85 protein-coding genes (1 of these 85 only partly in view) are annotated in these 95,787 nt (G+C 47.2%); 40 read left to right on the forward strand and 45 right to left on the reverse strand.

The features are described 5' to 3' along the window. The 4 genes from H8K55_RS08120 to H8K55_RS08135 form a co-directional block, all read left to right on the forward strand. Positions 1-200, forward strand: the end of a protein-coding gene (locus H8K55_RS08120; RefSeq protein WP_186941577.1) for a polyphosphate kinase 2 family protein. It extends 610 nt beyond the left edge of the window; only the last 200 of its 810 coding nucleotides appear in the window; its start codon lies off the left edge, out of view; the stop codon is at positions 198-200. 1,182 nt (positions 201-1,382) lie between these two features. After that, the gene (locus H8K55_RS08125) at positions 1,383-4,061 is read left to right on the forward strand and encodes a TonB-dependent receptor (protein WP_230408528.1); all 2,679 of its coding nucleotides are present in this window, start codon (positions 1,383-1,385) and stop codon (positions 4,059-4,061) included. A gap of 112 nt (positions 4,062-4,173) precedes the next feature. Next, positions 4,174-5,715: a tryptophan halogenase family protein gene (locus H8K55_RS08130; protein WP_186941579.1), complete on the forward strand. Its 1,542-nt coding sequence runs from the start codon at positions 4,174-4,176 to the stop codon at positions 5,713-5,715. A 230-nt stretch (positions 5,716-5,945) separates the two neighbouring features. Further along, positions 5,946-10,127, forward strand: coding sequence for a DUF3857 domain-containing protein (locus H8K55_RS08135; protein ID WP_186941580.1), 4,182 nt, complete (start codon positions 5,946-5,948; stop codon positions 10,125-10,127). A gap of 146 nt (positions 10,128-10,273) precedes the next feature. Here the strand turns inward: H8K55_RS08135 and H8K55_RS08140 are convergent, their stop codons facing one another. Beyond that, positions 10,274-11,311, reverse strand: coding sequence for an OmpA family protein (locus tag H8K55_RS08140; protein WP_186941581.1), 1,038 nt, complete (start codon positions 11,309-11,311; stop codon positions 10,274-10,276). Between the two features lie 354 nt (positions 11,312-11,665). Here H8K55_RS08140 and H8K55_RS08145 point away from each other — a divergent pair, with 354 nt between their 5' ends. Beyond that, on the forward strand, positions 11,666-12,187 hold the full coding sequence (locus H8K55_RS08145; RefSeq protein WP_186941582.1) for a hypothetical protein: 522 nt from the start codon (positions 11,666-11,668) through the stop codon (positions 12,185-12,187). Positions 12,188-12,400: 213 nt separating this feature from the next. Here the strand turns inward: H8K55_RS08145 and H8K55_RS08150 are convergent, their stop codons facing one another. The 4 genes from H8K55_RS08150 to H8K55_RS08165 all read right to left on the reverse strand — a co-directional run bounded on the left by H8K55_RS08150 (position 12,401) and on the right by H8K55_RS08165 (position 14,844). Beyond that, entirely contained in the window at positions 12,401-12,706 is a 306-nt protein-coding gene (locus H8K55_RS08150) for a type II toxin-antitoxin system RelE/ParE family toxin (RefSeq protein WP_186941583.1), read from the reverse strand. Positions 12,707-12,715: 9 nt separating this feature from the next. Continuing rightward, complete coding sequence (locus tag H8K55_RS08155) at positions 12,716-12,976, reverse strand: type II toxin-antitoxin system Phd/YefM family antitoxin (protein WP_186941584.1); 261 nt, start codon at positions 12,974-12,976, stop codon at positions 12,716-12,718. A 95-nt stretch (positions 12,977-13,071) separates the two neighbouring features. Continuing rightward, on the reverse strand, positions 13,072-13,830 hold the full coding sequence (locus H8K55_RS08160) for a DUF6445 family protein (protein ID WP_186941585.1): 759 nt from the start codon (positions 13,828-13,830) through the stop codon (positions 13,072-13,074). 42 nt (positions 13,831-13,872) lie between these two features. After that, on the reverse strand, positions 13,873-14,844 hold the full coding sequence (locus tag H8K55_RS08165) for a glycoside hydrolase family 16 protein (RefSeq protein ID WP_230408529.1): 972 nt from the start codon (positions 14,842-14,844) through the stop codon (positions 13,873-13,875). 674 nt (positions 14,845-15,518) lie between these two features. Here H8K55_RS08165 and H8K55_RS08170 point away from each other — a divergent pair. The 12 genes from H8K55_RS08170 to H8K55_RS08225 all read left to right on the forward strand — a co-directional run bounded on the left by H8K55_RS08170 (position 15,519) and on the right by H8K55_RS08225 (position 32,972). Further along, positions 15,519-16,763, forward strand: a complete 1,245-nt coding sequence (locus H8K55_RS08170; RefSeq protein WP_186941668.1) for an ABC transporter substrate-binding protein — start codon at positions 15,519-15,521, stop codon at positions 16,761-16,763. Between the two features lie 15 nt (positions 16,764-16,778). Next, positions 16,779-17,654 (forward strand): carbohydrate ABC transporter permease, encoded by an 876-nt coding sequence (locus H8K55_RS08175; protein ID WP_186941586.1) that lies wholly within the window; start codon positions 16,779-16,781, stop codon positions 17,652-17,654. Then, positions 17,654-18,583: a carbohydrate ABC transporter permease gene (locus tag H8K55_RS08180; protein ID WP_186941587.1), complete on the forward strand. Its 930-nt coding sequence runs from the start codon at positions 17,654-17,656 to the stop codon at positions 18,581-18,583. The genes H8K55_RS08175 and H8K55_RS08180 overlap by 1 nt, the downstream gene beginning before the upstream one ends. Before the next feature lie 80 nt (positions 18,584-18,663). Next, on the forward strand, positions 18,664-19,728 hold the full coding sequence (locus H8K55_RS08185; RefSeq protein WP_186941588.1) for an ABC transporter ATP-binding protein: 1,065 nt from the start codon (positions 18,664-18,666) through the stop codon (positions 19,726-19,728). A gap of 9 nt (positions 19,729-19,737) precedes the next feature. Beyond that, positions 19,738-21,303, forward strand: a complete 1,566-nt coding sequence (locus H8K55_RS08190) for a tryptophan halogenase family protein (protein ID WP_186941589.1) — start codon at positions 19,738-19,740, stop codon at positions 21,301-21,303. Between the two features lie 160 nt (positions 21,304-21,463). Then, positions 21,464-22,501, forward strand: a complete 1,038-nt coding sequence (locus tag H8K55_RS08195) for a LacI family DNA-binding transcriptional regulator (protein WP_186941590.1) — start codon at positions 21,464-21,466, stop codon at positions 22,499-22,501. A gap of 31 nt (positions 22,502-22,532) precedes the next feature. Then, positions 22,533-22,925 carry a hypothetical protein gene (locus tag H8K55_RS08200; RefSeq protein WP_186941591.1) on the forward strand — a complete coding sequence of 131 codons (393 nt, stop codon included), beginning with the start codon at positions 22,533-22,535 and terminating at the stop codon, positions 22,923-22,925. 287 nt (positions 22,926-23,212) lie between these two features. Continuing rightward, the gene (locus H8K55_RS08205) at positions 23,213-24,667 is read left to right on the forward strand and encodes a glycoside hydrolase family 5 protein (RefSeq protein ID WP_186941592.1); all 1,455 of its coding nucleotides are present in this window, start codon (positions 23,213-23,215) and stop codon (positions 24,665-24,667) included. Positions 24,668-24,694: 27 nt separating this feature from the next. Beyond that, the gene (locus tag H8K55_RS08210) at positions 24,695-26,110 is read left to right on the forward strand and encodes a GH1 family beta-glucosidase (RefSeq protein ID WP_230408531.1); all 1,416 of its coding nucleotides are present in this window, start codon (positions 24,695-24,697) and stop codon (positions 26,108-26,110) included. A 1,034-nt stretch (positions 26,111-27,144) separates the two neighbouring features. Further along, positions 27,145-29,676: a glycoside hydrolase family 3 protein gene (locus H8K55_RS08215; RefSeq protein WP_329605012.1), complete on the forward strand. Its 2,532-nt coding sequence runs from the start codon at positions 27,145-27,147 to the stop codon at positions 29,674-29,676. A gap of 232 nt (positions 29,677-29,908) precedes the next feature. Beyond that, positions 29,909-31,216 (forward strand): sugar MFS transporter, encoded by a 1,308-nt coding sequence (locus H8K55_RS08220; protein ID WP_222612411.1) that lies wholly within the window; start codon positions 29,909-29,911, stop codon positions 31,214-31,216. Between the two features lie 412 nt (positions 31,217-31,628). After that, the gene (locus H8K55_RS08225; protein WP_186941594.1) at positions 31,629-32,972 is read left to right on the forward strand and encodes a GH1 family beta-glucosidase; all 1,344 of its coding nucleotides are present in this window, start codon (positions 31,629-31,631) and stop codon (positions 32,970-32,972) included. 8 nt (positions 32,973-32,980) lie between these two features. Here H8K55_RS08225 and H8K55_RS08230 read toward each other — a convergent pair whose 3' ends face one another. The 9 genes from H8K55_RS08230 to H8K55_RS08270 all read right to left on the reverse strand — a co-directional run bounded on the left by H8K55_RS08230 (position 32,981) and on the right by H8K55_RS08270 (position 41,750). Then, positions 32,981-33,523 carry a demethoxyubiquinone hydroxylase family protein gene (locus H8K55_RS08230; RefSeq protein ID WP_186941595.1) on the reverse strand — a complete coding sequence of 181 codons (543 nt, stop codon included), beginning with the start codon at positions 33,521-33,523 and terminating at the stop codon, positions 32,981-32,983. Between the two features lie 141 nt (positions 33,524-33,664). Continuing rightward, positions 33,665-33,949 carry a helix-turn-helix domain-containing protein gene (locus H8K55_RS08235; protein ID WP_186941596.1) on the reverse strand — a complete coding sequence of 95 codons (285 nt, stop codon included), beginning with the start codon at positions 33,947-33,949 and terminating at the stop codon, positions 33,665-33,667. 176 nt (positions 33,950-34,125) lie between these two features. Further along, positions 34,126-35,256 carry a restriction endonuclease gene (locus tag H8K55_RS08240; protein WP_186941597.1) on the reverse strand — a complete coding sequence of 377 codons (1,131 nt, stop codon included), beginning with the start codon at positions 35,254-35,256 and terminating at the stop codon, positions 34,126-34,128. 93 nt (positions 35,257-35,349) lie between these two features. Next, positions 35,350-36,057, reverse strand: coding sequence for a hypothetical protein (locus H8K55_RS08245; RefSeq protein ID WP_186941598.1), 708 nt, complete (start codon positions 36,055-36,057; stop codon positions 35,350-35,352). Between the two features lie 56 nt (positions 36,058-36,113). Next, positions 36,114-36,605 carry a VOC family protein gene (locus H8K55_RS08250; RefSeq protein ID WP_186941599.1) on the reverse strand — a complete coding sequence of 164 codons (492 nt, stop codon included), beginning with the start codon at positions 36,603-36,605 and terminating at the stop codon, positions 36,114-36,116. Positions 36,606-36,945: 340 nt separating this feature from the next. Then, complete coding sequence (locus H8K55_RS08255) at positions 36,946-38,502, reverse strand: hypothetical protein (RefSeq protein ID WP_186941600.1); 1,557 nt, start codon at positions 38,500-38,502, stop codon at positions 36,946-36,948. A 135-nt stretch (positions 38,503-38,637) separates the two neighbouring features. Next, positions 38,638-39,072, reverse strand: a complete 435-nt coding sequence (locus H8K55_RS08260) for a DUF1801 domain-containing protein (protein WP_186941601.1) — start codon at positions 39,070-39,072, stop codon at positions 38,638-38,640. A gap of 21 nt (positions 39,073-39,093) precedes the next feature. After that, positions 39,094-41,292, reverse strand: coding sequence for a xanthine dehydrogenase family protein molybdopterin-binding subunit (locus H8K55_RS08265; protein WP_186941602.1), 2,199 nt, complete (start codon positions 41,290-41,292; stop codon positions 39,094-39,096). Continuing rightward, positions 41,289-41,750, reverse strand: a complete 462-nt coding sequence (locus H8K55_RS08270; protein WP_408057958.1) for a (2Fe-2S)-binding protein — start codon at positions 41,748-41,750, stop codon at positions 41,289-41,291. The genes H8K55_RS08265 and H8K55_RS08270 overlap by 4 nt, the downstream gene beginning before the upstream one ends. A 378-nt stretch (positions 41,751-42,128) precedes the next feature. On the opposite strand from H8K55_RS08270, the gene H8K55_RS08275 reads away from it, so the two are divergent. After that, the gene (locus H8K55_RS08275; protein WP_186941604.1) at positions 42,129-42,887 is read left to right on the forward strand and encodes a substrate-binding periplasmic protein; all 759 of its coding nucleotides are present in this window, start codon (positions 42,129-42,131) and stop codon (positions 42,885-42,887) included. An 82-nt stretch (positions 42,888-42,969) separates the two neighbouring features. Here the strand turns inward: H8K55_RS08275 and H8K55_RS08280 are convergent, their stop codons facing one another. The 10 genes from H8K55_RS08280 to H8K55_RS08325 all read right to left on the reverse strand — a co-directional run bounded on the left by H8K55_RS08280 (position 42,970) and on the right by H8K55_RS08325 (position 48,847). Further along, on the reverse strand, positions 42,970-43,590 hold the full coding sequence (locus tag H8K55_RS08280; RefSeq protein ID WP_186941605.1) for an HD domain-containing protein: 621 nt from the start codon (positions 43,588-43,590) through the stop codon (positions 42,970-42,972). Positions 43,591-43,687: 97 nt separating this feature from the next. Further along, positions 43,688-44,050 (reverse strand): MAPEG family protein, encoded by a 363-nt coding sequence (locus tag H8K55_RS08285; protein ID WP_222612402.1) that lies wholly within the window; start codon positions 44,048-44,050, stop codon positions 43,688-43,690. Positions 44,051-44,318: 268 nt separating this feature from the next. Next, the gene (locus H8K55_RS08290) at positions 44,319-44,519 is read right to left on the reverse strand and encodes a hypothetical protein (protein ID WP_186941607.1); all 201 of its coding nucleotides are present in this window, start codon (positions 44,517-44,519) and stop codon (positions 44,319-44,321) included. Positions 44,520-44,985: 466 nt separating this feature from the next. Continuing rightward, a complete protein-coding gene (locus H8K55_RS08295) occupies positions 44,986-45,441 on the reverse strand; it encodes a hypothetical protein (RefSeq protein WP_186941608.1) in 456 nt (151 codons plus the stop codon). Between the two features lie 600 nt (positions 45,442-46,041). Then, a complete protein-coding gene (locus H8K55_RS08300; RefSeq protein ID WP_186941609.1) occupies positions 46,042-46,431 on the reverse strand; it encodes a hypothetical protein in 390 nt (129 codons plus the stop codon). Beyond that, a complete protein-coding gene (locus H8K55_RS08305) occupies positions 46,428-46,859 on the reverse strand; it encodes a DUF4265 domain-containing protein (RefSeq protein WP_186941610.1) in 432 nt (143 codons plus the stop codon). The genes H8K55_RS08300 and H8K55_RS08305 overlap by 4 nt, the downstream gene beginning before the upstream one ends. 92 nt (positions 46,860-46,951) lie before the next feature. Continuing rightward, positions 46,952-47,323: a hypothetical protein gene (locus tag H8K55_RS08310; protein ID WP_186941611.1), complete on the reverse strand. Its 372-nt coding sequence runs from the start codon at positions 47,321-47,323 to the stop codon at positions 46,952-46,954. 97 nt (positions 47,324-47,420) lie between these two features. Continuing rightward, positions 47,421-47,579: a hypothetical protein gene (locus H8K55_RS08315; RefSeq protein ID WP_186941612.1), complete on the reverse strand. Its 159-nt coding sequence runs from the start codon at positions 47,577-47,579 to the stop codon at positions 47,421-47,423. A 345-nt stretch (positions 47,580-47,924) separates the two neighbouring features. Beyond that, the gene (locus tag H8K55_RS08320; RefSeq protein WP_186941613.1) at positions 47,925-48,269 is read right to left on the reverse strand and encodes a hypothetical protein; all 345 of its coding nucleotides are present in this window, start codon (positions 48,267-48,269) and stop codon (positions 47,925-47,927) included. A gap of 140 nt (positions 48,270-48,409) precedes the next feature. Continuing rightward, positions 48,410-48,847 (reverse strand): hypothetical protein, encoded by a 438-nt coding sequence (locus tag H8K55_RS08325; protein ID WP_186941614.1) that lies wholly within the window; start codon positions 48,845-48,847, stop codon positions 48,410-48,412. 502 nt (positions 48,848-49,349) lie between these two features. On the opposite strand from H8K55_RS08325, the gene H8K55_RS08330 reads away from it, so the two are divergent. Continuing rightward, positions 49,350-50,039 (forward strand): Bax inhibitor-1/YccA family protein, encoded by a 690-nt coding sequence (locus tag H8K55_RS08330; RefSeq protein ID WP_186941615.1) that lies wholly within the window; start codon positions 49,350-49,352, stop codon positions 50,037-50,039. A gap of 78 nt (positions 50,040-50,117) precedes the next feature. Here H8K55_RS08330 and H8K55_RS08335 read toward each other — a convergent pair whose 3' ends face one another. The 11 genes from H8K55_RS08335 to H8K55_RS08385 form a co-directional block, all read right to left on the reverse strand. Beyond that, positions 50,118-50,783, reverse strand: a complete 666-nt coding sequence (locus H8K55_RS08335; protein ID WP_186941616.1) for an ankyrin repeat domain-containing protein — start codon at positions 50,781-50,783, stop codon at positions 50,118-50,120. A 269-nt stretch (positions 50,784-51,052) separates the two neighbouring features. Then, positions 51,053-51,415 (reverse strand): hypothetical protein, encoded by a 363-nt coding sequence (locus tag H8K55_RS08340; protein WP_186941617.1) that lies wholly within the window; start codon positions 51,413-51,415, stop codon positions 51,053-51,055. 79 nt (positions 51,416-51,494) lie between these two features. Further along, entirely contained in the window at positions 51,495-51,908 is a 414-nt protein-coding gene (locus H8K55_RS08345) for a hypothetical protein (protein ID WP_186941618.1), read from the reverse strand. 101 nt (positions 51,909-52,009) lie between these two features. Then, positions 52,010-52,393: a hypothetical protein gene (locus H8K55_RS08350; RefSeq protein WP_186941619.1), complete on the reverse strand. Its 384-nt coding sequence runs from the start codon at positions 52,391-52,393 to the stop codon at positions 52,010-52,012. 117 nt (positions 52,394-52,510) lie between these two features. Further along, positions 52,511-53,041, reverse strand: coding sequence for a hypothetical protein (locus tag H8K55_RS08355; protein WP_186941620.1), 531 nt, complete (start codon positions 53,039-53,041; stop codon positions 52,511-52,513). Positions 53,042-53,089: 48 nt separating this feature from the next. Continuing rightward, positions 53,090-53,572, reverse strand: coding sequence for a YegJ family protein (locus H8K55_RS08360; RefSeq protein WP_186941621.1), 483 nt, complete (start codon positions 53,570-53,572; stop codon positions 53,090-53,092). Between the two features lie 111 nt (positions 53,573-53,683). Continuing rightward, positions 53,684-53,947, reverse strand: a complete 264-nt coding sequence (locus tag H8K55_RS08365; protein ID WP_186941622.1) for a hypothetical protein — start codon at positions 53,945-53,947, stop codon at positions 53,684-53,686. A gap of 119 nt (positions 53,948-54,066) precedes the next feature. Further along, a complete protein-coding gene (locus H8K55_RS08370; RefSeq protein WP_186941623.1) occupies positions 54,067-54,369 on the reverse strand; it encodes an antibiotic biosynthesis monooxygenase in 303 nt (100 codons plus the stop codon). A 254-nt stretch (positions 54,370-54,623) separates the two neighbouring features. After that, positions 54,624-54,929, reverse strand: a complete 306-nt coding sequence (locus H8K55_RS08375; protein WP_186941624.1) for an energy transducer TonB — start codon at positions 54,927-54,929, stop codon at positions 54,624-54,626. A 636-nt stretch (positions 54,930-55,565) separates the two neighbouring features. Continuing rightward, positions 55,566-55,991 carry a GNAT family N-acetyltransferase gene (locus tag H8K55_RS08380; protein ID WP_222612403.1) on the reverse strand — a complete coding sequence of 142 codons (426 nt, stop codon included), beginning with the start codon at positions 55,989-55,991 and terminating at the stop codon, positions 55,566-55,568. A gap of 965 nt (positions 55,992-56,956) precedes the next feature. Then, positions 56,957-57,367 (reverse strand): hypothetical protein, encoded by a 411-nt coding sequence (locus H8K55_RS08385; RefSeq protein WP_186941626.1) that lies wholly within the window; start codon positions 57,365-57,367, stop codon positions 56,957-56,959. Between the two features lie 351 nt (positions 57,368-57,718). Here H8K55_RS08385 and hemE point away from each other — a divergent pair, with 351 nt between their 5' ends. The 8 genes from hemE (at position 57,719) to H8K55_RS22285 (ending at position 64,884) form a co-directional block, all read left to right on the forward strand. Beyond that, positions 57,719-58,804: a uroporphyrinogen decarboxylase gene (gene hemE, locus H8K55_RS08390; protein ID WP_186941627.1), complete on the forward strand. Its 1,086-nt coding sequence runs from the start codon at positions 57,719-57,721 to the stop codon at positions 58,802-58,804. A gap of 699 nt (positions 58,805-59,503) precedes the next feature. Further along, a complete protein-coding gene (locus H8K55_RS08395) occupies positions 59,504-61,528 on the forward strand; it encodes a primosomal protein N' (RefSeq protein WP_186941628.1) in 2,025 nt (674 codons plus the stop codon). A 243-nt stretch (positions 61,529-61,771) separates the two neighbouring features. Further along, on the forward strand, positions 61,772-62,230 hold the full coding sequence (locus H8K55_RS08400; RefSeq protein ID WP_186941629.1) for an SRPBCC family protein: 459 nt from the start codon (positions 61,772-61,774) through the stop codon (positions 62,228-62,230). 120 nt (positions 62,231-62,350) lie between these two features. Continuing rightward, positions 62,351-62,737, forward strand: a complete 387-nt coding sequence (locus H8K55_RS08405; RefSeq protein ID WP_186941630.1) for a VOC family protein — start codon at positions 62,351-62,353, stop codon at positions 62,735-62,737. Positions 62,738-62,755: 18 nt separating this feature from the next. Then, entirely contained in the window at positions 62,756-63,253 is a 498-nt protein-coding gene (locus tag H8K55_RS08410; RefSeq protein WP_186941631.1) for a GNAT family N-acetyltransferase, read from the forward strand. A 116-nt stretch (positions 63,254-63,369) separates the two neighbouring features. Beyond that, the gene (locus H8K55_RS08415) at positions 63,370-63,810 is read left to right on the forward strand and encodes a GNAT family N-acetyltransferase (protein ID WP_186941632.1); all 441 of its coding nucleotides are present in this window, start codon (positions 63,370-63,372) and stop codon (positions 63,808-63,810) included. A 49-nt stretch (positions 63,811-63,859) separates the two neighbouring features. Then, positions 63,860-64,600 (forward strand): DNA alkylation repair protein, encoded by a 741-nt coding sequence (locus H8K55_RS08420; RefSeq protein WP_186941633.1) that lies wholly within the window; start codon positions 63,860-63,862, stop codon positions 64,598-64,600. A gap of 161 nt (positions 64,601-64,761) precedes the next feature. Continuing rightward, on the forward strand, positions 64,762-64,884 hold the full coding sequence (locus H8K55_RS22285) for a glycine zipper domain-containing protein (RefSeq protein WP_408057959.1): 123 nt from the start codon (positions 64,762-64,764) through the stop codon (positions 64,882-64,884). 14 nt (positions 64,885-64,898) lie between these two features. Here H8K55_RS22285 and H8K55_RS08430 read toward each other — a convergent pair whose 3' ends face one another. After that, positions 64,899-66,086 (reverse strand): glycosyltransferase family 4 protein, encoded by a 1,188-nt coding sequence (locus H8K55_RS08430; protein ID WP_186941634.1) that lies wholly within the window; start codon positions 66,084-66,086, stop codon positions 64,899-64,901. A gap of 296 nt (positions 66,087-66,382) precedes the next feature. On the opposite strand from H8K55_RS08430, the gene H8K55_RS08435 reads away from it, so the two are divergent. After that, positions 66,383-66,814, forward strand: a complete 432-nt coding sequence (locus tag H8K55_RS08435; RefSeq protein WP_186941635.1) for a BlaI/MecI/CopY family transcriptional regulator — start codon at positions 66,383-66,385, stop codon at positions 66,812-66,814. After that, positions 66,811-68,766, forward strand: coding sequence for a M56 family metallopeptidase (locus H8K55_RS08440; protein ID WP_186941636.1), 1,956 nt, complete (start codon positions 66,811-66,813; stop codon positions 68,764-68,766). The genes H8K55_RS08435 and H8K55_RS08440 overlap by 4 nt, the downstream gene beginning before the upstream one ends. A gap of 245 nt (positions 68,767-69,011) precedes the next feature. Here the strand turns inward: H8K55_RS08440 and H8K55_RS08445 are convergent, their stop codons facing one another. Both H8K55_RS08445 and creD read right to left on the reverse strand, forming a co-directional pair. After that, on the reverse strand, positions 69,012-72,884 hold the full coding sequence (locus H8K55_RS08445) for a sensor histidine kinase (RefSeq protein ID WP_186941637.1): 3,873 nt from the start codon (positions 72,882-72,884) through the stop codon (positions 69,012-69,014). A gap of 452 nt (positions 72,885-73,336) precedes the next feature. Then, complete coding sequence (gene creD / locus H8K55_RS08450) at positions 73,337-74,770, reverse strand: cell envelope integrity protein CreD (RefSeq protein ID WP_186941638.1); 1,434 nt, start codon at positions 74,768-74,770, stop codon at positions 73,337-73,339. A gap of 240 nt (positions 74,771-75,010) precedes the next feature. Between creD and H8K55_RS08455 the strand changes: the two genes are divergently transcribed. The 4 genes from H8K55_RS08455 (at position 75,011) to H8K55_RS08470 (ending at position 76,538) form a co-directional block, all read left to right on the forward strand. After that, positions 75,011-75,292, forward strand: a complete 282-nt coding sequence (locus H8K55_RS08455; RefSeq protein WP_186941639.1) for a hypothetical protein — start codon at positions 75,011-75,013, stop codon at positions 75,290-75,292. 183 nt (positions 75,293-75,475) lie between these two features. Then, positions 75,476-75,865, forward strand: coding sequence for an MAPEG family protein (locus H8K55_RS08460; protein WP_186941640.1), 390 nt, complete (start codon positions 75,476-75,478; stop codon positions 75,863-75,865). A gap of 29 nt (positions 75,866-75,894) precedes the next feature. Next, on the forward strand, positions 75,895-76,119 hold the full coding sequence (locus tag H8K55_RS08465) for a DUF2798 domain-containing protein (RefSeq protein WP_230408533.1): 225 nt from the start codon (positions 75,895-75,897) through the stop codon (positions 76,117-76,119). 164 nt (positions 76,120-76,283) lie between these two features. Beyond that, a complete protein-coding gene (locus tag H8K55_RS08470) occupies positions 76,284-76,538 on the forward strand; it encodes a hypothetical protein (protein ID WP_222612404.1) in 255 nt (84 codons plus the stop codon). On the opposite strand, the gene H8K55_RS08475 is transcribed toward H8K55_RS08470, so the two are convergent. After that, positions 76,535-78,049: a tetratricopeptide repeat protein gene (locus tag H8K55_RS08475; RefSeq protein ID WP_186941641.1), complete on the reverse strand. Its 1,515-nt coding sequence runs from the start codon at positions 78,047-78,049 to the stop codon at positions 76,535-76,537. The two genes, H8K55_RS08470 and H8K55_RS08475, sit on opposite strands and share 4 nt — an antisense overlap. Positions 78,050-78,156: 107 nt before the next feature. On the opposite strand from H8K55_RS08475, the gene H8K55_RS08480 reads away from it, so the two are divergent. Next, positions 78,157-78,636 (forward strand): low molecular weight protein-tyrosine-phosphatase, encoded by a 480-nt coding sequence (locus H8K55_RS08480; RefSeq protein WP_186941642.1) that lies wholly within the window; start codon positions 78,157-78,159, stop codon positions 78,634-78,636. Between the two features lie 270 nt (positions 78,637-78,906). Here H8K55_RS08480 and H8K55_RS08485 read toward each other — a convergent pair whose 3' ends face one another. From H8K55_RS08485 to H8K55_RS08505, 5 genes are all read right to left on the reverse strand, one after another. Next, the gene (locus H8K55_RS08485) at positions 78,907-79,149 is read right to left on the reverse strand and encodes a DUF4287 domain-containing protein (RefSeq protein ID WP_186941643.1); all 243 of its coding nucleotides are present in this window, start codon (positions 79,147-79,149) and stop codon (positions 78,907-78,909) included. Positions 79,150-79,262: 113 nt separating this feature from the next. After that, positions 79,263-79,658 (reverse strand): hypothetical protein, encoded by a 396-nt coding sequence (locus H8K55_RS08490; RefSeq protein WP_186941644.1) that lies wholly within the window; start codon positions 79,656-79,658, stop codon positions 79,263-79,265. Between the two features lie 324 nt (positions 79,659-79,982). Beyond that, complete coding sequence (locus tag H8K55_RS08495; protein WP_186941645.1) at positions 79,983-80,306, reverse strand: hypothetical protein; 324 nt, start codon at positions 80,304-80,306, stop codon at positions 79,983-79,985. 76 nt (positions 80,307-80,382) lie between these two features. Beyond that, the gene (locus tag H8K55_RS08500; protein WP_186941646.1) at positions 80,383-80,832 is read right to left on the reverse strand and encodes a hypothetical protein; all 450 of its coding nucleotides are present in this window, start codon (positions 80,830-80,832) and stop codon (positions 80,383-80,385) included. 125 nt (positions 80,833-80,957) lie between these two features. Then, complete coding sequence (locus H8K55_RS08505) at positions 80,958-81,527, reverse strand: hypothetical protein (RefSeq protein ID WP_186941647.1); 570 nt, start codon at positions 81,525-81,527, stop codon at positions 80,958-80,960. A gap of 363 nt (positions 81,528-81,890) precedes the next feature. Between H8K55_RS08505 and H8K55_RS08510 the strand changes: the two genes are divergently transcribed. The 5 genes from H8K55_RS08510 to H8K55_RS08530 all read left to right on the forward strand — a co-directional run bounded on the left by H8K55_RS08510 (position 81,891) and on the right by H8K55_RS08530 (position 89,042). Further along, on the forward strand, positions 81,891-83,093 hold the full coding sequence (locus tag H8K55_RS08510; RefSeq protein ID WP_186941648.1) for a sensor histidine kinase: 1,203 nt from the start codon (positions 81,891-81,893) through the stop codon (positions 83,091-83,093). Then, entirely contained in the window at positions 83,086-84,240 is a 1,155-nt protein-coding gene (locus H8K55_RS08515) for a sensor histidine kinase (protein WP_186941649.1), read from the forward strand. The genes H8K55_RS08510 and H8K55_RS08515 overlap by 8 nt, the downstream gene beginning before the upstream one ends. Before the next feature lie 58 nt (positions 84,241-84,298). Next, the gene (locus H8K55_RS08520) at positions 84,299-85,087 is read left to right on the forward strand and encodes a LytR/AlgR family response regulator transcription factor (RefSeq protein WP_186941650.1); all 789 of its coding nucleotides are present in this window, start codon (positions 84,299-84,301) and stop codon (positions 85,085-85,087) included. 581 nt (positions 85,088-85,668) lie between these two features. Continuing rightward, a complete protein-coding gene (locus tag H8K55_RS08525) occupies positions 85,669-85,854 on the forward strand; it encodes a hypothetical protein (RefSeq protein ID WP_186941651.1) in 186 nt (61 codons plus the stop codon). A gap of 59 nt (positions 85,855-85,913) precedes the next feature. Further along, positions 85,914-89,042, forward strand: a complete 3,129-nt coding sequence (locus tag H8K55_RS08530; protein ID WP_186941652.1) for a TonB-dependent receptor — start codon at positions 85,914-85,916, stop codon at positions 89,040-89,042. Positions 89,043-89,343: 301 nt separating this feature from the next. Here H8K55_RS08530 and H8K55_RS08535 read toward each other — a convergent pair whose 3' ends face one another. After that, entirely contained in the window at positions 89,344-90,237 is an 894-nt protein-coding gene (locus H8K55_RS08535) for an N-acetylmuramoyl-L-alanine amidase (protein ID WP_186941653.1), read from the reverse strand. A 605-nt stretch (positions 90,238-90,842) separates the two neighbouring features. Here H8K55_RS08535 and H8K55_RS08540 point away from each other — a divergent pair. Next, positions 90,843-95,603 (forward strand): NAD-glutamate dehydrogenase, encoded by a 4,761-nt coding sequence (locus H8K55_RS08540; RefSeq protein WP_186941654.1) that lies wholly within the window; start codon positions 90,843-90,845, stop codon positions 95,601-95,603. Positions 95,604-95,787: the final 184 nt, after the last annotated feature.

A 95,787-nucleotide genomic window follows, 5' to 3' on the forward strand; every position in this document is an offset into this window, starting at 1 on the left:
CTTGGAAAGACTATCAGGATGCCTATCAAGCGGCGATCAGTGCCACGCATACCGAACAAGCACCTTGGCACATTATTCCCGCCAATTCCAAAACTCAACGTAATCTCATCATCGCCAGCATCGTTGCCGAGACACTCGCGAGCTTGAATCTCAGCTACCCAGATCCACATCCGGAATACTTTAAAATCAAAGTTGAATAGCTTAAAAAAGCAGCAATAATTTGTTTGAAAAATATCTTTATCCACAAAATAATAAAAGAAATTTATCCCAAGAAATTATTTTGTAAAAAATCAACATGAATTAAATTGTTTATTTTCAATGAGTTACGAATGCAATTTAATTCAAACTCTGTCGTCATGCCGTAGCGCACCAAATTATTCATTAATTACCCACAAAGTTATCCACAGATTTTTCGCTGCAGTCTGAGTGTTAATTAGTTGGATATGCGTTTGACTATTTCCTCGTCCATCAACGCCCATTGGAAGCTAAAGAGGTGATGCTTTTTCGTCTTAAGTCGAGGACGTGACTCCATTTCCTGTGCACGGCAAAGTAATGCGATTCTGCTTCATCTATGAGCTTAACTATCGCCTGAACAGGAGTCCGCTTCGTTGTGCTCGAAAGCCTTGCCAACGCACGCTTGAAGCTGTCCACAAAAATTCGTAGCGGAAACTGAAAAGCAAAACCAATGATTTCAGAAGCACCTAAATCATGAGCATGATTGAGATGATGGAATAGCTGAGTCAGTTTAGATACGCAAAATTGCTTACCAAAATGTCGCAAAAAAACACAAATTGGGAACGTTTCCAAAAAAATCTTGACACTAATTTTTAATGAGTGCTATATTCCAAATCACAAATGGAAACGATTCCACTTAAAGCGCCAAATTCGAACAATTGATCTTATTTTTCGAAGCTGCCGATCAGCAAATGAGTCAGACGCTCACATTGAGGACGCAAAGAAGCGCTTAGCTTAGCCGTAAGGAATAGAAGACTGTGTAGAAAACTAGCGAGCATTTGAAAAGTATAGCGATCGCTTAAATACTGCATGGAGATTGCATAGAGATCGAACCGAGCGAAAAGCAGTGAAAATGAGATCGACCATGAAGTACGCATTGCAAACACAAGCTTGAATAGAAATAGCAAAGAGTAGAAGCAAAACGGCCGCAGTGAAATAGGCAAGGAATCGCAAGCAAGGAATTACACAAGGCCAGTAGAGAAGTTGAATCAATTAGAAACAAGCTCAAAAATGCCGACTATGTAGCAAACATTCGGCAAACAATTGGCGAACATATCGCCTGATAATAGCGAATAAAAGCGGGTAGTGCGAAAAGCCTATCTCAACAAGGAGACAAAATGTTTCATCTGAAAACGAAAAGAACCCTCATGAGCGTGGCAGTTGCAGGCGCATGTGGATTGATGACCGCACATGCACATGCACAAGCGCAACAAGTAAGCGAGCAGAGCAAAACTAACGAGCCAGTTAGTGGTAAGAAAGCAGAAAGCAAAGAAACCGATAAGATCCAAGAAGTCAACGTAACCGCGACCCGCTATTCAACCTCACTGTTACGCACACCGTTGGCAGTCACCGCCTTCAATCAAGAAAGCCTGGCGCGCATGGGCGTCACTAGTGCCAAAGATTTGGCGAACGAAATTCCTAACGTCACCATCGTGCAATCGAATGACTCCGCGATTCAGGTCACTATCCGCGGTATCACTTCCAGCAACACGACCGAGATTGGCGATCCAGCGGTTGGTTTCCACGTCGACGGTATGTATTCCCCACGTCCACAAGGCGCACAAGCTTTGATGTTTGACGTTGCGCAGGTTGAAGTCCTGCGCGGCCCACAAGGTACTTTGTTCGGTCGTAATTCTACTGGCGGTACGATCAATGTGATTTCCGCTAAGCCTGATTTCAGTGGCAACTACGGTAGCGCAGAAGTTGAACTCGGCAACTATAACAAGCGTCAGGTTCACGCGATACAAAACATTAAAGTCAACAACGAGTTGGCTTTGCGCGCAGCGATCATGAAAGTGACGCGTGATGGCTATGCAAATCAAATGCAAGATTTCAGCGAAGCGAATTTGCCATCTAAAGGCTGGATACCTGACGGCATACCAGACAATATCCAACGCTGGAATCGCAAAGTAGATCCTAGCGACTACTACACAAATCAAAATGAATGGGCTGCGCGTTTATCCGCTTTGTACAAAGTGAATAAAGATTGGAAATTGCACGCGACCTATGAAGAGTTTCAAGATTCCAGCGCGGGAGGTACTGCGTTTAAAGACTGCGAATCGACTAAAGGTACACGCTATGCTTGCCCAGCGGGTTGGGGACGTTTTGATCTGAAAATTAACGTGCCGGGTATGACCGACATGAAGATACGCACTTTGCGTGCCGGTTCAAATTGGAATATCAGCAATGACGCTAGCTTGGACTATAACTTCGCTTTAGCAGATCAACGCCGTAGTCAGTTATATGACAATGATAAAGGTAATCAAACTGCATTGCCGTTCCAGATCACGCAAGATCATCCACGCATTGCGGGTGGTAATAACTGGGGTACTTGGCCTCTAGCAGACCAATATCAACAAACGGTCGATTCTAAATATGTGTCCACGGTGCACGAGCTACAGTTGAAGCAACGCTTAGGCGATCTGCAATATGTGGCTGGTTTGTTCTGGATGCACGAGAAGAATCAAATTAACTATGAAGTGGTTGATTTGTATCGCGCACCAGTGGGTCTCGCATCTGGCGCATTCTATGCGCAACCGGATCGCCAAGTTGACGCCAAAGCGGTGTTTGCCCAAGCCGATTGGAAGTTTGCACCAACTTGGACTGCGACTGCAGGTCTGCGTTACAGCGTGGACAAAAAGACCGATAAAGACGGTTTAAACCTCGGCGGCTGGTGGGGGCAAAAAGAGTTCTACAACGGCGGCTTTGATCCGGGAACACCGGGCACGCCTGGCTACCACCTGCCACAAGGTAATGACTTGAATTACGGTCCGGGTGGTAGCGCAGCAGCTTATGCAGGCTATGGCACACCAAGCAAAAATGATCATACCGATTCATGGCGAAAAATGACTTGGCGTTTAGGTTTGCAAACGCAAATCAATGAAAATCAAATGGCGTATGCAGCACTGGCGACAGGCTACAAAGCTGGTGGTTTCGGCGATCGCACTTTGGCCTGCGGTGGTTCAGCATCCGGCCCAGACGCACGCAAATGTGCGGATGGTAAACCGAATGTTGAGACTTTCTTGCCTTACAAACCAGAGTTGGTCACCAACTTTGAATTGGGCTATAAAGGCAAATTCTTAGACAATACTTTGAGTTTGTCCGCGGTCGCTTTTGCGATGAATTATAAGGATCAACAATTAACCAATACCTATTTCGTCGCAAAATACATTACGCCTGTACCTTGTACGTCCGATCAACCAAAATGCGACGTGTACGAAACCTGGCGCACGATTAATGTCGGTAATACCAAGATTCGCGGCTTAGAAGTTGAATGGGATTACAAACCATGGCCGGGTGCAAAAATTGGTGGCGCTTTCACTTTGCTCGATACCAAGATTCATGACTACGGTTCTTACAGTGATGATTACAACTGTGATGCGCGGGTAGAGTTTGGCGACACACCATGCCCTGCACCTTACGCTGGTTTAGGTCCTGATAATGGAAAACGTCTGTATGACGTTACCAATAACAGTTTGCCAAATGCGCCGAAACGCACCTTCATGCTGCATTTCTCACAGAAATTTGATTTGCCTAGCGGTTATAGCATTACGCCGTACATCAAAACGAATTGGCGCGATAAGGCCTATTTTGACGTGCGTAATGATGAGTTCAAACATATAGGACGCTATCAAAAAGCCTATGCACTGGTCGATGCTTCGGTACGCTTAGATGCGCCAGAAGATAAATGGCACGCCGAACTGTTTGTACGCAATGCGGCAGACAGCAAGGCCGTGTACTGGCGCGGCTCAGGTGTTGGCGCGCAGATGAATTCGGCACCAGTCGAACCGCGTATGTTTGGTATCCGTTTCGGTTTTAACTATTAATATTCCTGGGGCGTTTCTCTCTATGTCGTGTAATCTTGATGATTGCACGACATAGATTTTTTTCACCCGAATTAGAATATAGAATCAAACCAAAACACCGCATGGAACACAAATGACAGAACGCCGAATACAAGATATCGTGATCGTTGGTGGTGGCACTGCCGGTTGGATGAGTGCCGCAGCTCTCGCACAATTGCTGCCGAATCATTATCGTTATCGTTTGGTTGAATCAGATCAAATTTCTACCATTGGTGTCGGTGAGGCAACCATCCCCAGCATACGCAATTTCAATATGCATCTGGGTATAGATGAAAACGATTTCATCCGCCACACGCAAGGCACGTTCAAGCTAGGCATAGAATTTGTTAATTGGGGCATCAATAACAGTACCTATTTTCATGGCTTTGGTTCGGTCGGGCGCGATCAACCGACCGCTAATTTTTACCATTATTGGCTCAAGCTCAATCAGATGGGCATGGCAGGTGGATTGGAACCTTATTCCATTAATACGGTTGCCAGCATGCTAGGGAAATTCAGTGTAGGACGTCCTGATTTGCCTAATTCGCCTTTATCCGATTTATCGTATGCCTATCATTTTGATGCTGGTCTCTACGCAAAATATTTGCGCGCCTATGCCGAGCAACGCGGTGTAAAACGCACCGAAGGCCGCATTGTGCAAACTTTGCTGCGTGAGAGCGATGGCTATATCGATGCGCTGGTCATGGAAAATGGTGAAAAAATTCATGGCGACTTCTTTATTGATTGCTCTGGCATGGTCGGTCTGTTGATCGAGAAAGCATTACAGACCGGTTATGAAGATTGGCGTCATTGGCTCCCATGCGATACTGCGATCGCTGTGCCGTGTAGCTTGGCTGGTTCAGCGCAAGCACATACCCGCTCAACCGCACACAGTGCAGGTTGGCAATGGCGAATTCCCTTGCAACATCGTATTGGCAACGGACATGTGTTTTCCAGCAATTTTATGGATGTGGCGCAAGCACAAGACATCTTAATGAATAATCTGGACGGCAAAGCATTGGCAGAACCACGTCAGATCAAGTTCATTACTGGCAAACGCAAAAAGGCCTGGAACAAAAATTGTATCGCCATCGGTTTGTCTGGCGGATTTATGGAGCCACTAGAATCGACCAGTATTCACATGGTCAAAACGGGCTTAATGCGCCTGATTACTTTCTTTCCCGATAAAGATTTTGATCAGGTCGATATCGATAATTACAATCGACTCACCGACAAAGAGTACGCACAGATTCGCGATTTTCTGATTTTGCATTACAAAGTTAATCAACGCGATGACTCTGAATTCTGGCGCTATTGTCGTGAGATGGACGTCCCCGAGAGTTTGCAAATCAAGCTCGATTTATTCGCCAGTCACGGACGAATTTTGCGCGAAAACGAAGAGCTATTTCCTGAGGACAGCTGGCTACAAGTGATGCACGGACAAGGACTGCGACCACGTCGTTATAGTCCCGTAGTCGATCAACGCAGTCCAGAAGAAATCGCCGGTTTCCTGCACAACACGCAGGCAGTGATATGTAAATGCGTGGATGCGATGCCATCTCATCTTGACTATATACGTGCCAATTGTATGGCCAAGCCTATGGCTGATTCCAGCCCACTACTTCGTACTGGCTAGGCAGGGAAGTTCAGGCTCACCATAACCCATCCTTTCCGCTGAGGAAATCCAAAAGCTCGCCACCGTTAGGGGCGGGCTTTTTCTATGGATTTCTTGTTTTCGTCCTTGTTTTTGAGTTTGTGCAAAGAAGAACGGCTATATAATATTTGTTGAAGTTTCTATTTGAAGCGAATCTTGTCACGGACACCAATGTAGACATCGCTATCTTTCACATCTTATCCCATTCACTTATGCGTCTATTTTCCATCCTGCTGGCAATTTTTTTGACCGGCAGCACTGTTGCACAAGCTCAAGTCACCAAATCTTCATCACCGACTTCCAAAAAAGAAAGCGCTAGCTTTAGCCGAAAAACGGCTCTACCACAGTGGACCCAGGGTTTAGCCGACATTCCAGCAACGCTAAGCAAAGAACCTGTCGTCGTTCGATTAAATGAAACGCAGGCCTGGGCTGGACCTTCACCTTCGGTCTTGATTAATCGTGCAATTCAGGTCAATGATCAAAATGCCCTTGGTTCTATTGGACAATTTGGCATCAATTATTTCCCTAAGTATCAACAATTAAATTTGCACAAAGTGGCAATCTTGCGCGGTGCTCAGATTATCGATAGAACCGCGACTGTGAATACACGCCTGTTGCAACGCGAAACCTCCATCGAAATTGGCATGATGGGTGGCGCCACTACGGTGCAGTTGCTGCTTGATGATGTGCGAGTCGGTGACACCTTATGGATTATCTACAGCGTTGATGGAGAAAACCCTGTCTTTGGGAAACGCTGGACCAGTGATTTCTACTGGGACGGAGGTTCATTAACTGAACTCCGCCGCGTTACCGTCCTGCATCCGCGCAATCGCCCGTTAATTTGGCGTCAGCTCGGAGATTACATCAAAGACGAGCTTAAACCGCAAATTGATGTGATTGGCGATATTGAGCGAATTCGCTTCGAAGGTAAGGCCATAGAAGCTCTCGACAATGAACCGTCGATCCCTAAGAGTTACATGCCTATTCGGATTTTGCAATTTTCTGAATACAATAATTGGCAAGAAGTCGGTGCATGGGCTGATAGTTTGTTTCCGAAAGTGACTAAGAGTGCGGAGCTGAAGAAGCTGGCACAAAGTTTTGCCGGCAAGACCGATCCTATGGCACAAGCCAGTGCAGCCTTACAATGGGTGCAAAATGAAGTGCGCTATTTTAGTGTGTCGATAGGAGAAAATTCGCACCGCCCGCAAACACCAGAGACCGTCTTAAAGCGACGTTATGGCGATTGCAAAGACAAAAGTTATCTGCTCGTGAGTCTGTTAGCGGAATTAGGTATAGAAGCACATCCCGTTTTGCTCTCAGCACAGGCACCAAAAAGCCCGGCAAAAATGCAAGCCTCTCCCGCTGTATTTGATCACGTCATCGTCCAGCTAAAAATAGCGGATAAGACCTATTACGTTGACCCAACCCGCACCAACCAGACTGCGATGATTGATAAGTTGACGCCAGCGTTTCCAGAAGCTGCAGGTTTGGTCGTGGATGCAGCGACCAAAGATTTATTGATGCTGCCTGCACGCAATGAAACCACGGTGCACTATGAACATCGTGAAGATATGAAGATCTTGAATTTGGATGGTGAGGCGATTTTAGAGACACGTGAAGTTTACCGTGGCAATTATGCCGAATGGGCGCGCCAGAAATTCCAAAGCTATACAAAGTCCGAATTCAAAAAAGCGATGCTGGGCATTTATGAAAAGTTGTATATGGAGATTTCCTTAGACAAAGATCCCAGCTTTCAAGACTATCCTGAAGACAATCGCTTTGAAATCAAGGCGCGCTATAAATTGCTTAACGTATTGACGCATAAAGATGGCAAATACAGCGTCGAATATGATACGCAAATTATTTATGACACTTTAGGCATACCAGAAAAAATCATTCGTAATTATCCGTTTGAATTGCCTGTAAATCGGTTTCATGGGCGTCATTATTTCAATCTAACTTGGCCAGAGACGGTGCGCGAGTTTGAATTACCAAGTGCGAAGAAACTCGATAATCCTTACTTTAAGTTGCATGAAGAAATGTCTGCTATGGGCAACTCTTTCAATTTCATCTCTGACTATCAAGTGAAAGCGAAGGAAGTAAGTGCTAAAGAAATGTCGGCATTTCAAAAACAGGCGAAAGAGTTAAGCAAGTTCACCAAGGGAAGTTTTCAGGTGTTTGAACGGCGCTTGATTAAGCCAGGCCTGAATGCTTTGACGATGAGAGAGCTAGAGGCGGTTAGAACGATAGGTGAAATCGAAGTCGCTGCCGAAAAATTACGTAAAACTAAACAAGAAGATGCCAATGTGTCAGAGCTTTGTGACATGTTGTTGTCCGCCATTCCGGTTGCCGAAATGGGCAGTAAATCAATCCAAGGTGCGAAGGCTGAAGTGGAAGCTATGTTACTGACAGATGAAAAAGTAGCAGGCTTGAAGCTCTGTCAGGCGAGGTTCTATTTCGCCGCAGGCAAGTACGATAAGAGTATGAAATTGTTTGAAGCCGAAGCGGCCTTGGGTGAAACTAGTACCTCTTTGAGGGACTTTGCGTGGGCCAATTTTTATGAATCAAAAACAGATACCGCAATCAGTTTAATCAATAAGTATTTCCACGGAAAAGCTAAGAGTGAAGATCAGTCAATTTCTGCACTGGATCTCGCTTATGTGGTGGCCCTGTATCAACGTGCGGGAAAAGCACTACCCGCCGAGATCCTCGCTGCCGCGACGGATATGCAAGATGGACCTTGGCCTCGACCTTTGCTGGCATTTCAATTGGGTAAAACTACTGAAGAAAACTTAGCCTCTTACCTCAAACGGTTTTCTGAGGATACGCAACAGCTGTATGCCAACGATATGTGGTTTTTTATCGGACAAAAACATCTTGCAGAAGGGCGACAAGATGAGGCAAAGGCGGCCTTTTCGTGGATAAAGAATAATGGCACGCGTAATCAATCCACTTATATGCAAGCACTTGCCGAATTGAGTCGTTTGCAAGCCAATGAAAAATTTTACGTGGAGGGTATCGATGCGCTATATCGTGGAGATTTCAAAGTCGCCTATGAAAATTTTAGCCGCAGTGCGCAACTAGGTTTTGCTAAAGCCAATACCGAATTGGGTGTAGCTTACTATCGTGGATATCGCGATGTTGTTCGGAAAGACAATAAGCGTGCATTGGAATTTTTTACTCTTGCCGCGAATGCTGGCGACGCCGAAGCGATCAATTTCGTCGGTAGTATGTACCTCGACGCAGCAGGCGTCGCGAAGGATGAAAAGATTGCGTTTGATTGGTTCTTAAAAGCTGCCGCCAAAGGTGATAAACATGCTTACTACAATCTTGCAAAGAACTACCTGAATGGCAATCTGGTGAGCAAAGATGTGGCACAGGCTGTGAATTACTACAAACTATCTGCGCTACAAGACTACGATGAGGCACAACTAGCCTTGTCTAGACTCTATTTTGGGGGCACAAATGTAGAGCGAGATTATGCACAAGCTTTCCGTTGGGCTTTACTCGCTACCTTCCATGGAAATACCGATGCAATGGTCATTCTCGGTCGTCTATTTTTGCGCGGCAACGGCGTTGCTCGCGACGGTAAGTCGGCATTGACTTGGTTAGAACAAGCAGCGAATCAGAAAAATTTAGATGCCGCCTTTTTTATAGGTCAAATCTACGGGGAAGGTATTGATGTTCCTGTCGATCAAAAATTGGCCGCAGAATGGATGAAGAAAGCTGCAGACTATGGGAATCAAGATGCAATCGCCGCCTTAGGTTGGATGTATCGAGAAGGGAAAGGAGTAACAGTTGATGTGTCCAAGGGCCGGGAAATGCTGGAACGCGCTGCGAGCTTAGGATCGGAAGTTGGTCAGGTTCAGATGGGGTATATGTATCAACAAGGTGTGGGTGTGACGAAGAATGATACCAAAGCAGTTGAGTACTTCCGTTTAGCCGCACTGCAAGATAATGTTCATGCGCAAAGTCAATTGGCACTGCATTTGCACTTTGGCTATGGAGTACAGAAAAATCTGGACGAAGCGGCAATTTGGTATGAAAAAGCCGCAGCAAGTGGCGACGCATTTTCACAAAATAATCTAGGCGATCTCTATGAAAATGGTACAGGGGTTAAGCAAGACATCGCGAAAGCCATCAGCTTGTACGAGCAAGCTGCAAATACGTCTTACTTTATGGGTTTTGTTAGTATAGGAAGTTTGTATGCGAAAGGAATTGGGATGAATAAAGACGCCTATTTCGCCTACTTGTACTACAAAATTGGAGAGAAGCTTGGGAAGCTCGACAGTACGCGTAGTACGGCAATTGCCATGAACCTGAGCCCAGCGGAAATTGAAAAGGCTGATCGCATCGTGAGTGAATGGAAAAAAGACATGCCTTTGCCGAAATAATTACTTCATGGCAGAGCTTCAGTTAACTTAAGCAAGATTTGCCGGGACTGAGAAAGCACGATAAACCAGTATTACGCCTTCTCAGTTCCAGTTTTAGTTCTTAGGCAGTAATTCTTAAGTTCGCACTTCTGACACATCCTCTTATCCTACTGCACCACCATCTCCACCCTTCGATTCCGTGCGCGGCCTGCTTCATCGTTATTGCTTGCAACTGGCGCCAGATTGGCGTTGCCTTTTGCAGTCATTCGACTCGCATCAATCTTATACGGAGCAGCGCTTAAGGCGGCTACCACGGCCAATGCACGTTGTAGTGACAGCGTGAGATTGCTATCAAAGTTGCCGACATTGTCGGTGTGTCCGACGATGAAATATTTTTGTTGGGTTTGCGCTTGCATCAGCTTTGCCATCTCATCTAATTGCGCCTTTGAATCGGCTTTGATTAAAGCTTTTCCCGTATCAAAAAATAATCCGTACAAGGCGATTTCCCCCTCGGTTTGCAAAGCCGCTTTGATTGCATTCGCATCCACACTAACCTGTCCGGTCTGCATCGCTTTTGGTTCTATGATCTGCAGAAATGTCGCCGTCAAACCAGTGACGTTGTAAGCCGCCACTGAGGTGTACAGCAAGACGTGCACTTCTTGCCCGGCATTCTTGAGCGTGCCATACAGCATTAAACCCTTATCTTCGCTTAAGGCCGAATAATGACTATAGCGACTGCCATCCGGCGTATAGATACTGCCATTTGCCCACTGCAATCCGTCGGTCGGTTTGCTTAATTTGCTCCAGGCTGAATACAAACTTGAACATTGATTCTCACAACTAAAGCCCGTTTTCAAGCCCGCCGATTTCAAGGCCTGTTCATAGTTACGATAGACTTCCAGCGGCACTTTGCCGCGTGGTGCCAGATAAATCAGGCGCGTTATTTTTCCTTCCAGCGTAAGGCTGTCTTTGATTTTCCTATCCTTATCTAATTGCGCACTGACAGGGATTGTCGCCGCATTCCATTCGTCTGACAGATAACCCGTTAACCATGAACCCGTGAAGCGCTTGATCAAAGGATGATCTTGCCCCTTGGCGACATCTTTACCCCATTCTTTTGCTTCATCGGCGTGACCCATGTTGGCGTGGCTACTGAGTAGAAGAAACAATGTGCTGCTGAGTAGTGTAATGAAAGTTTTTTTCAACATGATTTCCTTGTTGCGGAGCTTGGCGAGTTGCTTGAGGCGGATAGGTCAACAGAACCTAATACATGCCCGATTGAAAATTGACAGCGAGTCAGTGAATCAGCGAATTCGCTGCGCTGACAAAAAATAAAGAATTGTGAGTATTCCTGAATACCTGCTCGAATGCAAACGGAGCTGAAGTTATCTTGATTGCCGCTTCGATGCATACGGCATACGTTGCCTTCCTTCTTCGCTGTTTTGCGCACGTACTATCTATGACAAATGTTATGAATACTTTTAGATAAAATTAAAATTAATCTGATCTCACAGATCTTAACTTGATAAAATAAATGATACAAAACAAGGAGTGCCACCATGATGTTTCGAAACGCGATTGCTGCTGTGAGCCTGATGCTTCTGAGCCTTGCCTTATCGGCGCAAAGTCAGGCGCAACAAGTCATCATCCAATGTGATTCCAAAGCCGGAGAAATGAATATCCGCTATCGCGCTTCGGTAGAGCCAGAATCGCCGGGCGTTTCAGACCCATCACCTGGTACGCAACGCATAGATTTTAGTTCCTTGGTTCGCCCTACAGTTTGCCCAGAGTCTGGAGTGTGCATGATCACCGAGCTTAAAGAAGCTAAGCTCACTTGCCAGTTACCGGGAGCGATTTACGGCCTGACTTTCAAGCCCGTTCCCGGGAATTCAAACCGTCAGGGCATGTGCGGTGGAGTCATTTCTGGCACAGTAGAAATTAAGAAAAATGCTCAGCCTTTCATGCCCAAAACATCATTTGATACAGCCATGTGTAGCGACAAAGAGGACGCCGTCTTGGAATTCATTCACATCGCTGTGAATAAGAAAAGTCCTGAATTGCGTTGGCGGAAACTGCCTTGACTAAAATAAAGGTCAACAGACCCTAGGCCTGCATTTTTTGCTTTTCTTGCGGCGTAGAGTCACTCAATACCGATTGAACACTATGCAGCGGTAATCAAGCCTTACGGAAAAACCATTTTCAAGTCTATTTGTTTGTTCAAGTCGCATTCAAGGAAGTCCTAAGCTTTACTTTCGCTACAGAATTCACTGTGAGACAAGCAGATCAGTATGTACTTAATCTTTGGCGGTGAGATGACGAGTTGGCACCATAGTCTGATGTAAGATCGCCAAAACGATTAAATCGGTTTGAACTAGTTGGTAGTAAATCATATGACTTCCTTGAGGAAAGCTATATATTTTTGTACCCAGCTCTTCACTACGATCGATGCCGAGTAATGGATGTTTGAGTAGATGACGTAGTGCGGTGCGCAGTTCAACGATATAAGTTTGCGCTTGTACGCGGCCCCAATTCTTGAGCGTATATTGACGAATCCCAAGCAAGTCTTGTTTGGCTTGCTCGGTAAATATTAGACGTAGCATTTGAAAAAATTAAGTATTGTTGTCATCGAGTAGCGATTGCAACAATGCTTCACCATCATGTATTTTTCCGTCGTTAATATCATTCAAAGCGTGCTGGATTTTGTCTTGCAGTTGCTGTAATTTGAGAGTCTCCAATGCGGCGTAATCTTCGATCGATAGCATAACCGCCACCGCCTTACCATTGCGACTGATTTCAACAGGAGCTCGTTGCACCTTCAATAATAAATCGCCGAATTGCGTTTTCGCTTGATTAGAGGTCAGAGTTTCCATAATGCATATTCCTGATGATTAATTCGTTCGAATCGAGCGAATTATCTGATTATATGCCTAATTTGTGGGCGCGTTAACTGTCTGAATTTGTGAGATTAGGCGCATTTCTTAAATTTCAAAAAACCATTCAAAGCAAGACGCGCAGTACTTGGATCATCGTTTAGCAGTGTTGGCTGCGCGATTTGCGCGGCGTGAAAGATCGTTCCTTCGTAGAACAGTGCGCGATTCGATTTGGCTTCGACTGTGTGCATCAGTTCAAAATACGCATTGCTAGCGTGTAGATAGCTGGCTGGTGCTTGTAGCTTCTCATCGCAGACCTGCGTGGATGCGTGCTGTAGATCAGTGAGTAATTGACGTGTGTCGTCGATGCCTAGCTTGGGTCGATAAAAACTGGTGCCGCCTAACTCGGGGCGGTCGAACAGATAGACCACTGCGGCGGCGATGCCCATGCCGGGTGGAGAGCTTTCTGCATCCCGATGGCAGAGCCTTTGTAAGGGGTGTAACTGTGGTGGCTGTAAAGTCGTCATGGACATGCGACATGCAACACCGAGCTGGCGTCGAGCTTGGAAATACGGTCGTAATTGCAGCATGAAAAATTGTTCTAGGGCGAGCGCAAACTGGCGTCCCATATTGATTTCCACGCCAGGAAAATAGTTATCGTTGTCGTAGCGAAATGCATAGCGCTGCTCTTGCGCAAAGTCGACGAGTGCTCGCGGTTCGCGCAAGAAATCATCGATCACCAGACAATCGTGTCCATCAAATAAGGGCAGTCTTTGTATCGTTGCTTGTGGGTTAAACAGGCTTGATGGATTGCTGACGACGTAGCCTGTCGGATTATTCAGGGATAGGTTCATGCGGGTTATCGATTATGCTTGACTATGGCTAATTATGGTTGATTACGGTTGATATACCCGCACATAATCGATTTCAAATTTGCTGGGAAAAATGCTGTCATCGACAGTTCCACCGAGATCGCCACCGATGGCTAAATTCAGAATCAGATATTGCGGCTGATCGAATGGCCATTTTTTGTAATCGCCATTTTTGGGATTGATGAATTGGAAGTAATACTTGTTGTCGACGCCGATGGCGACTTGTTCTTGATTCCAAAACAGTTGATAAATATGGAAAGCATCGCAGGCATCATTGACCACCGTCTCTTTGGTGTTGCCGGTGCCGCTAGGCCAGTTGTAGAACGCAGAATACGCGCTACCCAAGATTTTTCCCTTGTTCTTGCCTACGTGTTCCATGATATCGATTTCACCGTCATCAGGCCATACGCCTTTGCTGCCCAAAGTCCAGATGGCTGGCCAAGTGCCTAGCCCGCATGGGAGTTTCGCACGAATTTCAAAATAACCATAAGTCCAGCTGGCTTTGCCGCGCGTTAGCAGGCGGGCTGAGGTGTAAGCTTGGCCACCAAAATCTGGTGCTGCGCTAAGCTGTTCTTTGCGTGCGGTAATCGTCAGCAAGCCGTTTTCTACCATGCTATTTTCTAGCCGATCTTTTGCGTAGTATTGCGCTTCATTGTTATACCACCCAGCCTTGTTGCGCTCGGTGTCAAACATCCATTTCGATGCATCGGGTAAGCCGCTACGATCAAATTCATCGGCCCACACCAGTTTCCAATTCGTCGGTACGCCAGCGCCCGGCAAGGCAGGGGCACTGACCACAGGTGTGGAATTGCCGTTGCTAACAGGTGTGCTTGTAGATGTCGCCGAACTGGCCGTACTGGCTGAACTTCCACCGCAGGCGCTGACGATACTGCACATCCCGATCACCGCAAATGCGCGCCCCAATTGCCACCATTGATGTACGAGAGTAGGGGGATTAGTGCTTGATGAGCAGGGGTGGTCGTCGAGAAATTGCATGCACATGTCTCCGGTGTCGTCTAGTTTTTAGGGCTTTTGTTGCATTCCAGTGGAAAAATATGGAATCGTTTCCAATTTGTTGAGAAGTATGGCATTATTCATTTTTAGGTGTCAACAGAAAAAAACGATACAGGCGCATCAAAACACACAGACTTAGCGGTATTGAAAACGACGTATTATCTAAGTGAGCAAGGGTGCTCTCTAGGTGTCGAATTGTTTGACAGTAAAAAATGAAGGGTGCTATAGTTCAACGCCAATGGGAACGTTTCCAATTGGTTGAAGTGATAGAGATTTAGACCACGACTATTTTGGGCAATTGCCTTGGATGAATAAGCTAATCGCTGGCTTAGGTAATAGGTGAGGTACAGTCGGGTACTAACTAAGGTGTTAAGCGATGCGTTTTGTAGGGCGGGTGCAACCCGCGCCGCCCGTCCATCGAGCACCTGAGCTGCGAGGGCCGCACCCGTCATACAATTTTCATTGAACACTCATGGCACCAGAGCTTTGCTTTCATGAGCGACTCAAAAAACACAAGGCCGGCGATATGTGAAGATACATTTGCAATCGTCGGTTGAATTATGAGTATGTATAGTGCAGACAAAGTATCTGCATTGATAGGAGACAAGATGTTGTTATTATCGAGCACAAGACTCGCGCTGGGCTTAGCGATAAGCATGGCAACGTGGACGGCAAGCGCTTTAGGCCTTGCGGCAGAATCAGGAAAAGTGGCACCGCAAGCAGCCAAACCACTACCCGCAGAAAAGGCTGAAATCATTCATTGGTGGACATCTAATAGCGAATCCGCAGCGGTAAAGTTGATCGCCGAAAATTATCGTAAAGCTGGCGGGATTTGGGTCGATACCGCCATCGCGGGTGCCGATCAGGCGCGTGCTGTGGCGATCAATCGCATCGTTGGTAGTAATCCTCCTACAGCGGCACAATTTAACACCACCAAGCAATTCCTCGATCTGGTCGAACAAGACATGTTGAACAATGTCGATGACGTCGCGAAGAGTGAAGGCTGGGAAAAAATTCTGCCAGAACCTATGCTCAACGTGATTCGTATCAAAGGGCACTACTACGCGGTTCCGGTGAATATTCATATGCAAACTTGGTTCTGGTATTCCAAAGCCGCCTTCAAAAAAGCTGGCATTGCCAAAGAACCTGCCAGCATGGATGAGATGTTTGCTGCTATGGATAAACTTAAAGCGGCAGGAATTATCCCGCTCGCCCATGGTGGTCAAGCCTGGCAAGAAACCATCGTATTTCAAGCGATGTTGACGAATGTTGGTGGTAAGGACTTGTACTTGAGCGTGATCCGCGACCGTGATCAAAAAGCGATCAACTCAGAAGCCTTCAAAAAAGTCCTGATCGCCTTTAAGCGCATGCAAAGCTATATCGATCCGGGCTCACCGGGACGTAATTGGAACGATGCCACGGCACTTTTGATCAGCGGCAAAGCTGGCGTGCAAATCATGGGCGACTGGGTGAAAGGTGAATTCGCTGCAGCCAAACAAGTGGCGGGTAAAGATTTTGGCTGTATCGCAGGCTTAACGCCTAACACACCGTATCTGATTCAAGGCGATGCTTTTGTATTTCCGCGCACGAATAATCCTGGCACTGTGCAAGCGCAAAAGTTACTCGCCAAAGTTCTGTTGACACCAAACACGCAGTTGGAATTTAACAAGCTGAAGGGTTCTATTCCTATCCGCAGTGACGTAGACACTTCTAGTATGGATATTTGTGCCCAAGCTGGCGTGGCGATTATGAAAGATAAATCACGTCAAGTCGGCATCAGTGAAATCTTCCTCACGCCGGATCAAAACGGCGCGCTGCAAGATATTTTGACGGCATTTTGGAATACACGTATGCCGGTAGAAAAAGCGCAAAAGAGTATCGCCAGCGCACTGAAGGACTAACAGGATTTCGCCGGAATGAAACTCAAACGACTGACACGCCGCCTCTCACCCATCGTTGCCATAGTGCCGATGGCGTTGGTGACTTTGGTCGCCTATTTGGGAGCGACTTTGTGGTCGATTAAAGTGTCATTCTCAAACTCACGCACCATGCCCACCGACACCTTTGTCGGTTTTGCACAATATGTGAAATTGTTTGAGAATGACCGCTGGATGCTGTCGATAGAAAACATTGCGATTTACACCGTGCTCTTTATTCTGATCAGTATGCTGCTGGGATTTTTGTTAGCCGTGTTTATCGATCAGAAAGTCATGGCCGAAGGCGTACTGCGCACCGTGTTTCTGTATCCGTATGCGATGTCGTTTGTGGCGACTGGTTTGATCTGGCAATGGATGCTCACGCCCGGCATAGGCATAGAATACGCCGTACGACAAATGGGATTTCCCGACTTCACGTTTGATTGGATTATCGATCAGGATAAAGTGATTTACACCGTCGTCATCGCGACTGTCTGGCAAACCGCGGGTCTGGTGATGGCACTTTTACTCGCTGCGCTACGTGGTATCGACGAAGAGATCTGGAAAGCCGCACGCCTGGATGGTATTCCTGTCTGGCGCGTCTATGTGTCGATTGTGATTCCTATGTTAGCCCCAGCTATTGCGACGGTCTTTCTGCTGCTGTCGACGGCCGCTATTAAACTTTTCGATTCGGTCGTGGCGATGACGCAAGGCGGTCCTGGTACTGCTAGTGAAGTCCCAGCCAAATTTATTATGGATCACTTATTCGGGCGTGCGAATATCGCTTTAGCTTCCGCTGGAGCAGTGATGCTGCTGGTTCCCGTGATCGTTATCTTGGCACCCTATGTGTACGCCCGCAGCCGGAGGAAGCATTGATGTCGACTCCGATCAGCCAAGGCGTATCACCAAAGCGAGTTGCATCATCGCCGCGTCACAAAAAGTCTATCAGCAAGAAATTCACAACACCTGCCCGGCTCGGTATCTATGCCTTCTTGCTCAGTGCTGCGATTTTCTTTTTGCTGCCGCTCTACATCATGTTGGTCACTTCGGTGAAAAGTATGGATGAAATCCGTCTTGGAAACATCTTTGCCTTACCTATGCAATTTACGCTAGAACCGTGGATGACAGCATGGAGCAGCGCCTGCACCGGTATCGCGTGTGAAGGCATACGCGGCGGCTTTATGAATTCAGTCGCGATCGCCGTGCCGAGCACCATTATTCCCATCTTGCTTGGCGCCTTGAATGGATATGCTTTGTCGTTTTGGCGACCACGTGGTGCGAATATTTTATTCGGAATTTTGATGGTCGGCGCTTTTATCCCTGTGCAGGTGATGATTTTTCCCCTAGTGCGGATACTGGCTAGTGTAGATTTGTATAGCTCGCTCCCAGGAATTGTGCTGGTGCATACGGTGTTTAGTATGCCGGTGATGACCCTCTTATTTCGCAATTATTACAGCACCATACCGCATGAATTGTTTCAGGCGGCGCGCATCGATGGTGGCGGTTTTGTCCGCATCTTTGTGCAACTGGTTTTGCCGATGTCAACGCCGATGATCGTTGTCGCTGCGATCATGCAATTGACTGGCGTATGGAACGATTACATCCTCGGCCTAGTGTTCGCTGGACGTGAGCATTTGCCAATGACAGTGCAACTCAACAACGTGATTAATACGACCACCGGCACTCGTTTGTATAACGTGAATATGGCAGCGACGATCTTGACATCGCTGGTGCCGCTGACCTTGTACTTCGTCTCAGGACGCTGGTTTGTACGAGGCATTGCAGCAGGCGCAGTGAAGGGATGAAGGATGAGGCAGGATTGCCTGATCTAACAGTTTAAGTTGTAGCAAGAATTTAGAAAAGTAGAGAAAACAAAGGAAACATAGTGGCGAATGTCAGTTTGCAAAACTTGGGCATCAATCTGGGTGGAAATCAGATCATTTCCGAACTCAATCTCGCGGTCGAAGCGGGTGAGTTCCTGGTCTTGCTTGGCCCTTCCGGTTGTGGCAAGTCGACCTTATTGCATGCGATTGCAGGCTTAATTGATGTCAGCGCAGGTACGGTGGAAATCGCTGGGCAAGATATGACTTGGGCCGACCCTAGCGAGCGTCAAATTGGCATGGTGTTCCAATCTTATGCGCTGTATCCCACGATGACGGTGGAGAAAAATATGTCCTTTGGTTTGCGTATCAACGGCACTCCGAAAGATGAAATTGCCCGCCGTATTCATAAGGTGGCCGAGATGTTGCACTTGACTCCTTTGCTCAAACGCAAACCAGCTGCACTCTCCGGTGGGCAACGTCAACGTGTGGCGATAGGGCGCGCTTTAGTGCGCGAGGCGGAAGTATTTTTGTTCGACGAACCGCTGTCGAATCTGGATGCCAAACTCCGTACCAATTTGCGGCGTGAGCTTAAGCTTTTGCATCAACAATTGCAGTCCACCATGATTTATGTGACGCATGATCAAGTTGAAGCGATGACCCTGGCAACCCGCATCGTCGTCATGCAAGGGGGGGAAATTCAACAAATCGGTACGCCGGAATGTGTGTATGAACGACCAGTCAATTTGTTTGTCGCTGGATTTTTGGGTGCTCCCGCGATGAATTTCATCAGTGGTCAACTTGATGCGCAGAAACGCTTTATGTCGAATTCTCTGAATATGGATTTATCTGCGTACTCCTTTACGCAGCCGTGGCTCAGTACCGCAGAGGTAATTTTAGGCGTACGCCCAGAGCAGATACAAATTCGCGAAGATGGTCAATTTGTCGGCTCGGTGGCCTTGGTTGAACCTATGGGGAATCATCAAGTCGTGTGGCTACAAGCTGGTGCACAGACGATTTCTTGTATCGTGAATGAGCAGCGCCCGTTTGCGATTGGCCAGACCGTGTTGTACAGCATCGACACCCGTAAGATTTCCTTGTTTGATCCACAAACCGAACAACGACTATAAGCAAAGCCTATGAATATCGCTTCTGAAACAGATAAAGCAATACGAGAAATCGTCATCGTTGGTGGCGGCACTGCGGGCTGGATGACGGCGGCGGCACTGTCGCGCATGCTGCCTCAGGGCAAACGTTTGCGCTTGGTCGAATCAGATCAAATCTCAACCATTGGTGTCGGTGAGGCGACCATTCCCAGTATTCGCGCCTTCAATCAATTATTGAATTTGGACGAAGATGAATTCATCCGCGAAACCCAAGCGACATTTAAACTGGGCATAGAGTTTGTGAATTGGGGAAATCAGGGCGATTCTTATATCCATGGTTTTGGTCAGATTGGTCGCGATCAGGTGGTCGCTAAATTTTATCAATACTGGCTGAAGATGTATCAGGCCGGGAAAGCGCCAGATCTCGAAGCTTTCTCTATCAACACCGTGGCACCGCGTCATGCCAAGTTTATGCGCCCGCCGAAAGACATGCCAAACTCGCCGCTGTCAGATATTTCGTATGCGTTTCATTTTGATGCTGGTTTGTATGCTCGCTATCTGCGTGGTATCGCTGAGCGTCAGGGTGTGCTCCGTACCGAGGGGCGTATCGTTGAAGTGGGCACCCATCCAGAGAATGGGCACATCGCCAGCCTGCGGATGGAAAACGGCGAACAAATCGAGGGCGATTTGTTTATCGATTGTTCCGGTTTGTCGGCACTATTGATAGAAAAGACGCTGCATACTGGCTTTGAAGATTGGAGTCATTGGCTGCCTGCGGATAGCGCAATTGCGGTGCCCTGTGTGCCAGCCGGAGCCCTGCTCCCCTATACCCGTTCCAGCGCCCATCAGGCTGGCTGGCAGTGGCGGATTCCGCTGCAACACCGAACCGGCAACGGTCATGTGTTTTGTAGTAAGTTTATGAGTGCAGATGAGGCGCAAGCGATATTGCTGAATAATTTGGATGGCGAAGCACTGGCAGAACCGCGCTTGATCCGTTTCACCACCGGAAAGCGCAAGCGTGCATGGAATAAAAACTGTGTGGCGATAGGGCTTGCTGGGGGATTTATGGAGCCTTTAGAATCGACCAGCATACACATGATACAAACGGCGATTATGCGCTTGTTGAGTTTGTTCCCAGATCGCGCATTTAGCCAGGTCGATATCGATACCTATAACGCCCAAAACGATGAAGAATATCAGCGCATCCGCGATTTTCTGATCATGCATTACAAATTAAACCAACATCAAGATGCCGATTTCTGGCGCTATTGCCGTGAGATGGAAGTGCCAGCAGAAGTCCAGCATCGCATTGATTTGTATCGTAGTCATGGGCGAATTTTCCGTTTGGGTGAAGAATTATTTGCCGATGCCAGTTGGCTGCAAGTCATGCATGGTCAGGGTTTGCGGGCGCAGAGTTATCATCCGCTGGTCGATCAACGCAGTGAGGAAGATATCGATTATTTCCTAACTCAAGTACAAAAAACGATACAAAAGTGTGTGGACGTCATGCCCACACATGCGGAATTTATTGCGGCAACTTGTGCTGCGGAAAAAGTACAGCTTGAAAGAACAATGAATAAACCGCGCTACGGCACTTGAGCTTGGAGCTTACGTGGTGCTTAGGTGTCGTAGTGGTAAAGCTGTAGCACCTGCGTAGTGGAATGAACGGAAGGGCGGAAGAGCGCGTTACAATAGCTCTTTCTGAGCATATTTTTCAGCGCACATTCTTCACATGAGGAAAGCGAGAGAATAAGAGATTATGGCAACCATTAAAGATGTAGCCCGCCTGGCGGGAGTGGGACTAGGAACGGCCTCACGTGTCGTGAGCGGCAAGGGCTCGGTATCGCCCGCTACTTTAGAGAAAGTCAAAAAAGCGATAGAGGAATTAGATTTCCGACCATCCCACGCGGCGCGCTCTTTGCTGTCTGGCTCTACCCGTATGATAGGCGTATATATCCCGCTGTTGAAGGGCACGTTTTACATGCCGATTTTACAGTCGATTGATAATGAACTACGCGCCGAGGGTTTGCACATGGTGGTCGCGTTCGGTGTTGGCGCTGGCGATTTGCGCGAACAGGCGATCGATGGGATCAATTTTTTGATCGAGCGCGGTTGCGATGGTTTGATCGTGATGAGTAATGCACTGCAAGATGCCGATCTCGAAATCTTAGGCGCGAAGAAAAATAAATTGGCGGTCTTAAATCATCGCTACGATTGCATCGCAGATCAATGCTTTACCGCTGATCATAATCTCGGCGGTCGGATGGCGGCACAAGCTCTACTTAAGAATAAGCATAAAAAAATCGCCGTGATCGCTGGTCCTGCCAGCGCACCAGATAACGTGGATCGTATCGGTGGCTTCATGCACGAGTTGGAACAGAATGGGATTGATACTAGCAAAATGTGGGTAGCCGAAAGTAACTTCGCCCCCGATGGCGGCTGGGCATCGGCACAAGAATTAGTCGAATCGGGCTATGAATTTACTGCTGTGTTCTGTGCGAATGATGAAATGGCGATTGGTGCTTTATCGTATTTCCAACATGCAGGAATTAACGTGCCGGGAGACGTCTCGGTGGTGGGTTACGATGATACCGAAACCGCGGCATTCTCCGCACCACGTCTATCTTCCGTGCACATCGCGTGGCGTGAAATGACGATGAATGGATTGAGTTTCTTGCTGAATCGCTGCTACGATTTAGAACGTCCGGTGGAACGCAAATTCCCAGTCAGTATGACTTGGCGCAGCTCGGTAGAGAAGGCACCGCGTAGCTCTTTCCGTAAGCGTTTGGCGGAATAGATATAGTAAATAATGGTTTGGTGAAGAACGTATGAAGAAATTGATGTTCGCATTCGTGCTGTGTTTGAGTAGCAACGCAGATGCTTGTTTTGGCAGACTGATACCGAATCAAGATTTAGCGAAGTATTCGCAAATATTTATCGGACAAATTTCCAGTAGTCATTTTCTTAAAGTGGCGCTAGGACCAGCTTCTGCAGATACGCAATCACAAAATCTGACTGTGGTCGTGACCAAGGTTTTTGTGGGAAATCCGAAGGCGTCGCTGAAAGTGCGACCAGGTGATTGCCTTGTCGACCAGCCAAAACCGATGACGTCCGGGATTTTTTTCGTCAATAAAGAAGATGGTCAAATCATTTCGATTTTTGAGAGTGAAGGCGAACGTTACCAAGAGTGGGTAGCGAAGGCTAGCAAGCTAGCTAAATAGGCTAGAGCGATAGGTTAATGCGGTAGGTTAATGCGGTAGGTCAATGCAATAAGCAATTATTAGGTTTATGCAAGACCAGAAAATTTTGAGCAATTTTAAAAAAGAAAAACATGCGATTGAGCGTGTTTTTTTTGAATGTTAAATGGAAACGATTCCATTTGTGAGAGTGAAAAAGCAAAATCGTAGGGCGCGTACAACTGCCCTACAAAGTGGCAAAGAAATGCAGGATCACCAAGAGCTAAGCGGCGACAAAAAATGCAGTTGATAGAGCGGATAGAGAGGACAAGATGATCAAGATAAAGAATGCAATACGCTTAACTCGCGCAGCATTACTTTGGCCTGTTCGCGTGCTGTTAGCGAATACCTTTAGTGTCTGTATCTCCGTCTGCATCTGCATTTTCATCAGCGCCTGTGGCGGCAGCAGTGCCAGCAGCACAGCCAATACCAGCACCACGAATTCAGTGGCGAACCCCGTCAGCACCGTCATCGTCCCTATCCCACAAGCTATAGCGCGCGAAAAGCCTGTGATGCTGCATACCGAGGGTAGCCGCTGGGTACGTACCGATGGTAGTCAAAAAATTCTCAAAGGCGTGAATCTTGGAAATTGGCTGATACAAGAATTTTGGATGATGGGGCAGGGTTCGAATGGCATCGATGATCAATGCAAGCTCGAAGCCGTGTTGGACCAACGTTTCGGTTATGTTGAAAGAGAGCGCCTATATCGTCTATTTCGACAAAATTGGATGCGTAGTCGTGATTGGGATTTGATAGAAAAATTTGGACTCAATCTGGTGCGCCTACCGTTCATTTGGAGCGTGGTTGAAGATGAAAAACATCCCGGGCAATTGCGTACCGATGCTTGGGAGTATCTGGATGATGCGATCAATCAGGCCGAGCAGCGCGGCATGCACGTGATCCTTGATTTACATGGTGCAGTTGGTAGTCAGGGGTGGGAACACCATTCCGGCTGTGCCGGTAAAAATCTGTACTGGAGCACACCAGAGTTTCAACAACGCACGATCTGGCTGTGGCAGCAAGTCGCAACGCGCTACAAAGACAGGGCTGCGGTGGCGGGCTATAGCCTGCTGAATGAACCTTGGGGGGCTAGTCCCGATGTGATGGCGAAAGAAGTAGCACGACTGTATCAGGCGGTTCGCGCTGTTGATCCGAATCACGTGATCATCTTACCTGGGCATTCCAGTGGGATCGATGCTTATGGCAAGCCAGCTGATCAGGGTATGCAAAATGTCGCGTTTGAAATTCACCCCTATCCCGGCTTTTTCGGATGGGGCGAACCGAATCTGCAAGTGCATAGAGACTGGTTGCGCTGTGGCGGTTTGGGAAGCACGGGCAACACCGGTGTGTGCGAATGGAATACCCGTTTAAGTAAACTCAGTAGCGCTTTGTTTATCGGCGAATTTCAGCCTTGGGCTGGCTTGGGCGCTGAGCTAGGCGGACAAATCACCCGCGTCACTTATGACACCTACGCCAGCTATGGCTGGGCTGCAACCAGTTGGTCGCACAAGCTCCTGTCAAATAATGGTGGACAGGGCAACGGTACTTGGGGCTTGGTGACTAATCAGAGCGGGCAAAAAATTCCCGCACTTAATTTTCAGACGGCCAGTTTGGCCGAGATCGAAGCCTTGTTCAACAGCTTCGGCAGTATTCCCTACGACCCGCAACAAGCCGTGATGGCGTGGATGACAAGTTCTGTCGCACCCGATCCGTTTGCGCGCCCCTAATCATTATTCTCTCTCGATTATTTTCTTATGTCAGATACGTCAGATATGTCAGATAAGCCCGTGAATGCACAAGACACTTTAGCCTTAGTAGCACGCACCGATTTCCCAGCAGATTTTGTGTGGGGATGTTCAACTTCGTCGTTTCAGATCGAAGGTGCGGCAGCTATCGATGGACGCACACCATCGATTTGGGATCAATTTTGCCAGCAACCGGGCAAGATCCGTGACAGCAGTGATGCCACAGTCGCTTGCGATCATTACCATCGCTGGCCCGAAGATTTAGATCTGGCCAGTCAGTTTGGGATGAATGCCTACCGTTTTTCCATTGCTTGGCCACGCATCTTTCCCGATGCGAGCGGCGTGCCAAATCGACTGGGCTTAGATTTCTACTCACGCTTGGTTGACGGCATGTTAGAGCGTGGTTTGACGCCTTGGGCCACGCTGTATCACTGGGATTTGCCGCAGTATTTGCAAGACGCTGGCGGTTGGGAAAATCGCGCGACCGTCGATGCCTACCTTCATTATGTCGACGTGGTGACACGCCATTTGGGCGACCGCATCAAGCATTGGATTACGCACAATGAACCTTGGTGTACCGCCATGCATGGCAATTGGGATGGCATGCACGCACCGGGCAAGCAAGACTTCAAAGCCGCTCTGCAAGTCAGTCATCACGTAATGCTGTCGCATGGTTTGGCGGTGCCGGTGATACGCGCGAATGTGCCCGCGGCCAAGGTCGGGATCGCGCTGAGCCTGCATCCCTTGCGCGCCGCCAGTGACAGCGCAGCCGACCTGCTTGCCATGCAAAGACACGATGGTTTGCGCAATCGCTGGTTTCTTGATCCGCTTTTCGGGCGCGGCTATCCAGCGGATGTGTTGGCGCATTGCGCAGATTACCTGCCACAGATCACTGCAAGCGAAGTGGATTTGATCGCAACGCCTTTAGATTTCTTGGGGGTGAACTACTATTTCCCTGAAACGATCGCCGCCGCGCCAGATAATCCGCCTTTACACACCAGCTTGAAAGAAGTCGCCGGTCGCGAACGTACAGGATTTGGCTGGGAAGTCGCGCCCGATGGCATGCGCGAACTCTTACAAAGAATCGCGCAAGACTATCCTGCAATTCCTATCTATTTGACCGAGAATGGCTCCAGCTATGAAGATCAGGTTGAGGCCGATGGAAGCGTACAAGATACCGCCCGCCGTGATTACTTCATCCGGCATCTGCATGCGCTACAGCAGGCGCGGCAACAAGGAGTCGATGTACGCGGCTATTTTGCTTGGAGTCTGATGGATAATTTTGAATGGGCAGAAGGTTACTTGCGACGCTTTGGCATGGTCTACATCGATTTTGCTACCCAGCAAAGAACGGTGAAGCAAAGCGGCCATTGGTTCCGAAACTTTTTACATCAAAATGTAGTCTCACCACTTGATATGACATAGTCGCAATTTGCGGCTACCCGTTTTGTGCACTACTTGTCCCGGGGGGGAGAAGTAAGCAAGAGTGGAGGCGGATGGTCGTCAGCGCCAGCTGATGTACTGTTCGCCTCGCATTCTGAATGCTGTGCATCGCTTTTCTACTAGGGTCTGTTGACATATATTTTAGTCAAGCGTTTCACTCAAAACGCAGGATGGCAAGGCGCATCTCGCCGCTGCGGCTGGCCGCCCCAGCAAGAGATGCAACGCTGTCCATCGTGCGTTTTGATTGAAACCCTCCGGGAATGGCTCAAATGGGCACATGGCGTTGTTGCAATCTGCTTATAGTGCCTGCACTACCGCGCAGCTTGCGCCTAGCCCTGTGCCCGTTTGCGCGCATTCGCTTGCCTAAAATATATGTCAACAGACCCTACTTTTCTCCATCTTTTCGCCTCGAAGTTGTTTCCATTTCACATCAATACGCACGCACAAAAACATTTTTTAAAAATAATTGGTAACGTTTCCAAAATTCATTTAGAATAAAACGGAAAGCTTACCAATTAGCGCAAAAGCAGTTCAAAAGACAGCTCAAATCGCTAAGCTCACTATTGTCAAATTAAAGTCAAATTAAAAATTGTAGGACGGGTGCAACCCGCGCCGCCGGAAGCTAGTGCAGGGGAGGTCGACCTATGAACTGTGTGGATTGCATCTACCCTAAGAGATCGCCGTAAAAATTGTAAAAGCTAACACCCCTCAACGCCGAGACGCAGAGGCACAGAGGAGCGCAGAGAAAAACTTAGATACATCTTCGCTTCTTCTCTTTTCGCTTTTTTCAGCGTCTCAGCGCCTCGGCGTTGAGGGGTTTTAAAGTCGAATAACGGCTGTAAGTGCTTAATGGAAAACTAGTACAAATTGCAGGACGGGTGAAACCCGCGCCGCCAGAACGTAGTGCAGGGGCGGCCGACTTATGAACCGCGCGGATTGCACCCGCCACGAAATTGCCATAAAGAATCGAGCCTTAAAACTAAGGCCTTAGAAAAATCATCAGAGAGACAAAAAAAGTGAAACTTACGATAAAGAAAACGACCAGCTTACAGCTCGCTTTAGCCGTACTGTGTAGCGCAGGATTAGCTAGTGCAGCAAGCGCTGTCAGAACAGACGCCAACATCAAAGACTGGCCACACATCAAAAGCGCGATCGCCAAAGATCCTGCGATGGAAGCGAAGATTGCCAAGATGGTCGGCAATATGACACTGGCTCAAAAAATCGGGCAAATGACGCAGCCAGAAATCAAATTCATTACACCCGATGATGTACGTAAATATTATTTGGGCTCAGTGCTCAACGGTGGCGGTAGCTGGCCAAAAATGAACAAGTACGCGACCGCAGCCGACTGGGTTAGTCTGGCAGATCAATACTATGCAGCATCCATGAGCACCGACATGGCAGACAAAGTGCCGGTGATCTGGGGTATCGATGCGATCCATGGCAATAGCAATGTGGTGGGTGCCACTCTGTTCCCACATAACATCGGTCTTGGTGCAGCGCGTAATCCTAAACTAGTCGGGAAAATGGCGGAGCAAGTCGGTAAAGCCGTGCGTGCGACCGGCATCGCTTGGGTTTTTGCACCGACGCTCGCGGTCGGACGCGATGCTCGTTGGGGACGTTCTTATGAGAGTTTTTCTGAAGATGGTCGTCTGGTGAAAGAGTATGGCGCGGTCTACGTGAAAGCCTTACAAGGCAAATTTAAGGACGATAAGAATGTGGTCGCCACCGCCAAACATTTCATCGGCGATGGTGGCACTTATCATGGCGTTGATCGCGGTGTGAATCAATCTAGCCTGAGTGAAATGATTAACAATCACGCGCAGGGATACTACGGTGCGTTTGCCGCCGGTGCACAGACCGTCATGGCTTCATACAATAGCTGGAATGATGTCGGTGCCAAACTTAATTACGGCAAAATGCACGGCAGCAAAGCACTATTGACGGACGCCTTAAAAGACAAATTGGGCTTCGATGGCTTCGTGGTATCAGATTGGGATGGCATCGCCGAAGTCCCGGGTTGCAGCAACGATAGTTGTCCGCAAGCGATCAATGCCGGTATCGACATGGTGATGGTGCCAGATAACTGGAAATCCTTTATCGCCAATACCATCGCGCAAGTCGAACGTGGCGAAATTCCTATGGCACGTATCGACGATGCGGTAAGTCGCATTTTGCGTGTCAAATTACGTGCTGGTTTGTTCGGTAAAAAACCATCTGACAATCAATACGCAGGCAAACAAGAAGCGCTGCAAGCACGCGACATCGCCCGTCAGGCAGTACGCGAATCCTTGGTGCTGTTAAAGAACAATGACAGCGTATTGCCACTGACACGCGGCAAGAAGATACTGGTCGTCGGCAAAAGCGCCGATAGCTTGATCAATCAATCCGGCGGCTGGTCTATCACTTGGCAAGGTACTGAAAATAAAGAGGGCGATTACATGCCGGGCGATACGCTATTAACTGGCATCAAAGAAGCCGCTGGCGCGGTCAACGTGCTCTACAGCGCTAACGGTGATGACGTCGATGTTGCACAATTCGATGTCGTCCTCGCGATACTGGGCGAAACACCGTATGCCGAAGGTTTTGGCGACGTGGCAGCTAGTCGTCCGCTCGCACATAGTCAGTTATTTCCAGATGATCTCGCTGTGCTGAAAAAAGTGGCAGGCAAAGGCAAGCCCGTTGTGACGGTATTGGTCAGTGGTCGCGCCGTATATGCCAATGATTTGCTGAACTTGTCAGACAGTTTTGTCGCCGCCTGGTTACCGGGAACAGAAGGCAAAGGTGTCGCCGATGTCTTGTTCAAAAATGCCCAAGGCAAAATCGCACATTCTATCAAAGGACGCTTGTCATTCTCTTGGCCAGCGAAAGCATGTCTGTCACATGTAGTAGCAACAGGTGGTAGTGAGACTTTGTTCAAGTACGGTTACGGTTTGCACTACGGTAAAACCTCACGCATGGCGACTTTACCAGAAGACACCAGCACCGCTTGCGATCTGGCATCCAGCCTCATCATCTCGAATCCGCAAGACCTGACCAGCTATCCGCTCTCAGTGATCACGGGCAAACGTAAAGTCACGTTAGGGTCGGATTTGGCTTTAAGCAAACCTGACGACACCGTTGCAGCCAAAACAGTCCAAGTCGGCGCGGTCAGCGGTAAACAAATCAGCTGGAGTGGCAAAGGACGTTTTGAAGCGGCCGCCGCATTTGCCACGCCTATCCCTGCCAATTTGGTACCCGAAGGCGCACTGCAATTCCTAGCCCAAGTACAAACCGCCCCGGCAGGCAGAGTCGGCATGACCATGGAATGTGGTGATACCTGTACCGCGAGTCTTGATCTTAGTTCTACTTTCAAAAACATAGCTGGTGCCAAGACGGTGAAGATTCCTTTAACCTGCTTCAGCGCCTTAGGCGTCGACATGCGCAAAGTCAAAACACCATTTAACGTCAGCACGGATGCGAGTTTTGTGGCAGCTTTCGCCGATATCAAAATCGTCGCAGGTGCCGCGAAAGATGCAGATGCTTTGTCGTGTGAAAGTTTGAAGTAAGTGATGTTTTTACCCTCTCCCGCAAGCGGGAGAGGGCAAGGGTGAGGGTGGTTCAGTAACCGCATAAGAGTGACTTAGGTAGGGCGGGTGCAACCCGCGCCGCCAGAACGTGGTGTACGCGAGGTCCGCCTATGAACCGCGCGGGTTGCACCCGCCCTACATTTGGCACGGAAATATTTTCAGCAAACCAAACAACAAAATAAAAATAAGGAGACACAACATGGCAAGTCAAATGGGCAGCAATACCATCCCCAATCACATCAATAGCGAAGTGAGTAGCTCAGTCAAGAACAATAATTCCGCCTTGGTAATCGTCACCTTATTGTTCTTCATGTGGGGTTTGCTGACATCGCTGAACGATGTCCTCATCCCACATTTGAAATCCATCTACACCCTGACCTACGTACAAGCAATGTTGGTGCAGTTTTGCTTCTTCGGTGCCTATTTCATTGTGTCTTGGCCAGCAGGGATTTTGATTAAGCGAATAGGCTATCAAAGTGGCGCGGTAGCGGGTTTGGTGATTGCCGCGATCGGTTGCGCTTTGTTTTATCCTGCCGCCACACGCGGCTATGGTCTGTTTCTGTTGGCATTTTTTGTTCTGGCTTCGGGCATCACGATTTTGCAAGTCGCAGCGAATCCTTATGTCACGGTATTAGGCGATGCAAAAACCGCGTCAAGTCGTTTGACTTTAACGCAAGCATTTAATTCTCTAGGCACGACGATAGCACCGGCTTTAGGTGGATTCTTAATTCTTTCCGGTGTCGTGCTGACGGCCGCGCAGTTTGATGCCTTGCCTGCCGCCGAACAATTAGCACACAGAGCAAAAGAAGCTGCCGCAGTACAAGGACCTTATCTCGCTTTGGCAGCCGCGCTATTAGTTCTGGCGATTCTGTTTGCATTGGCACGCCTACCTAAAATTTCCCATGAAGAAGAGTTGGTCATCAGCACATCTGCACCAAGTCAGCATGTCTCAGTTTTCTCGCATAAGCATCTGGTCTTAGGCGCGATTGGTATCTTTCTCTATGTCGGCGGCGAAGTCAGTATTGGCAGTTTCTTGATTAACTTCCTTGGCGAAAGTCAGGTCGCTAACTTGAGCGCCGCCGATGCCGCGCATTATGTCAGTTACTACTGGGGTGGTGCGATGGTCGGGCGTTTTCTGGGGTTTGTGGTGATGCGTAAAGTCAGTCCGGGTAAAGCGTTGGCGTTCAATGCCGCGTGTTCGATAGCTTTGATTTTGGCAGCCATTTTCGCCAGCGGCAGCATAGCGATGTGGGCAATTATCGCAGTAGGTTTATGCAACTCCATCATGTTCCCAACCATTTTCAGCATGGCGTTAAAAGACTTAGGCAAGTTCACAGGACAAGGCTCCGGTGTTTTGTGTATGGCGATAGTCGGCGGCGCGATTGTGCCTTTCATCCAAGGATTTTTGGCAGATCACGTCGGTTTGCAATGGTCGTTCTTCGTTCCAGCCGCTTGCTATGTATTCATCTGCTATTTCGGCGTGAAATATGCGGGCATGTACGACAAGCCTGTGTTCTGAAGATAGATATCGCTAACGGTTGTCACGATGCGATCAAGTTGATTGGCCGTGATACTGGTTTTGAACTGACATTTGTGTGGAATGATTTTCTTGACTGTTTAAGTTGGAAACTAAGTTGGAAACTCCCTTCTCCCGCAAGCGGGAGAAGGGGCGGGGATGAGGGGCTTTCAGATTTGAACATGGCTATTCGAAGCAGAAATTTTCTGATTACCTTGCTGTTTTGTGTCCGATGACGATTTTAGTAGGTGCTGAGCCACCCTCACCCTAGCCCTCTCCCGCTCGCGGGAGAGGGGAATTTAGATGCGCGGTTTACTGAGCATTTTCAGGATGAATGGGGCACCGCACGAAACAAAGCACGCGATGTTTGCGTCACCATTACGATAAAGAGCCTTAATAAACAAAGGACAGAAGCATGCCGGAACAAACAAGCTTAGCTCAACAATTCCCAGCCGGATTTGTGTGGGGTGTTGCCACCAGTGCTTACCAGATTGAAGGTGCGGCCAACGAAGGTGGTCGAGCACCCTCGATCTGGGACACCTTTAGCCATACACCAGGCAAGATACTCGATCACAGCAATGGCGATGTCGCTTGCGATCATTATCATCGTTACGCCGAAGATGTAGAACACATCGCTAATCTCGGCCTCGATGCGTATCGCTTTTCGGTCTCATGGTCACGCGTGCAACCTGATGGCAACGGTGCCTGGAATGAAGAAGGCATGGCTTTCTATGCGCGTCTGATCAGTGCATTAGCGCAAAAAAACATCAGCGCCCACATGACCTTGTATCACTGGGATTTGCCGCAAGCCTTGCAAGAGCAGGGCGGTTGGCTTAATCGCGACACCGCCGTCCATTTCGCCCGCTACGCACAAGAAATGGCAGCACGTTTTGGTGACCAACTAGCCAGTATCGCCACGCATAATGAGCCTTGGTGTACCGCCAATCTTGGTTATGGTAATGGCCAATTCGCTCCCGGCATTAAAGATGAAGTTGCCGCTTTACAGGTCTCGCACCACCTCTTGCTATCGCATGGTCTGGCGATACAAGCGATGCGCACCCAAAACAAAAGCGCCAAGTTAGGTATTGTTCTCAATCAATGGACCGCCGACTCCGCTACCGAAAGCGAAGCCGATCGCGCAGCCGCAGCATGGGAATATGCGCGCTCAGTACAATGGTTTATGGACCCGATTTTTCGTGGACATTATCCGGAACTCGCACTCGCCAAAATCGATCAATCGCGCTTTGTCGTCGAACCCGGCGATCTGCAAGCGATACATCAACCTTTAGACTTTTTAGGCATCAATTACTATTTCCGTGCCTATGTCAGCACAGAAACCCCTCCACGCCTGCCAGAAGCAAAACTAGGCTTAACCGACATGGGCTGGGAGATTTATCCAGAAGGCCTAAGCCGCCTCTTGATTGGCATACACCAAGAATACAAAGACCTAGGATTACCACCCATCTACATCACAGAAAACGGCATCGCCGTCGCCGATCAGCTAGAAGGCGAACAAATCCACGACTCAGCACGCATCGACTACATGCAGCGCCACTTTCAAGAAGTCGCCAAAGCCATAGCAGCAGGCGTGAATATTAAGGGATTCTTCTACTGGAGCCTGCTCGATAATTTCGAATGGAATTCAGGCTACCTACGCCGCTTTGGTTTGATTTATGTCGACTATGTGAGTCAGCGTAGGATTTGGAAGGATAGTGCGATTTGGTTTAAGGAGTTTGTGCGGAAGTTTCGGGGTGGCTGAGTTGGGGCTCACGCCCGCATACCTATCCATATCACCGCCTCGGTAGAAGCTTCAACCACTGGCGAGAGTAGTCGTGACCAAAATTCGCCATCATGCAAATGCGATGCCGAATGATCGTGATGCCGACGCTCGTCTTCGATGATAGACGAGATAGCCAGCACCGCAGCATCGTCTTTGTCTCGCAGTTGCGCTAATTGATGCTCAAGGTGGCGCAGCACGACGCGCTCAACGGCAACGGTAGTCGCAGCAATTGCCTTACGCCCGAATAGCCCAGTCCCCAGACCAAGCACAAATCCACCTAGCGCACATAGCCAATAGCTGTGACAACGTCGTTGTCCACGGCGCTGTAACTCAGCCCAAAAAATGGCGCGGTGTTTTTCTTCGTGTGATTTGAATTCGCTAAGCTCGGCTATCATGTCGCGCGCAGTGAGTCGGGCGACAAGAATTTGCCCGGTGTAGATACAAATAGCACCATGTTCGCCGGCATGGTTGACTTTGAGGATGCGTGATCCTAGAGGGAAATCTTTATGCAAAGCCGGGCGATTTATCATGCGTGTGATGTTGAATCGATAGTTGGGAGGAGTCTGGGTTTAGTTTAAACCGGGCGGAAATTCTGCCGCAGTTTCCGATAATCTCGGTAAGAAATTGTGCATGAGTTTCGGCGGTGCGGCTTGGGGTGAGTGTACGAATGCTCAAGCCAATGCTCTGAGAACCGCTTGCGGCTCTTTTGATACAACATGTAGTAAAGCTAAAGCTGGGCCATGTGGAGAGCGATCGCCGCGCTCCCAATGACGTAATGTACCGACACTAATACAAAATTTGGCAGCAAATTCCACCTGCGTTAAACCCAGGCTGTGGCGTAACTGCGCCACATCAATTGCTTCTGGGCGATGAGTGCGTGCGGCGACAGCCTTGCCTTGGCTGTGCGCAATTGCTTCCTGCAATCCTTGCTTAATACCTTCAAATGCTTTTGTCATGATAGATTTTCTGTTGAACGATTAACTATGCGATCCCACCGTCGCCTTAAGAAATGACCAACAGTATAACCAACACAACAATATAAATTCATGATGCTTGATGCTTGACGCTTGAATTGATGGATGGCAATGCGTAGCATTGATTTCATTGTTGAATGACCTGTGACGTAGCATTCTTAGCGAATAATCCCAGTGCCCGGACTTCGGAGGGCAGTAAGCCACTTTTCTACTCCATCGCGCTCAACTGCTTGAATTGAGTAGCCTCTTGCATGGATAGTATTCTTTGCGGCGGGACTAAGTTCTGACGTCGTTACGATGACACCGTACTCTGCGCCCTCGTGCAGGACGTCTGAATGCAGACCTTTGATAATGACTCGGTCTACTTTTTTCTTTTGTCGCTTGCATTGAGCGATTAACAAAGGCTGATCGTTTGTTGATGAGTCGGGATTCCAAGCCCGCACATCAACGCCATCATCATTCGATCCAGGGCCAATTTCAACTTTGTAGCCCTCTCTGTGGAAAAATTCGGCAGTCAGTTCTTCGAACTTTCGCCAATGTATTTCTGGAAGACGGTTAGTGTTGGCTGATAAATAATCGAGGAAGCGTTGATCAATGAATTTTCCGACCTCGGGGCTATCGCTGCAGCCCGAGAATAGTTTTTGAAGTTCAATCGGATTTTGCCACTCAGTCGCTCGACAGACAGAGTGTGGGTCTAAAGTACTCGCTCTATGAATTATCTCAATTCGCGTCATGGCGATTTCAAGTCCAACGGATCCGAACTGTTTTCGGCATTCAAATATGATTTCGGATGGATCAATTGATTTAGATTGTTGCCTCGATGTTTCTTGTGTACATTTCATCCACAGCTGGTTGAATAGTTTAGATGCTTCTTCAAACTCACTGAGCTTTCCGATTTTTCTGTATTTGTGGAAAAGTTTGGCTGACTCGTAGATCATCCCGTGATACTCCTCCTTCAAGTAGCCAATGCGGTGTAGCAGCTTGTAAAAGAGCTCTTCGTAGTCTTCAGATCGAAGTCGGGTGCCATGTATTTCAGAATCAATAATTATGTCGGGGTACTCTGTTCCTGACAGATGGTCGCAAAGTTCGTCGATAGATAGGGCAAGACCTGCCTTATAGCCAGCAATCTCAGAAAGTCCATCCGCGAGGGCCTGAGGCCCAAAGTTCATTCCTCCCATATCTCCCCCATGGATATTCACCTTCAACAATACGATGGCAACTTCTACACTACTAAAAATTCCCCGAAAAACATAATGAATCAAGCGGCTGATTCTATCAAGCTTCAACAACGAGGTAAGAAAATAATCTTTGTCTAATTTCAGACAGTAGCGATATCCGCAATTCTGATAAATTCGCTTTCACATTTTCCTCTCCAAAAAAACTCAACACCCCTGCCGAGACAACTTAGCCACTTCATTCACATGCTTCCCAGATTTCGCTGCGGACGACAACAGCAACACCGTATCCGAATTGTTGTATCGCGATTTTTCGATGATGAGGTCGATTTTGCCGTCGCGGTCGATGTCGCCAGCCCACGAGACACTGATCGTCTCGGCGAAATCGCTCTCGTTACTTTCCATAGTATCGCCTAACCATTGCTTAATGCTCTTCCCGTCACTATTACCAACGAGATAGACTTTGCATTGCTCAAATTCCTCACTCCTAGCTTTTTTCTTACATTGATGCTCGACCGTGTATACCGTTTTATCGAATGTGATGGTTTGACCTTTGTCGCTGGAAGTAATGCTGGCTTGTTTGACGATACCGGTCTTCAGACCCTCTCTTCTGATGAGCATGAAGGGGTCCGGCCCTTTCATCTCGACTTGCTTGCCCGAGTACGAAGCTTTGTCTTTTTCATCGTCCATGATGCCGTCAAATACTGTTTTGATTTTGGGCGCGGCGGTCTTCAGTTCTGCATGTTCGCCATCGACCATTAAGGCAAACCAATTTCTACCCGCGACATTGGGTACCTCGCCACTATGAAAAGTACCGACTTGCATGATCTCGGTAGGAATGGTGTCTACTGCTGAGGCCATGGGGATTACCAAGCCGAGAAGTAAAGATGTTAAAACGCGATTTGCTAAATGCATGAAGTCTCCAACAAGTTTTTTGCCGCTATTGAAAAATTTAAGCCTGCCAATAGAACTTAATTTCCTGTACCAAAACGTGCAGCCTCAATCGCTGCAATATTGATTTTCGTCATCTCCATCATCGCCTCAAAAGCGCGTTTAGCAGCGGCATGATCGGGATCAGTAATCGCTTCCGACAAGGCGACTGGCGTGATCTGCCATGACAAGCCCCATTTATCTTTGCACCAACCGCAGGCACTTTCGCTGCCGCCATTGTTGATGATGGCATTCCAGTAGCGATCGGTTTCTTCTTGATCGTAGGTCGCCACCTGAAACGAGAATGCCTCGTTATGCTTAAATGCCGGGCCACCGTTCAGTCCTAGGCAAGGAATGCCCAAGACTGTGAAAGTGACAGTCAAAACATCGCCTTGTTTACCGGACGGATAATCTCCCGGCGCGCGATACACGGTCTCGACCGAAGAATCAGGAAAGGTTCGCGCATAAAAATTCGCCGCTTCTTCCGCGTCGCCGTTATACCAAAGACATATAGTGTTTTTTGCGTGTTTCATGTTTAGGTTTCTCCGCGTTGAAGATGATTGAACGAAGTGGGTGATACGGATAGATTGGGGAATTGTTACGCGCTAAGTGAATCATTCTATCAAGCTTAGTCACCGCGTCAAGACAACAATTTTGAATGAGATTGAGGGAGCTGGAGCAAGGTAAGCTTGTAAAGTCGGCGGGGAAGAATGTGGCGTCGTTGAATGTAATTATCGGGATTTCCTAGTTGAACTAGACGAGTCTAAAAATTGATGAGGCACTTCCAATGAAGCAAAGAAGTCAAAAATGGCATGCGTTTGATTGTGCATTTCATGGAAAACCCTTGGGACAAAACATGAGGAAATGCGCTCACTAAGCAGATTTGACGTTTGAAGGCTCGTAATACCAACGCTCGGAGCGACCATCGTAGTTTTTATGCCCATCTATATATGCTCGATTGGCTAAATCTGGCGCGATTGAATGCAGTACTGGGAAGATAGTATCTAGCATCTTCCCTATTTGTATTTTTATTCCTGTGAAGGCAGAATGTCGGATCATATAGGTGATCAGCGATGCTGCTTTCTCACCGTTCAGCTCGCAAAGTTCTCGAAATGCATTTGTGAGGAGCTGTTGGGCTTGGTTACCTATTTCCTCTGTGAGCTTGACTGTGAAGGTATCCCTTTCTGCCGCTGTTTCCAATGCATAGCAATGCAGTTCGATGTCCGCAGCATTCAAATACGCAATCATTTCTCTATAAGCGATGACGGTTTCTTCAATTAGTTGTCTATTCATTGGTTCTGAGCGCGAACAATTGCGCGTAATTGGAAACTCCACGTTGAGTGCAAAATCAATCAATTCCAACATCGATTTGGTATGGTCAACCACACTATTGATGCTTAACCAAGATTTAGTTTTGTAAATGTTTAGCCATTGTTGATAAGATGCTTGAACCTCAGAGAGAAATGAAAATTCCTTCCGCGTATTAATCGATACGATCATATGATTCCTGATCGACCAAAAATCTTGTTCAGATTTATTTCTTTCTATGTTCCACAAGCGTTCGTGTAGTTGAGGGTACCAAGCAAAATCAGGACGTGCACGGAGAATCAATCGTCGTAAGATTTCTTCAAGGAGCTCTGTCGATATATCCACATTTTTTTGAGATATTTCATATAGTTCGTTACAAGCGTTTTTGCGCTTGTCGATACTAATTGGGTAATCGAATTTTTTCCCATTTCTTACATCTATTAAATTTATCAAGGCATGTACCAAGATTGGCGGCCGCAGATGGCAAACGTTTCTAGCGAAAAGTAAGATGTCTTCCGGATCTTCATGGAATTCATTGAAGATACCCTTACCTGCCCAGTTTCGTTCAGGGATACTGTCGTAGATACTTAAAATGAATTCTGGATTAGTGCGAGACTCTTCTATGAGTAGCTGTGATAGCGGTTTGATGAGTTCATTTTTCGAATAGTTCGCAAGCAGGTTTGGCCAATTTTTCCAGCAAAACATACCCCACTCAATTCTCATTTGCCTTGGTAATGCATCGGATAAGAGCCAAGTTTTTAATGTGGGATAAATAGTTTCGCCAAAATTATCTGTATAAAGTGTGTGCCCAAAATCACAGGCGAGTAAGGTCATGATTTTCAATCCCAGGATCGGATTTCGGCGGTTGATGGAATGGATTTTGTTTAATAGTTTCCTAGCTTGAGGACTTAAATCCTCCATTTTTTGATCATATCCTCGTCTTTCTGGTAGCGCGGAAAGTTCTACAGCTAAGGCAGAGAAGTCATAGTCTGGTGTGGATTCTTGTATAACAACGATGAAATTTTCTTTTTCGATGTTAGATGGAATGTTAAACGCGCCAGTCGGTGGCCGACTATTTTGTGTTCGATTGACATATCCAGTAAGAATTTTCCAAATTTTCATGCAGCCTTGCTTTCAAAGTGTTGCGCTTAGTATCGAGCATAGTAACGCCCTAGGCTTTTCTTGCAACCATGGATCGCAGATGACTAATTAATTTCAACGGTAAATGATTTTGATTTTAAGTCCACGTCAAGCGAATCAGCAAGCACCGCCACTTCGCGCAATCCCATACTGCACGGCGAGCTTCAGTACATCCACATTGATATCTTTCAGCGCCTTGAACTTGATGCAATAGCCAGTAACACTTGCCTTACCTAGATCTTTTCCAAATTTTTGCGCCAGGTCGTTTTTATCCTCTATCCCAAGAATATAGACGGATATTCCCACTGTATTGGCGCTGACACCGATTTGATAAAATTCCCGGCTCTTTCCATTGGCATAGTTGATCGTCTGAAATCCATAACCTATGTTCGGATTAGAAACCACTTTACCATGCTCATCTTTACCATCCAGAAACCACAATCGACATTGCGGCATCAGCGCTAACATGAGCTCATGCAAGGTCTGCAGATCGCTGCGTTTTTGATCCGCATGAGTAGCGATGTATTCCTGGATTTGATTTTGGGTGTTCATGTCAAATTTTTCATCTACTGCCTAGACTAGGCGGCTTGGTAACAAATCATAGCCTAATTTATTCAACGGTAAAGAGCAAATATTGTCTGAGTTTGCTGCCATGATGGCGTTGACTACCGCGGGTGCTAGTGGTCCCACGGCTTCTTCGCCGACGCCGCCAGGTTGTTCACTATTTTCTAGGATGATGACTTTGATCGCAGGCGTTTCAGCCAGCGTCAATAAGCGGTAATCGTGGAAATTTGATTGTTGAACCGCACCGTCTTGCAGTGATATTTCGCCATAGAAGCAGGCGGAGAGCGCGAAGACGATGCCGCCTTCCACTTGCGCTGCGACGCTGTTGGGATTGACCGCAATACCGCAATCGATGACGCAGGTAATTTGGTGCAGACGTATTTGCTTCTTCTCGTTGAGGCTGAGTTCAACTACGTGCGCGATCACGCTGCCATTAGCAACGGACATGGCAATACCACGATGTTGTCCTGAGGTTACGGGGCGATGCCAGTCGGTCGCTGTAGCGATGGCTTCTAACACTTTTTTCTCGCGACTATTTTCTTTGACTAAGCGCAAGCGATATTGCAAGCCATCTAGCTGCGTTTGACGCGCGAGTGAGTCGATAAAGCGTTCATAGGCGAAAACGTTTTGCGACGCCGAGACCGAGCGCCAAAACCCGACAGGTACGCCAATATCCACCGTGCTGACATGGGTAGTGATAGAGTCGATTTGATAGTAATCCGGTTGACGACCGATAGCGGTGGTGTCGATTGGAATCGCTTCTTGTTTGTATAGCCCCATGCGCGAGTAGGTCAACAAAGACTCGCAGGCGATATGGGTCTGCAGTGACAGCGGCATGCCATGTTGATTCAGTGCGGCACGGATTTTGATGGCAGACGCTGGTCGGTAATAGTCGTGTTGTATATCTTCTTCACGACTCCAGATGAGTTTTACCGGCTTGCCACTGATGCGGGATAAGGTCGCAGCCTGTAGGGCAAAATCAAACTCCTCGCGTCGGCCAAACCCGCCGCCCGCGAAAGTCGTATGAATGGTGATTTGCTCGATAGCTAAACCGAGTGCATTTGCCAGATAATCGCGGGTTGCCGATTGCGTTTGCGTCGGTAACCAAAGCTCGGCATGTGTCTCTGTAACATGCGCTGTGGCGGTCATAGGCTCCATGGTGGCATGCGCCAAAAAGGGGAAATGATAGACGGCATCGACGAACTTGGATGCGCCTGTTTGAACCCGCGCGCGGTGCGTTTCCACTTCTTGTTGTGTTTTCCCTTTCGCTACAAATAAGGGGCCAGCTTGGGTCAAGGTTTTTTGCAATAAGGCGCGGTAGCTTGCCGAAGAATGCTTGCTCGCAGCTTTATCATTCCAAACCGGCTGTAAACTATCAACGCCACGTTTCGCGCTCCAATAGCTATCGGCGAGTACTGCGACCGCGTTCGCTAATTCGATCACTTGCTTAACGCCGTCGATTTTGAGCGCTGGTTTCGTATCAACTTTGCGCAGGTTGGCGCCGAACTTCGGGCTGTGGCGTAGCGTTGCGACTAGCATGTCAGGCACTTGTACATCAATTCCATAGATGGCAGTACCATTGACCTTGGCTGGCAGGTCTAACCTGGGCATGGGTTTGCCTATACAACGCCAATCGCTTTTGGATTTTTGCGGTACGGGCTCGCTTACTGCTATGGTGGAGGCGGCTAATGCGAGCTCGCCATAGCTAAGTGTTGCGCCAGTTTGCAGATGGATGACCGTACCATTCTTTGTTGTGCAATGTGAGATGGGCGTTGACCAAACTGTACTCGCGACGGCCAATAGTTTTGCACGCGCGAGGGCACCTGCTTGGCGTAGCGCGATAAATTGCTTGGCGACGCCACTACTGCCATAGGTCCCATATTCTTCGAGCTTGGCATTAAAAAAACGCATCTCTAGCGGTGCCATCTGCAGTTGCACGTTTCGCCAATCGAGATCCAATTCATCGGCAAGTATTTGCGCCAGCGAGGTTCCTGTGCCTTGACCTATTTCACTGGTATTTGAAAATATCGTGACCGAATTGTCGGTAGCAATACGAACCCAACCTAAAGTCGCATCGCCTGTTTGAGTATCCGCCGTGAGCTTTGCTATAGGCTTAAGAGTGGCGGCAGCGGACTTGGTATGCGCAAACGGAATAGCGATCAATAATCCGGTGTTGCCAAGATGGCGCAAGAAGTCGCGGCGCTTCATTGTGCACCTCCGCTGAGCGTCGCGCTCACGGTTTTGATGGCGCGTCGGATACGCACATAAGTGCCGCAGCGACAGAGATTAGTCATTGCTTGATCGATCTCGCTATCGTTCGGTGTGGGATTTTTGGCGAGTAGGGCACTAGCTGCCATCAACATCCCCGATTGGCAATATCCACATTGCGGTACTTGCTCAGCGATCCATGCCTGCTGTAGCTGACGGAGTAGATCTGAGGCGGGGTTTTCTATCGTGTGGATGTGTGCAGCGCCGACCGAAGCCGCGGGCAAAACGCAACTGCGTACAGCGAGGCCATCAACATGCACAGTGCAGGCACCGCACATTCCTATCCCACATCCAAATTTCGTCCCAGTCAAACCAAGGTTTTCACGCAGCACCCATAACAAGGGCTTGCTGTTGTTGACTTCGATATTCTTGGTTTCATCATTCACCAACAAGCGGATGCGCATATAGTCTCCCGTTCTTTTGTCTGAGCCAAATTGTATGAGGCGTACCTGAGTACTGACAAATGAGACTTTTTGTAGTTCAAATTAGTTTTGCTTATCTGAATATTTTTTGTTGAATGTTTGTGTGGTTATGACTATGACTATGACTATCACCGGCAGTGCTGAGTGCTGAATGGTGAAGTCATCGATCAAAAGTGTTCATATTGCCGAGTATGGATTGCAATACATTGAGAAACTCTGTATCTAAACTTAAAATATCTTGCCACTGAGCAGCGGAGAGATTTACTTGACTATACAATGTACTATTACAACTTGTTCTTTCAAAAAGTGCGGTTTCTCTCCGCATAAACAGATTTAATCAATTCTGGAGTCCAATTGTTAAAACAGGTTTTGTTCGCATGCTTTTCTTTACTGCTGATGTCTATGCAGTATGGTTTTGCTGCGTCGGAACCAGTCTTAAAAGTGGTAACAGGTGACATTAATTTTCCCTATAATTTTGTCAAAGACCAGCGCGTGCAAGGCTTGAGCGTTGATGTGGCAGAAGAGCTTGCGGCACGTCTAGGTATGCAATTAGAGATTGAAGTGTTGCCGTGGACACGTGCTTTGCACAGTGCGCAGACCCAAGCATCGGTGATGATCTTTACCGTGGCCAAGACACCCGCGCGTGAGAAAAATTACTACTGGATAGGCCCCATCACACATAGTGAAGAATGGCTGTACAAGTTGAAACGACGCACCGATATTAAAGTGCGCAGCTTGGAAGATGTGCGTCAGTATCTGGTCGGCGATGAAGCTAACAATGCCAGTATTCCCGTATTTGCGCGACTGGGTATCAAAGTCGATACGGCACCATCTATGCAATCCAATTGCCGGAAATTTAAAATGGGGCGGGTCGATCTCATTCCGTTTGATCCTGATGGTGTGGAAAATTTTGCCAATGGCTGCGAGCTCAGCATGGCAGAGATTGAAAAAACCGTTCAAGTCCCGCGCGATACGGCGCTTTATTTTGCGTTCGGTAAAAGTACACCGCCGGATTTTATTCGCCGCGTTGAAGCTGCTTTTGCCAGTATGGTCAAAGACAAGTCATTGCACAGAATTAGTAAGACCTGGAAGGCCGATGCGGATAAGAAGTAGCGACGCTGACGTGTTAGGTCGTGAGTTAGCCTTCGCCAAATAGGCCTCTAGCTAGTTTCGATAAGCTTAGCTATGACTATGTTTATGTGCAGGTCGCGAGATTAATTCGCGCCTGATTTTCGAGTCGCTGATGAAAATGCGCCGTGCTGTAAATCTGCTCTCTATCCACAAAACCGCGCAACACCGCCTTGCGCTTCATGCGATAAATAAGCCCCGGAACCCAGCTATATTCTGCACCTACTTGCCTATCATATTCAGCAAAGCGTGCTGGACTTGCGCCCAATATCGCTAAATCAATGTCCACCAACAGCTGTTGATCTGCGTCTATCGGCACCGCATTATGGCAAGTCGCCATGATCAATTCTTTGACGCGTTGCTGCTGCGCTAAAGTCGCACCAGCTTGCTGCAATACGTCCTGCGCCCAAGCAGCACTGCGACTCTCGTTATCATGTGCCTTCAACGCATACACCGCATCATGAAACCACAAGGCAAGCTCGACTTCGCCGGGGTGTGCGGCAAGATGCACAACCTCAGAAAAATGCATCAAACATTCATGCAAATGCTGCGCCGTATGATAGTGCCGATGTGCTTCATCATAGGCCGCGACAAGCTGTGCAAAAACAGCATCGGGCGCGGATAAACGAAGATGTGTCCAGGCGCGTTGCCAGGATAGTGTAAAGAGATCTGTGCGGTCGTGAGGCATGAGCAGATGATTCCTTTGGTGTGGCTTTTACTGTAGTTATTTTTCATCGCGTGCCCTTGCTGATACTGCGTAGTCTAAGGTTCACAGCCTGATAGCCTCAAAGCATCATAGCCCAAAGTGCTATCACAGCCAGAAAATTGATGGTGAACACCAGCCCGCGCACACGGACGTTGTTGCTGAGGATCTGCACCAGACTATGCACTACGCGTCCGAGAATAAACACCCACGATAGGGTGACTACTTTGGGATCGCCAGACCCGCTTACGATGAACAACAAACAAGCAATATGAAAGAACAGCGGCCATTCAAACTGATTCGACAAATTCGCACTGATGCGCGGCTCAAACGCCGCCCACGGATTAGAACCATCCGCGCGCTTTCCTATCCCCCAAATCTTAGGCGCCCGCGCGACGGTCAGCAATACGTAGAGGAATGCTGAGAGTAGGACGTGGGTTGCCATTGGTAAGATAAGTGGATGGTGCATGGTTTTTTTGATTGGGGTGAAGGGTAATTATGATTTAGTTTTGTCGTACAGCCTAGTCTACGTGGGCAGCGATTAGTCAATTTCCACTGCACCATATTCCCGAAGAATATCTGCAATCACAAATAACTCAAAATCATTTTCTGCATGCCAAAGCGGTGTTGTTGATGGATCATCTTGTTGTGCAAGATTTGGGTAAACTGTGTCAGCTTGAAAAGCCCGACCGACGTGCAAAGGACAGCGCCGATCACATCTCTGATGACCGCGAACGTGCCCAAGCAAGTGCCACGATGGCGCCGCCAAGACACATGCCTGTGCCGATCAGATGGATGAAATCCACCACTCGAATGGTGGCGAGGGTCGGGCGGGTGAGCATGCTGCAAAGGCCTAGCAGACCAAAGGTGGCTAGGACAAAGACAACTCGAAGAGATTCGCGGCGTGAACTCATGGATTATCACCTGTTAAGCATTGTGGTTGAGGAGTGGGCTTTACGTAGCATCGACCCTGAATTGAAATGCGCGCGCCATTTTCAAATAAGCTGTCATGCATTACTTTTGCGATGCCTTGTTCTTTAATTTCATATCAAAACCTAATAATGCAGCTGTAAAAAAAATTATCGGAAAACAAACTGCGATAATGATATATGGACCAAACCAATAGGACATTATTTGATGTAGAACACCATCAGGATTCATAGTTCCGATAGTGAAAAGAGTAATGCACAATAAGCACGCCAATAGACTAACTATCACTAAGCTAGTAGTTATTGATTTTGATGTATTTTGAGTTTTCTCTTGAATGTCCAATTTGGAACTCTGTTCGATGTGAACTTGATGTTATTGATGCGTAACGCTGAAATGAAAGGCGCAAATTTACGTCCTTGTCGATTGTTGAGTTAATCATTTCGTTTCTTGCTACTCCGTTAATACATGAATATAGAGGTGACAAGGATCGACCGAGCTTACAACTACATAAATGTTATCGATTGTCGGTTGTTTCGTCACAAAGTGCGAACCGCGATTCGTAATCAAATATACAGATCGATCGTGATTTTGCGCGATATGTGTAACCACACCACGAAGAATTAATTTTTTCGCCTCTTCCCAAGTTACCTCATACGGTTTTTTGTTTAAAGGGACAGGCCAATCATTCGCTTTTAGTTCCTTTTGCCGCTCTTGCCAGAGAAATTCATCGACAAATAAGTTTGGCGAACGCTTTAAATTGCCTCGCTTTGCTTTCTGCTCTGCGTTTGTTGGCTGAGTCAAATTCAATCTATCACTTTGGCATTCAAGATACTCGAGCTTTGATTGTGCAAATACATCTGCTGAATATAGCAGCGCCATACCGACTAAGAAAACTGTAATTTTCATGATGATTAACGCAACGGTGAGCGGCACGCGCTTGCGCGTCCGGTGGAACGAAGTGGAGCGAACTCGAATGTCATGTTAGGTAATTGCATAATCATTAGGAACGTGACGCATAACGCTTTTCATACAATTCCCTTCAAGCCCCCATGAATACTAGCGCTTCGTTAATCCCTGTAATTTTCGGCGGCAATAAAATAACTATGAAAAGCGTCGCCAATAAAGATAGCCATTCTATCAAGCGCGATCATTGAGTCAAGAAAACAATATTGACGGTCATGCTATGTCACATCAGAGAAGGTTTGTTGCGTTGGAGGAGGAAGGTAAATTAGAGTTTTTTAGGCCGAACTTGCCAGCGACTAGTCACTGAATCATAGGAAAATCTTCCACTTCGCCGCAGTGCTTGATTACGCACAGCAGCGACTTCCCTGATTTCCTCCAACCTTGACGGGCGTTTGGCGAGGGCGTCAATAATTGAAGAGCCTAGGGAGGAAGAATTGGTTTTCATAGAGAGATGTCCGCTATCACTCGTGGCAAAATGCAATGCGTCGAGCTGATCGAATCACGGCCATAAAAAATATCTAGACGGAAAACCTCAATCACCATTTATTTTTTCGGCCAAAACACTTCATTTCCAACCGTGCCATGAACTTGTGATTCAGACTGCGCTACAGCCAGCGGATCCGCGGCGACCCCTGATACTCTTCCCTCTGGCGTTAGGGGAAAGGTGAGCCACCTTGTATGAAGCGCGCCTTCCTTTTCAAATGCCATTTCATCAGGGAAGAGTCGCTTCAGTAGTGTCAGCGCTTCTTCTTTTGTCTTGCCTCTAATTGCGTCAGATGCGATTACAGTAGCGGCAACCTGACGGTTCGCGCTTTCGTAACCTTGCTGACTCTGAAAAGCATCAGTGGCATGATCGTTGAACTGGCGATACAACCAAAATGTGTTCGTTGCCACTAGTAGAACCACAAGAATTGCAATGATGATTTTCGTCATTCCTCTATTCTCCAAGTTGGGTAAGCGAAATGTAGTCCCTGTGCTTCCCAATGACTGATGATCATATCAAACGCTTCCAAATTAATTGTTGGAGGAACATCGATGGAATAATGTGAAAAATTTGGTAGTCCTTCAATTCTGCAATTGAGAGATTCAATTTCTTCACTGAATTTGGTGATATCCAAACGATCATTGTTCAGCATCCAGACTACAGAATGTCCTGATTCTTCGATTACATCAAATTCGAAAATCTGGCCATTAACAACATCCGGTACAGCAGAAAATATATCGCCGAAAGCAAGTCCCTCAATAAAAAAAGGAGTATTTTCCAGTCGATAGTTTCCATCTAGGCGTTCACACCAAACGCCCTCCGTTTCTACCGGTGGCCAATCGTTCTCGATATCAAGACCAAATAGTATTTTTTCCATGTCGCGATTTATTGAAATTTAATGCTGAATTGGCAGGCGCGTAGCATCCGGGTCGCTTACAAAGTTAAGGAGTTAGTTCATATCGGTCTGTATTAGTCCCATATTTTCCACCAAGGCTTCTTCTTCCATTTAGCCCGTTCTCTCGCATTGGGAATTGGTGGAGAACCAAAAAGCAATTGGATCGAGTCTTTTGTTGAAAGTTGCGACAGCTTCTCAGGCACTGCCTGGTCGAACCTAGCTACCTCTTCACCATTCACGATAAGCTTTAACGTACTTCCAGCCCAACCATATACGGCAGTGCGCTCAGACGTTTCGTCAATTTCAAGCCTGCCTTCAATTTCCGATTGTGCGTGCAATTCAATCGTCATACCAGCAGGAAAAGCTAATCCCTCTGCCCAAGGCTCGAACCACAAGTAAAGTGGCGCGTCTTTGGGCGAGGCTAGTCGGTCAATAGTTTGATACATGGATTGTACTAGGATCTAAGATTAGAGGAGGTACCACACTTGCCGGGTGATATTCTCTCGATGGAATGGTGGGATGTCATGGTTTTGTTTCCGCAGCTTACTCGTCGTCGAACAGCCACGGGAACTGGTGTGCATTCGCCCGTGATCGCCATATTTTCAGATGAATCTCTGTTTGCCAGTCTTCGTAGCCAAGGAGACTGCCTTGCAGACGTTCGAGTTTGAGATTCCAACCCGCTTGAGCCAGTCGCAGTTGCATATCGATGTAGGTGTCAATACGCCATGTTTCTGAAGGCAGTGCATAAAGGACGTTCCTAATACCTTTGACATGCTCGTAGCCCGCATGCGGTGGCTTAGTCAGCAACTGCACATACTCTAGTTTTTCAATGACTCCACTAGTAACGAACGGTGCGAACGCTTGCTCAAGAATGATCTCTTCACACGGTTCAGCAGGATATTCATCGTAAGTGACGTGGTTCCACGCAGCATCAGTTCCAGCTCGCGACCTGTGTGGAGTTCATAGGGAAGTTCTGCAGCGTTAGTCATAGGATGAAATTTCTAACGTTAAAAGTGCTCGGTGCGAAATGTCGGAGTCGATGTCGCGCTAAATGGAATGGTTAGCATTCGGCATACAACTCTCAAAAGCATTCAAACAAACATCTTGAAGCTCTTTGGATTTTCCTTCTGCACTAAGCCAAGATGCTAACGCCTCAGGCGGAAAAGATTGTTCACTGCCCAATGTGAGGCTCCTGATCTGAGAATATATACGATGGTGAATTTCGTTTAAATCTCGAAGCAAACGCGGATTCGTGACACCAGAGCCTTGAAACTCATACGCCTCTCTCGCGACAACGGTCAGAAAATGTCCCAGCTGAGCAAGAAAAACCGACTGCTCTGATGCAGGCATGTTCGCAAGCATCTTTTCGCAATCTTTTTTAGTCAGTGCCATAGATATTTAACGCCGAATTGACTGGCGCAAAGCGTCGGTGTCGAATGTCAACTTAAACGCCATACTCAAGATGACTTTCGAAATACAATTTCGCTGTAAAAACCGAATTAAGCTTCGCTTTGTTGCAAATACCTGAACAATCATATCGATTTCACTTCTTTTCTCTTTATAACAAATATCAAGACTCCGCACGAAATTAAGAACGCGATAAATGGAAATGTAATTTCGGACGAATATCCTTCGAATTGCTCTGTGTTGTAATCATTTGGAATATACAAAACGAATACTTGTTCACCATTTCTAAATTTATTCAGAACATCGCCTGTTATTTCTCTTTTAAACGTAACTTTTTTGATGCCGTCATTGTAAGTCATAGTAGCCCATTGACTTTTTGAAACGATTTTAGAAAAAAATTTAGTCGAAGTTCTTGTTTCTTCAACGAAATCTTTAATTGGATCAACAGCAGCTCTTTTCCCAAATTTTTTAAGGTCGTTCTCGCTGATATATACAACTAAAGTAATTGCGAAGAATGTCACTGTAAAAAGAGTGAGGCATAGGATCTTTAACCATTTGGACATAAGTTACCCATATTGTTTGAAGTGAAAGGTTTAAGGTTTTAGTCGTGCGACACAATGTCGCCTAATAATTCAACGTGACGCATAACATCTTTCATCTGTTTCCCTTCAAGCCCATAAATACTAGCGCTTCGTTAATCCCTGTAATTTTCCGCAGGAATAAAATAACTATGAAAAGCGTCGCCAATAAAGATAGCCATTCTATCAAGCGAGATCATTGAGTCAAGAAAACAATATTGACTGACCTGCCAGCCTTGTCAGTTCTCCCGCAATCTGAAAATTTGTTTTTTTGACCCAAGAAGCCACATTTCACACGCTTTTGTTGATCAAATAATAAACAGCGTTTAGTATGACTCGCGGTATTTAATTTGAAATCATTTTTGTTTTAAATATGGTTGTAATAGCGTTTGAATGTGTCGTCGACTAATTTCGCTTGTTCGATGAAGTACACAACACCCGTCAGCGTTTGCATCAATATTTTTTCAGACTTTCATAAAGGAAAAGCATGGAACTCGAAGCACAAGTCAATGGCCCGAATACGTATGGCCCTTCTCGCGAAAAATTTATCGCTAAAACTTTTAATCATCTAGGCGGCTCTATCGTCGCTTTCACCGCGATTGAAATGCTGTTTTTTTCCACAGGTTTTTCGGAAAAAATTGCACGCGCTATCTTCCAATTACCTTGGCTCGCCATCTTGGGCGCGTTTATGTTGATTAGCTGGTTAGCTTCACGCGCTGCCCACACGGTGGAAAGTAAGGCTATGCAATATGCAGCCTTGGGCGCTTTTATCTTGGCGGAAGCTATTATCTTCGTGCCACTGCTGTATATCGCTGACAATTATGCACCGGGTGTGATCACCAACGCAGCAGTGATCACCTTGATCGCTACGGTTGCTCTGATTGCGATTGCTTACACATCGCGCAAGGACTTTAGTTTTCTGGGAACTGTCTTGAAATGGGGCGGTTTATTGGCTCTGGTGCTCGTTGTTTCCAGTGTGTTATTTGGATTTCAACTAGGCATGTTTTTTAGCTTCGTCATGGTCGCGTTTGCCGGTGGCGCGATTTTGTATGATGCGTCTAACATCATTCATCACTACGATGAAGAACGTTATGTGGGTGCAGCCTTGGAATTGTTCGCGTCGGTCGCTTTGATGTTCTGGTATGTATTGCGCTTACTGACTTCTTGGCGTGATTAATATTTGGATCGCAGCATAAAAGACGGCGGGCTTGCTCGCCGTTTTTTTATGCGTTGAAATCGCTGAATTTCTATTACGCTATCGCGTCAAAATTTCCCGCACCCATTCACTTTGCGCACATTCCAAAACGGTCTGGCATTTGCCATCGCGCAATTCGATACTGACGCCATGTTGAAGAAAGGCTTCGATAATGTGTTGTTGTGCTTCTTTTGCTTCTGGCTTCCCCGATCCACCACGTCCCGTGGTTTGAACGGCCAGATGAAAGGCACTAGACCCAGAGGTGTTGCGCAGATAGGGATCCGCTCCTGCGGATAATAAAAATTTGACGGCATCCGCACAGCGGGTTCTGCTTGCCCGGTGCAGGGCGCTCGCGCCATTTTTATCTTGAGCATTGATGTGCGCACCTGCGTCGAGGAGTAATTTGAGTGTAATAACTTGTTGCTGCGCATCGTAATCGGGCCCACTGATAAAGCCATCGCATGCATAGTGCAAAGCTGTACCGCCGCGGCGATTACTAGCGTTGGGATCTGCTCCTGCACGTAAAAGCGCCTGAATCAAATGCACACGGTAACCGGCCGCCGCTAGATGCAAAGGCGTATCACCGATATAAATCCAATGGAAGATTTTTTCATTAAAAAGCTGATCGCTATTAAAGCGTTGACTTGCTAAGCTAGGGTCATCCCGGAGCAACTGGCTTAAGCGAGCTGCATCGTCATCGATAATCGTATCGCTTATATTTTGCACGTCTTATCTCCTATCGGCAATTTGTACCTTGTTTGATCGTGAATAAAACCGTAGTGCTTGATTTTGATTATTGATACTCGCGTATTAATGTAGCGAAATTCTATGACGCTATCGTTGGAAAACAAATGACGTAGGCAACAAATTTCTCTTTACGAATTTGCTCCCGCTTTACATAACTAGTTTCAGTTGACTGGTAATTCTTTGAAGCCGAATGCTGAACGAAACGTGTTTGGCTAAGACCGTTCTTTGCTTTTCGCGTCATACTCGAGTTAGTGGCCATGAGCTAGTCGAAGTCGCCATTCTTTAAGTGTCATGGCTTCAAGCTTGCCGATGTCCACGAACAAGATATTGTTGGTTGAGATGTTCACGGCAAACACATAAGACAAATGTAGATCTTTCGATTCCATGATTGAGTAGACATAGATGGCTTCGTAGCACTTCCCATTGATGCGCGTGCGCTTGCCAGTATCAAAGACAGATTTGTCTTTTGTCCATGTGGCAAGTTCAGGCAATCGTTGAACCATTTTTGTGGCAGTACGCAAGTCGTTCTTGGTGCTCTCAGATGGTTGGCATGCGAAATCGACCTGACTGACGCTGGCCGATGTGAGAAGGAGTGCTGCAATTTGTAACATAAGTGTCGAGTCCTAATGTTTAGATCAAAGGGCGTGGGAATGTAGCGTATTCTGTTCTACCCCGAAGCTAGACAGCCGTCTATGTATGCGTTGGTGGTGCATAGGCGGCCAGCGTGCTAGTGCCACACGACGAACAAGATGTATCGGAATTGATTGCTTCACTATTTGGGAATGCTTGCCGACATATGACGCACAAGAATTCATTGACTGGCGACCTATCTCTAGCCGGAACATAACGGATACCAAGCTCGTCAAATTCAATGATCCACCACTTGCGGTCTGGATCATATTGAGCAGTTCCATGAGCTTCGAGATCTTCAAGCTCGTCAGACTCATCGACCGCGATAAGGGGTAAGCCTTCGCTCAGAACTAGACCTGCATTTGATAGATCACGAAGTGAGCCGAATGTGTCGAGAACGACCGCATCGCGATCTGGGTTCTTGATCCCTGAAACGATGCCATTGAAATCTGCATAGATGCGGGTGACTGACATAGTTTGCTCTGGATGTTTAGGGTTGAGCTGAACGAAGAGTTGCTGATTGCTGAAAATAGCGTGACGTCATCGTTGGCGGTTCAGATGGTGCCATTTAGGCATTAACTCAGGCGGCGATTAAGTTCACATCGACAACTCGTCGCATTATTGAGAAAAAAATCTAAGCGGCTAGCTGGTCCGATAACTACCATGATGTACGCAATTATTTGAAAAAATGAAAGCACAAAATAAGTGGCGTGAATTTTTTGAAATGGCCGCAAACGAAACCAAATGTAAAAAATGCGGCCTAAGGTAAGTAGGGCAAAAAAGCCAGCGATAAACAGCCATGCAAGAATCCCATCTACCACAAATAAATTGACGGTGCCTGTTAGCGCAGTATGAATCTCGGTAGTAGGAATGATTACAAGAACAGGAAATGCACAAATGAGACACCCAATAAATGCCACAGGGAGAAATAGTGTCTTATCAACGAGAGTGAGATTCATGTCTTGACCGCAACCGTAAAATTGAAAGGCGTGCTGACCAATCAGTAAATTGAAGAAACTAAGTATATGCGATTAGAAATGTTTTACTGCGAATTATTCCGGCATACATGCGTGGTTCTAGCTTCTTTCGAGCGCATCTGACCTTCGTCGAAACCAAGCATGTGCGGCAAAGTAAGTGCCAATAAGGGCGAACATAAATGCAAGCCATGGCCTTAACGAATGGTCTGATTTCCATTCATCCGCGGCTTCGGCCCACGACCGGATTAGCTTGTCTCCCACCTTGATTTCCCAAGCATCAAATACCTCGCCATCACCAAGCAAGGATCGGTGAGCTTGGGGATTGAATCGAACCGTGACTGATTGCTTGGAGGCACCAGAAAGGGCGGTCAACACCATTCCACTTTTGCCAGCTTTCGACGGATAGTCGAAAGTGCGAGGATCTTCTGAAAATTTGAATTTCACACCATACTTGTGGTTCCCTATCCAAGTGACTTGACCGGTAGCAAAAGCTAGATTGGATGGATCCTGAATTCCTGCATCCGTTCCCAACCATGGCGCAGTTAAACACGCAAAAAATGCAGAAAACACCGCGTAGATCCAGAGCCTCATTTGACTATAACCCGGTGGGAACGCAAAGAAATTTCTCATGATGCCGAAACTCGAAATCGAGCCACGGACATCGGCTGGAGCGACTGGTCAGTTTTCACAGACGAAGCCATGGTCTTTCTTGTAGCGTGCGACTTCTGCTTTCGGCATTGTTTTGAACAGCGCGCAGACGGTAAAGCTGCCGATCTGTTTTCCGTTTAGTTCGTAACCCCAGTCGGTAATTTGCTCGCGCTTAAAAGCGTAAGTCTTGCCCGCAACCACTGATCCAACCACTTGCGGATCATTTGCGAGAACGCCGGCAAAGCCATCTTTGATTTCTTTGAACGGAATAAACCACAAGTGTTCAACGCCACCGTCATCCGACAGCATTACTTTCAATTTGAAGTTGGAAGCACCGTCGGGCGGCTTCTTCGATAGCGCCAAGAAGTCGTCAAGGGTTCTTTTAGCTTCGGCGATAGCAAGGTTCATATTTTTGTCTTGTTCACTGACCTTCACGGTTCGGTCGTTAATCTTGTCTGCCGCCGCACAAGGATAAGAGGCTAGCAAAATTGCTGCGAAAATAATTCTTTTCATTGAAATCTAGAGCTTAAGTTGAGGGATACGATGTAACTACAAGCCGCATTGTACTAAATGGACAGATCGCGGCACGACCTTTTGTGAACTAGCATTAGTCCGAGCCAGGGACTAAGCTCCATCTTGCTTATCATTGGTATGAAGTATGTCATCTCGCATCGAATATGGTTGTATATCTATTTCTGGGAAATCAGTTTTGTATATACCCCAGTCCATGTATTCATCGTACTTGGTCATCGCTTCAAAGTGGCTGCCGGCATCGACAGTCCAAACGCAACGGGCACCCGGCTCAAGAAGCGCGCGGGCAGCAGCACCGTTTAGACCAGCGAGACAAAATGTTTGCCCAGACGATTCGACCCAAAGTTCGTGCAGCATGTTTGCAGTTTTCTATCCTTGAGCTGATCTGGACTGCACACAATGCGCTGAAACTGAAAAGCAGGTGATTGAAAAAAATCGAATTTTGAAAGTGTGGCTGGCAAAGAAGTGATTGCAGATCAGGGTCCAATTAACTCAACAACCGCGTTACCTGAAACAGGATCGGTGACACCAAGCCCATTACCCAAATCTTCCAACATCCCGCGCAATCGATCCAACTGTGCAATCATTCCCGGGCGGGCGCCAATGAGGCTTTCCATATCATCCCATTCGCCAATGACGCAATACGCCTGATCGCCGGTTTTTATAAGAGTGAATTTGCGCATGCCTGAGAATTCGGCTTTCATCTTCCGGTGCTCCTCAATGAAAGCATCGTCAAATCCTGGTTTAACTTTGAATCGAACAACGTTATATGCACTCATATTGCCTCCTGATTTGGTACGATCCATCATGCTAAGCATTCTATAACGTGATTTGGATGCGTCAAGGAAGTTCAGTGGGGTACCGTAAGTGGGGCGAAATAGCCATAGGTGTATGCACCGTCCGATGAGCGTTCGGTTATCGGTAAAGTAATTGATTTGTTGGTTAAATGAAGTAAAGAAAACAATGGTTCGCTATAATCAAACTTCATACGGCGCAATCTATTTGTGGTTATTGCCCTACGAAGTGATTGTGCTTACGACCTTAAATAGTCAAATAACAGGCGACACACCACAGGAACAGGTGTTCCATTGCGCTCGGCAGGACTAGCCTTCCAATCGCGCATTGCGATGATGGCATGATCTGCAAACCACTTGTTCTCCGCCTCAGCACCGATAGGTTTGACTACGCCTTCCGTCGAGACTTCGAAACGAAGTATTGCACTGCCAGTGCGCCCCACCAAGTTCTCGCCGACTGGGTATAGCGGGCGTGTTCCAAATAGCAAACGCGGAGACTTGTTAATGGGTTTGGGCGAGCAGCCCTTCAGTTCAAGCTCTTGCATCATGTTCTCTGAGCTGTAAGGTCGGCTGTAAGGGTCTAGTGTTGATTTTGTCGCTGTGCAGCCAAATAAGTTTGCCACAAGTAAGAGTGTTATGCCGGGAAGAATTCTGGTGAGATGCATGAAGTTGCGCTTAAATTTGATTTAATTTTACAAAATAGAAAGATACCCGAACGTCAAACAAAAAACAATTCTATTTGCTCTCTCGGATTGTATGGATGCTGGCTATATTTCAATTCATCGAAACGACTTGTTCAGATGCGTAGTCATTTTTTATAAGCTTCACTGAATCGTTAAGGCAAATAGTCCGACAGGCGTTCGGTTAACGGCAAACCATTTGATTTGTCGATTAAACTTCATGCGATGTAATACACCTGTGACTATTGACGCCTTGCCTTACGAAGGGATTGCAACTTACGACTTTAAATCAAAACCTAATCCGATTCTCATTCGAGCGGAACATCATCGATAAAGAACATTGGGTGTTGGGATATTGCATATTTAGACTTATGCATTCCTGCAGATATTTGATTTATGTGGCAATTCAATTTGGGGCCTAACGCCGAGTTCAACTGCGGTCTTAAAGTTGTAGTGGCGCGCAGCGGAATGATGCTGCTACGACTTGTTAAACAAAAATGTTTAGAACTCTAAAGCCATATGATGGCAATTAAGCTGAAAGCCTTTTGCTAAATATACGCGATGCGCCGCGTGACGGGCATATCCTGTATCTAAATGAACGGCATTACAACTAGAAGATTTGGCGTATTCGATTAACCAATTTAACAAAGAATCTGCAAATCCATTACCTCTAGCATTTGGTAGCGTCGTAAGATCGTCGATATAAAGAATTTTCCCCCACGCTAAAAACTCACAAAACCTAAAGCCCGCGGCACTTTTAACAATGCCATTTTCACGGAGCGCAAGTATTTTGTATGATTGACTCTCTTGCCTTCTAATTTGAGCAAGAAACTCTTCAAAATTTAGCTTTGGCCTTAACTCTTTAAATGCAGGAAAACATAGATTAATGTCTTCATCAGAGTTTGCAATAAAGATTTCATGTTCCAATTTAGCTGTCCTTTTTTGCTTAACGTTGAGCTGACCGTAAATGCGCATGTTGCACAAGAACCGAAGAGCAATTAATTGAAAAAATGCTGGCCGTCGAAATGCTAAATTGTGCAGCTTCTGCGTCGAGCGTTATGTTAAGCATGTCTTTCATAGGCGCTGGCTCGTAGTTCTGCTTCACCTGTTACCCCAAACCACATTGCAAAGCGAGGGAGTGTCAACTCTGAAAATGATATACCCAACATGTTGTAGTTGACTCCGCTTTACACATGTTAGCTCAACCCGATGAGAGGAAAACCAGTTACTAGACGCACCAGCTGTGCCAACCGCTAGCATGAACTTGCCCCAGCGATCTTCTGTAAGATGGGGATGAAACTCAACGGTGAAGGAAGACGATTTCATAAGATGCTTAACGCTGATTTGAAAGGCGCGTGCGCAGATCAATAAACTTAAGGGAAACGCCAATTCGCGGGTCATTTTCGAATGTTATGTTATAGATCATCACTTTTTTCCTCTACTCCGAAAAAAATATTTTAACCTCGAAATAAAAGTGGCATTGTCGCAAAGGTTGGGGTTTAAGCGCGCTAAGATTTTGGGATCTCTCCCACCATATCTTAACGCATCAACACAACACACCTCTAGTGCGTTACAAGCCGACTCAATCTCTGCTTCCGTTTCTGGCTGTCGAATAAAATAAGTCTCGGTACATTCATTGGTCCATTGAGCTAGGAGGGTCGGTGCCTGATCTTCAGGAGCGCCGCATGCTAGGCATTCACCCCACCATGTTCCGTCTTTGCTTTTACACCCAAGAGTATAAAACGCGCCTTCAACATTTTTGGGCAATCGACTTGGATGTATGTAGTAGTCACGGTGCATGGCTATGATCTATAACGTTGAATTGAAATGCGCGAACGCAATTAGTAAAAATTAAATTTGCGTAAATTGCCGCGTCATTTTCGAATGCCATGTTAGCCATCGGTGGCACCTGACTTCGGGAGTTTCTCGCAAGATTTGTTGTCACGATCTTTAGACCATTTTATCAAGATATAGTCAGCACCAAACAACTTCCGTTGTTCTGCATCTTCAATACGGTTAACCGTAAAAAGTCTGAAACTCGCTTGGGCTTCGGGCTTATACTGAACACTTTGGAACGCTGCAGCAAAAATTCGATCCGGCACCTGATCTCCATCTAGAAGCCGATCAATCTGTAGTTCCCAACGTGACCAACCTCCAAAGCAGACTGAATTTTTGGGGCAAGACACATGAATGTTTTCTAAGTTCTTTTGCTCCAGCGAACGCCCACAAAACAAGGATTCGGAAGCTTCAGCGCTTCCGAATATGCCAGAAGCTACCAACAGCATGAGCAACTTTGTTTTCATGATGGCAAACTAGATTTAGGCGACACTATGCCGCCTAATAATTTAACGTAACGCACAACACTTCTCATGTAATCCCCTTCAAACCCGCGTGAATGCGTACTTTTATTAAATTCGTTTCAATTTCAGCTATATTAAAAGATCTATGAAAAGCGTCACTGATAAAGATGGTCATTCTATCAAGCTGTTTGGTCGAGTCAAGCAAACGATTTTGCGGTGCGCTTAGTGTGGTCGCTCTGTCTTCTCGTAGTCTTCAGCCCACCACCAGCACGTCCTTTGACATTTTACGTAGGCGCTTTGCGCTGAGATCGGGGATAATAGCGGATTCCCTATTTCGCACTACGAAAGCACGCTATGTCTAATCAATTTGCTCCGCTGAAAAACGATACTTTTTTACGCGCTTTGTTGCGTCAAGAAACTGATTACACGCCACTGTGGTTGATGCGTCAGGCGGGGCGTTATTTGCCGGAATATCGTGCCACGCGTAAAGGCGCAGGCTCGTTTATGAGCTTAGCCAAGAATCCTGACTTTGCGACTGAGGTGACGATACAGCCTTTGGATCGCTTTAAGCTCGATGCGGCGATTTTGTTTTCGGATATTTTGACTGTGCCGGATGCGATGGGCTTGGGTTTGTATTTTGAAGAGGGTGAAGGCCCTAAGTTTGAACGTCCTTTGAAGGATGAGAAATCCATCATGGATTTGAAAGTGCCGGAAGAAGGCAGCTTGCAATATGTGTTTGACGCGGTGACACAGATTCGCCGTACGCTGGATGGTCGTGTGCCTTTGATTGGTTTCTCCGGTAGCCCGTGGACTTTGGCTTGTTATATGGTCGAAGGTCAGGGCTCGCGTGAGTTCCATGGCATCAAGACTTTGATGTACAAACGTCCCGATTTGATGGATAGAATTTTGCGCTTGAATGCCGAAGCGGTGGCGACGTATTTGAATGCGCAGATCGATGCTGGTGCACAGGCAGTCATGATTTTTGATAGTTGGGGTGGGGCGCTGGCGGATGGTGCGTATCAGCGATTCTCATTGAAGTATATGCAAGACGTGGTTAGCAAATTGCAAAAAGAAAAAGACGGCAAGCGTATTCCTTGCATCGTATTCACCAAAGGCGGCGGCTTGTGGTTAGAGCAAATCGCGGATATCGGTGCCGATGCCTTGGGTCTGGATTGGACTGTGAATCTCGGTCAGGCACGCGCCCGGGTTGGTGATAAAGTCGCCTTACAAGGAAACCTTGATCCGGCAGTCTTGTTTGCCGAACCAGATCAAATCCGCAAAGAAGTGACGGCGGCTTTGCATGCTTACGGCAAACCGGGTGCGGGTCATGGCCACGTGTTTAATCTGGGACATGGCATTTCACAATTTACCTCGCCTGATGCGGTGACGGTATTGGTCGAAACTGTGCATGAAGTTAGTCGCCAGCAACGTCAGGCTTAAACTTAAACCTGATTATTTAGTAATCTACTTAGCAATCTCAGAGTGGCTTTTTCTGTCGTTCCCGCGTAGGCGGGAACCTAGTGTCGTAATGGTGCTCAAGGGTGAAGTTTCTAGATTCCCGTTTACGCGGGAATGACAAACTTAGGGAATTTAGTCCTTTCTGAGTTTTGTAACTAATCAGGAACTCAAATAATGTAGTGTGCTGGGAATACGGTTGTCATACAAATTAGGCTGGCTGACCTGCAAGTGACTGGCTCGTTTCCCGTCAAAAATTGCCGTGAAGACTAGTCATAAATACCCAGACCATTAGTTCTGCATTGCTGATTCGTCATGTTGCCATGCAAAACATAAGAGGGCTGCGGCTTAGCGGTCAAAAGCGGGGATAAAGCCATAAGGGTAGCGGTGGACAACTCTGGATTTGTACTAGATTTTTTAGTAGTTATTCACAAAAAAAGTCACCCAAAAAAATAATATGCAAATTTGTTTTTTGCCTCAAATGGTTTTTTGTAAGTCTTTGTTTTAAAACGAGTTTTTTTGTGCATCGCAAATGGGCATTCTGTTGAAACCCGCATAGAATCTAGGCTGTAGGCTTGTCAAGATGTGTTTGTCCACAAAGTTATCCACAGTTATTGTGGATAGAGTAAAAAGAGCTTATGAAACCGATAGTTAGCGCATTACCTCAAGCCTTACATTAAGTTCGTGGAACCTATTTACCTCACTATTGCTTTAGATACCCCCCTTGACAGACTCTTCGATTACCGTTGGGAGCCAGTCGCGGACGTAGCCTTGCCGCAAGTCGGGCAAATCGCCTTGGTGCCTTTTGGCAGGCAAGAGATCGCGGGTCTCATCGTCGCTATCGCGCATCAAACCGAAGTTCCTGCCGATAAAATTAAATCGGTGATCTCGGTGCGTTATCAGTGCCCAGCTTTGTTGCCAGACTGGATTAATTTATGTCGTTTTGCTGCTGATTATTATCAGCGCCCTTTGGGTGAGGTGGCGATTCCTGCCTTGCCCAAAAATCTGCGCGTGCCGAAAACCACGTCTTTAGAACGTAATTTGAAGAAGCTCGCCAAATTGCCCACAGCGCAAGATGCGAGTGCTAGCCAAGAGCCGCTTCTCAACACTGAGCAACAACATGCGGTCGATACTATATCGGCAACTAGCGGCTTTGCTGCCTATTTATTGCACGGTGTTACTGGCAGCGGCAAAACCGAAGTTTATTTGCAAACTGCTGCCCGCGTATTGGCACAAAGTGAACAGACGCAGGTTTTGATTTTGGTGCCAGAAATTAATCTGACACCGCAATTGGAAGGCAATATTCGCGGTCGTTTTCCGGGTTTGCAAATCGCTACTTTGCATAGCGGCATGGCTGAAGGTGAGCGCCTGCTTCACTGGTTAGCAGCACACACAGGGCAGGCCAGAATTATCCTAGGTACACGCCTGGCAATTTTGTCATCTCTGCCGCATTTGAAAATGATCGTCATTGATGAAGAGCATGATCCGTCTTATAAGCAGCAAGAAGGCTTGCGCTATTCGGCACGCGATCTGGCGGTGTGGCGTGCACATCAACTGGCGATCCCCGTGGTGTTGGGTTCGGCAACGCCGTCCTTAGAAACCTGGCAACACGCGAAAGCCGGGCGCTATCAGAAGTTGACGCTACAAGAACGCGCCGTCAAAGCGGCAGTTTTGCCCATCGTCAAGATCATTAATACCGAACGCGAAAAGCCATCTGAAGGCCTAACCCAAAGACTAATCTCCGCAGTACGCCTGCGTTTGGAGAAGGGCGAGCAATCACTACTGTTCTTAAATCGACGTGGTTATGCGCCAGTGATCCATTGCGATGCTTGCGGTTGGATCAGTAATTGCACAAGATGTACGGCACATTTGGTCATGCACAAGTTGGACAAGAAACTGCGTTGCCATCACTGCGGTTTAGAACAACGCATCCCGCGTGCTTGCCCCACGTGCGGCAATATTGATCTGCAACCTTTGGGGCGCGGTACGCAAAGATTGGAAGAAGGTTTAAAGACGATCTTTCCAGAAGCCAGAATTTTTCGCATTGATGCTGATTCGACAAGGCTCAAAGGTAGTGCTGAAGCCGCTTTCGATACCGTGCATCGCGGCGAAGTGGATATTCTGATCGGCACGCAAATGGTCGCCAAAGGGCACGATTTTAAGAATCTGACCTTGGTCGCGGCTTTGAATCCTGACAGTGCTTTGTTCTCACAAGACTTTCGCGCTAGTGAACGCCTGTTCGCCCAATTGATGCAAGTGGCGGGGCGCGCCGGTCGTGCGGCACAAGCCGAAGGCGGCAATGCCAGCGAAGTCTTGATCCAAACCCGTTATCCCGATCATCCGCTTTACCACGCCTTGATGGCGCACAATTATCAGGGCTTTGCCGATGATTTATTAGAAGAGCGCCAGCAAGCCGCGATGCCGCCTTTTATTTACCAAGCATTACTGCGCGCCGAAGCCAAAAAGTTGGAAACCGCGATTCTGTTTCTAAAAGAAGCCGCCACTTGCACCGCGCAGCAAGGCATCACCATCAACGATCCCATCCCCATGACTATGACGCGGGTTCATAATGTCGACCGGGCTCAGCTATTAGTCGAATCTACTTCACGCCCGGCACTGCAAGCCTTCTTGAAAGAATGGATCGCCACTCTGCGCAGCATGAAAAGCCGGGTGAAGTGGGGAGTGGAGATTGATCCTGTGGATATTTAGTAATTTTCTAGTTTTGTATTGCGTCTGTTAAAAATAGCTGAGCGATTGAAGTATGAAAGACATCGCAATCAGGAAGAGTGGTTTTTCCAACGCAGCTTGAGCGTGAGACCTTAAACAAATTGTTCTTTCAGGTGCAATCGGTTATCTTTTATTCCCATTGTTCGAGTATTCTTTCGCACCGACCTTATTCGGATATAGCCTTGTTTGTGCTCGACTGTATCACCCTAATTTTTAGGAGTAACCATGAACGTCGAAGTAGAAGTCAGCATCAAAGCATCTAAACCGGCGATCTGGGCGGCGATTTCTGATATTGAACACGCGACAAAAATTATTCGCGGTATCGAAAAAATTGAAATCGTCAATAAACCCGCTAACGGTTTGATCGGTCTCAGGTGGCGTGAGACGCGTATTTTATTTGGTAAGCCTGCAACCGCAGAAAAATGGATTACCGATGCCGTGGAGAATGAGTATTATCAAACTCGCGCGGAAAGTGATGGTTTCATATTCTTATCCACCACCCGTATTGAAGAACAAGAAGGACAGCAAGGTGCTATGCGCTTAATCAGCGTACATGATTCTCAGCCACAGACCTGGATGACTAAATTGATGGTGATTCCCATGCGCTTATTTTTCAAAGGCGTGGCGAAAAAGGCGTTGATGCAAGATTTGATCGATATTAAAACCGCTGTTGAGCGCGCATGATTTAGTTCTCGATAGTAGGCCTAGGTTCTGGCAAGATAGAGCACATATAGCCCAGGCGTAGTAACAATCCCGTAAGCTGCAAATTAGCATTCACAATGTGAAGTACATCAGGAGACAAAAATGAAAAGAGTTACAGGCATAGGTGGGATTTTTTTTAGTGCTAATGATCCAGTCGCGATGCGCGCTTGGTATAAACGCCACTTGGGTATTGATGTACAGAATTGGGGCGGTACTGCGTTTAGTTGGGCTGATGCCGAAGGTAAGCCCACTGCGGGAACGACGGTATGGTCGATAGGCGCCGCCGATGGTAAGCACTTTGCGCCTAGCACGGCGAGTTTTATGATTAATTATCGGGTCGACGATTTAGCCGCTCTATTACAAGCGCTGCGCGACGAAGGTTGTCAGGTAATGGACAAGGTCGATGATTCTGAATACGGAAAATTCGGTTGGGTGATTGATCCTGAAGGCAATAAGATCGAATTATGGCAGCCGCCTGCGGGGCAGTGAGTCTAAGGTTTTTTGTCTATGAAAAAAATCATACTGCGCGACGCAACACCCGAAGACTTTGAACACATCCTCGCACTCAATGATGCAGAAGTGCAGCAAACCAGTGCGATGGATTTTCAAAAGCTAAGGTTATTGGCATCGCTATCGGCTTATCATAAGGTCGCGTTGGTTGACGACAAAATCGCCGCATTTTTATTGGCGATGCGAGAGAATACCACGTACGAGAGCGAAAATTATCGCTGGTTCGCGGCGCGCTTCCCGCACTTTATTTACGTCGATCGCATCGTTGTCAGCGCTGAATTTGCCGGGCTTAAAATTGGTAGTTTGTTGTATAGCGATTTGTTTGATTTCGCGCGTGCGCATCAGGTCGCTATGGTCACTTGTGAATACAATATTCAACCACCGAATCCAGCGTCTAAGAGCTTTCACGACAAATTTGGGTTTAAAGAAATCGATACGCAATGGGTGGCGAACGGAAGTAAGCAAGTGTCTCTGCAAGTCGCCGAAGTCAATTGACTAAGTGGTCAAATGCGTAGCCGCGATTAGCATAATCGCACAAATTGAAAGTAACACGTCAGACTTACATGGCCGCTACCAAAGCCTAAAACTTCTATCCAAATTCCGACCACATCATGCCACCTCACACTATTCGCCCTGCCATAAGTGAAGACAGTGCGGCACTATCCCGCCTCTTGACTGAACTGGGTCATCCAACTAGCGATGCCGACTTACGTCAACGTTGGCCAGCATGGGTGGAGCAAGGTAATCATGCTTTGGTGGCGGTGCAATCGGATGGCGGCTTGCATGGCTTGATTACTTTGCATAGCATGATTGTGTTGCACCGACCTCGGCCAGTTGGGCGAGTGACTTCTTTGGTGGTGGATAGCACTGTGCGTGGGCAGGGCATAGGGTGTGCTTTGATGGCCGCGGCAGAATCTTACTTCTTGCAGGCGGGATGTGGTTTGGTTGAGATCACTAGCCACCAATGCCTAGTCGATGCGCATGCTTTTTATCAGCAGCTGGGGTACGCTCGTACCGGCATACGTTTGGCTAAAGAATTGCCAGCGACGTAAATATGCAAATACGTAAATTTAAGTACGGTATTTATTCAGGGAGTTCAGTATGAGCACAACATCCGCATCTCGGTCAGTCGCGCAGTCAGTTGCAATCGTCGTTGGACAATTGCAGGCTTTGGGTCTTGAAACTTACCGCAATACCATTCGCAAACATGGTGCGCAAGAGCCCGTGTTTGGCGTCAAGATCGAAGAGATGAAGAAATTGATGAAGCCGTATAAGAATGATGTGGCCTTCGCTTGCACATTGTTCGATACCGGGATTTATGACGCGCAGTACATGGCGGGCTTGTTGGCGAACGGACACCAGATGAGTGCCGCACAACTGCAACACTGGGTGACAACGGCGAATTCACATGGCATACGTGAATATAGCGTGGCATGGGTCGCGGCGGAAAGCCCGCATGCAGTTGCATTAGCCTTGGATTGGATTGCCTCTGGCGATGAAGCGATTGCCGCAACTGGTTGGTGTACCTTGAGCAGTTATGTAGCGATTACTGACGATGCACAGCTCGACCTGGGATTACTCAAGAAATTGTTGAAGAAAGTACAGGCCGAAATTCATCAGGCACCGAATCGGGTTTGCTATTGCATGAATGCCTATGTGATTGCGCTGGGTTCGTATGTGACAGAACTGAGTGCTGCGGCGCTGCAGGCTGCACAGAAGATAGGTGAAGTAACCGTCGATGTGGGCGATACGGCATGCAAAGTGCCATTTGCACCGGATTACATCACCAAAGTCGCGCAGCGTGGAAGCTTGGGTAAAAAGCGTAAGACCGCTAAATGTTGAAGTAGTGTTAGTTTGATTGGTGGATTCCACTGCAATTATTCCACGGTGAATCTAGGCGCTCGTCTTATTCGTTCCATTAAGTGGCTTAATTAGCGCTTAATTTTAGTTCAACAATCGGCTCAACAATCGGCTCAACAATCGGCTCAACAATCGGCTCAACAATCGGCTCAACAATCGGCTCAATAATCGGCTCAATAATCGGCTCAATAATCGGCTCAATAATCGGCTCAATAATCGGCTCAATAATCGGCTCAATAATCGGCTCAACAATCGCGCAACATTAGCGCAAACTAAGTGCTCAAAGCGCGCGTATGCCTTCCACTAATTGTTGCGTGACTTTTTGCCAGGTGTAGCTTTGCCTGACATAAGCTGGACCTGCTTGCTTCGCCTGACTTCTGAAATGGGTATCGTGCAATACTTTGTGCATGAGTTCTACATAGGCGGGAAATACGGGTTGCAGTGAGTTGCCTTGCCATATTTCGCTCGTAATTTCTTTCGTGACGCTCGGAATCCGCCAAGCAAAATCTCTATGGGTGGTTTCATCGGTTGGCCCGCCTTCGGTACACAGAATTGCTAAACCGCAAGCAGCAGCCTCTAACACCGGCAAATTAAATCCTTCGGCTCGATAGGGAGAAATCAACACATCGGCAGCCTGATAAAACTGCGCGATTTGATGCATGCTCGTTGTCGCACCTATGTAGCGAATTTGATGGCGTATGCGCTCCCATTCCGCCGGAGTCAGGCAAGCAATTGCTTTCTGTAAGGATTGCTGGGAACTGTAAATGCTTTCATTTCCTTTGAATACCAATAGCGCATGCGGATTGTCGGTGGCGATTTGGGCAAACGCCTTGAGACTTAGATCTATACCCTTGTGCCTATACATAGAACTGACTGACAGGTAGACAAAATGATCGTCCCATCTGAGCTTTTGTCGTAAAGCAGTTCGCTCTTCATCATTTAATGGAAAAAACAAATCAGGATCAAAACCCAAAGGCACGGTGAGTATTTGTTCTGCTGCGGCACCACTATTGATCAAAGCTCGTCGTGAAAATGCAGAAGGCGTGAAGAGTTTAATACGATGATCGTGGGCAATTTCCGCTAGTTTGGTCGCACCTAAATAAACTTCTGGTAAGCGGTCTATTTCAGAGATAGCGAAAACTAAAGTCTTGCCATGTGTTGCAGCTTGGAGTTCAAAGGGTGCGCCTATGCGTAGCGTGTAGTCTGGTTTAGCATGCGGATCGGCGCACGTAGGAATGCTGCGGATTGCCTGATCTTTTGCGCTGCCCAAAATATGTTCAGCGGTCTCCCAAGCCGAAGTGCGATTGAATAATTTCTTAAAGGGCGGTTGCGGCAATTCTTGATGAAACACGCTGAACTCGGGATACGCTAATAATTCAAATGCATAATTTTGAAATAGTAATGATAGTGATTGCGTGTATTGGCGCCAGCCTTGCATGTGCAAGATGCTTGAAGATGGACTCTGCATAAAATTTTTAGTGTTAGCCTTATTGTCAGCTTTAGTGTCAGTCTTAGGAGCAGCCTTAGAGTCGGCCATATTGTTAGCATCAATGTCAGTGCAATGAGATCGCTTGCTAGTGAGCAGGTATTGTCAGATATTTTTGATGACGGCGGGTCACATTTCATGTGATGTGTTTGATTTTGTTGGTATTAATTTTATTGTTGCGCAGCATTACGTGAAAATAAATTTCTCAAACTAGAAAAATAATTCTAGAAAAAATCTTCTAGATGGTCTATGCTATCCGTATTGAATAAGGAAATAGCATGCGTACCATCAAAAATTCCGCTACCGAGCTCGCCACATCCCATGCCCGACCTGTTCAGGCCAGCCGGAAACCAACCGCTGCCGAACTTGCCCTGCTGCGTGTCTTGTGGCGTGATGGTCCTGCAACCGCGAAGCAAGTGTTTGAGCGGGTACAGGCTGACCGTCCTGAAATTAATCAAGCCACCGTGTTGCGCCAATTGCAGATTATGCACACTGATGGTTTGCTCAGTCGCGATGAAAGTGCGCGTTCACATGTCTATGCAGCCGCGCAGCCGCAAGAAAAATTGCAAACCAATTTGCTGAAAGATTTTATCCAGCGTGCATTTTCTGGTTCGGGTAAAGAATTGATTATGGCAGCGTTGAAAGAGCATGTCAGCGAAGAAGACCGCGCCGAAATTCAAGCGTTTTTGCATGAGGATAAACCATCATGAGTCATCTACAAGAATGGATCGCCGTATTGGCGATGGCTTTGCTGCATTTTGTCTGGCAAGGATGCGTGATCGTCGCGGTGAGCGCCGTCGTATTGCGTCTCTTGCGTCGCCACACAGCGCAAACGCGTTATGCCTTTGCCAGTTTCGCTCTCTTACTGTGTTTGTTGTTGCCGTTGCTGTATTTGTTGCAGCATGCACCTACGACGCTTGATACGGGCAATCCGTCTATCGACCAGGTTGTCAACACTAGTGATGGGTCCGTTCAGTCTGCGCAGGGCTTTAGTGCAGAATCTGTGGAGGGATCTGCCAAAGCGTCTGTCGATTCCTTATGGAATTTTGTGCTGCGGTTTGGCTTGCCTGGCTATCTTCCCTATCTCGTCATATTTTGGCTGTGTGGTGTTTTGATTTTACTGGTGCGTATGTTGGCTGGTGTGCGCTGGGTTACGCAGCAAGTACGGCAGGCGGCTCAACAGCCGGATCCAGTCTGGCAAGCAAAATTACAGCGCATGGCAGCAGCGATGGGCATGACGAAGACTTTGCGTTTTGGCTTGTCGGATAGTCTGGAATTTCCTGTAACGGCAGGCTGGTGGTGTCCGATAGTGATTTTACCGAGTGCATTGTTGAGCGGTATGCCGGTCGAACTGATAGAAGCTTTACTAGCGCATGAAGTGGCACACATTAAGCGCTTTGATTACCTGGTGAATTTGTTGCAAAGCTTGATAGAGATTGTCCTGTTCTACCATCCAGCAGTATGGTGGTTGTCCCGTCAAATCCGACAAGAACGCGAACAAATTGCTGATGATTTAGCCGCAAGTTTGTTAGGCGAACCGCGGCGCCTGGCACTTGCATTATCCGAGCTGGAGCGATACCAGTTCACCCACCCTCAACTCGCCCAAGTGGCACATGGAGGAAATCTTATGTTACGTATCAAACGTCTGGTTCAACCCGATTCAACAGTCAATACCGCGGCTTGGAAAATTGTCTTTCCGGGCTTAGCGCTAGGCGCAACTTGTCTCGCCTTGTTCGCGCAAGCGCACACTGTGAACACCAATTTAAGTACGCCGCTGAATGCTAACCCAACTGCAGTTGTGAGCCCGAATGTGCACGCTGTTTCAGGGACAGTATTAAGTACAATTCCCGCTAGCGCCGATCTGAATAAATCCGCTGCCATCACACCAAAATCTGTCAAAGCCTCCGATAAAGACACCAATTTTGCACTCGTGAAGCCGCGTGGTGAGCACAATACTTTTGTTCACACTAGTCGAAGCGGTATGGCAGAAATTGAAAAGCTCAAGCGCCAACATGCTGAAGAATTCTTATGGTTTTCTGAAAAAGGGCAATCTTATTGGATTAAAGATCCAGAGATATTAAGCCAAGCCGAAGCTGCCTATAAGCCCGTCGAAGAGTTGGGTACACAAATGGAGCAGCATGGCAAAAAGATGGAGCAGTATGGCACCGTGATGGAAAAGCTGGGCGCCGAAATGGCAGCCTTGTCGGTGAACGAACGTGAGATTGATAGAGCAGTGGAAGCGAGTATGCATGGCTTTGAAAAGAAACTAGCCGCTTACGAAAAGAAACTCGAAGCGGCAGCTGCCAAAGTAGAGCAAGCCACGACGCCACAAGCCCGTCAGCACGCTTTAGAAAATTTGTCACAGCAACAGGCAAAATTCCAGGCGGTGGCAGCAGAATTGCAAAAGAAAGATCAGGCGATGCAACAGCAGCAAGCGCAAATTCAGCAGCAATTGGAGCAGTCACTGCGACCTGTGCAAGACCTGAGTAAGAAGATGGAAGAAGCCGCTAAGCCCATGGATGAATTGGGTAAGCAAATGGATCAATTGGGCAAAAAAATGGACGCACTTTCGCAACAGGCAGAGAAACAAATTTTGGAGTTAATCCAAACTGCCAAACAGAAGAAACTAGTCTTGCCAGTTACACCAGCCAGTGGTGCCTGAGATTGTCTACTTTAACTAAGTTGATTCATTGAGCTAAGTAAATTAGCTCAGCAAATTAGCTCATTGAATTAGCTCATTGAATTAGCTCAGTAAATCAACGCAGTGAATCAGTTCACTAATCAAGATCGTCAACAAGTTTGTTAGATTTCACCACGGCTACAAAGAATCTCGTAGTCGTGGCGCAAATCATTTCAACCTAGTTCAACCTAGTCTCCCAGTTCGGCGAGTTTTAAATGTGCTTGAGTTTATGCATTTTCCTCCAGCACATTCAGCGGTAATTCCATCGTGAAAACGGTGCCGACACCCATTTCACTATCCACTCGTATATGCCCGCCAAGTAGCGAAGTGACGATATTGTAAGTGACATTCAATCCCAGCCCTGAACCGCCATGGCCTAATTTCGTCGTAAAAAATGGTTCAAAAATGCGATGCAGATTAGCCGTCTTAATGCCGACACCATTGTCTTCAAATTTGATTTGAACACGGTCATTGGTGATCAACTGCGCACTGATTGTCATCTTGCCTTGCTTGCGGCTTTCAAAGCCGTGCAAAATGGCGTTTTGTAAGAGATTGATCAGCACTTGCCCATAGGGGCCCGGATAGCTGTGCATTTCTATATTCTCGAGTATATCGATGTCGAGCTGATGTTCCGCGAGTCGAACCTGGTTCATCATGGTGGCGACAATTTCTGTCGTGGTTTTTTTCAAGTTAAAACTGCGTGCTTGAGCACTGGCTTGATCAACCGCAACTTGTTTAAAACTGCTGACCAGATTGGCACTGGTGTGTAAGCTGCGCATCAAGAGGGTGCAGGCTTCCAGGCAACGCTCGGCAAAATTCTTAAAGTCTGAACGTTTGACCGGACCAGCATCAATTTTCTCGGTAATCTGATGCACATTGTCTTCAATCGCGCTGGCGATTAATAGACTGTTTCCTAGCGGCGTATTGAGTTCATGGGCGACACCAGCTACCAGAGAGCCAAGTGCAGCTAATTTTTCACGTTCCACCAATTGTGCCTGGGTTTCTTGTAACTGCTGATAGGCATGGGCATTGTCGAGCGCAATGCCAACGTAAGACGCCAGCGTTCTGAGGATATCGAGGTCAGTGGCTTCGTACGCGTGTTCACGATAACTTTGCACATTGATGATGCCGCGAATTGCACCTTGTACGAAGAAGGGAACATACAAAGAAGACAGGGGCACATGATCACTGGCACCGTCTTCACGGATGGCACCCCATTTTTCCGGGTTTTCGGTCAGCGCGAGGTTATCGATATAATCCTTATATTCCTTGTAGAGATTATTGATAAAAACTTCTTTTTGATGCTCGATACACCATACCGCAAGTTGGTTTTTGTCGGAAAAATTGCGGGTATAAGGGGCATAGCGCTTGCCTTCTTCAATCACAAACGGAAAGCGTATCAAGTCCGCTTCACTATCATAAAAACCAATACCGAAGATGGTGGCATCCATTAATTCATTTACTTTTTGGTAGAGCAAATTAATGATGGATTCGATGTCGAGACTGGCGGTGATTTCTTTACCGATTTCACTCAATAAAGAGATATTGCGGTGCGCATGTTCTAGGGTTTCCTTTTGTTTTTCTACCGCCAGATTTTGATCTTGCAGCTCTTGTGTTCTGTGCGCGACTTGCTCTTCCAAGATCATTTTTTGTTGCACCAACTGGCGCACGCGGAACAAGAAAAAACCATACACAAGGCTGATCAATAGCATGACTAAGAGCAGTCTGAACCACCAAGTTTTCCAAAATGGTGGCGCAATATTAATCACCAGTGAAATACCTTCGTCATTCCATATTTCATTTTTGTTGCTAGCTTTGACGCGAAATACATAGCGACCCGGATCGAGATTGGTGTAGGTCGCGTAACGCTTTTTGGCATCGGTTTCTACCCAATTGGGATCGAAACCGACCAATTGATAGGCATAGTGATTTTCTGAGGGATCTGCAAAATGCATGGCGGCAAACTCGATAGAAAAAATCGAATCAAGATAATTCAAATTGATTTCTTTTGCCTCATGGATCGAACCCTGTAAACGTGGTACGCCGTCGCGTGTCAATAGCGCGATGGAATGGTTAGACAATAAAAAATCAGTAATGACGACTTTCGGCGGTATCGCATTGTCAGAAATATTTTCGGGCTTAAAGCGGGTAATGCCATTCCAGCCACCGAAATTCATCGTGCCATCGTCTGATAAATGAACGGCACCAATTAAGAATGAGCCTTGTATCATGCCGTCTTTGTCGGTGTAGTTCTTGAACTTACCAGTGTCGACTTCGAGACGTGAGATACCCGCTGTACTGCTGATCCAGATATTGCCAAACTTGTCTTCTAATATGCCACCTACCGACTCGGCGGAACCATCTGCTTTGGTAGGATAAAAATGAAAGCGAAATGTTCCATCAGCTTGCGGTTCTAAGCGGTTTAAGCCGCCAGAAGTGCCTACCCATAATCGTTTTTTGCTATCTTCAAATAAGGCATGAATGCGATTATGGCTGAGACTATTTTTCTTCTTGTCGTCGTGGCGTAAATGAATAAATTTTTCGTTTTCACGATCAAAGTAATCGAGGCCATTCATACTGCCAACCCACACTGTGCCACTTGAATCTTCAAACACGGCCAAGGCCCAATTATTCACCACGCTATCGGGGTCATTTGCATCATGCCGGAATGTTGTGAAGTGTTTATGCCCGACTAGTCTGCGATGTAAGCCGCCGCGACTGCTAACCCATAGTGTGCCGGTGTGATCAAGGATCATCCGCTCTATGTAATTATCATTGGTGTCGTCACTAATATAGACTGGCGTGAAACTGTTTTTTGCGGGATCGAACAAGGTCAAACCCGAGCGCGTTCCGACCAGAATACGGCCTTCTTTTTCTGCTAAGAAGCTGGCGATTTGATTGTCTGGTAAGCCCCACTTCTTACTCGAATCTTTACGCCACACATCGACTTGCCGATTCAGCAAATTCATCTTCAATAAGCCACCTGCATAGGTACCTAACCACAATTGATTCTTACCTGCTGAAGCAATGGCGCGTATCCGGTTATCACTGGTGCCGGTAGCATCATCTTGAAGTTGGACAAAGCGATCAAAACCGCCGCTGGCGAGATCTACCCGACTTAGACCAGAAGAGCGCGCACCTACCCACAATACGCCCGTTTGATCTTGAAAAATTTTACTAACGTGATTATGTAAAAGGCTATTCGGATCTAAGGGGCGATGTCGGAATAGTTCGAATTTTTCGCTTTGTTTGAGATAGCGCATCAAGCCTTGATTGACGGTGCCTATCCACAGCGTGTCGTTTTGATCGTGATACAAAGTCTGTATGTGCGAAAGATCAAAGCCTTCCTGTTCACCGACTGCGATTATTTCTCTTTTACTGTCATTCGTGTCTAGCCGTGCTAAGCCAGCATCGCTGCCTATCCATAGGTGTTGATTTCTGTCGATGGAGAGCGAAATAATATTATTTTGTCGCAGCGTAGAGCGATTATTCAGGCGGGTGTTGATGTGCTCAAATTTTTTGCTGCGTGGATCAAATTTGTCTAAGCCAACCGGTGTGCCTATCCACAAATGATTGTTTGCATCGCGCGCCAAATCGGTGAGCAAGTCATCCCGCAGGCTATTTTCATTGTCTTTATCATGTCGATAATCTGTAAAGCTTTGCTGGCGTATATTGAAATGCATGAGACCATAATCGGTCGCTAGCCACAGACCATCGCCGCCGTCATTGACGATGGCATAAATTTTGTAATTACCGGTCAGTGCAGCGTTCTTGCCGCGTCGTAGAAAATTGGTAAAGCGATTGTGCTGGGGATCGTACAGGCTTAAGCCCGATTGTGTTCCTATCCATAGACTACCGTCATGATGTACATACAAGGCGGATATAAAGTTATCACTAATCGATTTGGGGTCTAGCGGATCGTTGCGAAACACCGCTGTGCGGTAGCCATCAAATTTGATCAAACCTGCCTGAGTGCCGACCCAGATAAAGCCTAATTGATCTTGCGTGATGGCAGAAATGGATTGATGAGGAAATCCTTGTTCTGGGCCTATATGTTCAAAGCGTAAAGAACCTAAGGAGGCGGCGAAACTGAGTTGCACTGGGCATTGCAAAGCACACGCACACACGAGCAAAGTTAACAGGCGGCGCCACTGAGGTAGTAACTGCGTTAGTAACTGAGGCAGCAATCGAAACAGTTTGACACTTATCTTCATGAAAAGTTGTACAACGTGAATGTGGATTGAGCTAGGTAGCGCCAGGTAGCTTCAGGACAAGGTATTGCAGGAAAAAGTTGTCTATGAGTATCTTAGACCACAATTGCGGGTGATGCATCTGCATTTGTTGAATCGTGGCTTTTTCGAGGAAAAGTGCGGTGTGCCGCCGCTGCCAGATGTTGAAAAATAATGGCAATTTGAAATGCTTTGATTGTTCAATTTCTGTTGGCGAGGGGTGAGGTAAGGGTGAGGGTAAAGATCAAGGAGAGAAGGGGGACAGCATGAGGAAGATCTCCCTCTCCTGTGCTGTGGTGCAGTGCAGGAGGGGGAAATTTAACTTAAGAAGTAGATCCGCCACTTGATGAGATCGCAGCAGGCATCGTTTTTCCTACCTGATACCAATCGACTTTGCGCGTTACCAACATGATGGCGGCTAAGACACAGAACAATAAAATACTACCCAAGATCAAGGCATTATTTTCTGATTGTAATAAGCCAAACAGTGCTGCATATAACAAAGTTAAGGCTGACCCAAAACCAATCCCACGTTGCCAACTGCGGAGCGCATAGCATAGATAAAAACTAATCAGGCTTAAGCAAGCGATACTGGCGATCAGGTAGGCCCACACAAATTGCATATGCTCGGATAGACTGACTAACAATAAGAAGAACATCACGAGTGCCAAACCGACCAAAGCATATTGCACAGGATGGATAGGAAGTTGCTTCAAAATTTCAAATAAGAAGAAGGCAGAAAAACTCAGGGCAACAAATAACAAGCCATACTTAATCGCGCGGTTTGATTGGCTATAAATATTCACGGGTTCTATGAACGCGACGCCAAAGCTATCGATTTGACCTACGCTTTGTGCCGGTGCAACGATGCCATCTACATTGGTTGGCGCTGGTTTTTCGGCTGCTTGGCAGCATTGTGTGTTTAAGAATTGTTGTTGTGCATCGCTGGATAGAGACGAGATATTCCAAGTCGCATTAAATCCATTCGCATCGATTTTACGTTCTTTCGGTGACGGTAAAAAACGACCAAAAAATTGCGGATGCTGCCACTTGGAGCGCAAGGTGATCTGATTATTTTTGGCGATAGGAATTAGGGCAAATTGCTCTATGCCATCGATGCTAAGATTAAATTCAAAATCGATGTTCTTGCTGATACTGAGATCAAGTTTTTCCAAGGGTGCATGTAAGCCCTGCTTAAAATATTGCAACTGGCTATTTTGTTGAAATTCATAGTTGTGCCCATCCCAGCTAATCGTTGGGACATTTTTTAAACCACGGGTATCGCTTAAACCCAAGCTCACAAATGGTGTATCAATTTGCAAGCGTGATGCAGGTTTTTCGCGTACAAATGCGGACTGGTCGGGTAAATGAAAACTGCCATTGAGTGTGTGCAGGCTGTTATACACCAGCACTTTATGGATGCCCCGATAGCGTTGATCTGTATCGACATTTGACAGCATTTTTAAGGTATTCGGAAACACGAACAGGCGCTTGTTCAATACGCGTTGTCGTATCACACTGCGCTTGCTGGGGGCGTCGATCACTTCTTCTTCCTCATAGTGCTCACTGTATGGAATCACTAAAATCGGTCCTAATAGACTTTGTTGACCGACCGAATCTGCGGCAATACTGCGTACCGCCTCGTTCCGAAAACGCAAGCGTGCATCTATGGTGTTTTCTATCATCATTAAAGGAATACCGATAATCAACATCAGCAAACCAACCGTCAGGGATTTCATGAATAGCGTTTTTTGCATCTTAAGCTCCAGGTTGAAGAAGAGCTTCTAGTGTAAAAAATGTCTGTGCGCTAAGAATGAAGAGATGCGCCTTGATTGTGTGCTGAATGTGAAAACTTAAGCAATTCAGCGGGTTAGCATTGTTAAATATGTTCAAGTTCGCTCTTTCAGCTTGATGTGCAACTTGGCGATCGTGTTCAGAAAGCGTTATGATGGAATTATTGAATGTTGTAATTGATAACGATAGTTTCTAGCCCTGATATGCATAGTGCAAACGCCAAATCTGATTCTGAACTTCAAACTCCGTCGGCCGCACGTCGTGTGCTTTGTGCGCTCGCCTATTCCTGCGGCGTGTTTGCCGGGATTTCATTACTAGGTGCTTTGCTAGTCAGCGTTGATTGTCAGTTGGATGTAAAATGCAGCGTGCGCGACAGAATGATTGATACCACTCTGAGTGGAGTCTGGATCTTCGCCACTATCGTGCTGGCCTATAAGGCTTGGCGTGCAGAATTGCCGGGCTGCCGTAAGCAGGCTAGTAAGTAAGCTAGTAAGTAAGCTAGTAAGTAAGCTAGTAAGTAAGTTCGGAAAGTGCGTTGACGGCACTCAGCTTCTCCATCGCTATCCACCGAATTAGAAGCCATGCTCGAATTGACGATGTCAAATTCCATTAAGATAGGCGCGCCTGGTGTGACAAACCGGGCTAAATCGATAAGAGGAGACTATCAAATGAGTATCGCAAATTGGAGTGTGTTGGCCGCGTGTTTGTTACCAGTTGTGACTGTCGCACTGGCAAAATCCAGTGGTCGCAAACTCTCACGCCGCAATGGTGGCTACGACAATGCCCAGCCGCGTGAATGGGAATCTAAGCTGACCGGTTGGCAACAACGTGCGATTGCTGCACAAAATAATGGATTTGAAGCCTTGCCTCTGTTTATCGCTGGTGTTTTGCTGGCACAACAAGCACATGCAAATCAAACTAGTGTCGACGGTCTGGCAATTGCCTTCGTGATGCTACGTTGTCTGTACGTGGCGGCATATTTGAGTAATCGCGCTACTATACGATCATTGATCTGGTTTGGTGGTCTTGGTGTAAGCATCGCTTTATTTTTTCAATAATTGAAACCTAGACAGAAGAGATCGACTGCATGATGAGCAAAGAAAAGAAACAACAACTGAGCTTTGCGCTCATCATGTCTATGTTGATGGCATTTTGTATGTCAGGCATTTTGACAGCTCTTAACACGGGGTTTGAGGGAGGCTTCATATTGCGCTGGATGCGCGCCTTTTTGGTGGCTTGGGCTTGCGCTTTCCCGCTAGTCCTTTTGTTTGCACCGTTTACGCGCAAATTGGTTGCGCGCTTGCTGCCTTAGTGGTTTGCTGCTATGTATCGTTTTGATTTGTTCGTTTTTGTTCTTGGTTTCTCTGCAGTTTTCCTCCGTTGTTACCTCTGTAGTTTCCCATAAGTGACAAGTCTGGTTTAGTATCATAGTGGGCGTTTCTTTTTGTGAACCCCAATTCTCCAAGGACGCCCTCTATGATGAATGAAGAAGCACTACTAGCCGAGCTGATCGGCATGCTACCTAGCCCCACCTATATCGTTATATCGATCATCTTTGGCGTGATCGGGCTTTACTGTTTTCAGTATGGTCGTAAAAAACCTCATCCACATTTGAAATGGGGCGGGCTGGCGCTGATGTTCTACCCCTATCTGATCGGTAACGACACACGCCTGTTAGTGATCGTTGGCCTTGCATTGTGCGCGCTGTTGTTCTATTGGCGGGAACGCTAATTTTTTTGTAAGACGACGATCAAACTTTGCACCTCATGTTGCGCTTCGCGCCGTCCGCTGTGATGACTAAAGTGGCGCAGCCGTAAGCCGTAAGTTCTTGCTAGTTGGCGGATATAGCTTGCGGAGTGCGCATAGCGTTGCGAAGTTTGCAGCTTAGATTCATCAGTCGCCGATTCTTCAACTGAAAATGCAAAATGTGCGCCGGAAGTGAGTTTGTTTTTGATCAGTCCGAATAAGTCATCCAATCGCCCAAAATACACCAACACATCAGCCGCCACGATCAAATCGTAGCTTGGTGTGGCCTGCGCAAGATAGTGCAAGATATCGTCGCAGATTAATTCTTGGTAGACGTTGCGTCGCCGCGCTTGAGCCAGCATATTTTCTGATAAATCAACACCCGTCAAATGCTGCGCAACCGTAGTCAAATAATCGCCACATAAACCCGTACCGCAACCCAGATCAAGTGCCCGTTCGATTTGGGTGAGACCACAAGATTGAAGAGCATCTTGTAATAGGCGCGGCACCTGATACGACAATGTTTGCAGATGCGCATCAAAGTGCGCGGCATATTGATCGAATAATTCTTTCACATACGTCGCGGGTGCCGCATGTGGCGTTGGTGCCGCACCCAAGCTGGCCAGGTAATATTCTATTTGCGCTTGTTGCGCCTTATCCTGTGCCAGTGCTAAAGCTGTTTGATAGGCGAGTATCGCTGCTTCATGTTCTTGCAAGCTGCGATAAACATGCCCGGTCTGTAGATAAGCATTAGCAAAATCTGGACGCAATGCCTGAGCCTGTTGCAGATCCACCAGTGCTTCTGCATAGCGCTGCAATTTTGCCAACACCATGCCACGATTGCAGTGTAGCGCCGCTAAATTGGCTACAGATGGCGTAGTCTGTAGGGCTAATGTGTAAGCATCCAGGGCCTCCCCATAAAGCCCCAATTGTTGCAAACTAAAGCCACGCGCAAATTGGGCTGCGGGATACGTCGCACGCAATTTGATGGCGTCCTCAAAATCCGCCAGCGCTTGTGCGTGTTCGCCAAGTTCTTGTAAACAGATGCCGCGGTTTAAGAATGCTTCGGGATAATTGAATTGAATTTCCATCGCACGGGTAAAACTATCCAAGGCCTCTTGATAGCGTTTCAATTCGCGCAAAGCATTGCCGCGATTATTCCAGGCCAGCGCATAATCGCTCTGCAAACTCAAGGCTAAATCATAGCAAGCGAGTGCCTGCGCGGATTCACCGATTTCCTGAAAAGTGGCACCCAGATTGCAATGGACTTTAGCTTGTTTCGCATCGACAGCGATGGCTTTTGCAAAAAAATTCAGCGCGCTTTGCGTGTCGCCACGCTGCTTGGCAATCACGCCGATCAAATGCAAGGCATCAAATTGACGTGGATCGATTTGTAAGACTTGCACGTAGTAATCTTCAGCCTGTTGCAAGCGCCCTTGTTGATGGTGGCTGATGGCTTGTTGTAGCAAGCTGTGTAGGTGAGGAGACATGCGCATAATGAGAATGATGAAGCCAATATTAGATCACAGAGCGAGGACTGTTTTACTAATTCGCGTTAAATGACGCTAGAATAATTGATCATCCTACTCACCGTGATCTCATCATGAACCAACCTAAAACTACCGCGATTCTATTCGTCTGCATGGGCAACATCTGTCGCTCGCCTACCGCCGAAGGTGTTTTTCGTGGCAAGGTCGTGGCAGCGGGTTTGCATGATCAGGTGCAAATCGATTCGGCTGGCACGCATGCCTATCACGTCGGCGAAGCACCTGATTTGCGCTCGCAGGAATATGCTTTAAAACGTGGTTATGATTTATCAAAACAACGTGCACGCCAGGTGGCGATGAGTGATTTTGAACAATTTGATCTCGTCATTGCGATGGACAAAGATAATTTACACAATCTGCAAAAGCTATGTCCAGCGCGGCATCAGCATAAATTGAAATTGATGATGTCGTACGCCAGCCATAGCCCATCCGACGTGGTGCCCGATCCTTACTACGGTGGGGGACGGGGATTTGATACGGTGTTAGATTATTTGGAAGATGCGGCTGAGGGTTTGATGCGCGTGCTTGATAACTGAATAAGATCGCCCAAGGCAAGTAGGTGATGCCAGCAGCAATCAGGATCGCACCTAATAAGAGCAGAAATTTGTGTAATATCGTTGGCATGCACAAGGTTCACAAAGATGCGTGGAAAATCTAGTCGCACAAGATTTCTATTTGTTGCGAAACACATTTAATCAAACTTCTCTCAAGTCATGAAGGGCGAATGCGATTCGCGCCGTGGTTGACGCTAAACGATACCTCTTGGACACGGTGTGCTAAGGTGACGTCAACTTTTTGGGGAATTCTCAAGCGACTGTCGTCGCGCGTTGCACCTGCCCTACATGGCTAGCGAGAACGTAGGCAACGATGGCGTTTGCATGACCGTGCCCTAGTCCGTGTTCAGACTTGAGCCATGCAACCATTTCCATGTGTTTCATATCTTGAAGTTTTTCGACGAGTGCCAACCAATGATCGATGGGCTGTCCGTATTTCTTTTCGATCGATGGAAAGTATGACGCTGGGCCTTTCACTTTTTGTTCAGTTGGCATGATTTTCTCCATTGAGTTAAGGTTTATGTTGGTGGCAGACATAACAACTAGATTCACTGGCGCCACAGATGTTGGTATGTAACGACGAGTTCACCAGCGTGCTTAATGCGGCATCATTTTCGCTCTTTCATTTCAGCTAGCTCCACAAGTTCGGCATCGCTTGGGATGGTGCTTCCGGCCCAAAATAAACATTCAGGCGACTTCCTGCATCTAGCCACTCTGGGGACCTTGAGCTGCGCATGTCGTAATAGTTTATTTTCTCCATCCACCAAACGACCTGCGCGTAAGTCCTCGATTGCAAAACGCATTACATACAAATCGAAAGCGTCTTCAGAACCAGCAGAGATTTCCATCACTTTCGCAGTGCGTGCATTTGCTTCGCGCTGTTCGCACCACTGACCAAAGTAAAATCCGCTGACACCTGTTAACAGGGACGTTAGCACAGCCATTAAGAAGCCGCGGCGAACACCACGATGGAGTGCGGAATTAATCGAATTTTTGATGCTCATTTGAGAAACCTAATTAGTTATGTAAGGCGGGTGCAACCCACTTGGTGGTTGACGCTAAACAAAACCTCTGGGATACGGCGTACCAAAGTGACGTCAATTTTCTTATTCTCAAGCGATTATCGGCGCGGCTTGCACCCGCCCTTGGTTGATTAAAAAAGCTACCAGCGCCAAGGGGGACATCGGATGTTTTCAGTCAATAAATTGGAATGAAATCTCATGCAGCGAATGTGTAAAACGATCGCCAAAACAACAAGTGACTGGCTTCATATTAATTCATAGTCATTTGAAGATAGAACGGCGCTACTGGCGGCTTTGGAAATTTTATTAATAGGATTTCACAAAACAATTTGTTTTTTTATCGTCGCTTTTTGTGATGATATTTTCAATCACCCCGTCACCATTTTGAATCAGAATAAATTTCACAGGTTCTTTGCCATATTTATAGCACCCGTCTTTCGTATCTATTTTGTTTTCATTGTTGTATTTGTTCCAAATACTAAAGTGTTCCTTATATAGCGGGTTTCCTCGATTCTCTGTCGATTGTTGTTTGGCAAGAGCTAGAGCTTTATCGTAGGCCATTTGATCTGAATTGTTGTTTGTGGCGCATGCCGATAGAAGTACCGAAATTAAAATAGCTACTTTTTTCATATTGTTTTCCATTATTCACAACGTTGCTGTTCAGCGGCAGCCGAAGACTGTCCGCTGGAGAAAATTGTTAGTGGCTTTAGCATTCGAGCTTCAGTTTTTGATTCTTGATGCATAAATACCCCTGAACTTGTTTGTTAATCTTAATGCTCCAATCCGAATCATCACCATTGTCAGAAATTGTGCGCAAAACGACACCGGTCGACAGGCTAATTTCGAGCTCGGCACTCGTCGCAATAAGTTCAATATTCCGAATGACAGCTCCTTGGAGTTTTGACACCAGCGACTCCCACTCGATCTCATTAGAATGAAAATCTATACGGGACCTTTGAAGTCCGCCAGATTCAGCATTCCAGTCGTATCCGAGGAATATCGTGATCTCGCCAGACGGGCTTCCAATCCGACCATTCGGAAGTTTTAGACCTGATCCAAGCGTGCCCAATTCGAGATAGCAAATCGAATAGTCCGAGAACCAAACAAGGGAAACAACTTCCGCAACCAAAGATTGAACCAAGGGCAAGTGTTTCAATGATTCGACCTAACGCCAAGTTAACCGGCAGAACGGAGCCGGCTTGCCGGCGGAGTGGTTTGCAGTGGGGCGTAAAATTTGCGAAGCAAATGCCCCGCTGCAAACTGTCCGCGTTGAACGCCTGGTTAGGCATATGGATCGTAGATCGTAGCATCGTATTTAACAGCCAATTTTCTAAACTTATCTCTTTGCTCTGTGCTTTTCTCAAGCCCTAGCTCGCCATCGCTATGTAACCTCGCAATTGTCATACAGGCGTTAGCAGCGCCAGCATCAGCAGCGCTTATTAGTAATTTCAAACCCGATTCCGTAGATTTCGGAAATGGTCCACTACCCCAAATCAATTCACAGGCATGAATCCACATGCATTGGGGGAAACCCAGATCAGCCAACTCTTTAAAGATGTAGGATGCTCGGATTTTATCTTGTGGAATATCGTACTCACCCAAATCGTAAAAGATACCTACTTGGTATTTGGCTTTCAAATCACCCAATTCCGCTGCTCTGAACATACCCTCAACATAGATACGATCACACTCTTCATCAGATGTTCCGGCTGCGAAGAAGCTTGAGCTTATACGAATTGCAGCTGCGTTATTCTGCTCTATTAGAGGAGGAAGAATCTTCCTTAAGAGTTCAAGATCCCTCTCCTCGAATGCTCTTTCGGCTCTTTCGATTTCGACTTGATGTTCGTTCATTGAATTTGCCTAACTAGATATAGGCGACACAATGTCGCATAACAATTTAACGCGACGCATAACACTTTCCCTTAAATTTTTCGAAACACGCATGAATACTCACTCTTAGAAAAATACGACGGAATTCAAGGTACTAAAAATTTTTACAAAAGCGACGCTCAATAAAAGTAGTCATTCTATCAAGCCATCTCATCGCGTCAAGCAAACAATATGAAGTTCTCCACCGCGATGTAAGCGATTAAGCACATCGACAATCGTACGTCGTGTTTTGTGTCGCAGAAGAAACTAGGTCCGCATCAAATCAAATAACTCGCCTTGCAGCACTAATACGTCCCCAATTTTTCCTACTTGATCCCAACCCAGATGCATTTATCCCTAAGTCGTGGCAAGCTGTGGCTTTCATTCATCGCTTATTCCCCTACGCCCATGCAGGCTAGCTTCGACCAATCTCAATTGACAATCGCGCGCGATACCGACTGCTCTAAAAAGGGTTTGTTGCGGTCGATTGTGATTGTCTGGTTGTTGTGGACGGTTTTACTTTTTCTGGCGACGTTTGCGAATCTGTATGATTTGCGTAATGTGGGTGTGTCGGTCAATATTCAACGCCAGTTGTTCAAATTTTTTGTGATCTTAGTGCCTTGGCCTTTGTTGAGTACGGGTTTGATGCTGTATTTTTCCACGTTGCGATCTGGTATCCGGTGGCAGCTGGCGCTGAAGATTTTTACTGTGCTGATGCTGGTATTTTTACCAGTGCATATCATCTATGAACACGCATTCTTAGCGTTTCGTATCAATAAACGCGAACCCAGTTGGGATGATATTGTGCAAATCCTTTCGCCCATGCAAATTTGGGTGGACGTGATGGTTCTCTTGTTTACTTTGTCCGCGCATTTGGCTTTCAGTTATTGGCAACGTAGTCGTCAGCAATTGATGATCGCCAGCCAATCACGGCAAGACGTACTCGCGCTGAAATTGATGCAATTACGTTCGCATCTTGAGCCCTATTTTTTGTTCAGCTCACTGGAGGGTATAGAAAATCTGCTGATCAATGCAGAAGGGCCGATGGCAACGCGTGCCTTAGCTCGTTTGAGTGATTTGTTGCGCTATGTTTTAGAGTCTTCACAAGAGACTGAGATTAGTATCGATAACGAAATACGCTTCATTCGAGATTATTTAAATTTGCAAAATCTGCGTTTCGCCGATCGCTTGCAAACTGAGTGGGTGCTAGAAGAACGAGATTGGTCGGCGCATCAAATTCCGCCCTTATTACTGTATCCCTTGTTTGACTATGCAGTGCGTAATATGCAAGCGGATTTGCAGCGTACCAGTGGGCAGCTACGCGTGCAGGCAAGTGTTGTGCAAAATGTTTTGCATCTGTCGCTGGATTTCGGCGCCGATCCCGAACAGCTGCCAGTGATGACCGAAGAATTACAAGCGGCGCAGCAGCGTATCGCGCTATTGCAAGGTAAAGACGCTGCGATTCGCTTTGTGCGTCACGCTGCTTCAGACGCATTGGCTCATGGAGTGACACTAGATTTTCCTTTGTCGGAGCTCAGTGATGCTTAATGCGGAAACCACATCACCTATTCGTGGAACTGGCAGCTACCAATCGCTGATCGTGGTTTGTGCGCTCTCATTTAGTCTGTGGACTTGCATTGCCTTGTTTCATGTATTGGCCGTTTTTTTGGATGCAGATACGCAGGGGCTGACACAATCCAAAGCGTCGACACTGATTCAATACTTGTTGATTTTTTCGCCGCTATCTTTGGGAAATTGTTTACTTGCGCTCGCTATTTGGCTTAAGCCAGATCAGATGTTGAAGCCGCGTTACATGATAGTAAGCGCCTTGTTGTTGGTGGTCTTCGGGCTGCCACTTATTACAGCAAATAAGGTGATGATTACGCTGCTGTTCGCTGATAAACCACTGTCACTTTTTTTACCTGAATTAAAAAAATCCTCGGCCTTCATTTTGTGGATAGATTTGTTTTTGATCTTGTTCTCCTATTTTCTACAGGCAGGTTTTGCCGCCTGGCAGCGCACAGTTGCGCGTGAATTAGAATTGATCACTACGCAAAATGAAAGTATGGAATTACGCCTGCAGCTTTTACAAGGCCAGCTTAAACCGCACTTTTTATTCAATGCACTCAATAGCATCAGTGCATTGGTGCGTGGTGCAGACCGGCAGTTAGCGGGCACTGCGTTGAAGCAGCTCAATGCCCTGTTACGTTATGTACTCGATTCGAGTAAACATGAATGGTTGAGTGTCGCCGATGAATTGCAATTTGTGCGTGATTATCTGAACATGCAATTGCTACGTTTCGGCGACCGCATGCAGATCGTTTGGCATATCGAAGATAGAGATTGGCATGCAGTTCCTTGTCCACCACTATTGATGCAACCCTCAGTAGAAAACGCAATACACCACGGGGTAGAAACGCACCATGAGCAGTGTCGCATTGATATAGAACTGCGCGTGGTGGATCGTAAAACCATTTTTCGTATTCGCAATGCAGTGTTTGCATCGCCCAAGGCTAACTGTGGACATGGATTAGGCATTGCCTCCACGCGTGAACGTTTGCAGATACTGTACCAGGGGCAAGCCAGTTTGGTGACGACGCAAACGGAAAGTGAATTTATTGCTGAGATCAGTATTCCTCAGTCGCGTAGGTTCGGCAAACTCGATCAAGCGCCTTTTGCACAATATTGCGCCTAAATTGAATGCCAATTGAAAGCAAACAGCAAGCAAACAACAAGCAAACAGCAAGCAAAAAATGGATACGCAAAAATATAAAGTCATGATGGTCGATGATGAGCTACCAGCTCTGACCAATATGCAATACGCCTTGGCCGATCACACAGATTGGATGTTGGTCGCTAGTTGCCATTCTACGGCGCAAGCAAGCCTTATTTTGCAAAACGAAGCTATCGATCTGGTCTTATTAGATATAGAAATGCCGACGCAATCCGGCTTGGATTTCGCACGCGAATTGATCCAATATCCGCAACCGCCTTTGATTGTCTTTATCACGGCCTACAATAAACATGCGGTCAGTGCATTTGAAATTTTTGCACTCGACTACTTACTCAAGCCCTTTGATGACGAACGCTTTGCAGCAATGTTGGTACGCGCCAAGTTGGCGTTACAGACCAAACAACAATTAGCGCAAAGCGCGGTGATGCAAGATTATTTCTTAGAGAAAGATGCCGAGAAATCAGGTGCTGCGACACCTAGTTTAAGTCATGTAGCGGTGCGCTCAGTCGGTAAGATAGAGCGTATCGACATCCATGAAATTATTTGGTTAAGTGCGGCGGCCAATTATGTGGAATTGCATTTAGTCGATCGCGTGATTTTGCATAGAACCACGATCTCCTCCATGGAGCAACGATTGCCGAAAGCACAGTTTTTGCGTTTGCACAGAACCGCCTTGGTTCGCACTGATGCGATTCGCACCTTAGAAATTTCTCATGATGGCGCGTATGCGGTTTTGTTGAGTAATGGTGATACTGTCAGAGTGAGTGATAGTCATATTAAGAAGGTGAAGCAGATTCTAGCGCGTTAAGACAGGTTTTTTTCCTTCCCTGTTCCCCTATTTTATGTGGAAGATTGGGATGGGTGTTGGTCGAAATTTTAGAGACTTCCACGCATAGCTGAAACCGATCCCCACCCTAACCTTCCCCTTGAAGGGGAGGGAAGTTGGTACCGGCACATTTTCATGTCAAGTTAGCGTCTTCCGTTGATCAACAGACGACGCTGGATTCCTGCTAGAAGCATGCAGGAATGACGACGATTACTCTGTTCTACCAACGGCATTACTGACTTGTGTTACTTTGAATTTCCCTAACGAATTTCTTCGAGTTGGCACTAGCAGGCTGCACCTATATCTGCAAAAAAACTCCGTGCAAAAACACCACAAATTTTCACACTTCGTCCCCCCATTTTTTCGTTTGATCCCAAGCCGAAAAAGATTATCCCAAAGTTATTGATGTTCATCCCGCCAAGCTGGCGAGATGAAATTTCCTATGTCAAAGTTCACATCGCTGGACGACATTGAAGTTTGATAGTTGAAAAAAATCGCGGACAAAAAAGTTGATTTATCAAGGGGCGAGAGCCAGCTCCACTGAACTTTTACAGGACATTGTTATGTACAAAAAACGACGTAGTGGCGGCTTGGCGCGAGTTTCTTTTCAATCTCGTTCTGCGAGTATTTTTGAAAGAGATTCTTCTACCGAGAAATTCAGTGCAAAGGCAAGCATCTTGAAGCATCAATCTTTGCTGCAAGCGCTGCTCAAAAATACGTCGAGCAGATACGTCGAGAAAATACCTTAGGCAAACACACTAGTCATTCGCGTCAATAGCAAGGTAACCACAGCACATCAAGGAAAAATATGCAGAACCAGACTCATAGCTTTAAAAAAACTTTATTGGCACACGCCTTAGTCATGGCATTTGGTGTGACCTTGGCGTCGGTTGGCGGCGTTCAATCCGCTTACGCACAATCGAATGCCAGCGCGACTATTTACGGTAAAGTCGATAGTGCAGCCGGGGCGTCGATCTCATTGCAAAACACCGATACAGGCTTAAAACGCTTGATGACTATCGATGCAGAAGGGCGCTACATCGCGACTGCTTTACCGCCTGGACATTACAAAGTGGAATTGTTAAAAGGCGGCAAAGTCGTCAATACGCAAGAGCTCGATGTGATTATTGGTCAGGGTGTTGAAGCTTCGTTTGTAGGTGCCGCTACACAGACCGTCACCGTATCTGCAGTACGTTCCCGTATTGACGTGTCCAACACTAATAATGGTGCGATTTTTACCGCCAAAGATCTGGCGCGTTTGCCGATACAAACTAACTTAACTGCGGTCGCTCTCTTAGCACCCAACACCACTAAAGGTGATGCGGCGTATGGCAATGTTGCTAGCTTCGGTGGTGGTGGCGTTTCTGAGAATTCTTATTACGTGAACGGCTTCCCCGTCACTAATCCTTTGTCGCAAACTGGCTCCACCGCTTTGCCTTGGGGCGCGGTACAACAAACTTCCGTCATCACAGGTGGCTTCGGTGTTGAGTTTGGTCGTTCTATCGGTGGCGTGATGAATATGACGACCAAGAACGGCACCAACAATTGGGAAGCAGGGGCTACATTTAGTATCAGCCCGAATTCTTTACGTGCTAAGCGCGCAGATATTTACTACCCATACAACGGCACAGTCTCAGCACCGGATGGGAAAATTCGCCTGCGTAATTCCTCACGCGAAGACAGCGTTAAACAATACGGCCTGACTTTAGGCGGCCCGATTATTGCGGACAAATTATTTGTATTTGGTGCGGTGGAAAAAGTCGATAGCTACACCGGACAAGTGAATGGCGATATGGTTGCCAGCAATTCTTTAAAGGACAATGGCTGGGCAAAAACCAATACCGAGACAGTGCGTTTCTTGACGAAAATCGACTGGAATATTACAGATGATCATCGCCTGGAATTAACTTCTATTGGCGACAGAACCAAATCGGTGGTGGGTACTTATGGCTATGACAAAGTCAGCGATACGCATAACCAAGTCAAGTTCACTGAAATCACTGCGACGAATCCCGCAGCGTTGGGCGCAGGTGCGCAAACCAATATGCTCAAGTACACGGGACAGCTGACGCAAGATTTGACTCTGACAGCGATGGGCGGCCGTTTGAAAGCACCGCGCGGCGTCACCTACGTCGGCGGCGACCCTAACAACGGCAGTATTCACGCTGTCTCATCGACAGTTGATGGCCGTCAGCCGGATTTGAATAAACTCGGTTTGTATAGCATCAATGCAAATCGCTACGGCGGTAATTTGAGTCGCCCGGGCGAAGATCAGTTAGATTCTTTGCGCCTTGATCTTGAATACAAATTGGGTGCACATACTTTGCGTGCAGGCTTGGATCGCAATGCAATTGAATCCGGCATGGTGGGTGTGAAGAGCTCGGGCAACGGCACCTGGAATTACCTCAAAGTAGATGGTGATCCAACCAAGCCAGCCGAAGTATCGAACGGTCGTCAGGCGATTGTTGCTAACTACGGTGGCTACGGTACGCAAGGCTATTATGTGAACGAATTCATTTTTAATAGCTTGACCTCCGCTAAGGCCACGCAGTCTGCACAATATTTGGAAGACCGTTATCAAGCCACAAAAAATCTCTTGATCGTTGCGGGTTTGCGGAATGATCAGTACAGCAATTTGAATGGTGACGGCGAAAAATTTATCAACATGAAAAACCAGTTGGCACCGCGTCTGTCTGCATCTTGGGACGTCAATGGCGATTCAAGCTTGAAAGTATTTGGTAGTGCCGGTCGTTATTATCTGCAATTGCCAACCCAAGTAGCCGCCCGCGCCGCGAGTCGTTCTACGTATATGAATCAAGACTTCACTTACACCGGCATCGATAGCAATGGTCAGCCTACCGGTTTGAAAGCGATCAACGTCGCGTCCTCACCCGATGGTGAATCCGGTACGCGCAAAGATCCACGTTCGATTGCATCGCGCGATCTCAAGCCCAATTTTCAAGATGAAATGACTTTGGGTTTTGAAAAGGCAGTGAACCCCAGTTTAAATTTGGGCTTGAAATTCACTTACCGTAATCTTGGTGCGGGCATTGATGATACTTGCGACACGCGTTTGATTGCTGATTACTCCAAAAAAGCCGGTCTCAAGCAAGACGGTGCGGCACGTGATTATTTGTCGTGCTGGATCTTCAATCCGGGCGAGGCATCCACCATTTGGGTAGAAAGCCATAACGATCAGGGCGACGCTACGGGCAATGGCCGTTGGGTGACTTTTAGCGCGAAGCAAATGGGCTATCCAAAAGCCGAACGCAAATATGCCGCGATTGATATGTTTGCCGAGCATCCTTTGAGCAATTCCTGGTACGGTAAATTCAACTACACCTGGTCGCGCAGCAAGGGCAATATGGAAGGTCAAACCAATTCTGACACTGGTCAGCTTGATGTCGCTGTGACTTCCAATTGGGATTTCCCCGAGTTCATGACCTTTGCTAATGGTGTGCTGCCTAATGATCGTACCCATCAGGTCAAAGCATTCGGTTTCTATGAATTGAATTCTGAATGGAATATTGCCGCAAATCTCTTACTGCAATCAGGTCGTCCTAAGACTTGCCGTGGTACGGATCTGGTGTCTGAACATGGACAAAATCCAAATTATCCTATTGGGGTAGAGTGGGGCGGTCCGGGTTACGGTTCTGCTTATAGTTTTTGCGATGGCAAACCAGCACCGCGTGGCTCTTTAGGTCGTATGCCAGCAGAGAAGCGTTTAGACCTGAGCCTGACTTACCAGCCGCTACAATTCCAGGGCATGGTTTTGGGTGTGGATGTGTTCAACGTCTTGAACGATCAATCCGCTTTAACTCGCAATGAAACCTATGGCAGTTCAAACGCAAAAATAGGTTCAACGTATGGCGGCGTGCGTCAGTATGCTGATCCATTAACGGTCAAATTGCGCGTGGAATATAACAAGAAGTTTTAAGTTGGCTTAGTTTGGCCTAGTTCGGCTTAGGTAGGCAGAGGTAGCCTAGTTAGGTTTAGTGATTTTAATGAGTTTAGTTGTGATCGGTAGCCGAGGGGGTGTCGGCGATCATTTGAGAGCTGTTTGTACTATGTGCAAACAGCTCTTTTTTTATGAAATTTTAATGACGGACATTGATTAGCGATTTTAGATTTCAGGTCTCTTTAAGGTATAGGTAATGATATAAATCCAAGAACTCATGCACGTGCTCCTTCTCCCGCAAGCGGGAGAAGGAATTTTATTCAGCTCTCAACTTGTGTGGTTACCCATACCTGTTTTTGTATTCGTCTTTTAGTCGTTGCCTGAAGTCTGTCATTGTCACTGAAAGAGCACCACCAGGATCGTTTTTTCGCCAGCGGCCGATTCCTTTTGGCCCAGCTACTTCGTCATGCCCAAGTACATAGTCAAAGTTAAACACGGTCGGATTATTTGCTTTTGCCCACAGCAAAAACTCAATAAGTGCTTCTTCTTGAGCCTTCGTGTAAGGTAGATAGGCGCCTGCAAGGATATTGTCCGTATCTTTATCGATTATGCGCACGTCGCTGGGATCGATTGGCCTAGTTTTCTTTTTATCCCAGTAGGTAAAATATTTTCCATTGTGCAGATCCAGTCTTCCGGGATTCGTGATTTCGATTCCCACTAAGTAATTTGACACGCCGTTGCGTTTTTCGCCCTCGATTACCCACGCACTTTCTCCTGCATGATAGCCCCACTGGTTCAACGGATTGGCTTGAACGAATTTGCCGTCAGTTCCAATACAACAAAAGAAATAAGGGCTATCCGCAATAGAATTTATGGCGTTCTCGACACCTTTAGAATATTGGCCTGCAGTGAAGTGAACGATGGCTCCCAAAGGGTAGCCTTTTGGGTATTCACCTTTAGCAGGGCGTTTTAGATCTGTTCGCATAATTGCATCGGGATACCACAATTTCTTAGCCCCGACTGGGTAAAGCTTTTTTCCCAGTTGCCCCCCATCCGACTGCTTACTTGGTCGATCTGGCTCTGAGGGCGCGAATTCTTCGGGAATCGACTCTCCAAGCAGTTGAGAAAGAATTTCGATTTGATTTAATGCGAGTGCGTCGATCTTTGAATCGGACGATAATCTCGCAATCTGCATTGCCGACCATCTAAGTGTGTATAGCTGTTCTTTGCTCATAGGATCTCCGTAGGATGTGTGATTCTATAAATGAATAAGCTTTTTGGTAAAAACTTATGATATACACGAAATAGCATTTTGCAAGAAATGGTTTGCTATTTCGTAATTTTTCCTATGCAAAGCAAAGGCAAACCCTACGACTTTAAAAGTGACATAAATCTTCAGTAGCGCGCATGGTTTTGTGCTTTTGTTTTACATCAAGCTCACCCGCGCTATTCACTGGCCTTACCACCTGCCTATCGCAAACAGAGATAAACTAGCCCCACTTTGCCAGGTGGTATGGTTTCTGTAAGTTTCTCACGATGAATCCACACTCTGAATTTGTCATTCCTCCTCGAAAGGAGGATACTTGCAATATGGGAATTTCTAGAGATTTTCCACTAATGTTGATGGAGCCGTTTCTTACCCAGAAATGGCGTGTTGTCAGACATTCAAAATGATTAGGACTTACGCAAATGCGAGCTAGTAGGGTGCGCCGTGCGCACCATGACTGTCGGCATTATTTATCACCAGGGCGGTGCGTATGGCGCACTCAGCTTCACTTGCGTAAATCTGAATAATTACAAATTGGCACTTCTTGAACTTTAAACAAGTAAGGAACAAGCATGACCTCATCCCATTTTGCCGAACTCATGGCATATGCCCAAGAACATTCTGGCTCAGCCAGCAAACGTCAAGGCGGCTTCATTGCTGCCTATTTTGAAAACACCGATCCCGATGAAATCACCACGCGTGGCGCGGCGAATTTGTTTGCCTTGGCGAACGCGCATTGGCGCTTATTAGATTCGCCCCGCGCGGCGAATAGCCCGAAGATTCGCGTGTTTAATCCTAGTTTGGCGGAAGATGGCTTTGTCAGTGAACACACGGTCGTGCAGATCGTCAATGACAATATGCCTTTCCTGGTCGATTCCGTGACGATGGCGATTAACCGCAGCGGTCGTACCGCGCACTGGATCGTCCATCCTTTAATGAGCGTGGCGCGCAATGCTGATGGCAGTATTGATACGGTCAGCACAGTCGCTGCAGCGAAAGCCGCAGGCCGTAATGATGCGGTTGAATCTCTAATCTTGGTCGAATGCGACCGTATCGTCAGCGCTGCCGAACAACAAGCTTTGGTCGATGAATTGACGCATATTTTGGCGGATGTCCGCGGTGCTGTGGTCGATTGGCAGCCGATGTTGAGCCGCGTCAAAGAACTGATCACCGCCTCAGAAAAATTCACCGGCACGCACCAAAGTCATGGTGAAGGTATCGCTTTCTTACGCTGGCTAGAAGATCGCCATTTCACATTCCTCGGTGCGCGTGATTACGAACTCAAACGTAATGGCAACCAAGTCAGCCTGGTCGCGTTAGCAGATTCTGGTCTCGGTATTTTGCGCGGCAAAGTCCAAACTAATGAAACGCTCTTGCCACCCGAAGTCGTGGCCTTGATCGATTCCGAAGAAACCGTCTTAGTCACCAAAGCGATGACACGCGCCACCGTGCATCGCCCAGCCTGGCTCGATTACATCGCGGTCAAACGTTTTAATGATGCAGGTGAAGTCATTGGCGAATCACGCTTCTTAGGCTTGTACACTTCCACAGCGTATTCCGCACCCGTCAGCGAGATTCCACAAGTACGTCAACGCACAGCAGCCGTCATGAGCGCAGCAGGCGTCGTACCTGAGAGCCATGCCGCCAAAGCTTTGCAATCGATTCTCGATGACTATCCACGTGATGAATTATTCCAAGTCGATACCGCTACTTTGACTGATCACGCAATCGGCATTTTGCGTTTGCAAGAACGTCAGCGTGTACGTTTGTTCTTGCGTCGCGATCCGTTTGGCCGTTTCACTTCCGCCCAAGTATTCGTGCCACGTGATCGTTACAACACCGAATTGCGCGTCAAGATCAGTACCGAATTGATGAGCGCATTAGACGGTCATTCGATTGAATTCACACCAATGCTGACCGACAGCCCTTTAGCGCGTATTCATTATCTGGTACGTGCAAAAGCCGATGCGCCATCAAATGTCAACGTCTCGGTACTCGAAGCACGCATCGCCAAACTCGCCCAGCGTTGGGAAGACGATTGCAGCAACGAGCTCCTGCGCACGCATGGCGAAGGTCGTGGTCTGGATTTAGCCAATCGTTTCGCCAATGCTTTCCCTAGCGGCTACCGTGAAGATTTCACACCACAAGGCGGTGCTGAAGACGCTGATATTTTGGCGCATCTATCTAAGGCATCACCGCTGGCCGTTAAGTTATATCGCCCATTGGATGCAGTCGCTGGCTTGTTGCGCTTTAAGATTTACAACACCTCTAAAGTCGCTTTGTCAGATTCCTTGCCAGTGCTGGAACGCATGGGCGCACGCGTGCTCGACGAACATCCTTACCACGTGGCTGATGGCGAGAGCGAATTGTGGATCCATGATCTGGGTTTGCAATTACCTGTTGAAACGGATCTCACCGCAGTCAAAGCGCGCTTTGAAGAATTATTCTGCCAGGCATGGCGTGGCGAAGTCGAAAGCGATGATCTGAATCGTTTAGTCCTCAACACCGCGCTCGATGCACGTTCCATCGGCGTACTGCGCGCATGCTCACGTTACTTCAAACAACTCGGTTTTGCCTACAGCCAAAACTATATCGAAGCCGCTTTGAACAAAAACTGCGGCATCACGCAATTGATCGCCGAATTATTTGGTGCACGTTTCAAGCCAGATTTTGTCGGTGACCGTGACGCGGCGCAAAAACACATACGCGAACAAATCGAAGCCGCGATGAGCCAAGTCGCCAGCCTCGATGAAGACCGCATCTTGCGCCAATTCATCGCGACCATCTTGGCAACACTGCGTACTAATTTGTGGCAAACCACAGAGACCGGCGCGTTCAAGCCTTACATGAGTTTCAAACTCAATCCACGCGAAGTACCCGGCGTGCCAGAACCAAAACCGCTGTTCGAGATCTGGGTCTATTCCCCACGTGTCGAAGGCGTGCATTTGCGCGGCGGCAAAGTCGCCCGTGGTGGTTTGCGCTGGTCGGATCGTCGTGAAGACTTCCGTACCGAGATTCTCGGTTTGGTGAAAGCCCAGCAAGTCAAAAACACCGTCATCGTGCCAGTCGGCTCCAAAGGTGGTTTCGTCCTCAAAAATCCACCTGCAATGAGCGACCGCGAAGCCTATCAAGCCGAAGGCGTAGCGTGCTACAAAATCTTCTTGTCGGGTCTGTTAGACGTGACAGACAACATCGTCAAAGGCAACGTCGTCCCACCGACCAAAGTCGTGCGCCATGATCCAGATGATCCCTACTTGGTCGTTGCTGCCGACAAAGGCACGGCGACTTTCTCTGATATCGCCAACGGCGTCTCGGCTGATTATGGCTTCTGGCTAGGCGATGCATTTGCCTCCGGTGGCTCAGTCGGTTACGACCATAAAAAAATGGGCATCACCGCACGCGGCGCATGGGAATCGGTAAAACGTCACTTCCGCGCATTCGGTCACAACACCCAGACCACGCCATTCACGGTCGCAGGTATCGGCGATATGTCGGGTGACGTGTTTGGTAACGGCATGCTTTTATCTGAGCAAATTAAATTGGTCGTAGCTTTCGATCATCGCCATATTTTCATCGACCCAACACCCGATGTCGCCAAATCATTCGCCGAACGTCAGCGCATGTTCAATCTGCCGCGCTCCAGCTGGGAAGATTATGACAATAGCTTGATTTCCAAAGGCGGTGGCGTGTATCCACGTGGTGCCAAATCAATTAGTCTGACACCCGAAGCACGCGCCGTCTTAGGCATAGAGACCGAAGAGCTCACCCCTGTCGAATTGCTCAAAGCGATCTTGCAAGCACCTGTCGATTTGCTCTACAACGGCGGTATCGGTACCTACGTCAAAGCGACCTACGAAACCCACGCCCAAGTCGGTGACAAATCCAGCGATGCCTTCCGCGTCAATGGTAACGAGCTGCGCTGCAAAGTTTTGGCAGAGGGCGGTAACCTAGGTTGCACTCAAAACGGTCGTATCGAATTCGCACAAAAAGGTGGCCGCATCTACACCGACGCGATTGATAACTCGGCTGGTGTCGATTGCTCCGATCACGAAGTTAATATCAAGATCTTGGTCGGCGCGATCACCGAAGCAGGCGACCTCACGCTCAAACAACGCAATGACTTGTTAGCCTCGATGACCGATGAAGTCGGCCACTTAGTCTTAACCGACAACTACTACCAAGGCCAGGCACTCGACATCGCTTGCCACCGTCCTTTGTATGTACTCGATGGTCAACAACGCCTGATGCAAACTTTAGAGCGCCAAGGCCGCTTAAATCGTGCGATTGAATTCCTCCCCTCTGATGAAGAAATCGCCCGTCGCCGCGCGCACAAACAAGGCCTCACCGCACCAGAAAACGCCGTCGTCTTAGCCTACGCCAAGATGGCCGTGTTTGATGAATTGGTCGCCTCCAATTTACCAGACGACCCTTTCTTCAGCCGTGCTTTAAAAGCCTACTTCCCACAAGTCTTGTCTGAGAAGTTTGCCGATGCCATCGCCAATCATCAATTGAAACGTGAAATCATCGCCACCTTTATCACCAACACCGTGGTCAATCGCACCGGCGCTACTTTTGTGAATTTCATCGCCTCAGAAGCCGCCGCTTCCGCCGCCGATGTGATCCGCGCGTTCACGCTGGCACGCGAGATTTTTGATCTGGAAGCACTGTGGGATCAAATCGATGCGCTCGATTACAAAGTCGATTCTAAATTGCAGTTAGACCTGCTCAGCAAATTGACCGCCATCGCGCAACGCGCCTCCCGCTGGATGCTACGCGCCCGCACCGCCAACGCCGACTTACCAACGCTGATCCAACGCTATCAACCAGGCGCACGTGAACTGCGCGCCAACGTAGCGACTTGGTTACCAGCCGCAGCCTACGCCAGCTTACAAGAAGCCAGCGCAGCTTTGGTCAAAGCCGGTGTCGAAGCAGGCCTGGCAGAAAACTTAGCCGCGCTGGAATTCATCTTCCCAGCTTTGGACTTAGTCGATCTGGCGCAAAGCACAGGCAGTGATTTAGAAAAAGCCGCCCGCACCTATTTTGGCGTCGATGCCGAATTAGGCTTAACCGGATGGCGCGATCAAATCAACCGCCTGCCAACCGACACGCTATGGCAAACACAAGCCCGCGGCAGCGCCCGCGACGACGTGTATTCCATCGCCAGCCAAGCAACCAAAGCCCTGCTGTCACGCCAGGAAGAAATCGCAAGCTGGCGCGAACAACATGCGGCAACGATTGCGAAGCTGAATCAATTGCTGGCGACGATTACGACGCAGGGTGCGGATTTGGCACCGGTGTCTGTGGCGTTGCGGGAGTTGCGTAGTTTGGCTTGAGGTTGTTGAAAGTTGGGGGGCGAACGCGGATTTTGTGTTCGCCCTTTTTTATCTGAATGACCCGTCCTGAAATAGATTGACAGTTTTCTTCGTAATGGAAAGGAACGTCAATGAAATCGACAGAACGCAGGAGTCAAAGAGATTACACCTTAGCCTTTAAATTGTCAGTGGTTGATCAGGTAGA

Source organism: Affinundibacterium flavidum, from assembly GCF_014284175.1.
GTDB lineage: Bacteria > Pseudomonadota > Gammaproteobacteria > Burkholderiales > Burkholderiaceae_D > Undibacterium > Undibacterium flavidum.

Excerpts from the sequence above, each read along its gene's own strand:
- H8K55_RS08125 (WP_230408528.1), top strand. The coding sequence starts at position 1,383 with ATGAGCGTGGCAGTTGCAGGCGCATGTGGATTGATGACCGCACATGCA.
- H8K55_RS08130 (WP_186941579.1), top strand. The coding sequence starts at position 4,174 with ATGACAGAACGCCGAATACAAGATATCGTGATCGTTGGTGGTGGCACT.
- H8K55_RS08135 (WP_186941580.1), top strand. The coding sequence starts at position 5,946 with ATGCGTCTATTTTCCATCCTGCTGGCAATTTTTTTGACCGGCAGCACT.
- H8K55_RS08145 (WP_186941582.1), top strand. The coding sequence starts at position 11,666 with ATGATGTTTCGAAACGCGATTGCTGCTGTGAGCCTGATGCTTCTGAGC.
- H8K55_RS08150 (WP_186941583.1), bottom strand. The coding sequence starts at position 12,706 with ATGCTACGTCTAATATTTACCGAGCAAGCCAAACAAGACTTGCTTGGG.
- H8K55_RS08155 (WP_186941584.1), bottom strand. The coding sequence starts at position 12,976 with ATGGAAACTCTGACCTCTAATCAAGCGAAAACGCAATTCGGCGATTTA.
- H8K55_RS08160 (WP_186941585.1), bottom strand. The coding sequence starts at position 13,830 with ATGAACCTATCCCTGAATAATCCGACAGGCTACGTCGTCAGCAATCCA.
- H8K55_RS08165 (WP_230408529.1), bottom strand. The coding sequence starts at position 14,844 with ATGCAATTTCTCGACGACCACCCCTGCTCATCAAGCACTAATCCCCCT.
- H8K55_RS08170 (WP_186941668.1), top strand. The coding sequence starts at position 15,519 with ATGGCAACGTGGACGGCAAGCGCTTTAGGCCTTGCGGCAGAATCAGGA.
- H8K55_RS08175 (WP_186941586.1), top strand. The coding sequence starts at position 16,779 with ATGAAACTCAAACGACTGACACGCCGCCTCTCACCCATCGTTGCCATA.
- H8K55_RS08180 (WP_186941587.1), top strand. The coding sequence starts at position 17,654 with ATGTCGACTCCGATCAGCCAAGGCGTATCACCAAAGCGAGTTGCATCA.
- H8K55_RS08190 (WP_186941589.1), top strand. The coding sequence starts at position 19,738 with ATGAATATCGCTTCTGAAACAGATAAAGCAATACGAGAAATCGTCATC.
- H8K55_RS08195 (WP_186941590.1), top strand. The coding sequence starts at position 21,464 with ATGGCAACCATTAAAGATGTAGCCCGCCTGGCGGGAGTGGGACTAGGA.
- H8K55_RS08200 (WP_186941591.1), top strand. The coding sequence starts at position 22,533 with ATGAAGAAATTGATGTTCGCATTCGTGCTGTGTTTGAGTAGCAACGCA.
- H8K55_RS08205 (WP_186941592.1), top strand. The coding sequence starts at position 23,213 with ATGATCAAGATAAAGAATGCAATACGCTTAACTCGCGCAGCATTACTT.
- H8K55_RS08210 (WP_230408531.1), top strand. The coding sequence starts at position 24,695 with ATGTCAGATACGTCAGATATGTCAGATAAGCCCGTGAATGCACAAGAC.
- H8K55_RS08220 (WP_222612411.1), top strand. The coding sequence starts at position 29,909 with ATGGGCAGCAATACCATCCCCAATCACATCAATAGCGAAGTGAGTAGC.
- H8K55_RS08225 (WP_186941594.1), top strand. The coding sequence starts at position 31,629 with ATGCCGGAACAAACAAGCTTAGCTCAACAATTCCCAGCCGGATTTGTG.
- H8K55_RS08230 (WP_186941595.1), bottom strand. The coding sequence starts at position 33,523 with ATGATAAATCGCCCGGCTTTGCATAAAGATTTCCCTCTAGGATCACGC.
- H8K55_RS08235 (WP_186941596.1), bottom strand. The coding sequence starts at position 33,949 with ATGACAAAAGCATTTGAAGGTATTAAGCAAGGATTGCAGGAAGCAATT.
- H8K55_RS08245 (WP_186941598.1), bottom strand. The coding sequence starts at position 36,057 with ATGCATTTAGCAAATCGCGTTTTAACATCTTTACTTCTCGGCTTGGTA.
- H8K55_RS08250 (WP_186941599.1), bottom strand. The coding sequence starts at position 36,605 with ATGAAACACGCAAAAAACACTATATGTCTTTGGTATAACGGCGACGCG.
- H8K55_RS08255 (WP_186941600.1), bottom strand. The coding sequence starts at position 38,502 with ATGAAAATTTGGAAAATTCTTACTGGATATGTCAATCGAACACAAAAT.
- H8K55_RS08260 (WP_186941601.1), bottom strand. The coding sequence starts at position 39,072 with ATGAACACCCAAAATCAAATCCAGGAATACATCGCTACTCATGCGGAT.
- H8K55_RS08265 (WP_186941602.1), bottom strand. The coding sequence starts at position 41,292 with ATGAAGCGCCGCGACTTCTTGCGCCATCTTGGCAACACCGGATTATTG.
- H8K55_RS08280 (WP_186941605.1), bottom strand. The coding sequence starts at position 43,590 with ATGCCTCACGACCGCACAGATCTCTTTACACTATCCTGGCAACGCGCC.
- H8K55_RS08285 (WP_222612402.1), bottom strand. The coding sequence starts at position 44,050 with ATGGCAACCCACGTCCTACTCTCAGCATTCCTCTACGTATTGCTGACC.
- H8K55_RS08290 (WP_186941607.1), bottom strand. The coding sequence starts at position 44,519 with ATGAGTTCACGCCGCGAATCTCTTCGAGTTGTCTTTGTCCTAGCCACC.
- H8K55_RS08295 (WP_186941608.1), bottom strand. The coding sequence starts at position 45,441 with ATGAAAATTACAGTTTTCTTAGTCGGTATGGCGCTGCTATATTCAGCA.
- H8K55_RS08300 (WP_186941609.1), bottom strand. The coding sequence starts at position 46,431 with ATGACGAAAATCATCATTGCAATTCTTGTGGTTCTACTAGTGGCAACG.
- H8K55_RS08305 (WP_186941610.1), bottom strand. The coding sequence starts at position 46,859 with ATGGAAAAAATACTATTTGGTCTTGATATCGAGAACGATTGGCCACCG.
- H8K55_RS08310 (WP_186941611.1), bottom strand. The coding sequence starts at position 47,323 with ATGTATCAAACTATTGACCGACTAGCCTCGCCCAAAGACGCGCCACTT.
- H8K55_RS08315 (WP_186941612.1), bottom strand. The coding sequence starts at position 47,579 with ATGCAACTGCGACTGGCTCAAGCGGGTTGGAATCTCAAACTCGAACGT.
- H8K55_RS08320 (WP_186941613.1), bottom strand. The coding sequence starts at position 48,269 with ATGGCACTGACTAAAAAAGATTGCGAAAAGATGCTTGCGAACATGCCT.
- H8K55_RS08325 (WP_186941614.1), bottom strand. The coding sequence starts at position 48,847 with ATGTCCAAATGGTTAAAGATCCTATGCCTCACTCTTTTTACAGTGACA.
- H8K55_RS08330 (WP_186941615.1), top strand. The coding sequence starts at position 49,350 with ATGGAACTCGAAGCACAAGTCAATGGCCCGAATACGTATGGCCCTTCT.
- H8K55_RS08340 (WP_186941617.1), bottom strand. The coding sequence starts at position 51,415 with ATGTTACAAATTGCAGCACTCCTTCTCACATCGGCCAGCGTCAGTCAG.
- H8K55_RS08345 (WP_186941618.1), bottom strand. The coding sequence starts at position 51,908 with ATGTCAGTCACCCGCATCTATGCAGATTTCAATGGCATCGTTTCAGGG.
- H8K55_RS08350 (WP_186941619.1), bottom strand. The coding sequence starts at position 52,393 with ATGAATCTCACTCTCGTTGATAAGACACTATTTCTCCCTGTGGCATTT.
- H8K55_RS08355 (WP_186941620.1), bottom strand. The coding sequence starts at position 53,041 with ATGAGAAATTTCTTTGCGTTCCCACCGGGTTATAGTCAAATGAGGCTC.
- H8K55_RS08360 (WP_186941621.1), bottom strand. The coding sequence starts at position 53,572 with ATGAAAAGAATTATTTTCGCAGCAATTTTGCTAGCCTCTTATCCTTGT.
- H8K55_RS08365 (WP_186941622.1), bottom strand. The coding sequence starts at position 53,947 with ATGCTGCACGAACTTTGGGTCGAATCGTCTGGGCAAACATTTTGTCTC.
- H8K55_RS08370 (WP_186941623.1), bottom strand. The coding sequence starts at position 54,369 with ATGAGTGCATATAACGTTGTTCGATTCAAAGTTAAACCAGGATTTGAC.
- H8K55_RS08375 (WP_186941624.1), bottom strand. The coding sequence starts at position 54,929 with ATGCAAGAGCTTGAACTGAAGGGCTGCTCGCCCAAACCCATTAACAAG.
- H8K55_RS08385 (WP_186941626.1), bottom strand. The coding sequence starts at position 57,367 with ATGAAAACAAAGTTGCTCATGCTGTTGGTAGCTTCTGGCATATTCGGA.
- hemE (WP_186941627.1), top strand. The coding sequence starts at position 57,719 with ATGTCTAATCAATTTGCTCCGCTGAAAAACGATACTTTTTTACGCGCT.
- H8K55_RS08400 (WP_186941629.1), top strand. The coding sequence starts at position 61,772 with ATGAACGTCGAAGTAGAAGTCAGCATCAAAGCATCTAAACCGGCGATC.
- H8K55_RS08405 (WP_186941630.1), top strand. The coding sequence starts at position 62,351 with ATGAAAAGAGTTACAGGCATAGGTGGGATTTTTTTTAGTGCTAATGAT.
- H8K55_RS08410 (WP_186941631.1), top strand. The coding sequence starts at position 62,756 with ATGAAAAAAATCATACTGCGCGACGCAACACCCGAAGACTTTGAACAC.
- H8K55_RS08415 (WP_186941632.1), top strand. The coding sequence starts at position 63,370 with ATGCCACCTCACACTATTCGCCCTGCCATAAGTGAAGACAGTGCGGCA.
- H8K55_RS08420 (WP_186941633.1), top strand. The coding sequence starts at position 63,860 with ATGAGCACAACATCCGCATCTCGGTCAGTCGCGCAGTCAGTTGCAATC.
- H8K55_RS08430 (WP_186941634.1), bottom strand. The coding sequence starts at position 66,086 with ATGCAGAGTCCATCTTCAAGCATCTTGCACATGCAAGGCTGGCGCCAA.
- H8K55_RS08435 (WP_186941635.1), top strand. The coding sequence starts at position 66,383 with ATGCGTACCATCAAAAATTCCGCTACCGAGCTCGCCACATCCCATGCC.
- H8K55_RS08440 (WP_186941636.1), top strand. The coding sequence starts at position 66,811 with ATGAGTCATCTACAAGAATGGATCGCCGTATTGGCGATGGCTTTGCTG.
- creD (WP_186941638.1), bottom strand. The coding sequence starts at position 74,770 with ATGCAAAAAACGCTATTCATGAAATCCCTGACGGTTGGTTTGCTGATG.
- H8K55_RS08455 (WP_186941639.1), top strand. The coding sequence starts at position 75,011 with ATGCATAGTGCAAACGCCAAATCTGATTCTGAACTTCAAACTCCGTCG.
- H8K55_RS08460 (WP_186941640.1), top strand. The coding sequence starts at position 75,476 with ATGAGTATCGCAAATTGGAGTGTGTTGGCCGCGTGTTTGTTACCAGTT.
- H8K55_RS08465 (WP_230408533.1), top strand. The coding sequence starts at position 75,895 with ATGATGAGCAAAGAAAAGAAACAACAACTGAGCTTTGCGCTCATCATG.
- H8K55_RS08470 (WP_222612404.1), top strand. The coding sequence starts at position 76,284 with ATGATGAATGAAGAAGCACTACTAGCCGAGCTGATCGGCATGCTACCT.
- H8K55_RS08475 (WP_186941641.1), bottom strand. The coding sequence starts at position 78,049 with ATGCGCATGTCTCCTCACCTACACAGCTTGCTACAACAAGCCATCAGC.
- H8K55_RS08480 (WP_186941642.1), top strand. The coding sequence starts at position 78,157 with ATGAACCAACCTAAAACTACCGCGATTCTATTCGTCTGCATGGGCAAC.
- H8K55_RS08485 (WP_186941643.1), bottom strand. The coding sequence starts at position 79,149 with ATGCCAACTGAACAAAAAGTGAAAGGCCCAGCGTCATACTTTCCATCG.
- H8K55_RS08490 (WP_186941644.1), bottom strand. The coding sequence starts at position 79,658 with ATGAGCATCAAAAATTCGATTAATTCCGCACTCCATCGTGGTGTTCGC.
- H8K55_RS08495 (WP_186941645.1), bottom strand. The coding sequence starts at position 80,306 with ATGAAAAAAGTAGCTATTTTAATTTCGGTACTTCTATCGGCATGCGCC.
- H8K55_RS08505 (WP_186941647.1), bottom strand. The coding sequence starts at position 81,527 with ATGAACGAACATCAAGTCGAAATCGAAAGAGCCGAAAGAGCATTCGAG.
- H8K55_RS08510 (WP_186941648.1), top strand. The coding sequence starts at position 81,891 with ATGCATTTATCCCTAAGTCGTGGCAAGCTGTGGCTTTCATTCATCGCT.
- H8K55_RS08515 (WP_186941649.1), top strand. The coding sequence starts at position 83,086 with ATGCTTAATGCGGAAACCACATCACCTATTCGTGGAACTGGCAGCTAC.
- H8K55_RS08520 (WP_186941650.1), top strand. The coding sequence starts at position 84,299 with ATGGATACGCAAAAATATAAAGTCATGATGGTCGATGATGAGCTACCA.
- H8K55_RS08525 (WP_186941651.1), top strand. The coding sequence starts at position 85,669 with ATGTACAAAAAACGACGTAGTGGCGGCTTGGCGCGAGTTTCTTTTCAA.
- H8K55_RS08530 (WP_186941652.1), top strand. The coding sequence starts at position 85,914 with ATGCAGAACCAGACTCATAGCTTTAAAAAAACTTTATTGGCACACGCC.
- H8K55_RS08535 (WP_186941653.1), bottom strand. The coding sequence starts at position 90,237 with ATGAGCAAAGAACAGCTATACACACTTAGATGGTCGGCAATGCAGATT.
- H8K55_RS08540 (WP_186941654.1), top strand. The coding sequence starts at position 90,843 with ATGACCTCATCCCATTTTGCCGAACTCATGGCATATGCCCAAGAACAT.